Here is a 114,449-nt window from a genome sequence, read left to right as displayed (position 1 = left end):
CGCGCGTCGCGCCCTGCGCGTGGCCGCCCGGATGCCGCCTCGACGTGACCGGCCGGGTCCGATCGACGGGCGTCAGCGCGACGCATTGATCGTCCTCAACGGACAGTCCGCCACCGACAGTGCACAGTGGAACACCCGTTGGTGTGTATCGTGTCAAATCCTGGACGTAACGATTGCAAAGTGGCAGCGTAGAGGGCATGGCGGATACAGGAATCAACCCGACCGCAGCCGCGCTGCTGGGGCTGCTCCACGAAGGACCGATGACAGGCGGCCAACTGATGGCCGCCGCCGAGCGGCGTCTCGCGCCGTACTGGTCGATGACTCGCAGCCAGGTGTACCGGGAACTCCCGGTCCTCGCCGAGCAGGGTCTGGTCCGGCTCGGGAAGCCGGGGCCGCGCTCCAGCCAGCCGTACGCGATCACGGCGGCCGGAAAGCGGACATTCTCCCGTTGGCTGGCGGAAACCCCCGGACGGGACACGGTACGCAACCCGGTCGCCCTGCGGGTCGCCTTCGGGCCGCAGCACTCGGCGAACCAGCTGAAGAACCTCTACACGGGGGCCAACGAGTACCACACCGAGGCGCTCGCCTCGGCCCGCGAGCAGGCCCGGGACGCGAAGAAGGCCGGCGACTCGTACGGCGCCGCGGCCCTGGAGTTCGCGGTGGCGTACCACAAGGCGGCGCTGTCCTGGCTGAAGACGGCCCCGGTCACCAGTTGACCGCCCGCGTCCGCGGCTGGTCCGGTGCGACCCCGGGCGGGGGGTCGGCCGGCGAGCGTGGCAGGTGACCTGCACCGGCGAGCGAAGACGTACTCTTGACTGTTGTGACCGCTGCCGAATACGCCGACCAGCTCAAGGACCTCGACGCGACCCTGCGCAACATCGAGGCAGTACTCGATCTTGACCGGTTGCGTCAGGACAAGGTGAAGCTAGAGGAGGCGGCCTCCGCCCCCGACCTGTGGGACGACCAGGTCCGGGCGCAGGAGGTGACCTCCAAGCTGTCGTACGTCAACGGCGAGATCAGCAAACTCGAAACCCTGCGCTCCCGGCTGGACGACGCGTACGTGCTGCTCGAACTCGCCGAGGCGGAGGCGGACTCGGGGACCCTGCACGAGGTCGAGAGCGAGATCGGCGGGCTCCGCAAGGCGATCGACGAGCTGGAGATCCGCACCCTGCTCTCCGGCGAGTACGACTCCCGCGAGGCGCTGGTGGCCATCCGGGCCGGCGCGGGCGGCGTGGACGCCGCGGACTTCGCCGAGATGCTGCTGCGGATGTACCTGCGCTGGGCCGAGCGGCACGGCTACGCGACCGAGGTCTACGAGACGTCGTACGCCGAGGAGGCGGGGCTGAAGTCGGCCACCTTCGCCGTCAAGGTCCCGTACGCCTACGGCACGCTGAGTGTCGAGGCGGGCACCCACCGGCTGGTCCGGATCAGCCCCTTCGACAACCAGGGGCGGCGGCAGACGAGCTTCGCGGGCGTCGAGGTGTTGCCCGTCACAGAGCAGACGGACCACATCGACATTCCGGAGAACGAGATCCGGATCGACGTCTACCGTTCGTCCGGCCCGGGTGGACAGAGCGTGAACACGACCGACTCGGCCGTACGGATCACGCACCTGCCGACCGGGATCGTGGTGACCTGCCAGAACGAGAAGTCCCAGCTGCAGAACAAGGCCTCCGCGCTGCGCGTGCTCCAGTCCCGGCTGCTGGAGCGCAAGCGCCAGGAGGAGCAGGCCAAGCTGCAGGGACTCAAGGCTGACGCGGCCGGCTCGTGGGGCGACCAGATGCGTTCGTACGTGCTGCACCCGTATCAGATGGTGAAGGATCTGCGAACCGAGCAGGAGACCGGCAATCCGTCCGCGGTCTTCGACGGCGAGCTGGACGACTTCATCGAGGCGGGAATCCGCTGGCGGAAGCAGCAGCAGCTCGCGGCCAACGCCGGCTAGCAGGCACGACGACGGTCGGGCCGGTGGCGCCCACGACGGCGGCCACCGGCTGGTGACGGATCACCTTCTTTGCGACAATGCGGGCTGCACGGTGGGCGTCGGGCTTGGCGTTTTCGTCACACCGCGTAGACTCACCACCCGTGATTCAGCTTGAGCAAGTGACGAAGACGTACCCGAAGTCGTCCCGGCCCTCGCTGGACGGCGTGTCGTGCTTCATTGAGAAGGGCGAGTTCGTCTTCTTCATCGGCCCATCCGGTTCCGGTAAGTCCACCATCATCAAACTGCTGTTGCACGAGATTACGCCGAGTAAGGGCAAGGTCATCGTGAACGGCAAGGACGTCACCGCGATGCGGTCGTGGAAGCGTTCTCACTTCCGGCGCTCGATCGGCTGTGTCTTCCAGGATTTCCGCCTCCTGCCCAACCGCACCGCCTACGAGAACGTGGCGTTCGCGCTGGAGGTCATCGGGAAGACCAAGGCGGTCGCCCGCCGCGTCGTGCCCGAGGTGCTCGAACTGGTCGGGCTCGGCGGCAAGGAACACCGCTACCCGCACGAGCTCTCCGGCGGTGAGCAGCAGCGCGTCGCGGTGGCACGGGCCTTCGTGAACCGTCCGCTGATCCTGCTGGCCGACGAGCCGACCGGAAACCTCGACCCCGACACCTCGATCGAAATCATGCGGCTGCTGGACCGGATCAACCGGACCGGTACCACGGTCGTGATGGTCACGCACGACTCCAACATCGTGAACCAGATGCGGCGCCGGGTCGTAGAGATCGAGAGCGGCCGCATCGTGCGCGACCAGGCCCGCGGCGTATACGGGTGAGCCGGCTCCTCCCGCCGACCGGCCGGCACTGACCTGACGACGAACCACACTCTCTGCGGAGATCCGGAAGGAACCCCCGATGCGCGTGAAATACGTCCTGTCCGAGGTGTTGGTCGGGCTGTGGCGCAACGTGACGATGACCATCGCGATGATCATCACGATGGCCGTGTCGCTGACCATGCTGGGCGCGAGCGGCCTGATGTATCTCCAGGTCAACAGCATGAAGTCGTACTACTACGACAAGATCGAAGTCTCGATCTTCCTGAACAACGACGTCACGGACGCGCAGCGTGCCGATCTCCAGAACGCCCTGGACAGCGATCCACTCGTGCAGAGCACCAAGCACGAGACCAAGGACGAGGCGTACAACAAGTTCAAGGAGATGTACCGGGACGCGCCGGACCTGGTGAACAACATCAAGCCGGACCAGTTGCCCGAGTCCTTCCGCGTGAAGCTCAAGGACCCCGAGCAGTACGAGCAGATCTTCAACAAGTACAAGGACCAGGAGGGGATTGAGGAGATCGTCGACCAGCGTCGACTGCTCGACAAGATCTTCAACATCCTCGGTTCGGTACAGAACATGGCGCTGGTCGCCGCCACGGTGATGGCGATCGCCGCCCTGCTCCTGGTTGGTAACACGATCCAGGTCGCCGCCTACAGCAAGCGCCGCGAGGTCGCGGTCATGAAGCTGGTCGGCGCCTCGAACTGGTTCATCCAGGCCCCGTTCGTACTGGAGGCCGTGGTCGCCGGTCTGCTCGGCTCGATCATCGGTTTCGGCGCGCTGATACTCGCGAAGGTCTTCCTGCTGGACGGATCGCTGCGCGACCTCACCACCCTGCTGACCCCGATCGAGTGGAGCAGTGTGCTGCTGATGTTCCCGCTCATGGCGGGCGTCGGCGGTCTGATCAGCGCGGTCACCGCCTGGGTCACCCTCCGCTTCTACCTGCGGGTCTAGCTGCGGGTTCGGCTCGTACTCCGGCGCCGCCCGGCGGATTTTTCTCCCGCCGGGCGGCGTTCGTACATTCGGGCCGCGCGTACCCGGCGACGGCCGGTCGGTCGACGGGCGAAACTCGCCCAGACCGGGCCGGGTGACGGGGTAGCATGGCGCGGCCGTTTCGACGCAGAGAGGGGTGTGGGCGCAGATGCCACGGGAGAAGGGGCGAAAGGTCGTCGCCTCCAACCGGAAGGCGCGCCACGACTACGCCATCCTCGACACCTACGAGGCGGGACTGGCGCTGACCGGTACGGAGGTCAAGTCGCTGCGGGCCGGGCGGGCGTCGCTGGTCGACGCGTTCGCCCAGGAGCGCGAGGGGGAGTTGTACCTGCACGGGATGCACATCCCCGAGTACGCGCAGGGCACCTGGACCAACCATGAGCCCCGACGTACCCGCAAGCTGCTGCTGAATCGGCTCGAAATCAACCGGTTGATCGGCAAGCTGCAGGAGAGCGGCCTCACGCTGGTACCGCTCTCGCTCTACTTCTCCGACGGCTGGGCCAAGGTCGAGATCGGGCTCGCCAAGGGTAAGAAGTCGTACGACAAGCGGCAGGACCTGGCCAAGCGCGACGCCGACCGCGAGATCGCGAAGGCGATGGGGCGGCGCGGCAAGGGCATGGGCTGAGCCGGACGCGTGTGGCTTTCTGAGATATAAATCACTTATGCCCGGCTTCTGGCCTGGCGCACGCTTGATGCCGGTGTGTCCCGGGGGTATCCGGGATGAAGTCGGCGCTCGGAGGCGTTAGGCTTGAGTGGCCGCGAGAGCGCGGCCCATCGAGGGGGTGACTGGTTTCGACTTCGTACGTTGCGGCAGGGGAAGCGAGCCGAGGAAGCCGACGTCGTCTCGAGAATCGTTCGTCGGAAACCAATAAGCGCCAAGCAGAATCGCGCTGACTTCGCTCTCGCCGCCTGAGGCGAGTAGCAAGTCTGTCGGCCTGGGAGTGCCTTCGTCCCAGTTTGCCGGCATCAGCTAGAAGGCTGGCCAACTGAACCCGGTCGCGGGGTTCACGCGGCGAGACTAATCAGCGACTGGGCCCGTCACACCGACTCGCTCGCGTGATCGGAGGGGCCGAGTAGAGGCACAGCGAGCTGCGCTCGGAGAAGCCCTGACAAGGCGCCGAAGGACCCGGGTTCGATTCCCGGCACCTCCACCTCGACCACCGCGCCCCGGTCCACCGGACCGGGGCGCGGTGCTGTCCGGAGCGGGCGCGGTGTCGTGGACCGTGGATGCGCACCGTCAGATGCCGCCTGGGGCTGGACAGCGGCGGTGGCGAGGTCCACCATCGGTCCATCCGATCGGCGCGCACCCTCCGGAGGTGTGTGATGGCCACAGACCCGTCCCCGCAGCCGAACCCGACGTCCACGATCTCCGAGTCACCCGCGTTCGGGCTGGCGCGCCGCCGGCGGGCCGCGCTCTCGCGGCACATGCACCTGCTGGAGGAGGCCCTCGCCGGTGCGGCCGCCGATCCGGCCTGGCGCCGCCGGGTGGGCGCCCGGCTGGGCCGCCTGCGGACGTCCTTCGCCGCGCACGTCGTGGCCACCGAGGGACCCGACGGGCTCTACACCGACCTCCTCGACCAGGAGCCCCGGCTGGCCCGGGGCGTACACGTCCTGATCCGGGAGCACGGCGCCATCGTCGCCGCGATGTCGGCTCTGCAACGCCGCGCGGACTTCCCGGAGACCACGGCCGAGCAGTTGCGCGGCTGGAGCGGCGAACTGCTGCGGGCGATGTCACGACACCGTCAGCGCGACGCCGATCTGCTCTACGAGGCGTACCGGATGGACATCGCCGGCGAAGCGTGACGGGGAACCGGGCGTAGATCGTCCGCGTCTGACCCGACATGATCCGATTCTCGGCCCTGCTGGGCCTACCTTTGATCCTGACTCTCGCGGCCTGCGCGCAGGTCGATCAGAATGCCGGTCCCGCCAACTCGCCTGACCACGGCCAGGAGCGGTTCCGGCAGCGGGCGACCACGGTCGCCGCGGCCTGGCGTACGGCACCGGGCCGCCAGCAATGGCAGAGCGGATTCGTCCCGCTGCAGGACCCTACCGTGCTGCCCGGTGACCCGAAATTCAGCAACGAGACCAAACAGGCGTTCCTCGCCGGCTGGTACACCGCCCGGACCAACCTGCCGACGGCCAAGCCGGCCGACGGCCGCATCCGCTTCCCGAACGGGACGCTGGCCGTACCGCTGATCGGCGCCGAGGAGGCGTACCGGCAGCTCGACCAGGGCGACCCGCCACGCTGCACCGAGACCCCCGCGGCGCCGCGCACCGGCGGCACCGGACCGGACGGCACCGTGAGCACCCCCGCCACGATCGCCTGCACCCCGTTGACCGTCACCGGCGTGAAGCTCGGCAGCGTCACCGTACGCACCAGCCGCGGTGACGCCGAGGTACCCGCGTGGCTGTTCACCGTCGCGGAACTCGCCACCCCGGTGGCCCGGCTGGCCGTCGCCTCCCCGGCCGTCGCCCCGATGCCCAGCGCGAACGTGCCCCCGCTGGAGAGCCCGGACAATCTGGTGGCGGCCCAGGACCTCACCAAGGTGGACGGCGCGAAGCTGACGTACCGGCTCGGCGTGGGTGCCTGTGACCAGAACCTCACCCCGCTCGTGCAGGAGTACGAGGACCTGGTCGTCGTCGCCGGCAGCGTCACCCGGTCCGGCGGTGTCTGTACCGAGCAGCTGCTGGTCAAGCCGGTCACCGTCACCCTCGGCGCCCCGATCGGAACACGGACCGTGCTCGACGGGCTGAACGGTGTGCCGCTGCGGGTCACCACGGCGGGGTGACCGGACCGACGCGACCGCGCCGACCCGTACGGCCGGACCCGCCCGGACGACCGGCCACCTGAACCCCGTCGAGCGCCCGCTGTCCAGCGGCGGCGCTCGGCGGGGAATGCCTACCGGAGGTGGGTGACTACCCGAACCGCTCCCGATCGATCCTCACACTCGCATCCAGACCTTAACCAGCGCCACCGCCGCAAGCTATGGTGCCAGTCATGGCGTTGACTACGCGCACGGCGATCATCCACCGCGTGGACCCGGTGGTGCCGGTCCAGGCTCCGACCCGGCCGGCCGCACCCCGTACCGGACCCGCGACATCGGCCCCCGGCGGCGCCCCGTCCTACCGGACAGCCCGGGCGTAGCGGGAGATCGGCATGTACGGCGAGGGGCAGGCGATCGGGGGACGGTCCATGGAGTCGATGACCGGACGGCTGCTGGTCGCGACCCCCGCTCTGAAGGACCCCAACTTCGACCGGACCGTGGTGCTGCTGGTGGCGCACGAGTCCGGCGGCGCGTTGGGTGTGGTGCTCAACCGGGCCACCGAGGTGCCGGTCTCCGAGGTACTGGGCGAATGGGGAACCCTGGCGCGGGACCCGGCCGTGCTCTTCGAGGGCGGACCGGTGCAGCCCGAGTCGGCGATCTGCCTCGCCCGGATGCGTAACCCGGTCCACCGGGTCAAGGGATTCCACCAGGTCTCCGGTTCGATCGGCACGGTCGACCTCTCGGTCGACCCCGACCGGCTGCGGGACAGCCTGACCGGCATCCGCGTCTTCGCCGGCTACTCCGGCTGGTCGCCGGGACAGCTGGAGGAGGAGATCTCCGGCGGGTCGTGGTTCGTCCTCGACGCGCTTCCCGGCGACGCCTTCGTCGACCGGCCGGACGACCTGTGGCCCATGGTGCTGCGCCGCCAGGGCGGGATGATGGCGGCGGTGGCCCACTTCCCGCCGGACGTCGCGCTGAACTAGGCGGCGCCCCGGCGGGGGTACCCCTCCCGGATGACCACCGGCGCGGGCATGTGTAATATTCCGTGGGTGCCCGGGAGACCGGGGACGCAGCAAGGCAAGGGGCCGTGGCGCAGCTGGTAGCGCACCACACTGGCAGTGTGGGGGTCAGGGGTTCGAGTCCCCTCGGCTCCACCCTTGGAAACAGCAGGTCAGCGGCCTGGTCGAGCGATCTTCGACCAGGCCGCTGATTTTTCCTCCGGCCCGTTGCTCTCACGGTTACCGAGCTGCGTACCGTCAGCGGCCAGCGGCCGACAGCGGCGCTCGACCCTCGGCGACCACGCGCACGATGCTCGCTGTCGACCTCTCCTCCCCGTGGGACCTGGCCTAATACAGCGCTCGACGCAGGAGGGGCCCGGCACGGACGCCCGGCGTCCATGCCGGGCCCCTCCTGCCCACTCGTCCCGCTCATCGCACGGCGTCAGCGCTTGACGTCGTAGATGCGGTTGGTGACGGTCTCCATGGCGAGCTTCCAGGTGCGCAGGCCGGCCTCGTCGGCAATGGTCCGCATCGCCTCCTCACCCGCGTGGTTGCCCAGCGCGTGCGGGCCCTCCTGCGCCATCGCACTAGGCAAGCAGAGGGTGACCGAGGTCGCCGTGAAGGCCCGCCCCACCGGGTTGATGTTGTCCAGCGGGTTCGCTGCGGTGTTCGGCTCCACGATCATGCAGGTACCGTCCTCGGCGAGCACCTTCTCGGCGTGGCGCAAGGCACCGCCCGGGTCGCCCAGATCATGTAGGCAGTCGAAGAAGGTGACCAGGTCGTACGGACCGCCCGGGAATGCCTGCGCGGTGGCGACCTCGAACGTCACCCGGTCACTCAGCCCCTGCTCGGCCGCCATCCGCCGGGCCGCCTCGATCGACGGACCGTGGAAGTCGTACCCGTGGAAGCGCGAGTTCGGGAATGCCCGGGCCATCAGCAGCGTCGAGTACCCGTAGCCGCAGCCGACGTCGGCCACCGACGCGCCGGTCTCCAACTTCGCGACGACCCCGTCCAGCGCCGGCAGCCACTCCGCCACGAGCGAGGCCGCGTACCCGGGCCGGAAGAACGTGGCCACACCCTCGAACAGTTCCGGCGCGTGCTGCTCCCAGCCGACGCCCGCACCGGTACGGAACGCGGCCATCAGCGCGTCCTCGCTGCGGTACAGCGCCTGGAGCATGGTGAAGGAGCCGATCGCGTACGCCGGCGACGTCGGATCGGCCAATACCGCGGCGTGCTCGTCCGGCAGCAGGTAGGTGTCGCTGTCCGGGTCGTACCGCACGTACTCCCCGGCCACCTGGGCTGCCAGCCACTCCCGCACGTACCGCTCGACCAGACCGGTCCGATCGGCCAGCTGCCGCGAGGTGAGCGGTCCGGCCCCGGCCATCGCCGTGTACAGACCGAGCCGGCCACCGAGTGAGGTCGACAACCCGGCGAATGCGGCGCCACTGTCGGTGACCACACGCCCCAGGAATTCCATCACCTTCTCTTGCTCAAGCCCATTTGCCAAGTCCGCCACGGTCCTCCCCTGATCTGCTCCGATGTCGTCAACCCGGTAGCTCGCCGACGCATGCGGCGACGGACGTACGCTACCCAGCACGAAATCTTGAGGTAACGGTCCGTGATGGAAATTACCTGGTTCACCCTGCGGGGCAACTGAGACGCGAATGTGCTCTGGCCCGCCGGCTCCGTGCTCGTCGTCGGGCTGATCACCATCCTCGGCCTTGCGCCCGCCGAGGTTGGGCTGTTCCAGCACTTTGGGCGACTGCCCAGGTTCGAAGGGCTTTGGGTAGCGGTTGTCAGCCGGGCAGCCCCATGCGTTTGGCCAGTTCGGTGACGGATGCGGCCGGGGTGCCGGTGGCCTGGGCGAGGAGGTCGATCATGATCTCGCGCGCGGCGGGTCGGTGCCGGATCTCGGCGGGGGCGAGGCGTTCGGTGTCGAGCAGGGTTTCGGCGGCGGCGGTGAGGTCGCCGACCTGGGCGTACGCGCGGGCGAGGTCGAGCAGGAGGTGGGCGCGGCGCTCGGGGACGAGCCGAGCGAGGGCCCGCGGAACGATGCGGTCCCGGAGTTCGAGGGCTCGCCGACCGTCGCCGAGCACGACGGCGGCGGAGATCCGGTACAGGTGCGAATTGGCGGGTCCGAAGCTGGTCCAGTAGTGGTTGTGGCCGTCGCCGACGGCCTCGGCGGCCCGCTCGGCACCCTGGAGCAGCTCGTGCATGGTGGCGGGGTCGCCGAGGTGGGCCGCGGCCAGGGCACCGCGTAGCAGCAGCGCTCCGACGACGGAGAGCCGGGCGGGGTCGGCCGGGTCGCCGCCGCTGTCGGCGGCGAAATGCTGGGCGGGGGCGAGGTGGTGGGCGGCGACGACGTGGGTTTCGAAAGCCGGACGGACGCGGCCGAGGGCGAGCAGGGCATTGCCGGCCCGGCCGATGGCGATGCCGACGAGCAGCGGGTCCCCGGCCCGTACGGCGGCGGCCACCGCGCGGTCGGCGGTGAGCCGGGCGAGTTGCGGGTCGCCGAGCTTGCGTAGCACCGACGAGGCGATCTGGTACGCCTGCGCGAGCAGGTGCGCGGCGCGCGTACCGTCGTCGTCGCCGGTGTGGCGGCGGTCGGCGACCTGCGCGTCGTGCAGGAGCCGGGGTAGCCCGGCCGCCAGCCGCTGGTAGTCGGCGTGTTGGTAGGAGAGCCACGCGTGGTCGACGGCCTTGCCCAGCTCGGCCAGGTCGGTCGGCTCGGTCCCCTCGGGCGGGTCGCCGGCGTCGCTGTCGTCGCCGGGGTGCGAATCCGCGGGCGGGTACCGTTCCAGAGCGGCCCGGAGGTGATCGATGCCGTCCCGGCCGGTGTCGCGCGCGTCGGTGCCGCCGTGCGATCCGGTGTTGCCGAGCAACTGCGCGACGTCGACGCGGAGCACGCCGGCGATGTCGTTGATGACGGAGTAGCGGTCGAGGCGACGGGCGCCGCGTTCGACCTTGTCGACCCAGCTCTTGGACTTGCCGATCCGGTCGGCGAAGAGCTGTTGGGTCATGTTGCGGCGCCCGCGCCAGTAGGCGACGCGGCGCCCGATCGGCAGCTCGTTCGAGAACACGGGACGGGCCTCAGGCATCGCCGCCGGTCCCGGTCGGGTCGTCCGGCTCGGCCCGCTCGTAGACGACCGCGCCGTCACACCGCGACCGCACGGTGAATTTCTCGGGTACGGGGTCCTCCGCCGCCTCGGGCCCGTGACGCCCCGGGTTGTCCGAGCCGGTCGGCCCGATCACGTCCATCTCGCCTCCCGATCGCATGAACCACTTCGACCGTCGGCCCACGTCGCCTCCCTCCTGCCGCGTCCGTCCTTTACCGGGGCCGAACGGGTACGACCGAAGTCCGGCACCCGCGCCCCTGCCCGGCGTCCGGCCGCCGCGGGGCACGGCGGCCGGGTAACGGCGCTAGCCGGCCGACGTCCTCCGCCGCGTACGCCGCGCGCGCCGCTTCCGGCTCTTCCGCCGGTACGGCCTCAGCCGGTGTTTCCTCGTCCTCCGTCGTCGCCGTCTCGGACCCGGTCACGCCGGTCTCCTCTCGGTCGGGGGTGTGGATTTGGCGTGCCGGGGCAGCCCGAACCACCAGCTCAGGCTCGGGTAACCAAGGGGCGGTCCCGACCACCCCGACACGGTCCGGGCGGTGCCAGCCCCGGGAGCGGAACACCTGGCTGCCGAGCAAGGAGTTCCATCGCGGTCAACATACCGAGCTAAGTTACCTAAGTCAACGGCCATCTTGTAGTTAACAAGGTGGCCATGGTCAGATAGAGGTGCCGAGCAAGGAGTGCCACCTCATGACCAGTCGACCCGCCGACTACCTGCGCCTCGTGGAAGCCATTACGGACCGGATCCGGAGTGGCGAGTTGGCGCCTGGAGACAAGCTGCCCAGCTACTCGCAGCTTGCTGCGCAGTACAACACCAGCATCTCTACTACCCAGGCAGCGCTGCGGATTCTTCGAGATCGAGGTCTCGTAGAGGGTCATCAGGGCAAGGGAACCTACGTGACCCAAGATCCGCCGCTGACGTAGATCGGAGGCTTGCCCGTTGCAGGAGGCCAGGGCTGACGCCGGCGAGTGTCGTGCCCAGCCTTCCGTGGCCGGGAAGCTCGCCGATGTTGACGACCTGGGAGCCAGTGCGCCGGGCAGTTCACGCTCTGCCGGTCGCGTACTCGGCTGCTCGGCAGCTTAGCCAGTCGGGCGAGAAGGAGTCGCCGCATTTGTGGTTGATCAATGGAGTGCCTGGAGGTGCCCCCGCTGAGACTCCGAACCAAGATCGCCACTCCCGCTACCCCGTACGCACTTCCGGGCTACGGGGTAGCGGGTAGCGGCGTCCCTCGCCTCGTCGACGGCAGCACCGTTCGTGCCGTTCAGGAAACCTCGATGGCTGCTTCCGCCCGGTCGAGGTAGTTCCACCACTCCTCGTCGTCCCGACGGCAGGATGACAGGAGGTTGGCGGCACTCACGAAGGCCAGGATGAAGACGTTCTCCGTCGGGACCGACGGCGCGAACGGCTGACCGTCGACCAGCTTGAGCAGGAACTCGGAGGTCTCCGTTTCGGTCGGCCTGGCCCATGTCTCAGCCCGAGCAATCTCGGCCGCAACGGCGCGAGTCTCCGCCTCGCTCGGCTTGCCGCGATGGATGTCGTGTAGGACGTACAGCGTGACGGCTAGGACTAGCTCCACGCCCTGCTTAGTCGTCTGATCGTCTGGGAACGTCTTCAGCGCTGCATCAAGCTTTGGGAAATCCCGCTTCACGGCAGCGTCAAGAGCATTCCGCACCAAGGGTTCGACACGGCTACTGATCTTCATCCTTCTTCTTCCGCTCATCCCGCTTGTCGAGCCATGCCCTACCGGCGCTACCGGCCGCTACGGCTCCCAACACCGATCCAACGATTGCCTTGACTGCAATAGGCATGAACTCCGAAAAGGCAGCCCAGATCGTGGAGGCTGCCGCCGCGCTGAAACCGAGCGCTTCCGGGCTCATGATCTCACGTGGTGGCGCGGTCCGACTCTTCCTGGCATCGGCGTCACGTCGGGATCTCGACGCCGCTGCGGCGTTGGGAGCGGGCGCCTGCGCAGTCGAGGGTGACCGGCCTGTCTCGCCGCCGTCACCCCCGTCTAGTTTCCCAGGGCTTTAGTCCTCGTGATGGTTGCCTGTACCTGCTCCTTCGTTCCAGCGGGCATCTGCGCTGCCTGGCTCAAGGCTTGGATCAGCCGGTCTAGCTGCGCGACGAGTTGCCCGGAGCCGCCCTCCAGTGCGCCCGCGACGAGGCGCCGCGCCTCGGTTGCAGCCTGTCCAGCAGAAGCGACGTGGCTCTGTGTCTCCTCCAGCTTCCGTAACGCTGCCTGCAACTGCGCGATGATCTGTGCCGCGCTCATGTCCTCCCCCAGGTCCAGCAGTTCAACGAATCCCCGATGTGATCAGTCCTCAGCAGCTTACTCAACTTGCCCCGGTCATACACGCCCATGACTGCCTTGTGCGAACGGGGATCACTCCACGTCGAACGCGACCAAGGCGCGGAACTCGACCCGAAGGGGTGGAGATGTCCGTGGTCACAACTTGTGCTTCTTCCGTGCTGTAGATCCAATGGTCAGACGGCTCGGCGTTGATGGGCGAGTCGAAGTGATCGACGCGGAGCTGGCGGCATATCCGCCGCTGATCTGTGATGGTTGCCAGGAGTTCCGTCCAGATTTCGGCGGCCGCCTTATCTGAGCCGCAACGGTCAGCCCGCAACGCCCGCACAGGGGTCTGTTCAAAGCGGTTAAGGATCGGCCGAAACTCGTTTCCCGCCTTGGGTATGCTCACGATCATTCTGTCGTCTAATGTGTCGGTCTGGCATCAGCGACCGTCGGTGCGAGTCGAGCTCCTTGCCTACTCCGCTCCATTCGGGGGATAGCTGAGGGTGTGAAATTTCTTGTGCACATCGGACGGCGAGTAGTTAAGGTCCGACTCATCGTGGATGAGTTGGCGAGGGCTTTCTGGAGCGGCGAAGTGAGGCGTTGGCCGAGCGGGTGCTGGACGTACGGTTCGGCGGCGACCGCCCGTTCCTCAGTACCGGTCGGCGTTGCGTTCGGCGGCGGCGTGCCACCAGCCGGGTGGGACCGGCCCGGTAACGGTCGAGGTCGGCTGGCTGGGGTGCAGTCCGAGACGCCGAAGCGCGGCGGCCTGAATCCGTACGTCGAACCAGCCGTGCCAGTGACCGTCCTCGCCGATGCCGCAGGCCAGACCCAGATAGATCTCGTCCGGCACGAAGGGCATCCAGTCGATGCCCCGGTCACGCAGTCAAGCGCGGACCGCGGCCCTCGGCTCCGGACACCCCGGAACGTTCTCGTAGGCCGCGATGGTGACCCAGTCATCCCTCGAAGCGTTCATGGCGACCATCATGCCCGGTCTGAATCGACGGGGCCGCGAGAGCTGCGGCGATCTGGGTGAGTTCCCTGGTCACGGGCGTGTTCATGGGTGGTGGTACGAAGCGGTCGCACCACCCGGCCACCCGCGTCCGGACATCGGGCGGTAACCGCACCGAAAGGTTGCTCTTGACAGGTGAGATTTCCCGGGCGCTAATGACAACGTTGTCTCCGTCCCTCCTGGAGTCCTCATGGCCGACGTACCACCCGTCTCCCGACGCGCCTTCCTCACCGCCGGAGGCGGCCTGCTCGCTTCCATCGGCGTGGGCGCCCTGCTCCCCGGGACGGCGGAGGCCGCCACCCCCGGGACGGGCGGCGCCGACGCCACCGACCTCGCCCTCTTCCGCCCGGTCTCGGCGTCCTCCACCGACTACGCCCCGACCCCGGCGTCGTTCGCGGTCGACGGCCTCCCGCAGGTCGGCGTCCGTGGCTCCGGTTGGCGCGCCACGCAGGGCGACCCGCAGTGGATCGCCGTCGACCTCCAGGCGGTCTGCCAGGTCGAGGCGATCACCCTGACGTTCGAGGCCACCCTGGCCGACCCGCCGTTCGACGGCGACTACAACAACGCGGACGGCGACGAGATCCAGTCCAGCGCCGCCGTGGCGTACCGGATCGAGACCTCGACCGACGGCAAGACCTGGACGTCGGTCCACGAGACCAGCGACGGCCAGGGCGGGGTCAACGCGATCAAGCTGGGTACCCCGGTCAGGGCCCGGCACGTCCGGATGACCGCGACCAAGCGGCACAACACCAACCCGCTGGGACTCAACGGCTTCCAGGTGTACGGGCGTCCGCTGGGTCCCCGGCCCGGCGCCAGTGGCTGGACCGACTGGGCCGGCGGCAACACCGGGCCGGCGCCGGCGCTCACCGTGGCCGCCGACGGCACCGTCCCGCTGGAGTCCGGCTGGGCGCTCACCCTGGACGACTTCGCCGGCACGGCGGACGGCGCCGCGCTCTCCACCGGGCGGCGCGACGTGCGCGACTGGCTGCCGGCGACCGTCCCGGGCACGGTGCTGGCCACGCTCGTCGAGCAGGGGCACCTGCCCGATCCGGTGGCCGGCTTCGCGAACCAGCGGATCCCGGAGGCGCTGTCCCGGCACTCGTGGTGGTACCGGCGCGAGTTCACGCTGCCGCGCGGGCTGGACGTCTCGGCCGGCCGGCACGTGTGGCTCGAGTTCGACGGCATCAACCACGAGGCCACCACCTGGGTGAACGGCGTGAACGTCGGGACCGTCACGCACCCGTTCGCGCGCGGGATCCTGGACGTCACCGAGGCGCTCCGGGGCCGTACCGAGCACGCGATCGCCGTGAAGATCACGCCGATGCCGCACCCCGGCACGCCCGGCGAGAAGACCCTGACCAGCTGGACGTTCCTCAACGGCGGGTCGCTCTACCTGGACTCGCCGACCTACCTGGCGGTGTCCGGCTGGGACTGGATCCCGGCGATCCGCGACCGCGTCTCGGGCATCTGGAACCATGTGCGGCTGCGCAGCACCGGCAGCGTCCTGGTCGGGGACGCCTACGTCTCCACGAAGCTGGCCGGGCAGCGTACGGCGAAGTTGACCGTCACCGTCCCGGTGCGCAATGTCGCCTCGACCGCCACGACCGTCACCGTCCGGGCGTCGTTCGACAAGGTCCGCCTGGAGAAGACCGTGACCGTGGCCGCCGGCGCGAGCACCGACGTGGTCTTCGCCCCGGTCGAGGTGAAGAACCCGAAGCTGTGGTGGCCCAACGGGTACGGTGACCAGGTCCTGCACGACCTGACCGTGACCGCCACCGTCGGCCGCGCGGTCAGCGACACCAGGAAGGTGAGGTTCGGCATCCGCGAGTTCGCCTACGAGTCGTTCCAGCCCGTGGTGATCTCGCCCCCGCCCGTGCCGCCGCTGAGCTTCGACAACGGCAAGGCCAGCCAGACCGTCACCTTCGACCGGCAGCACAAGCGGTTCGTGCGGATCCAGGCCGACCAGCGCGCCACCGGCTGGGGCGTCTCCATGTGGTCGCTGGAGGTGCACGACGGCGAGACCGGCCCCGACCTCGCGCGGGGCGGTACCGCGCGCGCGTCCACCGAGGCCGACGGCACCTCCGCCGCCGCGGTCGTCGACGGCGACGTCGACACGCGCTGGACCTCCGAGTACCGCGACGACCAGTGGATCCAGGTGGACCTGGGCGCGGCGGCCGACTTCGACCGGGTCACCATCCTGTGGGAGTCGGCGTACGCGATGACGTACCGGGTGCAGGTGTCCGACGACGGCGACGCCTGGACCGACCTGAAGACCGTGAGCAACGAGACGCCGATCGGCAACACCGGCCGCCAGGTCGTCGACCTTCCGTCGCAGACCGCGCGTTTCGTCCGGATCCAGGGTCACAAGCGGGCCACCGACTACGGTTTCTCCGTCTGGACGCTGTCCGTGCGGCAGGCCGCGCAGCCCTCCACGGACCTGGCGCTGGGCAAGACCGCTACGGCCTTGACGGCCGAGGACGGGAACCCGGCGTCGAACGCGGTGGACGGCAATCCGCGTACTCGGTGGGCCTCGGCCGCGCAGGACGAGCAGTGGATCCAGGTGGACCTCGGTGACGCGGTCACCTTCGACCAGGTGGAGATCGCCTGGGAGGTCGCGTTCGCCCGCACGTTCACCGTCCAGGTTTCGCACGACGGCCGGACGTGGACCGACGTCAAGGACGTGGACAACCACGAGATCGAGCTGAAGATCATCGTGAACGGCGTGCCGGTCTTCTGCCGTGGCGGCAACTGGGGCTGGGACGAGATGCTGCGCCGTACCGAGCCGCACCGTACCCGCGAGATGGTCGAGCTGCACCGCGACATGAACTTCACGATGATCCGTAACTGGATCGGCAGCAGCAACCGGGAGGAGTTCTACGCGGCCTGCGACGAGTTCGGGCTGCTGGTGTGGAACGACTTCTGGGAGGCCGGGCCGTTCATCTCGGGCTCGCCGGTCTACGACGCGATCGTCGCGGACACGATCAGCCGCTACCGTCACCACCCGAGCATCGCGGTGTGGTGCGGCGCGAACGAGCAGTTCCCGCCGGGCGCGATCGACGCCGGCATCCGCAGGGCGGTGGCCGAACTCGACCCCGAGGTCATCTACGTGCCGTCGTCGAACGCCGGTGTGGTCAGCGGCAGCGGGCCGTGGCACTGGATCGACCCGGACACCTACATCGATCCCAGCAATTACGTCAAGGGCGTGTTCGGCTTCCACACGGAGATCGGCATGCCGGTGCTCCCGCACGCCGAGACGATGGAGAACCTGGCCGCTGAGGAGCCGGCGTGGCCGATCAGCCAGGTCTGGGGCTACCACGACTGGGCGGCCAACGGGAACCAGCACGTCGACCGCTACCAGAAGGCGATCGAGGACCGGCTCGGCGTGGCGGACTCGCTGGACCAGTTCACCCGGCGCGCCCAGTTCGTGAACTACGAGAACCACCGGGCGATGTTCGAGGCGTGGAACTCGTCGCTGTTCCAGAACGCCAACGGCCTGCTCCTGTGGATGTCGCAGGCCCCCTGGTACAGCACGGTGTGGCAGACCTACGACTACGACCTGGACGTCAACGGCGCGTACTACGGCGCGCGCAAGGCCGGCGAGATGCGGCACATCCAGGCGGACCCGGGTACGTGGCGGGTGCGGGCGGTCAACCACACCGCCACCGCCCTGTCCGGCGTGGTGACGGCCCGCTACTACGACCTGGCCGGCCGCGAGACCAGCAAGGCGCAGACCCGGGCGGTCACGGTGGCGCCGTCCTCCACCACGCCCGCGTTCACCCTGACCGAGCTGCCCTCCTTCCATCTCGTACGCCTGGAACTGCGCGACACGGCGGGCACGCTGATCTCCGAGAACACGTACTGGCGGTACGCGAAGCCCGAGGACATGCGCGTCCTCACGGCCATGCCCCGGACCCGCCTGACCGTGACCACCGGCCCGGCCGCACGTGCGAACCGCGAGGCCCTCTCCGCCACGGTGACCAACCGAGGTTCCGCGGCGGCCCCCCTGGTGCGTCTGGCCCTGCGGGATGGCCAGGGCAACCGGGTCCTCCCCGCCACCTACGACGACAACTATTTCTGGCTGCTCCCCGGCGAGTCCCGCCGCGTGACGGTCTCCTGGCCCAAGCGCCTGGGCCGCCCCCGTGGCCTGACGGTGACCGCCCAGTCCTACAACTCCTGAACCGCACGCCGGCCGGCCCGCCAAGGCCGGCCGGCGTCCGGGGTCCGGACCGGCCGGCGTTCGAGGTCCGGGCCGGCCGGCGTTCGGGCTGGCTCGGGTGGCTACCTCTTGTCGAGCAGGTCCCGCATCCGCGCGATCTCGGCGTTCTGGTCGGCGACGATCGCGGTGGCGAGCTTCTTCGCCTCGGCGTTGCCGCCGTCCTGCTGCTCGGTGGTGGCCATCCGGACCGCGCCCTCGTGATGCTCGATCATCATCCGCAGGAACATCCGGTCGAACTCGGCGCCCTCGATCTTCTCCAGGCTCGACATGTCGGTACCGCTCATCATGCCGGGCATCGGGTTCGTGTTCCCGTGGCCGCCGTGCGCGCCACCGGGCATGGCGGAGGCACCGGGCATGGCCGAGGCGCTCGGTACGGCCGCGCTCCAGGCGGTGAGCAGCGCGGACATCTGTCGGATCTCCGGCTCCTGCGCCTGCTTGATCTTTGCCGCGAGGGTCTTGATCTCCGGGTCGCCGGCCCGGGCCTGCGCCATCTCGGCCATCTGCACCGCCTGCCGGTGGTGCGGGATCATGCCCTGGGCGAAGACGACGTCGGCCTCGTTGTGGTCCCCGCCGGCGGCGGTGGCGCTCGTGCTGGGCCCGGCGCCGGTGTCGTGCCCGCCGCCGTGTGCGCCGCCCGAACCGGCGCAGCCGGCGGTCAGGGCGAGGGCCGCGAGGGTGGCGAGGGCCGCGCCGCCGGTCGCGAGGACGCGGCGGAGCGTGGAATTGGTACGCATGGTGCATCGACTCCTTGACGAATGTCGGTGATGACTTCTCGCCCGCCGTGGCGTACGGCCACGCGCGCGCGGTGAACGTGCGGTTCGTCAGGAGTCGGTCTACGTGCGGGAGATGGAGAGTTGGGTCAGGGACGGTGGCCCGCACCCGGAGCCGTCGGCGGCGTCGTACGCGGCGGTGTCCGGGCCGAGCAGTACCGCCGGTGCGGCGATCCTGGGTGTGGCCGGTAGCGGTGGCGCGAGTGGGGTCGCGGTGTGCGGGACGAGACCCTGGCACACCTGCCCGGGATGGCCGTGCCGGTGCTCCGGGCAGCCGCCGTCGCCGCGGGCGCACCCCGCCCCGTCGGCGCTGGCGTGCGCTCGGGCGACGGGCGCGACCGGTGCCGCCCCGTGGTGGGCGTGGACGTTCGGCGCGCCGGCGAGTTGGTGCATCACGACGAGACCGAACAGGGTGGCCAGCAGCAGCACCCACCGCGACCAGCGCCGCCGGGCCCCACCACGGTTGCGGTGCGGCGGCCGCGAGGTTGCGCCGGTCGTCATCGCCTGAATCCTATGACCGGCCGCCCCGGCGCCGGGCGCCTGCCCGAGAGATCGCGCGGACGAGGGACCGGGCGAGCGAGGGGACGAGCGAGGGGAGTCGCCCGGGAGGGGTGACAACCCTTGCGCTTATACCCCCCGGGGGTATGCTGGCTGCCGAGAATGGGAGGCGATGAGATGCGCCACGATCTTGCCGGCCACGGGCCGGAGTCGCAGGGTTCGACCACTCCCGCCACCGGGGACTCCCCCGGCGCCCCGCCCGCCCGGGCCGGCGGGCCGTACGGTGCCGCCGGGCCGGCGCCGGGGATGACGCACGGCGGCCACGACCATCCTGCGGACCACCGCGGGCACGAGCCGGGCCAGGACCGGCAGGGCGCGGGCGGGGACCGAAACCACCCGGATCACGGCGGGCACCACCCGGGAGACGGCGGGCACCAGGGGCACGACAAGCACGCCGGTCACGACCCGGAGATGTTCCGGCGCAAGTTCTGGCTGAGCCTGGCGCTGACCGTACCGATCGTCGTCACCAGCCACATGGTCATGGAGTGGTTCGGGTACTCCCTCGACTTCCCCGGCATCTCCTGGGTCGGCCCGGTCCTGGGCAGCGCGGTCTTCTGCTACGGCGGCTGGCCGTTCCTGGTCGGCGCGGTCCGTGAGCTGCGCGACCGGGCACCCGGGATGATGCTGCTGGTCGCGATGGCGATCACGGTGGCCTACGTGGCGTCGCTGGCCACCACCGCGGGCGCGTTCGACCTGGACTTCTGGTGGGAGCTGGCCGCGCTGGTCACGATCATGCTGCTCGGCCACTGGCAGGAGATGAAGGCGATCGGCCAGGCCCGCGGGGCGCTCGCCGCCCTCGCCGCGCTCCTGCCCGACGAGGCCGAACGGGTCACCGACGGCGGCATCGAGCGGGTCACCCTCGCCGAACTGCGCGTCGGGGACGTGGTGCTGGTCCGCCCGGGATCCCGGGTACCGGCCGACGGCGAGGTGGTCGACGGCCGGGCCGAGCTGGACGAGTCGATGATCACGGGCGAGTCCCGTCCGGTGCCCCGTACCGTCGGGGACCGGGCGACGGCCGGCACGGTCGCCACGGACTCCGCCATCCGGGTACGCGTCGACGCCGTCGGCGAGGACACCGCCCTGGCCGGGATCCAGCGCCTGGTCGCCCAGGCCCAGCAGTCCCAGGGCCGGGCGCAGCTGCTCGCCGACCGGTTCGCCGCCTGGCTGGTCTACGTCGCGACCGGCACCGCCCTGGCCACGTTCGTCGTCTGGTCGGCCCTCGGCGACGTCGACCAGGCCGTGGTGCGTACCGTCACGGTCCTGGTGATCGCCTGCCCGCACGCCCTCGGGCTGGCCATCCCGCTGGTCGTCGCGCTCTCCACCGCGGTGGCGGCCAAGTCCGGCATCCTGGTGAAGGACCGGCTGGCGCTGGAGCGGATGCGCACCGTCGACGCGGTGCTGTTCGACAAGACCGGCACCCTGACCCGGGGCGCGCACAGCGTCACCGGCATCGCCGGCACGCCGGGACACGACGAGGACGACGTGCTGCGGCTGGCCGGCGCGGTGGAGTCCGAGAGCGAGCATCCCCTCGCCCGGGCGATCGTGGCCGCCGCCGAGCAGCGCGGACCGCGGGCCCACGCGACGGAGTTCCGGTCGTTAACCGGCCGCGGCGTACGGGCCACGGTGGACGGGATCGAGCACGCCGTCGGTGGCCCGGCGCTGCTGCGCGAACTCGACCTCGACGTCCCCGACGACCTCGCCGAGGTCACCGCGCGGTGGTCCGGACGCGGTGCCGCGGTGCTCTACCTCGCCCGGCTGGATCAGCCGGCGGCCCGGATCCTCGGCGCGCTCGCGTTGGAGGACCAAGTCCGTCCGGAGGCCCGGGAGGCCATCGACCAGCTGCGGCAGCAGGGCGTCCGGAAGCTGATGATGATCACCGGGGACGCCCGGTCGGTCGCCGAGTCGGTGGCCGCCGATCTCGGGTTCCGGCCGGGGGTGGACGAGGTCTTCGCCGAGGTGCTCCCGGCCGACAAGGACGAGACCGTCACCGACCTGCAACGCCGCGGCCTCACGGTGGCGATGGTCGGCGACGGGGTGAACGACGCGCCCGCCCTGGCCCGCGCCAACGTCGGCATCGCCATCGGCGCCGGTACCGACGTCGCCATCGAGTCCGCCGGCGTCGTCCTGGCCTCCTCGGACCCGCGCGGCGTCACCGCCGTCATCCGGCTGTCCCGCTCCTCCTACCGGAAGATGATCCAGAACCTGGCCTGGGCCGCCGGCTACAACGTCGTCGCGCTGCCCCTGGCCGCCGGGGTGCTGGCGTGGGCCGGGATCACCCTCAACCCGGCGATCGCCGCCGTGCTGATGTCCGCCTCCACGATCATCGTGGCGCTCAACGCCCAACTGTTGCGCCGCGTGCACCTCGCGCCGGCCGGGCAGTAGCCGGGGCGGGCGTTTGGTGGCCACCGCTCGGTCCGCGGAGACCACCGGACGCTCGTTCCGGGCGACGCGGGCGCCGGCGCGGCCACTTCCTGCTGCTCGTTCCGGGGCACGCCGACAGCGGCGCGCCCCGCAACGGCGGAGGACCGGGTACGCCTCGCCGGCCGTTACGCCGCCTGCCCGGCGTGGGCGCCGGCGCGGACCGCACGCAGCGCGCCGCTCCACTCGACCAGTTCGCCGAGCATCGCGTGCGCCAGCTGCTCGCGGGACTCCTGCGGTCGGAACTGCGTGAAGTCGACGAAGTCCGTGGCCAGCGAGAGCGGCACGCTGGCTCCCACGTCCGCGATCCGCACCTGGGCCACGACCTGCCGGAGCTGCTCCACCGCGCGGACGCCGCCCTCGCTGCCGTAGCTGACGAACCCCGCCGCCTTGTTGTTCCACTCGGCGTAGAGGAAGTCGATCGCGTTCTTCAGCGCCGCCGGCATGCCGTGGTTGTACTCGGGCGTGACGAACACGTACCCGTCGAAGGGGCGGATCCGATCCGCCCAGCGCTGGGTGTGCGGCCGGGCGTACTGGCCCAGCATCGGCGGGACCTCCTCGTCCATGGGCGGCAGGTCGACGTCCCGGAGATCGATGATCTCGTACGTCGCGCCGCCGTGCCGGGTCGCGACCTCGTACACCCAGTTGGCCACGGCCATACCGGCACGGCCGGGGCGAACGCTGCCGACGACGATGGCGATCTTCAACATGGAACCCTCCTTGATTGCGTCATCGGCAGGCTATGTGCGTGACGTTGAGACGATCCATGCGTGATCACGTCAAATCCATACGCCATCGTCTCAGCGAGCGCGGAATAGGATGGCGGCGTGGACGTTCTGAGCCAGGCGCTGACCGCGGCCCGTACCGGTCACCCGGTCTCGTACCGGGTCGACTGCCGCCCACCGTGGGGCCGGGCGTTCCCGTCCGTCCCCGGCGTCGGCTTCCACGTGGTCCTCGAAGGGTCGGTCTGGCTGATCGCCCGGACCGGCCGGCCGGTACCGCTCGGAGTCGGCGACGTCGTCGTGTTCCCGCACGGCCACGGGCACGCGATGGCCGACCGTCCGGACACGCCCCTGCTGCCCATGTCGTACGTCCCCGAGGCCGTGCCCGACGACGATCGGCGTACCACCGCGGTCGGGCCGGACGGCTCCGGCGCGGGCGGCGCCGGTGCCGCCATGCTGTGCGGCATGTACCGCCTCACCCGGGAACGAGCGCATCCCCTGCTCGCGGGCCTACCCGAGATGATCCATCTACCCGCCCGACTCGGGCGGCACAACCACCTCCGGTCGACGATCGACCTGCTCGCCGACGAGCTGCGCCGGCCCGGTCCCGGTTCCCACGTGGCGACCACCGCCCTGATCGACCTGCTGCTGGTCCACCTGCTGCGCGGCTGGTACGAGAGCACCTCGACCGCGGGCTGGGCGGCCGCGCTCACCGACCCGGCGGTCAGCGCCGCGCTCCGCGCGATCCACGCGGAGCCCGCGCGGCCCTGGAAGGTCGAGGGGCTCGCGGCGCTGAGCGGTGTCTCCCGGGCGTCCTTCGCGCGCCGTTTCAAGGACCTGACCAGCCAGGGACCGCTGAGCTACGTCACGTGGTGGCGCCTGACGCTCGCCGCCAACCTGCTCCGCGGTACGGACGCCCCCATCGCGACGGTCGCCCGCCAGGTCGGCTACACCTCGGAGTTCGCCTTCGCGAACGCGTTCAAGCGCGAATACGGCACGGCCCCCGGCCGCTACCGGCGTCCCGAGGGCGCCGAGGGCGCGTGATCCCACCGGCGGGGCTATCTCGGCGGGGCGGGGTGCTCCGGTGGTTTGTGCCAGCTGCGGCGGGCGTCGGCGAAGGCGACGCCGGCCAGCACCACGGTGGCGGCCGCGGTGGCGCCGAGCGGGGGTACGTGCAGGGCGATCGGTGCGGCCAGCCCGAGGGCGACCACGCCACCGGGGCGGGACCAGGAGACCCGGTTGAAGACCTGGTGCTCGAAGCTGGCGCGGCCGACCAGGAACAACGCCGGACCGCCGAGGATGAGCCACAGCCAGGACGCCTTGGTGTCGCCGTACGGGTCCGCGATGACGAGCTTGAACCCGGCGGCGGTGACCATCGCCCCGGCCACCAGCAGCAGGTGGATGTACGGCCCGGACTTGACGAAGTGCTTCGGCTGCACCGAGGCGGCGATCGCCTCGGGGAGCAGTTCGCCGGCCTTGTGCGAGTACACCCGCCAGAGCAGCAGGGTGTGCAGGAAGAAGACCACGAGGGTGGGCGAGCGCGGGGCGTGCGTGCTGGCGGTGAGCCCGAGCCCGCCCACCAGGATCGCGTCGCCGAGCGCGATGATGAAGAACTGCTGGTACCGCTCCGCGAGGTGGTGGGCCATCACGTGGCGCTGCCCGAGGGGTACCCGCCCGAGCCGGGGGATGGGGTAGGCCGCCCAGAACGCGCCGTAGTCGATGGCCAGTGCCAGCAGCCAGCAGCCGAGGCGGGCATCGCCGTCGACCAGTCCCCCGGCGATCCACGGCACGGCGGAGAGCACGAACCAGAACAGGATCCGTTGGGCCCGGTGCTGCATCTCGGGCTGTCCGCGTACCAGCGGCGCCAGGAACGCCGGGCGGCTGAGGTGGATGGCCACGTAGCTCGCCGCGAAGATCAGGCCGTGCCGGGGGTTCACGAACGCCGTGGGAATGTTGATCGCGAGCAGCATGCTCGCGAGCATCACCGTGATGATCAGGGCCCGGATCTGCGGTCGGAGCCCGTCGTACATGTTGCAGGCCAGCGCGGTGATCGACCAGACCCACCAGAGCGCCATGAGCATGACGGCGGAGTGCAGCGCCCCGAGCGGGTTCAGTTCGCGCGACAGGCTGCCCGAGATGTTCGCCAGGGCGACCACGAAGACCAGGTCGAAGAAGAGTTCCAGCAGGCTGACCCGGCGCTCTTCCTGACGCGTCGTCGGCACCGGGGCGCTGCGGGCGTCATCCGTCATGACCGGTCCCGGCATGGACCGGTCCGGATCCCACCCGCATCCGCGACTCCTGTTCGAACTGCCCAGGCGGGGTGGTGCTCGTGACCGCCACCGAAGCCATCGCCTTCTAGTTCATAACACGACTCATCGGGAGAAATTGCCCGTTTCGCCGCCCCGAGCGGCTCCGAGCGTCCCGAGCGCCCGGAGGGGCCCGAGCCGCCGGGCGGCGGTGAGCGCCCGGGACCGGGGCTGGGCGAGAACTCGGGTGGCTCATAGTCCGGGTTGTGGATCACCGTTGGTCGTGAAAACTGGTATCGATCAGCTGCCGCGGCGGCAGGCGCCGAGCCGGGGCTCGGCCCGGCTCGGCCCGGTCCGGGGCCGCGGGCACGCCGGGCGGCCGTCGGCGAGGCCAGGCGGAGGCGGGGGAGGGGAACGCGAGGTGCGTTACCAGCGACTGGGCGCGTCCGGGCTGATGGTGTCGCGGATCGGCCTGGGGATGATGAGCTTCGGCGATCCGGCCGTGCTGGCCTGGTCGCTGCCCGAGGAAGCGGCGGAGCCGATCGTACGGCGCGCCGTGGAGGCGGGCGTGACCTTCTTCGACACCGCGGACATGTACTCCGACGGGGCGAGCGAGCGGCTCACCGGGCGGCTGCTCGGCAGGTTCTTCGCACGGCGCGACGACTACGTGCTCGCAACCAAGGTCTACTACCCGACGGGAGACGGCCCCAACGGCCGCGGGCTGAGCCGTAAGCACATCATGGCCGCCGTCGACGCGTCGCTGCGGCGCCTCGGAACCGACCACATCGACCTGTACCAGATCCACCGCTGGGACCACGGTACGCCGGTCGAGGAGACCATGTCGGCGCTGGACGATCTGGTTCGCGGCGGCAAGGTGCGCTACCTCGGTGCGTCGCTGATGCGCGCGTGGCAGTTCGCCAAGGCGCAGCACACGGCACAGTTGGGCGGATGGACGCGGTTCGTCTCGATGCAGACCAGGTACAACCTGGTCTATCGGGAGGAGGAGCGGGAAATGATCCCGATCTGCGGAGACCAGGGGGTGGGCGTGCTGCCGTACAGCCCGCTGGCCCGGGGACTGCTCGCCCGCTCGCCCGGCGCGCCCGGCGGTACGACCCGGTCGCGGGCCGAGGGGGACCGGTCGAGAACCGGTGACGGCGACGCGGAGATCGTGGACGCGCTGCGCGCGGTGGCCGCCACGCGCGACGTACCGCCCGCCCGGGTCGCGTTGGCCTGGCTGCTGGGCAAGCCGGCGGTGAGCGCGCCGATCATCGGGGCGACCAGGGCGGACCAGCTCGACGACGTCCTGCGCGCGGTCGACCTCGAACTCACTGCGGCGGAGACCGCGGCGATCGAGGCGCCGTACCGCCCGCACGAGCCGTACGGCTACTCGTAGTCGTACCCGGCCGGGAAGCCGTCACTATGGGGTGATTAGGGGACTCGAAACCTTTCCATGGGTCTATGTGGCTGTTAGCGTCCGCTTCACTGATCACTCGGCCGGACCGACCTCGCCAGGGGTGTCGAAGCGTGCTCGGCCATCGATCTGGGGAGGAAACGGATGGCTCGAACTGTGCGGCTGGTCCTCGCGGCCGGCGCGGCCACGTTGCTCGGCGCGCTCGGTGCCCCGCTGGCGGCCGGCGCGGCCCCGCCGGCCGAGGGCTCGATCCTCGCGGCGCCCGGCGCGGAGGTCGTACCCGACAGCTACATCGTGGTGCTCAAGGCGGGTGGCGGAACGGTCGCCGGCCAGGCGACGAAGATCGCCAAGAGGCACGACGCGAAGGTACGCAAGACGTTCTCGCGCACCCTGCGCGGCTTCTCCGCCAGCATGTCGGCCCAGCAGGCGCGGCGGCTCGCCGCCGACCCGGCCGTCGCCTACGTGCAGCCCAACGTCGTGCACCACGTCGCGGCCACCCAGGCCAACCCGCCGTCGTACGGGCTGGACCGGATCGACCAGCGGAACCTGCCGCTCAGCTCGTCGTACACCTACAACCAGACGGCGTCGAACGTGCGGGCGTACATCATCGACACCGGCATCCGCACCAGCCACGCCGACTTCGGCGGTCGCGCGGTCAGCGGCTTCGACGCCGTCGACGGCGGGGCGGCCGACGACTGCAACGGGCACGGCACGCACGTCGCCGGCACGGTTGGCGGATCGGCGTACGGGGTGGCGAAGGGCGTGCGCCTGGTCGCGGTACGGGTGCTCGACTGCAACGGCAGCGGCACCACCGAGCAGGTCGTCGCCGGCATCGACTGGGTCACCGCGAACGCGGCGAAGCCGGCCGTGGCCAACATGAGCCTCGGCGGCGGCGCCGACGCGGCGCTGGACGACGCCGTACGCCGGTCGATCGCCTCCGGGGTCACCTACGCCATCGCGGCGGGCAACGGCCTGCTCGGCCTGATCTCGCTCGACGCGTGCACCCAGTCGCCCGCCCGGGTCACCGAGGCGCTGACGGTCTCGGCGACCGACAACACCGACCGGAAGGCGAGCTGGGCCAACCGCGGCACCTGCGTCGACGTCTTCGCCCCCGGCATCGACATCACCTCGGCGTGGAACACCGACAACGCCGCGACGAACACGATCAGCGGCACCTCGATGGCGACCCCGCACGTGACCGGCGCGGCCGCGCTCTACCTCGCCGGGCACCCGACCGCGACGCCGGCCCAGGTGCACGCGGCGATCGTCAGCGGCGCCACCACCGGCGTGGTGCTCAGCCCCGGCTCGGGCTCGCCGAACCGCCTCCTCTACACCGGCGGCTTCTGACCCCACGGCGGCACCGCCCCGCACCAAACCCGCACCAAACCCGCGCCGGCTCGCACCGGCTCGCACCGCGTCGATCATGGAGTTGTGGCTGGAGATACGGGGCAGACGCCCCGGTATGTCCGAGCCACAACTCCATGATCGGCGAGGTGGTCGACGCGGCGGCCGGCGAGGTGGTCGACGAGGAGTGAGACCCAGATCAACGGCGGCGGATCCTTTCCCGCAGTACCGTGGGACGGTGCCGATGAAGACCGATCTGACCAGCGCAGATCTCAACGAAATTCGTCAGTCCGCCCTCGGTGCCGCCGACCCGCTGGGTGCCGCGGCCCAGCTCGCCGAGGCGGTGGAGGCCGGGCAGTTGGCCGACCCCGACGACGCCGGCTACGCCCTCGCGCTCGCCGCCGAGATCGCCGAGAGCCGGAGCAAGCTGGAGGCCGCGCTGCGGTACGCGGACCGGGCCGTCGAGGCGTACGGGACGCGGGACGACACCCGGGCCGGCGCCGCCCGGGCGCTGCGGGCCCGGATCCTGTTCCGGTCGGGGCGCGCGGACGAGGCGATGGCCGAACTCGAACCCCTGCGCCCGCTGCTCACCCGGTACTCCGACGCCGCCGCCTACGTCAGCGCCGCGCTGGCCGCCGGCGGGCGCACCCGGTTGGCCGAGGAGTGGCTCACCGAGGCGGTGCAGGCCGCGCTCGCCGAACGCGCCGCCTCCCCGGACCAGTCCGCCGAGCCGGCGACCGCCGACGAGGCCGGTCTCCTCTTCTTCCTGCTCCAGCAGCGGCACCGGGTACGCCACGCGCTGGGGTTGCCGCACGACCAGCACGACAACCTGGCGGACCGGCTGGAGACCCGGCTCGCCAACACGGCCGCCCGGGCGGGCACCGAGGCCGCCGAGAGCGACCTGCTCTTCTGGTCGCGGCCCGAGTTCGACCGGCTGGTGGCCCAGTGGCCCGCCCTGGCGGAGTCGTACGGCGGGACCTGGGACGAGCACCGCGCCCGGCTGGAGCGGGAACTGGTCCGGCTGGCCGGCGCCGGGCGTACCGGGCTGAGCCTGCTTCCCGGCTCGGTGGACGGGCTGGGCGGTTACGCCAAGGGTCGCGACGGCGAGCCGACGGACCGGAAGGTGCTGGCCGGGTACGCGGGACAGCTCGCGGCCGGGCCGGGCCAGATCGGCTGGCCGCCGGAGCGCAACGAGCCGTGCTGGTGCGGCTCCGGGAACAAGTACAAGAAGTGCTGCCTGCCGCGCTCCCGCGGCTGAGGCACGACGGGCCGGACGACGACCGGCCCCCGGGCCGGACGGCGGCGGGCATCCTCGCTGCCGGACGGCGACCGGGCAGCTTCCCGGGCCGGGCGGCGACCGGGCATTGCGGTGCCGAACGTTCCGGGGCCGGCGGCGGCTGGGCCGCCCCGGTTCCGGGACTTCGCAGGTCAGGACCGGGGAGCGCTAGGGTCGCGTCCGTGGAACCCCTCGACACGCTGCTCGCCGCGCACCGGGCGTACCTGCTCGGCTGGGACATCGGCGCGACCGGCGGACCCGACCTGGTGACGTACCGCAGCGGCGTACCGCACGCGAGCCTCAACGGCGTGCTGCGGGTCTCCGGACGCGCTCCGCGGGACGCGCTCGCCGAGGCCCGCGAGCGCCTCGACGGCGTACCCCGGCTCTGGTGGGCGGGGCCGGACAGCGACGCCGGCACCGCCGACACCCTGGTCACCCTCGGCGCGGTCCCGCTCGGCGAGATGCCGATCATGGCCGTGGAGATCGACCGGGCCGCGCCCGCGCCGATCCCGGCCGGGCTGCGCATCGCGGAGACCGCCGAGCTGGACGAGTTCGTCGGGGCGTACTCCCGGGTCTCCGGAATCCGCCCGGAGGGGGTGGCGGCCACGGTCGAACGGGAGAAGGCGTTCGCCGGGGACGGCACCGTGGTGAGGCTGGCCGGCCGCCTCGACGACGGCCGCGTCGTCGGTACCGCCGTCGCCTGGCTGAGCCACGGCCTGCTCACGCTCTTTTTCGTCGGTACCCAGCCCGAGCACCGCCGGCGGGGCATCGGCGCCGCGATGACGAGGGCCGCCCTCGACCTGGCGGCGGAGCACGGCGTACGCACCGCCGCGCTCACCGCGAGCGCGGCCGGCGAGCCGGTCTACCGCCGCCTCGGCTTCCGTACGGTCGGCACGTTCCGCCTGCTGTCGTTCTGACCGGTCAGCCGATCTTCGCGCCGACGTGGATGGCGACCGCGTCGTGCGCGGGTACGTTCGCCTGGAACCAGCCGCTCGCGTCCACGGTGATGACCGGGCCGGTGCAGGAGCCGCCGGTGTGGTCGCCGTGGATGACGTCGCAATACCGTCCGGCGGGCAGGTTCGTCCGGTACGAGCGGCCGTCGACCGCGCTCTCCTCGTCGTTGATGGTGAGGTAGCCCTTGCCGTTGCGGCCGAACGCGATGTGGTTGTTGCCGTTGTCGTACCAGTTGACCACCGAGGTTCCGGCGACGGCGTTGTGGAAGCCGACCATGTTGGCGATCACCTGCCAGCGGTGTTCGCAGCGCCAGCCGCCGCTGAAGCAGGTCGAGTTGTTCGTCCTGCCGCTGGCGTCCGACGGCGGACCCTGGTCCCGGTTGCCGAACTCGTAGCTGGACATCACCGCCGGGGAGCCGTACGGCCAGGCGAGCATGAACGCGTTCGCGAGCGCGTAGACGCCGTTGTCCCGGTACGTCAGCACGTCGCCGCCGTCGCGCTGGGTGTCGTGGTTGTCGGTGAAGACCACGGCCTTGCCGCTGGCGAGGTAGCCCCAGGGCTCGCCGAAGTTGTTCAGGTACGCCAGCTTCTCCCGGCGGAACACCCGGCCGAGGTCCTTGCCGTACCGGAACTCGTGGACGTCGCCGTTGCCGGTGTACTCGGTGGGCTGGATCGGCTCGCCGGCCCCGTAGATGACCTCCTGCACCAGGTACGCCGACCGGGAGAGCTTCGCCTTGACGGCGGCGATGTCGGCGGCCGGCATGTGCTTGCTGCCGTCCATGCGGAACCCGTCCACCCCGAGGCTGAGCAGGTCGTTGAGGTACCCGGCGAGCCGACCGCGGACGTACTCGGTCTCGGTCGCGAGGTCGGCGAGGTTGACCAGCTCGCAGTTCTGTACCTCCCACCGGTCGTTGTAGTTGACGATGTCGTCGTTGCCGTTGCGACCGCAGTGGTGGAAGTCCTGACTCTGGTAGATGCCGGGATAGGTGTACGGCGTGTAGGTGGACCCGGCCCAGCCGGTGCCGGACCCCACGCCGGTCGTGTGGTTGACCACCGCGTCGACGATGACCTTCACGCCGGCGTTGTGGCAGGCGTTCACCATCGACTGGAACTGGGCCCGGGTGCCCTTGCGGGACTCGATCCGGTAGCTGACCGGTTGGTAGGCGACCCACCACTGCTGCCCGGTGACGTGTTCCTGGGGTGGGGAGACCTGGACGTAGCCGTAGCCGCGCGGCCCGAGGAAGTTCTGGCACTCCGCCGCCACGGAGGGCCAGTTCCACTCGAAGAGCTGGACGATCACGTCCTTGGCGCCGGGCGGTGCGGCGGTCGCCGGCCTGCCGACCGGCGCGGTCAGCGTCGCCACCAGGGCGGTCGCGAGCGTTGCCGCGAGGGTGGTTCTCCGTCGCATGGGCGGACTCCTGTCGTACGAGGGGACGGATCTCGTGGGGTGAGCGGGAGTCGATGGAGCCGGGAGAAATTTTGCAGCAAGCTTGCAATCGAGTTTCATGGATGTCAAGGGTGTGCGGGCAAGCCGTGGACGGCGCGCGCGTTCGCGACACAACCCGGGCTACGGGACGGGGTCAGCGCGTCGCGCCCCGCCCGACGGGACGGGGCGCGGACCGTGCGGCGCGGCTGCCCCGGCCTCAGTACGAGAAGTCGACGTGGAAGTGCGTCACCAACGGGCCGTGCCAGTTGAGGTTGCCCGGCCGCTTCACCGTCGTACCGTCGGGCAGCTTGACCTCTTCCTCCGTGACGTTGTCCTGGTTGCCCATCCGGCCGTGCTCGGCGCCCTTGCCGCCGTGGGCGCGCGCGTTGAACTCGCGGGCCACCACGTAGTCGTCGTAGAGGATCTGGTACGTGAAGCCCAGCTTCCCGGCGGCGGTGTCGATCGCCTCGGCGAAGCGGAACGCGACGTCCTTGCCGAAGTACGCCGCCTGCTTCGGGCTCTCCGGGTACATGTCGAGCGACCGGAAGCGCCCCTTGAACCCGCCGCTCGCGTGCTCGCCCGACATGCCGCCGTAGGTGCCGGCCGAGAAGGTGCCGAAATCGGACTGGATGGCCCGCAGGATGTCGAGCATCGTCTTGTGCACCGGGGTCTTCCCGTCCTCGGCCCAGCCGGCGAAGTCCGCCGTGGTCGGTACGACCAGGTTGCCGGCGGCCTGCTCGGCGTCGATCCGGGCCTTCTTGAAGGCGCCCTCGTTGAGCTGCCCCAGCCCCTTGAGCTTCGCCTCCTCGGCCTGCGCCAGCGCCGCCTGCTGCTCGGGCCCGGTCAGCTCCTCGGGCTGCTTGCCGGCCGCGGCGGCGGCCTTGGCCAGCGCCGCCTTCTTCTCCTTCTCGCTGAGCGGCTTCTTCAGCTGGTCGAGGCGGTCGTGGATCGCCTTGGCCCGCTGGTCCGGGGAGAGGATCTCCGGTACGGGATCCGCCCGCCTGCCGCCGCTCGCGCCGATGGTCTCGAAGTCGAGCCGGTCCCGCCGCTCGACCATCCAGCCCCACACCGCGTTCGCCTCCCACTGGCGAACCGTCTCCCGCTGCTTGTGCCGGATCGTCTGCATGTGCAGCTCGATGGTCGGGTCGGTGGCCTTCGGGTTCTTCTTCTTGAACGTCGTCCGCTCCTGTTTCAGCCCGGACACGAGCCGGTCCGGCAGCCGCCACCAGGGCACCCCGAACGAGCTGCGCGTGAACGACGCCTGGAGCACGTCGTCGAAGTCCTGCTGGAGCTGGCTCTTGTCCCGCCACAGCTTCGGGTCCTTCGGCTTGCGGCCCTGGTAGCAGGTCGCCATCTCCTCGGCGAACTTCTCGGCGTCGCCGTGGGCCCAGAACGGGGAGGAGTCCTTGATGGAGTCGAGCGGCAGCGGGGTCTCCGTCGCGGGCAGGGTCGCGCTCGGGTCGGGCGTGAACGGCAGGGCGGCGACGGTGGCGGGCGCCGCCGGCGGCTCGGTGATGGCGCAGCCGCCCGGGTTCCGGGCGAAGTTGGGCGTGACCGGCGTCGGCTGCGGTCCGGGTGGGACCGGTCCGGGTGGCACCGGCTCGGGTGGTTGTGGTCCGGGTGGGACCGGTCCGGGCGGGACTGGACCGGGCGGCACCGGCCCCGGCGGCACCGGCTCGGGCGGCTGAGGCCCCGGTGGCACCGGGCCGGGTGGCACGGGGACCGGCGATGGCGGTACGGGCGGCTCCACGCAGGGTTCCTGACCGGCGTCGCCGTGCTCCGGCGCCGCCACCGGCTGGGTCTGTACGACGGCCTGTACGAGGGTCTGCGCGGGTGTGTCCGGGTCCGCCCCGGCGGCCACCGGCAGCGGGCAGAACCGGGGCGGCCCCGGCGGGAAGAGCTGGTCCAGCCGCCCGATGGTGCCCGGCCCGACGTCGCCGTACTGCTCGAAACCGAGCCGGTTGTCGGCCTTGAAGGTGCGGACCGCGGCGGCCGTGCGGGCGCCGTACCGGCCGTCGACGGTACCGAGGTCGTACCCGAGATCGGTCAGTGCCTGCTGCACCTTCTCGACCGGGCCGCCCCGGTCGCCCGGCCGCAGCCGGTCCGCGTCGGCCGCACAGGCCTGGAGCTTCGACTCGCCCGCGAACCGGGGCGAGGTCAGCGGCGCGTGGACCACCGGTGCCCGCCGCCCCGCGTCCGGGCGCGCGCCGTCGGATGCCGGCTCCGGGCTCGCCGGCTCGGTCTCGCCACCCGCCGGCCCCGGGCCGGTGGTCTCGCCGCCCGCCCCGGTGGACTGGCGTTGCAGCGAGTCGTCGACGAGGGAGTCTCCGGCCCCGGCGTCGCGCGCGGCCAGCTCGGCCCGGGCCGCCTCCTGCTTCTCCGGCGGGCAGTCGCACGGTACGGGCCCGCAGCGCTGGACGGTGAGCATCGACGCGACCGCCCGGTTGCCGGCCGTACGCTGCAATCGCAGCAGGTCGCGCGGCGCCAGGGCCCGGGCCGCGAGCGGCGCCTCGCCCGTCGGTACCGCCGCCGGGGCCCGCTGCGCCGTCGGGACCGCCGTTCTGATCTTGGTAGTGCGGACCTTCATCGCGGGCCTCCGTTCGGGTCCTCGCCGTAGCTCAACCCGGGGACCGGCCCGGCGCAAGAGTCCGCCGCGCAGCATCGGCTTCCCGATCGGACAGTCGCCCCAGAGCCTCGCCGGGGCGTCCGCCGGGATCGCCGGTCGAGAACCAGCCGGCCCCGGCCCGAGACGGTCAGGAGAAGCGTTCGATCGTGACCGGGATCAGCCCCTGCGCCCGCATCGCGGTGGCCAGTTCCCGCAGCAGCGGGCCGAGCGTGTCCCGCCCGCCGCCGGCCAGCCTGGCGGTCACGTCCACGCACCAGGCGGTACCGGTGCCGATCCGGCGCAGCTCCCAGCTGAACGCGTCGTCGCCGATCCGGCGGTGGGCGGTACCGAACACCCGGGCCCGGGGATCGCCGAGGTCGCCCGTGATCGACATGCGCCAGCCGGCTCCGAGGTTCGCCACGCCGGCCGGGGACAGCTCGTTGGCGAAGAGGATCCGGTGGACCTGACGGTCGGGGGAGCCGAGACCGACCGGGTCGGGGCCGAGCCGCAGCGGCGCGGCGGTGGCGAGCGGCTCGCCGTCGCCGAAGTAGCCGCGCAGCGTCGCCTCGTCGGGCAGCTCACCGCCGCCGAGCCGCCGGTACGCGGCCGCGGCCTCGGCCCGGGGCACCGCGACCACCCGCCGGCGCAGCTCCGGGTCGACCCGCAGGCCCCGGCTGAAGGCCGACGAACCCCACCACTGGCGGTCCGCCGGACTCCACCCCGTGCCGTCGAGCCGGATCGCCGTGTGGTCCGCGTCGAGCACGAACTCCTCCACGACGATGGCCTCCAGTCGATCCGGGCTCTGGCCCTCGGCCCGCCGCGGCTGGACCGGCCCGGGGTGGAGCAGGTAGTAGTCCAGCCCGTCCGGTCCCGCGTCCACCGTCGTCACGCTCAGCATTCTCGACCGTACGGGCCGGTCCGCGCGCGTGACGCGCGGACGGTCGAGGTCAGATCACCCCGCCGTTGGCGCGCAGTACCTGCCCGTTGACCCAGTGGCCGTCGGGGCCGGCGAGGAAGGCGACCACGTTGGCGGCGTCCTCGGGTTGACCCAGCCGCTCCAGCGGCGACTGGGCCGTCAGCCGCGCCACGGTCGCCTCGTCCTTGCCGTCGAAGAAGAGCTCGGTGGCGGTCGGGCCGGGGGCCACCACGTTGACGGTGACGTTCCGGCCGCGCAGCTCCCGGGCGAGCACCAGGGTCATCGCCTCGACCGCGCCCTTCGTGGCCGCGTACGCGCTGTAGCCCGGGAAGGCGAGCTTCACGACCGAGGAGGAGATGTTGACGATGGCGCCGCCGTCGCGGATGCGCCGCACCGCCTGCTGGCTCACCACGAAGGTGCCCCGGACGTTGACCCGGTACAGGTCGTCCAGCACGGCGAGGTCCAGCTCGGCCAGCGGGGCCAGCGGCATCCGGCCGGCCACGTTCACCACCACGTCGACGCCGCCGAACTCCCGCTCGGCGGTGTCGAAGAGGGCGGCGACGGCCTGCTCGTCGGCGACGTCGGCGCGTACGGCGATCGCCCGGCCGCCGGCGTCCTCGATCTCCTTGACCGTCGCGGCGGCCTCGACCTGGTTGTTCGCGTAGGCGGCCACCACGGCGAAGCCGTCGGCGGCGAGGCGCCGGGAGACGGCGCGGCCGATGCCGCGGGTGCCACCGGTGACGATGGCGGTACGGGTGGACGGGGTGGTCTCGACGGACATGACGTTCTCCTCGTTGCGGGGTGGTGTTGCGGGATGATCGGGGCGGATGCTCCCGGAGTCGCGGCACGGGCCGGCGGGGTCGGGGCGTGTTTCGTCGCCGGTCGTCGCGCTCGGGCGTCGACCGAAAGGCGTCGCGGTACCGGGGCCTGGTGGTACCGGGGTCTCGTGGTACCGGGGTCTCGTGGTTCGGGTCAGACGGTGGGTCGGTCGGAGATGCGGGTCAACCACTCCAGCAGCAGCGCGGTCTCGGTCGGGGTGAGCGGGCTCTCCGGCGACGCCCGCAGCAGGGCGCCGAGGTTCGCGGCGGCCACCGCCAGCTCGCCGCGTGGATCAGTGGCCGGCGCGGCGGTACGGGCCGGCTCGTCCGGGGTCACGATGGCCGCGACGACCGCCTCGCGTACCCGGGTGGAGATCTCGGCGGTGTCGCGGTAGATGCCGGGCCGGGTGACGAGCAGCAGCGCGACCCCGGTGTTGGCCGGCATCACCAGCTGCGCCGCCAGCTCGGGGCTCACCCGCAGCCGCCCGGCGGCGGCGCAGCGCTCCAGCACGGCCAGGAGCAGCTCGTGCGCCTCGGTGGCCGCGGCCGGGGGCGTGGAGAGGCCGGGCGAGTACATCAGCCGGTAGTAGTTCGGGTTGTCCAGCGCGAACGCGACGTGGTTGTCCCAGCCGTCGCGCAGGTCCCGGACCGGGTCGGCGGAGGCCTTGCGGGCCCGCTTGCTCGCCAGGTACTGCTCGAAGCCGAAGTCGACGACGGCGGTGAGCAGCCCCTCCTTGTCCCCGAAGTGGCGGTAGAGGACCGGCGCGCCGACTCCGGCGGCCTCGCAGACCGCGCGCGTCGAGACGTCGGCCTCGGGCGAGCGGGTGAGCAGCTCGGCCGCCGCGTGCAGAATCCGTGTTCTCACATCCACGTAAGCGACGATAACAGTTCCGCCGTAACGCCGCTACCTCAGGGCTGTAATCATCGTTACGCGCGAGGGCTCCCCGAGCGGGAATACGGGTCGGGCTCAGGCGCGCTGGCCGAGGCCGGTGGCGACCTCCCGCGCCCGGCCGCCAGGCAGGCGCGGCGCCAGGGGCGGGGTCGGCATGCCGGCGCTCTCGCGCAACCCCTCCAGCAGCGCCTCGATCGCCTCCCGCGCGCTGTGGCGCGGGGTCCAGCCCAGCTCCGTCCGGGCCCGGTCGACGGCGAGGACCGGTATCCGCACCACCGCGTCGAAGAGGTGCGGCGAGGCGGGTACCAGGTGCAGGTGCCAGGCGGCGGCGACCGCCGCCCGTACCGGGCCGCGCGGCAGCCGTACCGTCCGGGCGCGCAGGCACTCGGCGAGCAGCCGCGCGTCCACCACCGGTTCCGCCGCGAGGTTGAACGGCCCCCGCGCGTCCCCGAGGGCGGCCAGCCGGTACGCCTCGGCGGCGTCGGAGCTGTGCATCACCTGGAACCGCAGGCCGGGCAGGTCCGGTACGACCGGTACCACGCCGGGCCGGACCAGCCGGTTCGGCAGCAGGGGGCCGGCGAACAACCGCCGCTGCTGGCTCGCGGACTCCCGCTTGAAGATGAAGCCGGGGCGCATCCGCACCACCCGTACGCCCGGGTTGCGCTCCTCGAAGGCGTCGAGGACCCGTTCCAGGTACGCCTTCTCCCGCGTGTAGCCCGCCGTCGGCCATCCGTCGGTCGGCCAGCCCTCGTCGACCCGCCGATCCTTCGGTCCGGGCGAGTACGCGCCGACGGAGGAGGCGTAGAGCAACGCCGGTACGCCCGCCGCGGCGACCGCCGCGAAGACGCGCATCCCGCCGACGACGTTGTTGCGCCAGGTCACCAGCGGCCGATGGGTCGGCTGGAACAGCCACGCGAGGTGCACGACCGCGTCCGCGCCGCGGAACAGCTCGACCAGGTCGGCGGTGACGACGTCCGCGGCGACCCACCGGGTCCGGGGCGGCGACCAGTCCGGCAGCCGGCGCGCCACGCCGACGACGGAACCGACCGCCGGGTCCCGGCTCAACGCCTCGACCAGGCTCGTACCGACGTTGCCGGTCGCGCCGGTCACCACGATCCGGGCACCCGGACCGCCATGACCCGGATCGCCGCCCACTCCGGTCATCGATCCCCCCTTCGGACGCCAGCCTCCTGGTTCCCGGTGCGGTCGGGGACAAACCGCTCAGTTCTCCGCGAGCCAGTCCAACGCCTCGCGCAGCACGTCGGGCGGGACCTCGTGCCCGCCGTCGAACTCGCGGTACCGCACCGCGTAGCCGGCCCGCTCCAGCACCGGTACCAGCCGCCGGCTGCACAGGTCGATCGGCAGGATCGCGTCGGCCCGGCCGTGGGAGACGAAGCAGGCCGGGGTGCCGACGCTGGCGCCCGGCGCGGCGAACCCGGGCGAGAACGCCAGCACCGCGCCGAAGACGTCGCCGTTGCCCAGCCCGAGCGAGAGCGCGTAGGAGGCGCCGTCGGAGAATCCGCCGACGGCCAGGTCCGGCCGGGCCAGCGCGTACCGGTCGAGCAGGTCGCGCAGCGCCGTGTCGACGCGTACCACGTCGGGGCCGAAGCCCGGGTCGACGACGTCCCAGGTCCGCCCGACCGACTGGGGCGCGAAGAGCAGCAGGTGCCGCTCGTCGGCGTGTCCGGCCAGCAGCCGTAGGCCGTCCTCGGCGCTGCCGCCGCTGCCGTGGAAGAGCACCACCAGGCGCTCCGGCAACCCCGGCGGCGCGTGCAGCAGGCCGACGACCTCGCCCGCCACCCGTACCTCGCCGCGTCCGGGCGGGGCGGTCGACCCCTCCGAGCGTCCGGGCGGCAGCCGCAGCCGCCCGTGCCGCGCGTGCGCCGGGACCTCTGGGTACGCCATCGATCGGCCGCCTTCCGCCGCACCGGATCCACCCGGACCCGCCGTCGAGACCCGCCCTACCCGGCCCGGCGCGCCCCATGCCGGTTGGGTCTCAACCGACCGGCGCCTGCGGCGCGCCTGCTGGGTCTCAACCGACCGGCGCCTGCGGCGCGCCGGCGGGGCGGGGCGCCGCGGTGCCGGCGTAGTCGGGCAGCGTGATGGCGTCGGCCTTCTGGAACTGCTTGGCGAGGATGGCGCGCATCGGCCAGCGTCCCATCATCCGCATCGACTGGTTCCGCGCCCAGATCATCAGCTGGGTCCGGGGCGCGAACCCGTTGAGCCCGCCGGGCGGCAGCTCCTGGCACTGCGCGACGTAGTCGCGCATGACCTCCTGGTACCGGGCGAAGGCCGTGCCGTGGTCGCCGCCCGCCGCCGCCAGCTCCCCGGCCAGCACGTACGCCCCGACCAGGGCCATGCTGGTGCCCATGCCGGTCAGCGGGGAACCGCAGTAGCCGGCGTCGCCGAGCAGTGCCACCCGTCCCCGCGACCAGACCGGTACGCGCACCTGGCAGATGCTGTCGAAGAAGAAGTCCGGTGCCGTCGGCAGCGCGTCCAGCAGCGCCGGTACCCGCCAGCCGACGCCCGCGAACGCCGCCGCGAGCAGGCGCCGCTGCCCGGGTACGTCGTGCCGGTCGTACTCCAGCGGCGGGGAGGTGAAGCTCAGCATCGCCTTCGCGGTGCCGCCGTTCTCGGGGCGGATGCCGGCCACCCGACCACCGGGCGCGTTGTACATGAGGAACCAGTTGTCCAGGTCGCCCGGGTCGGGGACGGTGAAGTAGGCCTGGTACCCGCCGAGCGGCCGCACGTAGTCCCGCTCGGGTCCGAAGGCGAGCCGCCGCACCCCCGAGTGCACCCCGTCCGCGCCGACCACCAGGTCGAACGTGCGCACCGCGCCGCTGGCGAACCGGACCCGTACGCCCGCGTCGCCCTGCTCCAGCTCGGTGATCCGGTCGCCGAAGAGGTACTCCACCCCGTCCGCCGTGGCGTCGTGGAGGATCCGGGCCAGGTCGCCCCGCATGATCTCGATTTCGGCCACGATCCCCTCGCCGCCGAAGAGGTCGGCGGGCATGCGCGCCACCCACCGGCCGTTCGCGTCGACGTTGGCCACGCCGCGCTCGTCGACCCGGGCCCGACGCACCTGGGGCATCAACCCCATCCGCTCGACCACCTCGCGCCCGGCGCCGCGCAGGTCGACCGCGTGCCCGCCGGGGCGGGGCGCCGGGGCGACCTCCACCACGGTCGGGGCGAAGCCGTGCCGGCGTAGCCAGTACGCAAGGGCCGGCCCGGCGATGCTGGCGCCGGAGATGAGGACGGTTCTGCTGGTCATGGGTAACTCCCGTTCGTGTACGCTGTACGCCGTGACGCGTACACGCTATACACACCGCCGATTGCCCGGCAATACCGCCGTTGTGCAGGGGTTTTGTCGGAACGGGAGTACTAGTACGCCAACTAGTACGCCTGAGCAGGTGCCCGGCCGGTCCCGCCGTCCGTACAGTGAACTAGCCGACAGTGGCGTACTAGTACACCGGGTCGCGGTCGACGCCCGGGGCGGTGCGGCCGGGGTGGCCGGGTGAGCCGGCCGGACGCGCCGTACCTGCGCATCGTCGAGGAGATCCGGCGCCGCATCGTCGCCGGTGAGCTGCGCCCCGGTGACCAGGTCCCCTCCGCCCGGCGGATCAGCCAGGAGTGGGGCGTGGCCATCGCCACCGCCACGAAGGTGCACGCGACGCTGCGGCAGGAGGGGCTGACCGAGGCGCGCCCCGGCATCGGTACCGTCGTCGCCGCGCTCCGACCCGCCGAGCGTGCCCCGGCGGCCGGCCGCGCACCGGAGGTGGAGCGCGCGACCGCGAGCGATCACGCTGCGGGAGCCGGGCGGGCGCCGGGAACCGGGCACGCCTCAGGAGTCGGGCCGGCGCCGGCGGCCGAGCGGATCCGGCGTCCGCGTACCGGCGGCGAGGGCGAGCTGAGTCGGGACCGGATCATCGCCGTGGCGATGGCCATCGCCGACGCCGACGGCATGGCCGAGCTCTCCATGCGCCGCATCGCCGCCGAGCTGGGCGTGGCCACGATGTCGCTCTACCGGTACGTCGGGGGCAAGGACGAGCTGGTGCTGCACATGATCGACGCCGCGCTCGGGGAGGAGCCCGTACCGCCGTACGACGGGGTCGGCTGGCGGGAGGCGGTGGCGCGGATCGCCCGGCTGGAGTGGCGCCTCTTCCGCCGCCACCCCTGGCTGGCCCCGGCCATGTCGATCACCCGTCCGCAGCTCGCCCCGAACGCCGTGGGGATCACCGACGGGATACTGCACGCGCTGGACGGGCTCGGGCTCGACTCGGAGACGCAGCTCTACGTGCACCTCACGATCTTCAGTTTCGCGCGGGGTGTGGCGACCGCCCTGGAGCCGGAGATCGAGGCGCAGCGCGAGACCGGGCTGACCAACGAGGAGTGGTTGGACACCCAGGAGGCGCGGCTGGCGGAGCTGGTCGCCACCGGCTCGCCCCTGCTGCGGCTGGCGCTGACGGAGGATTTCGACTTCGACCTGGACCGGCTCTTCGAGTTCGGGCTGGCCCGGGTGCTCGACGGGCTGGCGGCGTGGCTGCCGTACGCCGGAAAGTGATGTCCGCGGGCGTACCGGGTGCATACTGAAATTCGGCGAATAGCTGAAGTACATCGCGGGTGCGCCGTTTCCAGTCGAATTCATCCGGTCGCCGACATGGTGTGACACAGGGCCGTCATGAACGCCATCAGAATTCCGTTCGGTCGCCGTCGTCGATGCGACAGAACGCCCGGCCGCCGAATTCGATTTCCTCGTTAGGCTTCCGCGCAAGGGGTGCCGGAGCGGGGAAGGTGGACGATGAGCGGAACGAGATCGGGAATTTCCCGCGCCGGGTCGCCGGCCGGAGGAGCGGCCCTGAGCCGTAGAGGGCTGTTGATCGGTACCGCGTCGGTGTCGGCGGTCGGGCTCGGGGGTGTCGCCGCGGGGCCGGCCGGGGCGACACCCGCCGGTACCGCCGCCGCACCGCCCGCCGGTGCCGCCGCCGGGCCGATGGTCGCCCGCGACCGCATCGCCACGGCCGTCCTGCGGCTGCCCGGCGGTTCGCTGGTGGCCCAGCCGTTCCAGGCCGACCTGCACGAACGGCTCGCCGCCTGGCTGGCCTTCTGGTCCGCGAACTCGCCCGCCGGCTGGGCCGAGCCGGTGGAGGTGGTCGGCCGGGCCGAGCCCGCCGGCGCCGGCTTCCTCCTCGTCCGGGTCCGGTACCGCCGCGACGACCGGGCCCACGACGGCTTCTCCGCCGACCGCGCCGACGCCGCCTACTGGGCCACGCTCGCGAGCCTGCACCACCACTTCCCGGCCGTGACACCCGACGCCGGCGGGATCCGCGTCGCCGACGGGGCCGCCGGCTCGGCCGGTGTCCCGGAGCGGCTCGCCTTCGCCGCCGCGGCCTGCCGGGAGCTGTGGGGCTACCGCGAGGCCACCGTGGCGGACTGGCAGCGGTACGCGAACCGCGCGCTGCGCCGGGCCGGGCAGACGGCCGACATCGCCTCCCGGGCGGGTTGGGCGACATTCACCAGGACAAGCCTGCGACTCGGCCTCGGTACCGAGTCGTATTAGCCACAGGGAGGCCAGAATGGCACGCAGCGAATTCCGGTTCGTGGTGGACGGGGTCGAACTCGACGAGGCGCAGAAAGCGCGCATCGCGGGTGAAATCCAGAAGGCGGGACTGAACGCCCTGCACACCGTTTCGGCGAAATTGAGCAATCCGCTCACCGTCGGGCACGGGAACATCAAGCTGCGGCCCGAGTGGTACGGGCTGTGGGTGCTCGATGGCGGCCCGGCGGACGACCTCGGCAACAAGATCAACGACATCGGCTTCTGGATGCAGCGGTGACCGACGCGACCGGGTCCGCGCACCCGCCGGAGCGGATGTGCCCGAGCACGCCGAGGGCGAACGCCACGGTGTTCCTCGGGATGATCACTCCGGCGGGGCGGGTCGCCTACGTCACGCCGCAACTGCCGGCCACCACCGCCCTGGCCAGCCTGCCCGACGCGGAGTCCGCGGTGGAGTCGCGCTACCGCCTGGCGGGCCCGTGCGTGACGTCGTCGTGCGGGTTCTGGACCGGCGACCACTGCGGACTCGGCGCCCGCCTGGTCGAGTCGTACCGACAGACGAACCCGGCGGCCGAGACCGGGTTGCCGCACTGCGCGATCCGGCGCAGCTGCCGCTGGTACGCCGAGCAGGGCGGCGCGGCCTGCGGCGCCTGCTCCCACGTGGTCACCGACGCGCGCTGAGCCGCCCCCACCCGGCCGCTCTGCCAACCGGCCCCGCTGCCAACCGGCCAGCGGCGGCCGGCCCGGCGCCGGTCAGGCCGGGTCGGAGCCGGTCCGGTGAGTGTCGGCCAGGTCGGGTCAGAGCAGCTTGTCCAGGGTGATCGGCAGGTCGCGCACCCGGCGGCCGGTGGCGTTGTAGATCGCGTTGCCGATGGCGGCGGCCGCGCCGACGGTACCCAGCTCGCCGATGCCGCGCGCACCCATCGGATTGAACAGGGTGTCCGGGAAGTCCAGGAAGTGCACGTCGACCGGGGGCACGTCGGCGTTGACGGGCAGCAGGTAGTCGGCGAGGTTGGCGTTGGCGATCCGGCCGGTCTCCGGCTCGACGTGGGAGCCCTCCAGCAGCGCCTGGCCGAGGCCGAAGATGACCCCGCCGACGATCTGGCCGCGCGCCGTCTTCGGGTTGACGATGGCGCCGCCGTCGACCACGGTGGTCATCCGGGTCACCCGGGGCTCGCCGGTGAACCGGTTGACCCGTACCTCGCAGAAGTGCGCGCCGAACGAGGTGAAGGCGTAGCGCCCCGCCTCCGGTCCGGGCGCCGCGCTTCCGGTCGCCTCGACCCCGGCCAGGCCGAGCGCGCCGAGCAGCTCCGCGAAGCCGATCCGCCGCTCCGGGCCGACCAGCCGGCCGCCGTCGTACCGCACCGCGGCGGGGTCCGCCCCGTACAGCGGGGAGCGCTCGTGGGTGACCGCGAGCCGCAGCAGTTCGGCCTTCGCGGCCTCGGCGGCGGCGGTCACGGCGGGACCGGTGCTCGCGGTGGCGCCCGAGCCGAACGCCCCGATGTTCGGGGCCAGGGTCGAGTCGCCGAGTTCGGGGCGGACCCGGTCGAGCGGGAGGCCGAGCGCCTCGGCGCCCAGCACGGCGAGGACCGTCCACATGCCGGTACCGAGGTCCGCGGTGGCGCTGGAGACGGTCGCCCGGCCGTCGGCGGCGAAGCGTACCCTCACCGAGGCCGCGAAGCGCTCCGCCGGGTACGCGGCCGTCGCCATCCCCATCCCGACCAGCCACTCGCCGTCGGTGACCCGGCGCGGGGCGGCCTCCCGCCGGGACCAGCCGAACCGCCGCGCGCCGACGCGGTAGCACTCGTCGAGGTGCTTGCTCGACCAGGGCACGCCGCGCCCGGCGTAGACGGTGGCGTAGTTCGTCATCCGCAGCGTCACCGGGTCGACGCCCAGCTCGGCGGCGAGTTCGTCGAGGGCGGTCTCCAGCCCGAACGAGCCGGACTCCTGCCCGGGCGCGCGCATCCACGTCGGCGGCGGCACGTCGAGGGTGACGATCCGCTGGCTGAGGTGGATGTTCTCGGACCGGTAGAGGTAGCGCGAGGTGGTGTGCGGGGACGCCTCGAACGTCCCGCCCGAGCTGGACTGGCTGGCGTACGCCTCGTGCCGGACGGCGACGAGCCGGCCGTCACGGTGCGCGCCGAGCGTGACCGTCTGCCGTACCGCGGAACGGTGGCCGGTGACCGTGAAGGTCTGCTCCCGGGTGAGCACCACCTTGACGGGCCGGCCGAGTTCCCGGGCCGCCGCCGCGGCGAGCAGCGGATGCGCCCAGGTGGGGATCTTGTTACCGAAGCCGCCGCCGACGTGCGGGCTGACGACGCGTACCCGGGCCGGCTCCACCCCGAGCGCGGTGGCGAGCGCCCCGGCGGTCAGCGACGCGCTCTGCGTACCGTGGTAGACCGTGAGGTCCCCGTCGCGCCAGACCGCCACCGTCGCGTGCGGTTCCATCGCGTTGTGGTGCTTGATCGGCTGGGTGTAGGTGGCGGAGACGGTCACCGCGCTGGTGGCGAGGGCCTCGTCGATCGAGCCGACCCCGTCGGCGAGCAGCGACAGCACCGACGGCTCACCGTTGACCCGCCCCGGGTCGGTGGCGCGGGCGATGCCGTCGGGGAAGGAGGCCGCCGGGGGCCGCGCCGCGTACTCGACCCCGACCAGCGCGGCGGCGTCGCGGGCCTGCTCGAACGTCTCCGCCACGACCAGCCCGATCACCTGCCCGTGGTAGCGGACCTCGGCGTCCTGCAACGGCAGCCAGTCGTGCCCGATCAGGAACGCGTTGCCCCGGCCCAGCAGCCGCAGCGGTCGCGCCGGGGTGAAGACGGCCAGCACCCCGGGGGAGCGCTCGGCCGCGGCGACGTCCATCGCCCGTACGCTGCCCCGCCCGACCGTGCTGAGCAGCAGGTACCCGTGCACGGGCCGGTCGTCGAGCTGGTCCGCCGCGTACCGGGCCCCGCCGGTGACCTTGAGCCGGCCGTCGACGCGGTTGACGGGGGTCCGTGGTGCGGTGTCCGGCATGCTCACTCCGTCAGGCTCAGCAGGGCGCGCGTGATGGTGCGCCGGAGCAGCGTCAGCTTGAACGCGTTGTGGGCCAGCGGGCGGGCGCCCGCCACGGCCCGTTCGGCGGCCGCCTCGACCACCTCGGGGCGCGGGGCCCGGCCGCGCAGCGCCTCCTCGACCGCCGGCAGCCGCCACGGCCGGGTACCGACGCCGCCGACCGCTACCCGCACGTCGCGTACGAGGCCCCCGCGCAGCGAGACGGCGACGGCGGCCGAGGCGAGCGCGAACTCGTACGACGTCCGGTCGCGTACCTTCAGGTAGGCCGAGCGGCGGGCCCAGTCCAGCGGCGGCACGGTGACCCGGGCGATCAGCTCGCCGGGGCGCAGGTCGTGTTCGAGGTGTGGGGTCTCGCCCGGTAGCCGGTAGAGGTCCGCGAGGCGCAGTTCGCGGGTGCCGGCCCGGCCGGTGAGCAGCACCGAGGCGTCCAGCGCGACCAGCGCCACCGCCAGGTCGCTGGGGTGGGCGGCGACGCAGGCGTCGCTGGTGCCGAGGATCGCGTGGCCCCGGTTCTCCCCGCCGATCGCGGCGCAGCCGCTGCCGGGCGTCCGGCGGTTGCAGGCCGTGGCGGTGTCCCGGTAGTAGCCGCAGCGGGTGCGCTGGAGCAGGTTCCCCCCGATGCTCGCCATGTTGCGCAGCTGCGGCGAGGCGCTGGCCCGCAGCGCCTGGCTGATCACCGGGTAGGGGTGCGCGACCAGCGGGTGGTCGGCCACGTCGCTCATCCGCTCCAGCGCGCCGACGTGCAGGCCGTCCCGGTCGGCGTGGACGCCGCGCAGCGGCAGGTGGTTGATGTCCACCACGTGCCGGGGCGTGAGCACCTCCAGCTTCATGAGGTCGACCAGGGTGGTGCCGCCGGCCAGGTAGGCGGTGCCGGCGCCGCCGCGGGCGAGCGCCTCCGGCACGGTACGGGCGACCGCGAAGTCGAAGGCCCTCACCGTCCGCCACCGCCCCGCCGGACCGCGGCCACGATGTTCGGGTACGCCCCGCAGCGGCAGATGTTGCCCGACATCTGTTCGCGGATCTCGTCGTCCGAGCCGGCGTGCCCCTCCCGTGCCAGCGCCACCGCCGACATGATCTGTCCGGAGGTGCAGAAGCCGCACTGGAAGGCGTCGCAGTCGATGAACGCCTGCTGCATGGGGTGCAGCCGGTCCCCGTCGGCGAGCCCCTCGATCGTGGTGACCCGCCGGTCGGCGACCGTGGCGACCAGGGTCAGGCAGGAGAGCACCCGGCGGCCGTCGACGTGTACCGTGCACGCGCCGCACTGCCCCCGGTCGCAGCCCTTCTTCGAGCCGGTCAGCCCCAGCCGCTCGCGCAGCGCGTCGAGCAGGGTGACCCGGGGATCGACCCGGAGCCGCTCGGTCCGCCCGTTGACCCGCAGCCGGACGTCGACGAGTTGCTCGCCGGGCGGGACCGGTTCGGCGGGCGTCGGCTCGGCCGGCGCCGGTTCGGCCGCCAGCGCGGGCGAGGCCGGTTCGGCGCCGACGACGGCCAGCCCGGCCGAGGCGGCGACGGTACGGCCGAGCAGGCCGCGCCGGGAGAGCCCGGCCGCCGGTTCCCCGGTCGCCGCCGGGTGGTCGCCGGCTTCCCCGGCCGTGGCCGGCGGCTCGGCAGCACGTTGCATGGGCGCACCTTTCGGGCGGGCGGCGGATGCCGCCGGTCGCGGCGGTCGCCGCGGGCCGACCGGATCGAGCCCTAGTAAACCATGGATCGATGTCTATATCGATCCGCCCGTTCCGCTCGGGCCCGCCCGGACGCTGGTCACCTCGCCGCCCGCCGCCGGCCGGCTCAGCTCGGGTGACTTTCCGCGCCGGCCCGCGCCCCGGCGGCCCGCCGGGGCGCGGGCCGGGCGGAGAGCGTCCGGTCCCGGGCGGCCAGCAGGCCGGCGATGCCGGTGGCGCAGACGATGAGCCAGCCGATCGCGTGGATTCCGGCGTCGGTGGGCCGGGCGCCGAAGGTGAGACCGATGATCCCGGAGGAGACGATGGCGCCGAGGTAGATCGAGGTGCGGGAGAGGCCGGAGGCGGTACCGAGCTGTTCGGTGGGGGCCTGCCGGTAGAGGGCCGCCTGGTTGGTGACCGAGGCCAGCCCCTGCGGCACCCCGAAGAGGCCGGTGACGACCAGCAGCAGCCAGACCGGGGCGCGGGAGGTGAGGGTGAGGATGAGGACCCCGCCGGCGCAGGGGAGCAGCCCGGCGAGGACGAGCGGCAGCCGCAGCGCCCTGGTCCGGGCGACCGCCACGGAGGCGACGCCGGCCAGCACCGCGGTGGGAAGCTGGAGCAGCCCGGCCGTGTCGCTGCTGTAGCCGGCGGCGGCCTGTAACCACTGGCTGAAGCCGTACGTCATCGAGTAGGAGGAGAGGTAGACGAGGAAGAGCCGGGCGTAGGTGCGGAACAGCGGCGCGTTGCCGGCGAGCATGCGCAGGTCCAGGAAGGGCGTGTCCCGGCGCAGCTCCCACCAGGCGAACAGGCCGGCCAGCGCCAGGGCGGTACCGAGCAGCCACCAGTAGCCGGACGCGAGGTCGAGCAGGAAGACCAGCAGGGCGGCGATCGTAGCGGCGAAGAGCAGGATGCCGACCGGGTCGGTGGCGGCCAGCGCCGAGCCGGTACGCCGGCCGCCCGGCCGGGTCCGGTCCGAGGGCAGCCAGAGCCCGGCCATGGCCAGGGCGATCCCGGCCAGCGGCACGTTGACCAGGAAGATCGCCTTCCAGCCGACGGTCTCGATCAGGACACCGCCGAGCACCGGCCCGACGGCGGCGGTGGTGAGGCTGGCGATCGAGACCCCGGAGAGCAGGGCCGGCGGGGTCTCGGTACCGAGCCGGGTCGACTGGTCCCGGATCAGCGTCAGCGCCGACGGGTACGCCGCCGAGGTGCCGACGCCGATGCAGATCCGGGCGGCCAGCACCCCGCCGAAGTGCGGTACGAGCACCGGGAGCAGGCCGCCGGTCAGCACGATGACCAGCCCGGCGAGGTAGACCTTCTTGGGGCCGAAGATGTCGGCGAGCTTGCCCATCGTGGGCTGCGCGATCGAGCTGGCCAGGTAGAGGCCGGCGACGAGCCAGATGACGACCGAGGAGCCGACGCGCAGCTCGCGGGAGATCGGTACCAGGGCGACCGAGATCATGGTCGTGTTGATCGGGTTGAGGACCGGCCCGATCAACACCGGTGCGATGAAGCGCGGCCCGAAGCCGTGGTGGACGCGCCGCACGGCGGCTAGCTTACTTGCGAGTTGACCTTCTAGTTCCGGGTGGTGGCGATGATTTCCCTGCTGGGGCGCCTGTTGCGGCGGCGACGGGCCGGCGAGGAGCGGCTCGCCTGGCACCGGCCGGGGCTCGCCGCGCCCGAGACGATCGATCTCACGAGCCCCGCCTTCGCGACCGGCGGCCCGATGCCGCGGCGGTACTGCGGGGACGGGATCGGCGACAACGTCTCCCCGCCGCTGGCCTGGTCGGGGGTGCCGGAGACCGCCGTCGAGCTGGTGCTGGTCGTCGAGGACCCGGACGTGCCGCTGCGCCGGCCGATCGTGCACGCGGTGGTCACCGGCATCCCCGCCGACGCGACCGGGCTCGCCGACGGGGAGTTCAACGCCGGCCGGCCGTACGGCGGGGGCGCCGGGAGCCTGGGCCGGATCGGCTACGCCGGTCCCCGCCCGATCCCCGGTCACGGCCCGCACGCGTACGTCTTCCAGCTCTTCGCCCTCGACGCGGCGACCGACCTCCCGCCCGGCGCCCGGCCCGAGCGCGTGCTCGACGCGATCGAGGGGCACGTCCTCGCCCGGGGCCGGGTCTCCGGCACGTACGAACGCTGAGACGCCGCCGCCCGGGCGCCGTGGGTCGGCCGGCCGGCAATGGCGCAGGTCACGCGAACCGAACCGGTGGGCGAGAGCGATTACTCCGGGAGAGCCCGCGCCGACCCGGTGGGAGGCGCGCGTCGCGCTGGAGATCGACCCGAACTGCTATCGTGCGGCGGTTTCGTCACGGGGGAGGAAACGCCAGATGTACGGTCCGGCGGAGATGCCGACAGTTGAGTTCAACCGGGTACCACCGGCGGGGCGGCCGGGCGGGCCACCACCGCCGCCGACACCGCCGGAGCCACCGCGCCGCCGGCGGCGACTGCCCTGGGTGCTGGCCACCCTGCTGCTGCTGATGCTGGTCGGCGGCGGGTTGTACGCCGTCGCGCCGCTGCGGAACCCGCTGCCCGCCCCGACGGTCGAGCTGACCCTGCCGGGCACCATGAAGATCCCCGGCGCGGCGCCGAAGCTGCCCTGGCCCCGGTCCGGCCAGGCGATGATCTCGATCGACGGGCTCGGTACGGTCGGCACCTCCGGCGGGTCCAAGTCGCTGCCGATCGCCAGCGTGACCAAGGTGATGACCGCCTACGTGATCCTCACCGAGCACCCGCTCGACGCCGGTGAGCAGGGGCCGACGCTGACGGTCAGCGCCGAGCAGGCCGCGCGGTACCCGCAGGAGCAGGCGAACGGCGAGTCACTGGTGAAGGTGGCGGCCGGCGAGCGGATCACCGAGCGGCAGGCGCTCCAGGCGGTACTGCTGCCCTCGGCGAACAACATGGCCCGCATCCTCGCCGAGTGGGACTCCGGCAGCATCGAGGCGTTCGTCGAGAAGATGAACGCCACCGCCGACAAGCTCGGCATGACCGGCACCCACTACACCGACCCGTCCGGGCTCGACCCGACCACCGTGAGCACCGCGCGCGACCAGGTGATCCTGGCGAGCAAGGCGATGGCGCTGCCGGCGTTCGCGGAGATCGCGAAGCAGAAGCAGGCGACCATCCCGGTCGCCGGCACGGTGCGCAACTACAACGAACTGGTCGGCCGGGACGGCGTGGTGGGGATCAAGACCGGCTCGACCGACGAGGCCGGCGGCTGTCTGGTCTTCGCGGCGATCGTCAACGTCGCCGGACGCAAGCTCACCGTCGTCGGCGCGGTCCTGGGCCAGCCCGGCGCCAACACACCCGTACAGCTCGACCGGGTCTTCGCGGTGACCCGGTCGCTGCTGCGGTCGACGTCGGCGGCGCTCGGGGTGCACACGCTGGTCGAGGCCGGTCAGCAGGTCGCGGCCGTGCACGGACCGCTCGGCAGCGGTACCACCATCACCGCGGCCGAGAAGGTCGAGGTGGTCGGCTGGCCGGGTCTGGAGGTCCGCCTCGACACCCGGATCCCGACCGTGCCGTCGCGGCTCGCGGCCGGCGCCGCGCACGGTCAGCTCAGCGCCAGCGCCGGCGAGGGAAAGCCGGTCGGCACGGCGCTGCACAGCGGTACGGCACTGGAGCCGCCGAGCACCTGGGACCGGATCCGCCACCACCGCTGATGCCGCCGGTCGCGCCGGCGGCGGACGCTTGGCCGGCGCCGCCGGTCCCCGGTGCCGGGACCGGCGGCGGGCGGTCAGGCGAGCCCCCTGGCGTACGCCGCCGGCGGCAGCCCGATCGCCGAACGCACGTCCCGGATCAGGTGGGCCTGGTCGCTGTAGCCGAGATCGGCGGCGAGGCCCGCCCAGTCCGGGCTGTCGGTGGCCCGCTCGATCGCCTCGTGCAGCCGGTAGCGGAGGATCACCCATTTCGGGCTGACGCCGACGTACTCGGTGAAGAGGCGTTGCAGGGTCCGGACCGAGACGCCCTGCCCACGGGCGAACTCCTCCACCCGCAGTACCGTCCGGTCCCGCCGGATCAGCTCCACCAGCCGTACCGCCTCGGCGACGGCCGGATCGGGCCGCGGGTCGAGGCCGGTCAGCACCGCGTCGAGGGCCCGGCACCGCTCGTCGTCGGTACCGGCGCAGACGGGGCCGGCGTCGGTGCGGAACGGGATCTGCCGTCCGGTCAGCGTCGACACCGAGCGCCGCCAGAACGGTCGGAAGCCGCCCGGCCGGAACTGCACCCCGCAGACCCGGCCGGTCGAATCCAGCTCGATCGAGAAGAGCCGCCGGCCCACGCCGGCCAACTCCGCGAACTCGGGCTGGTCGTGGTAGCGCTGGAAGACCAGGTTCACCGCCGGGTGCGGCAGGACGTGCTGGGCGAACGGCTCGTCGAGGTCCCAGTCGATCAGCCAGTAGTGCTCGACGTACGGCCGCAGCGCCGGCGCCGGGCCGTGGCGCCGGAAACGCACCCGCCGCAGCAGCCGGGCCGGATCGAGGATGCCCCGGGTGTCCCGCCGCGGCTCGTCGCGCCCCGGCTTGTCGGCTCGCGGGTCCTCGGCGCCCGGGTCCGCGTGTCGGCGGTCCACGTGTCGCGTTTCTTCTAGAGCGCCCTCATAGCCTGGGCTCATGACCACCAAGATTAGCCAGTTCCTGGCCACCGCGGCGGCGCCCGCGCGGGCGGTGGTGCGAGGGATCAGGGATGATCAACTGGCGTTGCCGACGCCCTGCGCCGAGTACGCCGTGCGGGATCTGCTCAACCATCTGTTCCACGTCGTCGTCCAGTTCCAGGGTCTGGCGAGCCGGCAGCCGGCCGACTTCGTCACGACGCCGGACTACCTCGACGGCGACTGGCGCGGTCGGTTCGCGACCGAGACCGGGCGGCTGGCCGAGGCATGGTCCGACCCGTCGGCGCTCGACGGGGTCTCGCCGGGCATGGGCATGCCGCAGGAGACCGTCGGGAACATGGCGCTGGTGGACCTGACGGTGCACGCCTGGGAGTTGGCGCGGGCCACCGGCCAGCCGTACGAGCCGGACCCGGCCGTCGTCTCCGCCCTGTACGAGCCGATGGAGCGGCTGTTGCCGCAGGGCCGCAGGTTCGGCGTCTTCGCCGACCCGGTCCCGGTACCGGCGGAGGCGACCGAGTTCGACCGCCTGCTCGGCCTGACCGGCCGCGACCCCGCCTGGACCGCCCCCGGCCGTTGAGCCCGCCCGCAACCGTTGAGCGTGCACCTGGCCGTTGAGTCTGCCCCGGCCGCCCGGCCGTTGGGCCGCCGGCCGGGGCGGGTGGGACCGGCGACCGTCGAAGTATGACGTGGGATGTCCGGATGTCCCGAGCCGTCCCGTTCCGTCGGGTCAGGCCGGCCCGGCCCCGCCCGCGACCTCGACGGCCGGTTCGGGCTCCGGCGTCCACGCCTCGACCCGCGCGATCCGGGCCTTGACGTCGCGGAAGTGCCGGTGCATCGCGTCGCGGGCGGCGCCGGGGTCGCGGGCGCGCAGCGCCTCGACGATCCGGCGGTGGTTGGCGACGATGTCCGCGGCCCGGTCCTCCGGCGGGCCGAGCGCCTGCTCGACCTCGTGGTAGACGGCCCAGAAGAGGTCGATGAGCTGGAGCACCAACTCGTTGCCGCAGGACTCGTAGAGCAGCGCGTGGAAGGCCCGGTCCGCCTCGCGGTCGCGCTCCATCGCGGTGACCAGCGCGTCCAGCGCGGCCAGTCGCGGAGTGCTGGTGCTCGTCGCCACCTGCCCGATCAGCCCGGTCTCCAGCAGCTCACGCACCTCGACCAGGTCGTGCAGGGCGCGTACGCCACCGCCGGGCCGGGTGCGTACCCGGAAGGCCAGGGACGGGGTGAGCACGTCGAGCGAGGCGTGCCCGACGAACGTACCGTAGCCGTGCCGGATCTCCACAATGCCCAGTGCCTGGAGGGCGCGGATCGCCTCGCGCACGCTGTTGCGGCTCGCGCCGAGCAGCTCCATCAGCTGCGGCTCGGTCGGCATGGGGGTGCCCGGGGTCAGCTCGCGCTCGTGGATCAGGGCGACGATGCGCTCCTGCAGGGTCGCGCCGTTACCTTTGCGCATGCTGCCTCCAGGCTCGACGATGGCTCTCCGTACCGCCCTAACATCCCATGTCGGGGATGCCAGGTGGTCGAGGCGTCGCTCGAATTTACAACCTCGACACCTTGACGATGTTCGGCGGCGGTCATACCTTCCTCGGGAGGCGCCGGACATCCCATGTCCAATTTTTACCCGTACGGCGCCAGCCGCCCGAGGAAGGCCGACGACGTGACCATGCCGCAACTCATGTTTGGCGGGGACTACAACCCCGAGCAATGGCCCGAGGAGGTCTGGTCCGAGGACATGCGGCTGATGGCGGAGGCGGGCGTCTCGCTCGTATCGGTCGGCATCTTCTCCTGGGCCAGCGTCGAACCGAGCCCCGGGACGTACGACTTCGGCTGGTTCGACCGGGTGCTGGGGCAGCTCGCCGAGGCGGGCATCGGGGCCAGCCTCGCCACCATGACCGCCTCGCCGCCGCCCTGGCTCTCCCGCCTGCACCCCGAGGTGCTGCCGCGGCGCGCCGACGGGGTCCGGCTCTGGCCCGGCGCGCGGCAGCAGTACTGCCCCTCCAGCCCGGTCTACCGCGACTACGCCGGCCGGCTCGTCGAGCAGGTCGCCAGCCGGTACGCCAACCACCCGGCGCTGCGGCTCTGGCACATCGGCAACGAGTTCGGCTGCCACGTGCGGGCCTGCTACTGCGACGTCTCCGCCGAGGACTTCCGACACTGGCTGCGCGACCGGTACGGCGACCTGGCGGCCCTCAACGACGCCTGGTCCACCCGCTTCTGGTCCCAGCGGTACGGCGACTGGGACGAGATCATGCCCCCGCGCACCGCGCCGACCTTCGGCAACCCGGCCCAGAAGCTGGACTTCGCGCGCTTCAGCGACGACGCGATCCTCGCCTGCTACCGCCACGAGCGGGACATCATCCGCCGCCACAGCCCCGACACGCCGGTCACCACCAACTTCATCGGGCTGGTGCACAAACCGATCGACTCGTACAAGTGGGCGGCCGAGCAGGACGTGGTGAGCCTCGACAGCTACCCGGAGCCGTACGACCCGCGCGCCCACGTCGAGGCCGCGTTCGGCTACGACCTGGTCCGCTCGGCCCGGGGCGGCCAGCCGTGGCTGCTGATGGAACAGGCGCCCAGCGCGGTCAACTGGCGGGTACGCAACGCCCCGAAGCCGCCCGGGTTGATGCGGCTCTGGAGCTGGCAGGCGGTCGCCCAGGGCGCCGACGCCGTCCTCTTCTTCCAGTGGCGGCAGGCGGCCGGCGGCGCCGAGAAGTTCCACTCGGCGATGCTGCCGCACGGCGGTACCGAGACCCGCACCCACCGCGAGGTGCGCGCCCTCGGCCAGGAGATTGGACGGCTGGGCGAGCTGGCCGGTACCCGGGTCCGGGCCGAGGTGGCGCTGCTGCACGACTGGGCGAACTGGTGGGCGCTGGAGTCCGACGCCCACCCGGCCGAGCTGAACCTGCTGGAGACCGAGCTGGCGCACTACGGCCCGCTCTTCGACGCGCACGTGACCTGCGACGTCGTCCCGCCCACCGCCGACCTCTCCGGCTACCGGCTGGTGGTCGTGCCGAACCTCTACCTCACGTCCGCGCCGGTCGCCGCCGCGCTGCGCCGGTACGTCGAGTGGGGCGGCCACGTGGTCGTCTCGTTCTTCTCCGGCATCGTGGACGAGTGCGACCGGGCGCACCTCGGCGGCTACCCCGGCCCGCTGCGGCAGCTGCTGGGGCTGCGGGTCGACGAGTTCTGGCCGCTGCCCGACGGCGGCACGGCCGCGCTGGACCTCGCCGGCCGGCGGTACACCGGCACGACCTGGTCGGAGTGGATCGAGCCGGAGGGCGCGGAGGTGGTGGCGACCTTCGCCGCCGGGGAACTGGCCGGGCGCCCGGCGGTGACCCGGCACCGGTACGGCTCGGGGGTCGCCTGGTACCTCGGTACCCGGCCGGAGCCGGCGCTGATGCGGGAACTGCTCGACCGGGCCCGCGCCGACGCGGGGGTACGGCCGGTGCTGCCCGGACTGCCGGACGGGGTGCAGGCGGTGGTGCGGTCCGGGCCGGACCGGTCGTACCTGCTGCTGCTGAACCACGGCGCCGAGACGGCGACCGTGGCGTTGCCGGCGCCCGCGGTGGACCTGCTGGCCGACCCGGACCGCCCGGTCGAGGCGGTGTCGCTCGCCCCGCGCGCGGTGGCCGTCCTCCGCACCTGAGCGGTAATGGCCCCGATTCGCGACCGTCGCCGGCCGCCGCTGACCTACCCTGGCCACGGCGGCCGGGTCACGCCATGAGAGGGCCGGGTCACGGCGGGCCGGGTCACGGAGGAGAGGCATGAGCACGGACGAGTCGTACGAGCGGGGGCTCCGGGAGACCGAGCGCCTGCTCGGCTCCCGCCTCGAACTCCCGCTCGGCAAGGGCGAGCCGGAGTCGGGGCAGGACTTCCGCCGGCTGGCCATCGCCCACACCTTCGGCGACTCCTGGAGCCGCAGCGGGCTCGACGACCGCGGCCGGGGGCTCGTCTCGGTCGCCATCGCCGCCACGCTCGGGGCGTTCGAGCCGTTGCGTGGCCAGCTGCGCATCGCGCTGAACGCGGGCGTGACCAAGGAAGAGATCGTGGAACTCTTCATCCACCTCCAGGCGTACGCCGGGGCGGCCCGGGCGTTCGAGAGCTACCAGGTCGCGCTGGCCGTCTTCGCCGAGCGAGCCTGAACCGTCACAACCGGCCCGGCGGCCGGGCCGTCGGCGGGAACGGCGGGACGACGGGCCGTCGGCGGGAAATCGCTCGCGTCCGGCGGGCCGGCGGGGGGATGCTGCCCGGGACCGAGCCAGCCCGCCGAGGGTCTCCGGGAGCCATGACACCGCCGCGCCAGATCCGCGCCGACTACGACGCGCGCTCGCTCGTGGTGTACCAGGCGTACGCGCCGCGGGTGGCGGACGCGGCCGTGGCCGCCGGGCGGTTCGTACCGCCGTTCTCGTTCACCCGGATGACCTGGATCAAGCCGTCGTTCTGCTGGCTGATGCATCGCAGCAACTGGGCCCGCAAGCCGAACCAGGAGCGCGTTCTGGCGGTACGGATCACCCGGGCCGGGTGGGAGCGGGCGCTGTACCGGGCGGTACCGACCCTGCCCGGTACGTCGGGCGGCGGCCCGGCCGGCGGGGGCGAGCTGGCCGGCGCGGCGGTGCACGTGCAGTGGGACCCGGAGCGGTCACCGCGCGGCGCCGCGCTGAACCACTACAGCATCCAGGTCGGCATCGGGCGCGAGTTGATCCGCGAGTACGCCGAGCGCTGGATCGTCGCGATCGACGACATCACCCCCCGGGTACGGCGCATCGCCGAGCTGGTCGAGCGGGGGGAGGGCGCGGCGGCGCGGCGGCTGCTGCCGCCCGAACGGGTCTACCCGCTCGCGCCGGATCTGGCCCGCACGATCGGCGCTGACGGCTGACCGGCGCCGGAGCCGACGCCGATTAGGCTGTCCGGGTCGTGACCGAAAATCCCCTTCTCACCAGCCTCGCCGCCGCCGTCCAGGCCCGCCCCGACGACCTGCCGCTGCGCCTGCACCTCAGCGAGCTGCTGCTCGACGCCGGCCGACTCGGCGAGGCGATCACCGAGATCGGGCAGGTGCTGGTCCGCGAACCGGAGAACGGCCAGGCGCAGCTGCTCATGCGCCGAGCCCTCGGCGGCGGCGCCGCGCCGCAGCCGCCGGCCCCACCGCCCCTGCCGGTATCGCCGTCGGCCGCAGCGCCCGTGCCGGTATCGCCGCCGGCCGGAGCGTCCACCGGGGCCGCGCCGCCCGCCGAGGGGGCGACCCCGGCGCCGGGCGAGGCCGACACCCGGTCCGGCGGCGACCCGCTGACCGAGTACGCGCGGGAACTCTCCGAGGTGGTGCCCCCGCGCTTCGTACCCGCGCCCGAGGAGCCCGAGCCCGTCCGGGGCGAGGGTGACCGCGTCTACGACGCGGAGACCAGCACGGTCCGCCTCGCCGACGTGGGCGGCATGACGGAGGTCAAGCAGCGGCTGGAGCTGGCCTTCCTCGGCCCGCTGCGCAACCCGGAGCTGCGCCGGCTCTACGGCAAGAGTTTGCGTGGCGGCCTGTTGCTCTACGGCCCGCCCGGCTGCGGCAAGACCTTCCTGGCCAAGGCGGTCGCCGGCGAGATGGGTGCCAGGTTCATGTCGCTGTCCATCGTGGACGTACTCGACATGTGGATCGGCCGGTCCGAGCGGAACCTGCACGAGCTCTTCGAGGCGGCGCGGCGCGCGGCGCCCTGCGTGCTCTTCCTCGACGAGGTCGACGCCCTGGGGCACCAGCGATCGAGGATCAACTCGTCGGCGATGCGTACCATCGGCAACCAGCTCCTGGCCGAGCTGGACGGCGTGGACGGGAGCAACGAGGGGGTCTTCGTGCTCGCCGCCACCAACACCCCCTGGGACGTCGACGCGGCGCTGCGCCGGCCGGGCCGGCTCGACCGGATGCTGCTCGTCCTGCCCCCCGACGCCGAGGCGCGGGCCGCGATCATCCAGTACCACCTGCGGGAACGGCCGATCGCCAACATCGACCTGGCCCGGATCGTCGCCGCCACCGAGGACTTCTCCGGCGCCGACCTCGCGCACCTCTGCGAGGCCGCGGCCGAGTATGCGCTGGCCGACTCGATCCAGCGCGGCGAGGTACGCATGATCGAGCAGCGCGACTTCGACCGGGCCGGTCGGGACCTGCGCCCCTCGACCGGGTCGTGGTTCGCCACCGCGCGCAATGTCGCGCTCTTCGGCAACGAGAGCGGCGCCTACGACGACCTGGTGGCGTACCTGAAACGGAAGAAGCTCATCCGGTGACCAGCCCGGCCGGCACCGGCAGCACCGCCGACACGAGCACCGCCGGCAGCGCCGCCGACACCGGCACCACCGTGCTGGCCCGGGCGCTGAGCCTGGCCCGGGTCGGCCGCCTGGACGCGGCCGAGTCGATGGTACGGGCGGTCCTCGCCGAGCAGCCCCGGAACCCGCACGCCCTCCAGGTGCTCGCGTTCTGCCACCAGCAGGCCGACCGGTACGCCGAGATGCTGGCGGCGGCGACCGAGGCGGCGGCGGTGCTGCCGGAGGACGCGGGCGCCCACCGGCTTCGCGCCCGCGCGCTGGTCGGCCTCGGGCGGGGGCCCGAGGCGCGGGAGGCCGCCGAGCGCGCCCGGGCACTGGATCCGGAGGACCCCTGGTCGGAGCTGGTCCTCGCGCAGGCGCTCCTGGTCACCGGCGGTACCGCCGCGGCACACGGCGCCGCCGCGGCCGTGCGCCGGGCCCGGAGCCTGGGCACCGACACCGTCGAGGTGTACCTGGTCGAGGCGCTGATCTGGCGCCGGATGGCCGAGTTCGGCCGGGCCCGGGCGGCGTACGAGCAGGCCCTGCGGGTCGATCCGGGCAACGTGGACGCCCTGCGTCAGCTGGCCGTGCTCGACTCGGACCGGGGGCGGCCCGTGCGGGCGTCGCGCGCGTTCAGCGGTACGTTGGCCGCCGCCCCGGCCGACCCGGGGACGGTGGAGTCGGCCCGGGTCGGGGCGCGGCGGGCGCTCTGGCTCCTCACCGACGTGGCCTGCCTGCCGGTCTGGCTCGCCGTCGCCCTCGCCAACGTGCCGTCGGGGTCGCTTCCCGGCCCGGTGGGCGTGGTCGCCGCGCAGGCCGTGGTGCTCGCCGGTACGGCCGCCGCCGTCGGATACCTGCGGTGGCGGGTGCGCCGCCTCGGCGCGGGTACCCGGACGATGCTGCGTACCCACCGGTGGCGTCCGGTCTTCGCGCTGGCCTGGCTGCGGGTGGCGGCGATCGCGCTCGGCGGGCTGCTCCTGCCGCTGGATCCCGGGCCCGACCGGGACCCCTCGGTCCTGCGCGGCGTGGCGATCGCGCTGGTGGCCGCGCCGATGGTGCTGGTGCTGCTCCGCGCCCGCAACTCGCTCCTACGCGAACTGGTCCTCCTGGTCCGCCGGCTCTGGTTCCGGCTCACCACCCCCGCCGAGGGACGCTGACCGGGGCCGGGTTGCCCCGTGCCGACCCGGCCCCGGTCAGCGAGTACGCAGCGCGGCGGCGCAACTACCGCACCCGCCAGGCGCGGGTGATCGTCTGCTCGATCCGGTTGCCGTCCCGGTCCTGCGCGGTGACCCGGATCGTGGCGAACTGCGCGCCGGCGGGCGCCGCCGGCAGCGTCGCGACCGCGTCGCCCCGGGCACCGTCCACGCGGGCGCCGACCCAGCGCCGCCCGTCGTCGTACGAGACCGCCACGTCGACCGTGAACCGGCCCGGACCGGTCGCCCCGGGCTGGTACCCCGGCCGCAGCACCAGCCGGTACGGCCGGTCGGCCCGTACCGTGTTCGCCAGGTCGGTGTCGATCTCGTACCCGAGCTGCGGCAACGGCAGCACCGCCGGCGCGTCGCCCCGGGGGCGGCCGGAGCGGAAGCTCCACGTGGTCGAGGTGGCGGTGGAGGTGGTCCACCAGGGCTGCCCGTCGAACCGGTCCCGACTCACGTCGAGGGTCAGCCGGTAGCGGGCGGTCCCGCCCGGGACGGTGAACTGGGCGGCGTTGCCGGTGGTCCGGCCGACGAGCGTGCCCTCGCGGCGCAGGGCCAGTTCGGTCCGGTCCGACCGGCCGTCGATCCAGCCGTAGAGGCTGCCGCCGCCGTCGACGTACTGCGGGATCGAGACCCGGATGGCGTCGCGGGACCGGTTCGCCGGCGAACCGTTCGGGTAGTCGGGCGCGGTGCCCAGCGGCGCCGCCGGCCGGGTCAGCGCCGGGAACCACGCCTCGCGTACCCGGTCGCCGGCCCGCAGCGCGCGCAGCGGCCCGTACGTCGTCCCCCGTGGGCTGTTGAGGTCCTCGCCCTGGGCGACGGCGCTGCCCCGCCAGGTGACCCCGGCGGTGTTGACGTGGTCGGTGCGGCGCTGCGCGGCGGTCAGCGGGCGGGTGAAGGTGAACGCGGTGCGTACCCCGTCGGGGTAGCCGGCCCGGCCCTCCAGCGCCCGCATGCCCGGCGCGTGCTGGTGGAACTCCGTCTCGACCATGGCCAGGCGCAGCTCGGCGGGGGTGTAGTGCAGGTCGGCCGGGATCCGGCCGGGCTCGGTGAGCAGCAGGTCGTAGCGGTACGGCGAGCGGGCCACCCCGTCGAGCGCCACGCTCGCGGGGCCCCGGGCCAGCCGGTCCCGCAGCCGGGTGGCGACGGTGGCGTCCAGCCGGTACGCCGGGATCGGCGCGCCGGCGCCGTTGGCGAAGAACCAGCCGGGCGTGGGCGCGGCCACCAGCGCCGCCCGGGCGCCGGCCGCACCCGCCGCGGCCAACTGCCCGGCCACCGCGTCCGGGTCGCCGACCCGGAGCAGGACCACGGCGTCGCGGACGCCGGCGGCGCCCAGCTCGGCGGGGGTGCCGTCGCCGCCGTCGACCAGCCGCGCGCTGACCCGGCCGTCGAGCAGGGGCGCGTCGTCGACCGGCAGCGGCTCGGGCAGGGCGAAGCCGCCCGCGCCGGTGACCTCGGCGGTCAACACGGGCGCGGCCAGGTCCCAGCGGGTGAAGAACTGGAACGTACCGGTCGAGACCGGCCGGGTCGGGGCGGCGTACGCGCGGCGGACCTGCTGCGGGTTGTACGTCTCCCCGCTGATCAGGCTACGGGCGCCGGCAGTGCGCTGCCAGCTCAGCCCGAGCCGGGTCATCGTGGTCCGGTCGGGGGTGTCGATCCGCAGCTCGCTGGCGGTACGCGCGTCGAAGCGTACGGTCCGGTCCCGGTCGACGGTCAGCTCCGGGTCGCCGAGCAGCGTCACGTCCTTCGGCCAGCCCGCCGCGTCCAGCCCGACGACCGAGGCCATGACGGTGTAGCGGCCGGCCGGCAACTCCACCCGCGCCGGCTGCCCGCCGTCGAGGAAGGCGTAGTGGCTCTCGCCGGTGTCGAGGTTCCACAGTCGGGCCCGGCTGGCGAAGCCGGTGGCCGGCTGGCCGTCCCGGTCCAGCGCCTCGATGGTCAGCGTCCGGGTCGGCGGTACGACGGAGAACCCGACCGGGGTGCGCAGCCGCTCGCCGCCGCCGCTGGCGAGCAGCAGGCCGGCGTACCGGTTCGGCGCGGTGGCGCGCGGGTCGAGGCGGACGGTGGCGGTGGCCTTTCCGCCGGACGGGACGGTGAGCCGGGCCGGCGCGACGCTCAGCGCGGCGGGTCGGCCGCTCGCCCCGGCGTCGCCGGCCCGCGCGCTCAGGTCGAGGGTGACCGGGTGCCGCCCCGGGTTGGTGTAGGTCACCCGGGCGGTCACCGGCGCGGCGTCGGACTCGACCCGGCCGAGGCCGACCGTTGCCCGGTCGACGGTGACCCGCTGGTCCAGCGCCGCCGGTACGTCGACGCGGCCGGCCCCCTGCGCCCACACGGGTGCCTCGGTGGCGGCGGTGGCGCTGGCCACCAGGGCCGCCTTGAGCCGGTCGGCGCGCCAGTCGGGGTGCCGCTGGGCGAGCAGCGCGGCGGCGCCGGCCACGTGCGGGGCGGCCATCGAGGTGCCGGACATCGCGGTGTAGCGGGCGTCGACGACCTCGCCGAGCGTGGTGCCGGCGGCCCGGGCCGCGACGATCCCGACGCCGGGAGCCGTGATCTCCGGCTTGACCGCGCCGTCGCCCAGCCGGGGGCCCCGGCTGGAGAAGTCGGCGAGCCGGTCGTCCCGGTCCACCGCGCCGACGGTGAGCGCGCTGCTCGCCGTGCCGGGCGTACCGACGGTGTCCGGGCCGGGGCCGGTGTTGCCGGCGCTGATCACGAAGAGCGCGCCGGAGCTGGCGGTCAGCGCGTCGACCGCCTCGGCGGCCGGGTCCGGGCCCTCGAAGGCGGGGCCACCGATGCTGACGTTCACCACCCGGGCGCCCTGGTCGACCGCCCACTCCATGCCGGCGATGACCGAGGACAGCTCGCCGGAGCCGGTGGCGTCGAGGACCTTTCCGACCAGCAGGTCCGCGCCGGGCGCCACGCCGGGACCACCGGCCGGGCCGGCCACGCCGCGGCCGGCGACGGTGGCGGCGACGTGGGTGCCGTGCCCGAACCGGTCGACGGTGTCCGGCTCGCCGGTGAAGTTGGCGGCGGCGCCGACCCGGCCGGCCAGGTCGGGGTGGGTGGGGTCGTAGCCGCTGTCGAGGACGGCGACCTTCACGCCCCTGCCGTCGTACCCGGCCCGCCACGCCTCGGGCGCGCCGATGCGCGGCACGCTGTCGGTGAGGTCGGCGTGGAGCCGCCGGTCGAGCCAGATCCGGTCCACGCCGGCGGAGAGGGTGGGTGCGGTCCGGGCGCCGAGGGTCCGGGCGCCGGTCGCGACGGCCGCCCAGAAGGCGCGCGCGTCGGCCTTGCGTTCGTCGACCGAGACCGCGCCGATGCTGCGCAGTTCCCGCTCGCGTACCGCCCCGGCCGGGGTCGCCGGTACGGCGGCCCGCAGCCCGGGCCCGGCCGGTGCCCCGGTGACCAGCAACGGCAGCCGGTCGGTGGCCTGGTCGTGGTAGCCCTCGGCGACGAGTTCGCTGATGTTGAACAGGGTGCGATCGAGCCGGCCGGCGGCCACGTACGGCAGCGCCTCGTCCGGGGTGACGTATACCTGACCGTCCTCTTCGGACAGTTGATAGCCTCGACGTGGCTCCCCGTCGCGCTGGTCCACGACGGCCTCCTGCCGGCCGTCGGGAAAGACGGAGAGCCGGACCACGTCGCCGGTCAGCAGGGTGACCGTGTGTACGGTCGGCGCACCGGCCGTGCCGGTTGGCGTGACTGCGCCAGCGGCCGGGCCGGCCGAGGCCGGTGGCGTGTTGGCGGCCGCGGCGGCGGTGGCGACCGCCAGGACCGCGACTATCCGTAGCGACTTGACCACTGGCTCCCCCTTGACGTGCGGTCCAGGTCGGAGGGAGCGTCACACTTCGTCACCGCTGCCGTAAAGGATCTACAGTCAGCGCAGCTGCGCCATGACGCAGACGCGCCAGGAGGTTCCCGTGTTGAAAGCTGCCGGCCTGAGCGCGGTGGAGGAATCCACCTACCTGGTGCTGCTCCGGCAGGGCGGTGCCCCGGTGACACAACTCGCCGACCGGGTGGGGCTGACCGTCGCCCGGGCGCGCCGGGTCGTCGCCGCGCTGGAGCGCGAGGGCTTCGTGCACCGCACCCCGCCGCCGCAGGAGCGGGTCGTGCCGGTACCGCCGGACCTCGCGGTCGAGCAGCTGATCCGGCGCCGGTACGAGGAGTTGGAACGGACCCGGGAGGCCGCGCACCGGCTCGCCGCCGAGGCGCACGGGCGGGCGAGCAACCGGCGCACCGAGGAGCTGATTGAGATCGTCTCCGGTCGGGCGGCCGTGGGGCGCGCGTTCGAGCGGCTGCAACGTACCGCCCGGCGGGAGATGCGGGTGCTCGTGGCGCCCCCGTACGCCGTCGCCACCGCGGTGAACCGCACCCAGCTGGACCGGGAGGCGGCCGGCGTGGCCTACCGCGCGGTGTACGACACCACGGCCCTGGCCGACGCCGAGTTCGCCGCCACCGTCGCCACCCACATCCGGGCCGGCGAGAGCGCCCGCCTCGCGGAGGGGCTGCCGACCAAGCTCGCGGTCGCCGACCGGGAGCTGGCGTTGCTGCCGCTGGCCTGGACCACCTCCGCGCACAACGCGGCGCTGCTGGTGCACCCGTGCGGGCTGCTCGACGCGCTGGTGGCGCTCTTCGAGACGGTGTGGACGCAGGCCACCCCGCTCTCGGTGGCCGGGATCGAGGGCGTCGCGCCGGACGCCGGCATCTCCGCCGACGACCGGCACCTGCTCTCGCTGCTGGTCGCGGGGTTGACCGACGAGGCGGCCGGGGCGCGGCTCGGCATCAGTCGCCGTACCGTCGTGCGCCGGGTCCAGGTGCTGATGGAGCGGACCAACTCGCGCTCGCGGCTGCAACTGGGGTGGCAGGCGCGCGAGCGCGGCTGGCTCTGAGCGCGGCTGGCGTGTGCGCGCGACGGCCGGCTGCCGGCGCAACCGGCCGCGAGCGCGGGAGGCTCCCGGAGCGGCCCGGGTCAGGGCCGGCGGAGCAGGCCGCCGAACTCCATGAAGCGGGTCTCGTCGGCGCCGGCGCCGAGGAAGCGGCGCAGCGGCTCGTCGACGGGGGCCAGCAGCGGCTGCGCGGGGTCGGGGTGCCACCGCTTGACGTCGGTCAACCCCGGCTCCACGGGCTCGAACCCGCGCAGGAGCTCCTGTACGTCCTCCGGGGTGCGGTTCTTCCACGGCATGCCGAGATCTCGGTTGATCTCCTCGGTGGTGGACTCGGCGAGCTCCCGGTTCGCCCCCACCATCTGGGAGAACGCGAGGTAGCTGCCGGGTGCGACGGCGTCGTGCACGGCCGACACCAGCTTCCGCAGCTTCGCGTCGTCCACGATGGAGTGGCCCACGGAGAGGAAGAGCACGCCGACCGGCTCGGCGAGGTCGATGAGCCGCCGAGTGTCGGGGTGGGCCAGGATCGCCTCGAAGTCCGTGACGTCCGCGCCGATGAAGGTGGTGCTCTCGTCGTCGGTCAGCAGCGCCCGCCCGTGCGTCAGCACGATCGGGTCGACGTCCACGTAGACCACCCGGGCGCCGGGCCGGAACTCCTGGGCCACCTGGTGCACGTTGTTCTGCGTCGGCAGGCCGCTGCCCAGGTCGAGGAACTGCCGGATGCCGGCGTCGCGGGCCAGGTACCGGACCACCCGGTAGAGGAAGCGGCGGTTTTCCCGGGTGGCGTCCAGACCCGACGGGTACCGCTCGTTCACCCAGAGCACGGCCGCCCGGTCGACCGGGAAGTTGTCCTTGCCGCCGAGGGAGTAGTCGTACATCCGGGCGGAGGTGGGCACGTCCGGTGGGAGGCTGGGGAGGGTCCCGTCGTTGGGAGCGGTCACGGAATCGACTCCACTGTGTCGAGAGAAGGTGGATTCTCAGGGTAACCGCTCATGTCCGCGACGGGCTGGCGCGATCCGGACTCCGCCGCCCGGCGGGCGGCCACCGCGGTCGCCGCCCGTACCAGCGCGGCTACCGCCCGCGACCGGCTCCGCTCCGGCCAGCCGATCACGATGGTGCTCGGGCGGGCGTCGAGCACCGGTACGCAGACCAGGTCGTCGCGCAGGTGCCGGCGCGCCGACTCGCCCAGCACCGCCACGGCGCGGCCCAGCGCGATCAGCTGGAGCAGTTGGGCGCCGTTGGCCACCAGCGGCCCCGGCACGGTCTCCCCCTCGGGCAGCAGCTCCGCGCCCGGCGCCAGCGGCACGGGCCAGCGGGGCAGCGTCTCGCCGCGCAGGTCGGCCAGGTGGATGCCGGCGCGCCCGGCGAGCCGGTGTCCCCGGGGCAGCACCGCCACCTGCGCCTCGGTGAGCAGCTCCTCGGTGTCGATGCCGGAGAGGTCGTCGTACGGCCGGTGCAGCAACGCGACGTCGGCGTGGCCCTGCCGCAGCAGGTTCGCCTGTTCGCCGATCCCGCAGAGCCGGACCTCGACGGGGAGCGCGTCGGGGCCGGCGGCGTACTCGGCGAGGATGCCGGGCAGCAGGTCGGCGTCGGCGCCCGCCTTCGTGACCAGCACCAGCGTCGGATCCGGCTGGCCGGCGCGCCGGGCGCGCAGCCCCGCGGCGGCGACCGCGTCCAGCGCCGTGCGCGCCTCCCGCAGCAGCACCTCGCCGGCGGGGGTGAGCGACACCCGGCGGCTGGTCCGCTCCAGCAGCTGCACCGCGAGCCGGCGTTCGAGCTGACGGATCGCCCGCGACAGCGGCGGCTGGGCGATGCCGAGCCGCGCGGCGGCGCGGGCGAAGTGCAGTTCCTCGGCGACGGCGACGAAGTACGTGAGTTCCCGCGTCTCCAGCCGATCCATACCCCCAGGGTAACGATCGTGACCCGAACGGTCTTGGCCCCCGCTCCGCCGGTGCAGTGAGGTGGAGGCATGACAGCGAACCACCCCAACCCGACCACCATCGCCCTCGTGACCGGCGCGAACAAGGGCATCGGCCGCGAGATCGCCGGGCAGCTCGCGGCGCTCGGCATGACCGTGCTGCTCGGCGCCCGTGACCCGGGGCTCGGCGCCGTCGCGGCCGAGGAGCTGCGCGCCACCGGTGGGGACGTACGCCCCGTCGCGCTGGACGTGACCGACCCGGCGACCGTACGGGCCGCCGCTACGTACGTCGAGGAGACCTTCGGCCGGCTCGACGTGCTGGTGAACAACGCCGGCATCACCGGGGCGACCGCGGCGACCCGGGGCACCGACGCCGGCCGGCAGACCCCGAGCCGGGCCGACCTCGACGTGGTCCGCCGGGTCTTCGAGACCAACGTCTTCGGGGTGATCACCGTGACCAACGCGCTGCTGCCGCTGCTGCTGCGGTCCGCCGCGCCGCGGGTGGTCAACGTCTCCAGCGGCGTCGGGTCGCTCGGCGAGCTGACCGATCCGACCAGCCCGCTGGCGGCCATCCCGGCCGGCATCGCGTACCCCACCTCCAAGACCGCGCTCAACGCCGTCACCGTCCAGTACGCCCGCGAGTTCCGGGACGCGCCGATCCGGTTCAACGCCGCCGACCCCGGTTACTGCGCCACCGATCTGAACGGCCACACCGGCTACCGGACGGCGGCCCAGGGCGCGGCGGTCTCGGTACGGCTCGCCACCCTCGGTCCGGACGGTCCGACCGGCGGCTTCTTCGACGACGAGGGCCCGGTCCGCTGGTGAGCGGCGAGGCTCCCGCCCGGCCTGGTCGGTGCGGCGGCGTCGAGGCTCCGACCGGGCGGATGTGGGTCGGAGCACAGGGAGGTCCCGGCCGTACCGCCGGAATCGGCCCCGTTCGACCCCGCCGGCCCCGGATGGGGCCGATGTTCCGCCGAGAGCGAAAGCGGAGCCGGGCGTGGCGGCGGGCCGGCGCGCTAGCGTCAGTGAGGTGACTGATGCTCCCCAGCTTCCCCCCACTCCGCCGGCCGGCCTCCCCGGCACGCTGCGCGAGCTGCGTGCCGCCGGTTACCGCTACCGCACCGTCAAGCAGGAGCTGCGGGACAACCTGCTCGACCGGATGCGCACGGGCGCCGAGCGGTTCCCCGGGATCGTCGGCTACGAGGACACCGTGCTCCCCGAGGTGGAGCGCGCCCTGCTGGCCGGCCACGACATGGTCCTGCTCGGCGAGCGCGGGCAGGGCAAGACCCGGCTGATCCGGGCCCTGGGCCAGCTCCTCGACGAGTGGACGCCGGTCATCCCGGGCTCCGAGCTCAACGAACACCCGATGCACCCGCTCACCCCGGCCGCCCGGCGGGCCCTCGACGAGGCCGGCGACGAGCTGCCCGTCGCCTGGCTGCACCGGTCGATGCGGTACGGCGAGAAGCTCGCCACCCCGGACACCAGCGTCGGCGACCTGATCGGCGACGTGGACCCGATCCGCATCGCCCAGGGACGCACCCTCGGCGACCCCGAGACCATCCACTTCGGGCTGGTGCCCCGCACCAACCGGGGCATCTTCGCCGTCAACGAGCTGCCGGACCTCGCCGAGCGGATCCAGGTGGCGCTGCTCAACGTGCTGGAGGAGCGGGACATCCAGGTCCGCGGCTACCAGCTGCGGCTGCCGCTGGACCTGCTCCTGGTCGCCAGCGCCAACCCCGAGGACTACACCAACCGGGGCCGGATCATCACCCCGCTCAAGGACCGCTTCGGCGCGGAGATCCGTACCCACTACCCGCTCGACCTGGAGCTGGAGCTGGACCTGATCCGCCAGGAGGCGGAGCTGGTCGCCGAGGTGCCGGAGCACGTGCTGGAGGTGCTGGCCCGGTTCGCCCGCGCGGTACGCGAGTCGCCCTCGGTCGACCCCCGCTCCGGGGTCTCGGCCCGGTTCGCCATCGCCGCGGCCGAGACGGTCGCCGCCGCCGCGCTGCGCCGGGCCGGCCTGCTCACCCGTACGCCGGACGGGACGGTGGTGGACAGCGGCGGCGAGGCGGTCGCCCGGGTCGGCGACGCGGTCTCGGTGACCAGCACGCTGCGCGGCAAGGTCGAGTTCGAGAGCGGCGAGGAGGGGCGCGAGGTCGAGATCCTCGGGCACCTGCTGCGTACCGCCACCGCCGAGACGTTCCGGGCCCGGCTGGCCGGGCTGGACCTCTCCGGCTTCACCGCGCTGGTCGCGGAGGGCGAGATGATCGAGACCGGTGAGCTGGTCTCCTCCGCCGACCTGCTCCGCCAGGTCGGCACCGTACCGGGGCTGGCCAAGGTGCTGGACCGGCTGGGCATGGGCGACGCGCCCACCCCGGGCGAGGCCGCCTCGGCGGTCGAGTTCGTCCTGGAGGGGTTGCACCTCACCCGTCGGCTGGCCAAGGACCTGACCGACGACGGCCGTACCCGCTACGGCGGGGGCAACCCCGACGGGGGCCGGTCGGCCGGTGGCGGCCGGGGCTGACCGTGTCCGGTGGGAACCGTTACCGGTACGGCTCGTGGCGCGGAGGTCCCGACCCGCTCGCCCCGCCGTACGACGTGCGCGCCGCGGTGGACGCGGTCGGTGCCGAGGTGCTGGCGGGCGGGAGCCTGCGGGACGCGCTGCGCGACCTGATCCGCCGTGGCCCCCAGGGCCGGGGCGGCCTGGACGAGCTGATGGCCCGGGCCAGGCGGCTGCGGCGGGAGGCGATGCGGCGGGGCAACCTCGACGGCGCGGTGACCCGGTCGCAGGCGCTGCTCGACCAGGCGCTCGCGGCCGAGCGCGACGAACTCGGCCAGCGCGACGACGAGGCGGCCCGGTTCGCCGAGGCGACGCTGGACAACCTGCCGCGCTCGACCGCGCGGGCGGTGGAGGAGCTGTCCGGCTACGAGTGGGCCAGTGACGAGGCCCGCCGCGCCTACCAGCAGATCCTCGACGGGCTCCGCGGCGAGGTGCTGGAGCAGCGCTTCAGCGGGTTGCGGGACGCGCTGCGCTCCACCGCCGACCCGGCCGCCCAGCGCCGCCTCGGCGAGATGATGCGCGACCTCAACGACCTGCTCGCCCGGCACGGCCGGGGCGAGGAGACCACCGACGCGTTCGCGGAGTTCATGCGCCGGCACAGCGAGTTCTTCCCGGAGCAGCCCGGTTCGGTGGACGAGCTGGTCGACGTGCTCGCCCGGCGGGCCGCGGCCGGCGAGCGGCTGATGCGCTCGCTCTCGCCGCAGCAGCGCGAGGAGCTGTCGCGGCTGATGGACTCCTCGCTCGGGCCGGAGCTGGCCGGCGAGCTGTCTCAGCTCGACGCGAACCTGCGCTCGCTCCGCCCCGACCTGGCCTGGGACCGGCGCGAGCGGATGCGCGGCGAGGAGCCGCTCGGCTACGGCGAGGCCGCCGGGGCGCTCGGCGAGATCGCCGAGCTGGACGAGCTGCTCGACCAGCTCGGCCAGGAGCACCCCGGCGCGACGCTGGACGACGTCGACGTGGAGGCCGTGCAGCGCAACCTCGGGCGCGGGGCGGCCGACGACGTACGCCGGCTGCGCGAGCTGGAGCGCGAGCTGCGCCGGCAGGGCTGGGTGTCGCGGGACGCCGACGGGCTGACGCTGAGCCCCAAGGCGCTGCGGCGGCTCGGCGGTACGGCCCTGCGCCGGGTCTTCGCGGAGCTGAGCACCGGGCGGCGGGGCCAGCACGACCTGCGCTCGGCCGGCGCCGCCGGGGAGATCACCGGAGCGTCCCGCCCCTGGGAGTACGGCGACGAGCAGCCGCTCGACGTCGTCCGTACCGTCGCCCGCGCGGTACAGCGCGGCGGGGCGGGCGTCCCGGTCGCGCTCTCGGTCGAGGACTTCGAGGTGGTGGAGACCGAACGGCGCGCCTCGGCGGCCGTGGCGCTCTGCGTCGACCTCTCCTTCTCGATGGTCTCCGAGGGCCGCTGGGGCCCGATGAAGCAGACCGCGCTGGCGCTGTCGCACCTGGTCGCGACCCGGTTCCCGCAGGACGCGCTCCAGATCATCGGCTTCGGCCGGGAGGCGTTGCCGCTCTCCCAGCAGGAGCTGGCGGGGGTCGAGCCGGAGCTGGTGCAGGGCACGAACCTGCAGCACGCGCTGCGGCTCGCCGGGCGGCACCTGCGCAAGCACTCCGGCTCCGAACCGGTGGTGCTGGTGATCACCGACGGCGAGCCGACCGCCCACCTGGACCCGGAGGACGGCGAGGGGATCTTCGCCTGGCCGCCGACCCGGGAGACGATCGAGCTGACGGTGGCCGAGGTCGACCAGCTCACCCGGTACGGCGCCACGATGAACTTCTTCATGCTGGGCGAGGACCCGGGGCTGCGCCGCTTCGTGGACGCGGTCGCCCGGCGCTGCGGCGGGCGGGTCTTCACGCCCGAGGCCGAGGAGCTGGGGCACTACCTGGTCGCCGACTATCTGCGCGCCCGTCGGGGCCGGCGGGCCAGCGGCTGACCCGCGGGTTGCCGGGGTGGCGGCGCGAGCCGACCACTCCGGCCACCCGCCGTCGGCCTAAGCCGCGACCCTCACGTTCACGCCGACGTGACCTCGTGCTCCGACGAGGCCTCCTCCTCGGATTCCAGGGCCTCCCCGAGTTCCTCCAGAACTTCCCCGAGCCCCTTGAGGGCCTCCGCGAACTCCTCGATGGTGTCGTCCATTTCCGGGATGAGCCCGCCTCTCCGATAGAAGGCACACACGTTCCAGCTAGTGTGAAACGCCGCGAACCTACCAGGTTTCACGAAACGCGCCCCAGGCCGGCCGAAGGTCGTCAATCGCGGCCCGAGTCCGGCCTTACGCGCGATGGCGGGACATTCGCCCTGGTCACGGCCGTAGACTCGCGCCATGGAGGCGGCGGAGCTGCGTCGGGCGTACGAGGTTCTGCTCGCCGAGGTCGAGGCGGGCGGATTCGGGCCGCCGCCCGACGGCAGGCTCTCCGCCGAGCAGATCGTGGCCCACCTCGCCGCCAACGACGAGCTGCTGACCGAGACCACCGAGGCCGTCATCGCCGGCTCGCCCTGGGCGTACTACCACCTTGAGTCGATCCACCGGCCGCAGCTCGACGCGCTGGTCTCCCAGTACTGCGGGCTCGACGGTCTCGCCACCCGGCTGCGCGCCACCAGCCAGCGGCTCTGCGCGTTGACCGAACGGCTCGGGGTGAAGGCCGAGACGCCGGTGGAGACGGTCCTGCGCGAAGGGCTCGACCTCGACGTCCAGGAGTCGCTGCCGTGGGGGCGGGCGCTGGACCTGCACGGGCGGGTGCATCTGCCGGCACACACCGAGGAGTTGCGGGCGCTGCGGTCGGTGCGGCGCTGAGGGTCGGGGTCGCGTGCGCGGGCTTCGGGTTGCGGTGCGCCGGTCTGTTGCGGTGCGCGGTGCCCGCGGTGGGGGTGGGGCCCGCCGTACCCCGCGAATCCCGTCAAGCCTGATGTCTTCGCGTGGCAGGGCGGGCCCCACCGGCCGTCGCCGGTCGCCCCGCGACCGGACCTGCGGCTTCGCGTCGTCTCGACCCGCCACGCCACGGCTGCTGCGCTAGTCCTCGTCGTCGGTGGGGTGCGGCGGGCGGTGCTCTGCCGGCACCGGCCCGTCTGGTCCTGGGAGAGGTGGCGGCGGATCTGTCGCTGCGGGTCCGAGCTTCCGTGCTCGGCCCGGCACCGGATTCCGATCAACCGGGGCCACTGGCCGGAGGCGCGGTGATGCGCCGCTACCTCGTCCAGACCCTTGTCGAGGCCGTGGTCGTACTCGGCACGCTTTCGGCCCTTCTCATCCTCGCGGGGTAGCTGTGCCTATTCCTCGACCGGGCGACCTCGTCCGGGTCGCCGCAGCCGCCTCCGTTCAATTCGCCGGGGAGCGCGCGATCTGGTTTCGCGTGATCAAGTTGCCTGGGTGGGACACCTACCACGGACGGATTTGGCTCGACGGCTACGAGTTGGGCGAGAAGTGGGAGGCCATCGAGCGGCGAACGATCTTCGTCCAGGCCGTCGGCCTCAGGATCGTGAAGACGAAGTAGACCGTCCGCGTACGAATTGCGAGTGTCCTGCCCCGTCGTGCCTGGGAGTTCGTCGAGGCGTGACGTCAACGGGCCACCTCTTCGGAGGTGGCCGTTGGCGGTTCGGTGGATCCGGGTGATCTTGTGTGGTGGTGGTCGGTGGGATCGCCCTCGTCAACGTGGCCGGCTCCGGGCCGCGCCGGTAGGGAGACGTCATGCTGGATGCCTTCGCCGAGTTGTCCACGCCGTTGGTGGCCGACGCCTGCGTACGTTGTGACGTGCCGCTGCGGGCGGCGCCGGCCGGCATCGCCGCCGTCGTACGGGGTCAGCGGATCGCGGGACGGGCGCTGCCGGTACGCCACTACGGGAGCGTGGACGTCTTCCTGGAGGGGTTGGGCGGGGCCGAGCCCGGGGCCGTGCTGGTGATCGACAACGGCGGGCGGTCGGACGAGGCCTGCATCGGCGACCTGGTGGTGCTGGAGGCCCAGGCGGCCGGGCTGGCGGGCCTGGTGGTGTGGGGGCTGCACCGGGACACGCCGGACCTGGTGGAGATCGGGCTGCCGGTCTTCAGCTACGGCAGCTACCCGCCCGGCCCGGTACGGCTGGACGAGCGCGAACCGGAGGCGCTGGTGAGCGCCCGGTTCGGCGGGCACCTGGTCGGCGCGGACGACGTCGTCTTCGGTGACGAGGACGGGGTGCTCTTCGTGGCCGCCGAGCGGGTCGAGCAGGTGTTGGCGACGGCCCGGCGGATCTGGGAGACCGAACGGGCCCAGGCCGCGAGGATCCGGGCGGGGCGGACGCTGCGCCGGCAGACCGAGTTCGACGACTACCTGACGCGGCGCGCGGCTGACCCGGCGTACAGCTTCCGGCGGCACCTGCGGCGCATCGGCGGCGCGATCGAGGAGTGAGCGCGTCGGCGCGCGATCGGGGAGTGAGCGGTCGTCCCCCCGACGGGAAGCGTCGCCGGGCCGGTGTGACCCCTTCCCATCAGGGGTGGGAGCGCGCCCACGATCTGGGACGGACGGTTGGCGGGCGGTCGGGCCCGGTCGTAGATTCCCATCGACCGATGGGAGTGAATATGTTTCGGGGTCAATCGCTACGACGTTTCGGGATTGCCGCGACGCTGTCGGTCCTCGGCCCGCTCGCCCTGGCCGGTACGGCCACCGGGGCGCCGCCCGGGGCGCCGCCGACCCCGCAGGCGCCGGTCGGGGCGGCCGACGTGCCGCTGGAGCGGCTGACCGTCAACAGCACCCAGGTCGCCTTCGGCCTGCAGCGCCCGACCGCGATCTTCGCGCCGGACGACGGGAGTCGGCGGCTCCTGGTCACCGAGAAGGCCGGTACGGTGCGCGTCTACCACCCCGAGACCGGGCTCGCGACCGCCCCGCTGCTCGACCTCACCGACCGGGTCTCCACCGAGGGCAACGAGCGCGGCCTGCTCGGCATCGTGACCTCGCCGAACTTCGCCACCAGCCGCGCGCTCTACGTCGCCTACACGCGCCTGCCCGACGGCGCGGTGACGCTCTCCCGGTTCGTGCTCGACCGCGCCGACGAGACGCCGGTGCCGCCGAGCCGCGAGCAGGTGATCCTGACCCAGCCGCACGCCGAGTTCGGCAACCACAACGGCGGGCAGTTGGCGTTCGGCCCGGACGGCTACCTCTACTGGAGCATCGGGGACGGGGGCGGCGCCGACGACGTGCTCGGCAGCGGGCAGAACCTGGGCACCCTGCTCGGCAAGATCCTGAGGCTGGACGTGAACCGGAGCTGCGACGGGCGGCCGTACTGCGTGCCGGCCGGGAACCCGTTCGTCGGTACGGCGGGGGCACGGCCGGAGATCTGGGCGTACGGGCTGCGCAACCCCTGGCGCTTCTCCTTCGACCGGCAGGACGGCTCGCTCTGGATCGCCGACGTGGGACAGGGTACGTACGAGGAGGTCGACCATCTCGGCCGGGGCGTGGCCGGGGCGAACCTCGGCTGGTCCTGCCGGGAGGGTCCGGTGGTGTTCGACCCGGACCGCTGTGTGGCCGGGGTGAGCCCGGTGGAGCCGGTCTTCACGTACCGCACCTCGTTCGACGGGTGCGCGGTCATCGGCGGCCACGTCTACCGCGGGCGGCAGTACGCCGACATCGCGGCCGGGACGTACCTGGCGACGGACTACTGCTCGAACCAGGCGTTCGCGATCCGTCCCGGCGCGGCCGGCGGCGCGTACCCGGCGCGGGTGATCGGCGAGTTGCCGATCCAGCCGACCACGCTCGGGGTGGACGCCGACGGGGAGCTGTACCTCGCCAACGACCTGCCCGGACAGCTGCACAAGATCTCCTTCGGGGTGCAGCCGCCCCCGCTGGCCTGCCGGATCACCTACCGGGTGGACAGCCAGTGGGGCACGGGCTTCAGCACCACCATGACGCTGACCAACACCGGTACATCGCCGATCAACGGTTGGGCCGTGAACTGGACCTTCGCCGGCTCGCAGACGGCCGGGAACTGGTGGAACGCGGTCGGCGAGCAGCAGGGCGCGGCGGTGACGGCGCGCAACGCCGCCTGGAACGCGACGATCGCGCCGGGCGGTTCGGCGACCTTCGGCTTCCTGGGCTCGTACCGAGGCAGTAATCCCACCCCGACCGGCTTCACCGTGAACGGCTCCGCCTGCGGTTGACCGGTATGGGCTGTGCCCTCTGGAACACAGCTCAGGGGAGGTGGCGCCCGTCGGGTTCCGGCGGGCGTCACTTCCGTTCCCTCTCCGGCGTGGCCCGACGCCGCCCGGGGCGTCCCCGTTCCGTTCATGTTGCGTTCACCGAGTCGTCATGATCGGGCGTATTGGTGCGATTGACGCCCATCCCTTTGTCAAATAGCTTCAGCAAAGGCGGAGTGAATGTAAATCACCTACATATCGGGGAGAACCCCATGATCTTGTCCCGCGCATCGGGCGGGCGGGGCGGGCGGCGCGGTACCGCCGTGCTCGCGGCGGTCGTGCTGGCGCTGACCGGCGCGAGCGCCGTCACCACCACGGCCGCGCCGCGACCCGCCGAGGCCGCCATCACCCAGCAGGTGCTCTTCCGCAAGGGCACCTTCGGGTACGGCTGCTACCGCATCCCCGCCATCGTCCGCACCAACGCCAACACCCTGCTCGCCTTCGCCGAGGCGCGGGTGTCGTACTGCGGCGACGCCGGCCACATCGACCTCGTCATGCGCCGCTCCACCGACAACGGCCGCACCTGGAGCCCGCCCGTCGACCAGGCGCCGCGGATCGTGCTACAGGGCACGGACAGCAACCCGACCGCCGCGGCCACCCGGGGCAACCCCGTACCGATCGTCGGCGAGGGCGGGCGGGTGGTGCTCCTGTCGACCTTCAACCCGGGCGACGCCACCCGGCCGCGTACCCCGTACGTGCAGACCAGCGACGACAACGGGGAGACCTGGAGCGCCGCGCGCAGCCTCGGCAGCGCCATCGACGACCCGACGTGGGGCTGGTACGCCACCGGCCCGAGCCACGGCATCCGGCTCGAACGCGGCCCGCACGCCGGGCGGCTCGTCGCCGGGGTCAACTTCTCCGACGGCGACGGCCGCAATGGCGCCGCCCTGGTCTACAGCGACGACGGCGGCGACACCTGGGTCCGGGGTGCCACCGACATCCGGACCGACACCAGCCTCGTACCGCAGGAACTCTCCCTCTTCGAGCGCACCGACGGCGGCATCTACGCCGCCGCCCGCGACAACAACGGCGCCACCGGGGCGAAGCGGGCCTTCGCGGTGAGCACCGACGGCGGGGCCAGCTTCGACGCGCCGTTCGCGGGCGTCGCCGACGTGGCGAGCACCCCCGAGGTGCAGGGCTCCACGCTGCGGCTGCGCGCCGCCGACCGGGGCGACCGGTACAACCGGGTGCTCCTCGCCTCGCCCGCCGACCCGAGCCTGCGCAAGTACCTGACCATCTGGTCGTCGTACGACGAGGGCCGGACCTGGACCGGCACCACGCCCAAGCGGATCGCCTCCGACCGCTCCGGCTACTCCGACCTGGTCGAACTCGCCACCGGGGAGATCGCCGCGCTCTACGAGGGCGGGCCGGAGAGCGGCGACGCCCGCGACGAGATCCGCTTCACCCGGTTCACGGAGAGCGACCTCGGGCTCCCCGACACGTACTCCGGCACCGCCACCCCGGACCTCTCGGGTGCCGGCAACGACGCGTACCTGCGCGGCGGCGCCGCCCTCGGTACGGCGGGACGGTTCGACGAGGCGGTGACCCTGGACGGCGCCGACGACTACCTCCACCTGCCCTTCTCCGAGTCGCTGGCGATCGGCACCAGCGACTTCACCGCGATGGCCTGGATCCGGTACGGCGCCAGCACCGCCGACCAGGCCATCTTCTGGGGGTACGGCCAGGACGACCACTCGCAGTTCTGGCTGCGCGCCGAGCCGGGCAGCAGCCGGATCCGGGGTCTGATCCAGAGCGGCGGCACCAGCGCGGTGGTCGCCAGCACCAAGGCGTACAACGACAACGCCTGGCACCACGTCGCCCTCCAGCGGGCGGCGGGGCAGCTGCGGCTCTGGGTCGACGGCGCGGTGGTGGCCAGCGCCGCCGCCCCCACCGGCACGATCAGCCCCGGCCGGCCGTTCCGGATGTACGCCGGGCAGCGGCTCGACGGCGCCAACCGGTTCAAGGGCCAGCTCGACGAGGTACGCCTCTACAAGCGGGCGCTGAGCGGCACCGAGATCGGCGCGATCCGCGGCGCCAACGCGATCGACGTGCCGGGCGCGGTGCTGCGGCTGCCGTTCGTCGCCGCCGGACCGAGCACGCCGGACACCTCCGGGGCCGGCAACACCGCGTTCGTCCGGGGCGGCGCCGCGCTCACGTCGGGGCGGTACGGCAGCGCGCTCGCCCTCGACGGCGCGGACGACCACGTGCAGCTGCCGTTCAGCTCCTCGCTCGACCTGGGCGCCGGGGACTTCACGGTCAGCGCCTGGCTGCGCTACTCCGGCGGTACCGGGCGGCACACCCTGCTCTGGGCGTACGGCCTCGGCACCGACACCGCGCAGCTCTGGCTGCGCGCCCACCCGGCCGAGAACCGGGTGCTCGGCTGGGCCGAGACGGAGACGGCCAGCGGCCTCGCCGGATCCACCTCCGGGTACGCGGACGGCGCCTGGCACCACGTCGCCTTCCAGCGGGCCGGCGGCGAACTGCGCCTGCTGGTCGACGGCGAGCGGGTCGGTACCGCCGCCGCGCCGGCCGGCTCGCTCACGGGCGGGCACGCCGCGGGCGTCCTCGGCCTCTACCTCGGGCAGCGGCCGGACGGGGTCGACCGGCTGGCCGGCGCGCTCGACGAGGTACGGATCTTCCGCCGGGCGCTCTCCACCGCCGAGCTGGACCAGATCCGGCTCGGCAACGCCTCGGTCACCGACGGGCTGGTGCTGCGCCTCCCGCTGGACCGCCTCGACCCGGCCTGACCCACCCCACCCCGTCGATCTAGGGCATATCGTCGTGATTGGAGATCAAACAACGACGATATGCCCTAGATCGCGGGGAGTGGGGGCGGGGTGGAGGCGGCCGGCGGTCGGAAGGTGCGGCGGTAGGTGCTCGGCGCCACCCCGATGCTCTGGTTCAGCTGCTGGCGCAGGGCCGCCGCGGTGCCGAAGCCGGCCCGCCGGGCGACCTGGTCGACGGTGAGATCCGTCGTCTCCAGCAGCAGCCGCGCGTGGTCCGTACGCTGCCGCAGCAGCCAGCGGGCCGGGCTGATCCCGGTCTCCTCCCGGAACCGCCGGGTGAAGGTACGCACGCTCATGTTGGCGTGCTCCGCCATCTGGCGCAGCGTCGGCGGCTCGTGCAGCCGCTCGCGTACCCACTCCCGGGTCGCCGCCGTGCCGGCGCCGGACTGCGGGGGCACCGGCCGCTCGATGTACTGCGCCTGGCCGCCGTCGCGCCACGGCGGCACCACGCAGCGTCGGGCCGCCCGGTTGGCCACGTCGCTGCCGTGGTCGACCCGGACCACGTGCAGGCAGAGGTCGACCCCGGCGACCACCCCGGCCGAGGTGAGCACCTGGCCGTCGTCGATGAAGAGCACGTCGGGGTCGAGCCGGACCTGCGGGTAGAGGTCGCGGAACCGGTCGGCGTGCGCCCAGTGGGTGGTCGCCGGCCGGCCGTCGAGCAGCCCCGCCGCGGCGAGCACGAACGCGCCCGTACAGATCGACATCACCCGCGCGCCCCGCTCGTACGCCCGGCGCAGCGCGTGCGCGACCGGCGCCTCCAGCGTCCCCTCGGTGAGCGCGCTGCCCCGGTGGATGCCCGCCACCACGATGCTGTCCGCCTCGTCGAGCAGTTCCAACCCGTAATCTGGCAGCACCTGGAAACCGGCCGTGCTGCGGACCGGGCGGCGACCGGGGGAGCAGGTGTCGATCCGGTAGAGGCGGGCCCCGGAGGCGTCCCGGGCGGTGCCGAAGATCTGCGCCGGGGTGCCCAGGTCCAGGCCGACCACGTCGTCGAGGGCGAGTACGGCGATCCGGTGCCGGTACGGTTGCATGGCCCAATTCTTGCGTATCATGGCTCTTCGGCCACTCGTCGGTGTCACGGGTCTCGCCGACACTTCAGTGCGTGAGTCGAAATCGCCTGCACCCGGCCTGGGTCGTCGCGTTCGTCGCGTTCATCGCGCTGGTCGGCGCCGCCGGGTTCCGTGCCACCCCGTCGGTCCTGCTGCACCCGCTGCACGAGGAGTTCCGCTGGCCGCTGGCGGAGATCTCCGCCGCGGTCTCGGTCAACCTGCTCCTGTACGGGGTCACCGCCCCCTTCGCCGCGGCCCTGATGGACCGGTTCGGCATCCGCCGCGTCGTGTCGGCCGCCCTGGTGCTGGTCGCCGCCGGCAGCGGCCTGACGGTCTTCATGACCGCCAGCTGGCAGCTCATCCTCTGTTGGGGCGTGCTCGTGGGGCTCGGTACCGGCTCGATGGCGCTCGCCTTCGTGGCCACGGTCACCGGGCGCTGGTTCGTCCACCGCCGGGGACTGGTCACCGGGGTGCTCACCGCCGGGGGCGCCGCCGGACAGCTGGTCTTCCTGCCGCTGCTCGCCACGGTCGTGGCCGACCGCGGCTGGCGGACCGCGGCGTTGATCGTGGCGGGCGCCGCACTGGTGGTGGTGCCGCTGGTCGGCTGGCTGCTCCGGGAGCACCCGGCCGACCTGGGCCTGCCGGCGTACGGCGGGACCGAGGTGGTACCGCCGGCCCCGCCGGCCGGCGGCGCGGCCTCCCGGGCGCTCGGCGCGCTCGCCGCGGCGGCCCGTACCCGGCCGTTCTGGCTGCTGGCCGCCGGCTTCGCGATCTGCGGGGCGACCACCAACGGGCTGGTGGGGACCCACTTCATCCCGGCCGCCCACGACCACGGGATGGCGGAGACGACCGCCGCGAGCCTGCTCGCCCTCGTCGGCCTCTTCGACATCGTCGGTACCATCGCCTCCGGCTGGCTGACCGACCGGGTCGACAGCCGGGTGCTGCTCGGCTCCTACTACGCGCTGCGTGGCCTGTCGCTGCTGGTCCTGCCGAGCCTCTTCGCCGGCGCCACGCACCCGAGCATGCTCGTCTTCATCGTCTTCTACGGTCTCGACTGGGTCGCGACCGTGCCGCCGACGGTGGCGCTCTGCCGGGAGCACTTCGGTGCCAGCGGGCCGATCGTCTTCGGCTGGGTCTTCGCCGCACACCAGATCGGTGCGGCGATCGCGGCGACCGCGGCGGGCCTGGTCCGCGACCAACTCGGCACCTACACCCTGGCCTGGTACGTCGCGGGCGGGCTCGCGATCGGTGCGGCGGTGCTGTCGTTGCTGATCAAGCGCCGCTCGGCGGCCGCGCCGGAGTTCCGGCCGGCGCCGGTGCTGGCCGGCCCGTGGCGGCTACGCCCCAGCGAGTGAACCCGGTGGGCCGGCGGCCGGGCGGTATCACGGGCCGCTCACGCCCCGCCCCACCGCTGGCCCGGCGCGCCGGTGCAGGGGTACTGCGCGAGCGTCGCGCCGGCGGTGGTGTCCGGTACGTCGACGCAGCGCTGACTGTTGACGTTGACCAGCAGGACCGGGCCGGTACCGTCGTCGGCCAGCCGCCACCGCTGGCTCGGCGCGCCCGTGCAGGACGCCTGCCGCACGCCCGCCCCGTCGTCGCGGCTGGCGTTCTCGACGTCGAGGCACTGACCGCCCGCCGCCGTGCTCAGCGTCACCGCGCCCCCGCCGATTGGGGCGACCAGCCACTGCTGCTCGGCACCGCCGGCGCAGGGGAGCTGCCGCACCGCCGTACCGGTCGGGTCCGGCACGGCCGGGCCGGCGAGGCAGAGGGTCGAGAGCACCGACCGGAAGATGCGGACGCTCGCGCCGGCCGGTGGCGCGGTGGCGGCCGGCGTGGCGGTCACCGCGCTGGGACTCGGGGTGGCGGTCGAACTCGGGTCGACGCTGGGACTCGGGTCGACGCTGGGCGCGCCCGCCGCGGCGCCCGCCCCGGTGCTCGACGCGCCGCCGCCCGGCCCGCCCACCGACCGCAGGGCCTGCCGGTGCCCGCCGCCGGCCGCGAAGATCCCGGTGGCGAGAAGGGCACCGAGCAGCAGGCCCACCGCCCCGACCGCGGTGGCGGCGAGGATCAGCCGGTCCTGGGGCAGCCTCGGCCGCCGGAAGCGGGCCGGCCTGCCGTAGAGCGTGCCGCCACCGGAGGGGCGGGGCGGGTGGTCGTACTCGGACACCTAGGCATAGTGACCGACCCACCGGCCCCGATGCCAGCCGGCCCGCCGGCATATGAGCAGCTCAATCGCTAGTCGAGGACCTCGACGTCCTTCCAGAACGCCACCCGGTCGCCATGCGGGCACCCGCCACGGACCGGCCGCCCGGTCGAGCCCGCGGCCCCGGGCCGCCGGGCACCGTGCTCGGGCACCCGCACCTGCGCGCCCGTGCTCGGGCACCCGGAGTCAGGCGCCGGCGGAGCCGACCGGATTGGCGTCCGTGGCGGCCCGGACGAACTCCCGTACCCGGGCGGTCGTGTTCGCCTCCAGCCAGACCGGTCCCCGCTCGATCGGCGGTGCGTCGTGGATCGGCACGTAGACGATATCGGGGCGGGGGTGGTAGCGCTGGGTCTGCTCGCCGACCGGCAGCACGCCCCGGCCCAGCGCGACGAGGGAGAGCATCTCGGAGAACGTGTTGCCGCACGGCCCCGGCGGGACGGGGCGGCCGGACGGCGTCCACTCGGGCGTACGGTCGCGCTTGAACTCGGTCGAGGTCACCGCCGGGTACTGGACGACCGGGTGGTCGGCGAGCACCTCCAGCGACACCGACTCCCGGCCGGCCAGCGGGTGCGTGGCGGCCACGGCCAGTACCCGCCGCTCCACCATCAGCGCGGGTCCACGGGCCATGCCGTCGAAGGGGTACGCGGCGACGAGCACGTCGACCGAGCCGTCCAGCAGGCTGGCCCGCGAGTTGTAGAGCTGCACCTCGCGCACGTCGACCTCGCAGTCGGGATACCGCTCGGTGAAGAGCTTGACCGCCCTGAGCAGCACCGGCGCGAGGTACTCGCCGAGGAACGCCACCCGCAGTTGGCCGGTCACGCCGCGGCCGGAGTCGATCGCCCGGCGCAGGGCGGCGTCCATCCCCGCGACGAGCGGGGCCAGGTCGTCGGCCAGTTGCCGGCCGATCGGGGTGATGCGGACGACCCGGCTGGTGCGTTCGAAGAGCGGTGCGCCGATCCGCCGCTCCAGCTTCCGTACGACGTGGCTGACCCGGCCGGTGGTCACCCGCAGGCGTTCGGCGGTACGGCCGAAGTGCAGCTCGTCGGCGAGCGTCAGGAACGTCTCGATCTCGTGCCGTTCCAGCATCCCGCCGCTCCTTCGTTGAATCTGGGTCAACGATCGTAGTCCGATCATGGCTTGGTCGCCGTCGCCGGTTCGCGAATCGTGGAGGGCGTCACCGGGACGACCCGGCGGACCTGGAGCGGCGGGGCGGGCGCCTCGCGCGTTGGTCCCGCCGGCTCGGGCCACGAGCGTCACGACAGGGGAAGACATGAGGACGACAGGCATCGACGCGCCGCTCTCCGGCGACTGGCCGCGCCAGGCTCGCACCCTGGAGGAGGCGGAGTGAGCGCCGTGCGGGTACGGGAATTCGACCATCTGGTGCTGAACGTGGCGGACGTCGAGCGATCGCTGGCCTTCTACTGCGGGCTGCTCGGCCTCGCACCGGTACGGGTCGACGAGTGGCGGGACGGGCGGATCGGGTTCCCCTCGGTCCGCGTCACCCCGGACACCATCATCGACCTGGTCCGGCGCGACCGGGGCGAGTCGAACGTCGACCACCTCTGCCTGGTGGTCGACCCGCTGGACTGGCACGAGGTGATCGCCTCCGGCGTCTTCATCGTCCTCGAAGGACCGGTGGGCCGGTACGGGGCCCGGGGTGAGGCCGTCTCCCTCTACGTGCGGGACCCGGACGGCAACACCGTCGAGCTGCGGTGGTACCCCGCCGACGGGCAACCGCCCACGTCGTCGCCGGAGTGATGGCTGGGCTGGCCGGGGGCGGCCCTCACCGGCGCCGGTGAGGGCCGTCGGCTCGCCCGCCGCGGGGGGCGACCGACGCCAGGGGCTGTACCACGGAGGGCCGTACCACGGCGGGCCGTGCTGTGCCGACGGCCTGCCGGCGGCTTTCCCGTCCACCGCGTGCCGCGGGTGCTACGGTAGACCGCGACTGATCTGAACCTGGACGATCAGACGAACATGGGAGACGAGACATGGTGGGGGACGACGACATCTCCGGGTGAGACCGGACATGTGATCGGCCATCGGCCGCGCCTGTGAGCGCCGTTGCCGTGGTCGTTCCGTCGTTGCTTCGAGACCATGTCCCCTGTCGGGCGGCTTGGCTCCGCCTGCCCTCACCTCCGAGGTTGTTTCCCGATGTCCGATTCCTTCATCGTCTGCTCGAACCTGACCTTCTCCTGGCCGGATGACACCCCGGTCTTCCAGAACCTGTCCTTCACGGTCGGTGGCGGCCGTACCGGCCTGGTCGCGCCGAACGGTGCCGGCAAGAGCACCCTGCTCAGGCTGATCGCCGGCGAGTACCGGCCCACCGCCGGGTCCGTCGCGGTCGAGGGGGTGCTCGGCTACCTCCCGCAGAGCCTGCCGCTGGTCGGCGAGCTGACCGTGGCCGAGGTTCTGGAGATCGCTCCGCTGCTCGGGGCGCTGCACGCGATCGAGTCCGGAGACGCCAGCGAGGAGCACTTCACCACAATCGGCAACGACTGGGACATCGAGGAGCGGACCCGCGCCCAGCTGGACCGGCTCGGCCTCGGCGACCTCGCCTTCGACCAGCGCCTGGGCACCCTCAGCGGTGGCCAGGTCGTCTCCCTCGGGCTGGCGGCGCAGCTGTTGAAGCGGCCTGACGTGCTACTGCTGGACGAGCCGACCAACAATCTCGACCTCGAGGCCCGGCACCAGCTCTACGACGTGCTGGAGCAGTGGAACGGCTGCCTGCTGCTGGTCAGCCACGACCGGGCGCTGCTCGACCGGATGGACCGCATCGCCGAACTCGACCGTGGCGAGCTGCGGTTCTACGGCGGGAACTTCACCGAGTACGAGGTAGCCGTGCGCGCCGCGCAGGAGGTGGCGGAGAAGAACGTCCGCAACGCCGAGCAGGAGCTCAAGCGGGAGAAGCGGGAGCTGCAGGAGGCCCGCGAGCGGGCGGCGCGCCGGGCCAGCAACGCCTCCCGCAACCTCAAGAACGCCGGCCTGCCGAAGATCTTCGCCGGCACCATGAAGCGGGACGCCCAGGAGTCCGCGGGCAGGGCGAACGAGCTGCACTCCTCCCGGGTCAACGAGGCCAAGGCCCGGCTCGACGAGGCGGGGCGCGCGCTGCGCAACGACCAGAAGATCTCGCTGGTGCTGCCCGGCACCAACGTACCGGCCGGACGCACGCTCCTGGCCGGTGAACGGATGCAGGTCCGTTATGGCGAGCGGTCCCTGTTCGCCGCTGACGGCGTCGACCTGACGATCCGGGGGCCGGAGCGGATCGCCCTGCTCGGCCCCAACGGCGCCGGCAAGTCCACCCTGCTGCGCCTGATCAACGGCGACCTGGAGCCCGAGGGCGGCCAGATCAAGCGGGCCGACGGCCGGATCGCGTACCTGTCCCAGCGGCTGGACCTGTTGGACCCGGACCGTACCGTGGCGGAGAACCTGGCCGGGTTCGCGCCGCAGACCCCGGACGCGGAGCGGATGAACCTGCTCGCCCGCTTCCTGTTCCGCGGCCCCCGGGCCCACCTGCCGGTCGGGGTGCTCTCCGGCGGCGAACGCCTGCGCGCCACCCTGGCCTGCGTCCTGGGCGCCGAGCCGGCGCCGCAACTGCTGCTGCTCGACGAGCCGACCAACAACCTCGACCTGGTCAGCGTCGGTCAGTTGGAGAGCGCGCTGGGCGCCTACGAGGGCGCGCTGCTGGTGGTCAGCCACGACGAGCGGTTCCTCGCGGAGATCAACGTCAATCGTTGGTTGCGGCTCGCCGAGGGACGCCTCGTCGAGACCGGTCCCCCGGACGTCGACTGACTCGTCCCGGGGCGCCCGGCCGCGGGTCGTCCAGCCCGCGGCCGGGGCGGCCCCGGTGATCCGCTGACCCCTTCCCCGCGCCCGAACGGCCGCACCGGCCGGCCGGGTCTCCGACGCTTCCGATGACGGTGTCCGACGCATGTCCCACTCTGCCCTGCTCGCCCACGACCTGGTCCGCACGCTCGGTACCCGCCGGGTGCTCGACGGGGTCTCCCTCACCGCCGCACCCGGCCAGCGGATCGGGCTGATCGGCGAGAACGGCACCGGCAAGTCCACCCTGCTGCGGCTGCTCGCCGGGGCGGACGAGCCCGACGCCGGTACCGTCGTCCGCCCACCGGAACTGGGTTTCCTGCACCAGGAGATGCCCTTCGACCCGGCCGCCACGATCTCCGCCGTGCTCGACGACGCGCTGCGCGAGGCCCGTGCGGATCTCGCCGAGCTGGACCGGCTCGGCGGTGCGCTGGCCGACACCCCGCAGGACGCGCCGGAGTACGCCGACCTGCTCGTCGCGTACGGCGATCGGCTCGACCGCGCGCAGGCCGGCGACGCCTGGGACGCCGACCGGCGGGCCGAGATGACGCTGGCCGGTCTCGGCCTCGGGGCGCTTTCCCGCGAGCGGACGCTCGCGTCGCTCTCCGGCGGGCAGCGCGGGCGGGTCGCGTTGGCCGCCCTGCTGGTACGGCGGCCCACGGCGCTGCTGCTCGACGAGCCCACCAACCACCTCGACGACGACGCCGCGGCCTTCCTGGAGGAGCAGCTGCGGGGCCTGCCCGGGGTCGTGGTGGTGGCGAGCCACGACCGGGCGTTCCTCGACGCGGTCTGCACCGACCTGATCGACCTCGATCCCGCCCTGAACGGCCCGACCCGCTACGGCGGCAACTACACCGACTACCAGGCCGCGAAGCGGGCGGAGCGGGACCGCTGGCGGCGCCGCTTCACCGAGGAGCAGGAGGAACTCGCCGAACTGCGCCGCTGGGTCGAGGTGACCGCGCACGAGGTCGCACCGGGGCGGGTCCGGCGCGACAACGAGAAGATGGGCTACGGCCACACCGCCGGGCGGGTGCAGAACCAGATCTCGCGGCGGGTGCGCAACGCCGCCCGCCGTCTCGACGAACTGGAACGCGAGCAGGTCGACCAGCCGCCGGAGCCGCTCCGGTTCCGGGTCACCACGCTGGCCGGCGCCGCCACGGACGGGATCCTGGTGTCCCTGCGGGACGTCCGCGTACCCGGCCGGCTCGCGCTCGACCGGCTGGACGTGCCGGCCACCGACCGGCTACTGGTCACCGGGCCGAACGGGGCGGGGAAGTCGACGCTGCTCGCAGTGCTGGCCGGCCGGCTGGCGGCCACCGGCGAGCTGCGCCGCCGCCGCGGACTGCGCGTCGGCCTGCTCGCCCAGGACACCGTCTTCGACCGGCCGGGCCGTACCGCGCGGGAGACCTACGAGGCGGCGCTCGGTGCCGAGCGTGCCGAGTCCGTACCGCTGCTATCGCTCGGGCTGCTCGGCCCCGCGGACCTGGACCGGCCGGTCGGCCAGCTCTCGGTCGGCCAGCGGCGCCGGCTCGCCCTGGCGCTGCTGGTGGCCGACCCGCCCCAGCTGCTGTTGCTCGACGAGCCGACCAACCACCTCTCGCCGCGGCTCTGCGACGAGCTGGAGGAGGCGCTGGCCACGGGACCCGGCGCGATCGCGGTCGCCAGCCACGACCGCTGGCTGCGGTCCCGCTGGCCCGGACGCGAGCTGCGGCTGTCCCCTCGGCGCGGCTGACCGGTAGCTATTTTCCGGATCTTCGGCACTAAGTTACTTCCGGGTATTCCCTGCCACTCCATCAAATGATATCTATACGTCTCCGATCATCCCTCGACCCCCGGAGGGCGACATGCGGAGACCCCGCCTCGCAACGCTCATCGTCAGCCTGACCGCGACCCTGGGCGTCGCGTTCGCGCTGGCACCCCCGGCCCAGGCCGCGTCCACCGTCCGCTACGTCGCCCTCGGCGACTCGTACGCCTCCGGCGTCGGGGCGGGCAGCTACACCAGCGAAAGCGGCTCCTGCCAGCGCAGCACGAACGCCTACCCGGCGCTCTGGGCCGCCGCCAACGCGCCGGCCTCCTACGTCTCGGTGGCCTGCTCCGGTGCCACCACCACGAGCGTGATCAACAGCCAGCTCGCGGCGTTGAACTCCAGCACCACCCTGGTCAGCATCACGGTGGGCGGCAACGACATCGGCTTCTCCAGCATCATGACCACCTGCGTCCTGTACGGGACGACGGAGTGCGTCGCGGCCGTGCAGGCGGCCGAGAACAAGGTGCGGAGCCAGCTGCCGGGGCTGCTGGACAACGTCTACAACGGCATCCGGTCGCGGGCGCCGGGGGCGCGGGTCGTCGTCCTGGGATATCCCGTCTTCTACCAGCTCAACGTGCCGCTCTGCGTCGGTCTCAGCGAGACCTCGCGCGCGAAGATCGACGAGGGCATCAACCTGCTTGACGAGGTCACCAAGGCGGCGGCCGCCCGGCACGGCTTCGTCTTCGGCGACGTGCGGGCGAACTTCGTCGGGCACCAGCTCTGCAGCGGCGACAAGTGGCTGCACGCGCTGAACTTCGCCGAGCTGGGCGTCTCGTACCACCCGTTCGCGGCCGGGCACTCCGGCGGCTACTACCCGGTCTTCCGGGCCGCGGCGGGCTGACCGCCGCCTGTGGGTAAGGGCTGGCAGCCGGCACCGGGTTGCCCGGTGCCGGCCCCAACCCGTGCTGCTACGCGGTGCGGACGTGCAGCAGGTCGATGAGCCGCGCAACCGACGTGGTGTGTACTCGGGACGGTCGTGGGGGGTGTGTTCTTCCGTCACATCGTCCCGGCAACGGGACTCGAAGGCGCGGCGCGCGGCAGGTCTCTGCCATCGCCGCTAACTTACAGTCAGCGCGGGTGCCAGGAAAGCCGCTCCGATCGCCCGTGAGCGCAGGCCACTGATTATTGTTAACGAGTTGCAACAGTACGGACCGTCACCGTATCGATGCGTCGCGAGATCGGTCCCGCACACCGTACGCATACCGGTCGCCGCCCCTGACGTACGGTTATGTAACACCCTCGTCATGTGACCCCACCCGGGGCGGGGTCACGGGTTTATGGTGTGGACCCGGGTCCGGTCCGGCCCGCGGTACGCGCCGACGACGCGGGGCGGGTCCGAGCGGCGGGAGGGGGTCCGGGCGGTGTCCGATGTAGAGCCGCCGCCCGACGCGGTCACCCCGCCGGACCGCAGGCCGGCCCGCACGCCGCCACGCACCGCGCCGCCACATGCCGCGCCGCCACATGCCGCGCCGGCCGCGTCGCCGTCGGCCGCGTCGCCGGCGACCGGCTCCCCGCCCAGTCCCGAGGCCGACGGTCCCCTCTGGCAGGAGCTGCTGCGCAGCCTCACCGGAGCGGTGGCGGTCACCGTCGGCGCGCTCTCCACCGGCTGGCCGGAGAACCCGTTCCAGTGGCTGCTGCTCGCCGTCGCCGCGCTGCTCGGCGGCGTCGCGCCACACACGCAGGCCAGTGACTACGTCCGGGTCCGGCTGGCCCGGGCGCTGCACCGCCTGCGCCCGTCGCGTCCGCTGCGGCTGCGCCGGCTGCTGCTGATCGTCGTCGCGGTGCTGCTCGCGGCGAGCTTCGGCCGGTCGTTGGTGACCGGCGGGGCCCGGCTTACCGAGTGGGGCAGCGTCCGCGTCTTCGGCTGCGCGGCCCCCACCAGCCTGCGGGTGCTCACCACCCCGGAGGAGTTGGAGCCGACCCGGCGGCTGGCCGAGACGTACGAGCGGGCCACCGCGGCCGGGCGGTACGGCTGCCCCACCGTCGAGCTGTACGTCTACGCCGCGCCGGCCGACTCCGCCCGCGAGGCGCTCGCCAGCGGCTGGCAGGCCAACGCCCTGGCCGAGTTCGGGCCCCGCCCCGACCTCTGGCTGCCCGGCTCGTCCCGCTACACCATCGACAGTCCACAGGCCCCGCTCACCGGCGTCTCGACCGTCTCGCTCGCGAGCACCCCGATCGTGCTGGCGCTGCCGGCCGAGGCCGTACCCGAGGAGTTGCGCGCCCGGCGGGCGGCCCTGACCTGGGCGGACGCCCTGGCCGAGCTGGCGGGGCGCGGCTGGGAGGTGGCCCGCCCCGACCCGGTGCGGTCGACCACCGGCGAGTACGCCACCGTCGCGATGTACGCCAGCGGCGGCGGCCTGGCGCAGCGGCTGGCCGGTCCGGGGCCGCAGTACAACCTGGTCACTCCCGCGCGGGCCCGGCTGATCGAGGGGCAGGTGGCGCGCGGCCTGGACGCCGGCGGCTACCCCCTCGGCGACGCCGTCGAGCTGCTCTGCCGCCAGCGCCAGCGCGAGGGGCGGGGAGCGGGCCGGCCGCCCGACGGCGCCCTGGTCGTCACCGAGGAGCAGCTCATCCGCTTCAACGCGGGCTGGTCGCTGGGCCCCGCCTGCCCGCCCGGTCCGGAGGCCGCGCCCGACCGGAAGCTGTACGCGGTCTACCCGATCGACACGCTCAGCCTCGACCACCCGCTGGTCGAGCCGGTCTGGGCGGACCGCTCGACCGACCAGGCCGGGCGGGTCGGGGAGTTCCGCCGCTGGTTGCGGACGGATCCGGGCAAGCGCAGCCTCAACGAGCTGGGGCTGCGTCCGCGGGACCGGCCGGCGGCGGATCCGATCGGCGACCGTTTCGGGGTCCAGCCGGGGGTGCGCTACCCCGACCTCACGCCGGCCCCGGCGGCGCTGGACGCCGCGCGTGAGCTGCAACGGAGCGCGCAGCGCAGCGGGCGGGTGCTGGTGCTGCTGGACGCCTCGGGATCGATGCGGCAACCGGCCGCCGAGGGGCTGACCCGGATCGACGTCGCCAAGCGGGGGGTCGCGACGATCGTGCGCGGGCTGGGCGGCCAGGACGAGTTCGGCCTCTGGACGTTCCAGGGACCGACCCGGACGCCGCGACGGCTGCTGCCGATCGCGCCGGCCGAGCCGGTACCGGCCGGCGCGCTGCCCCGGCCGGTCGAGGCCGCGTTGGCGGGGGTGCGGCCGGACGGGGGGACCCCGCTCTACCGCGCGGTGGTGGACGGGATCGGCGCGGTGGAGCCGGCGGACGACCGGCACCTCTCCGCCCTGGTGGTGCTGACCGACGGGGTCGACGAGGGCAGCGGCGTCAGCGGGGAGCAGTTGGTGGCGCGGGCCGAGGCCGGCGGGGTGCGCGTCTTCGTGCTGGCGGTGGGGGAGGCGAGCTGCGCGGCGGGTCCGCTCCGGGAGGCCGTCACGGTCAGCGGCGGCGCCTGCTACGAGACCGGCTTCGCCAGCCTGGACCGCCGGTTGAACGAGCTTTTCGGCGTGCTGTGGGGAGGAGGCGGAGCGCGATGAGAGCACCGAGGTGGGCCGCGAACGCGATCGGACCGGCCGGGGCCCTGATACGCCGCCGGCGCGGGCTCGCCGGCCTGGTCGCCGGTACCGCGCTCGGGGTGGTGCTCACGCTCCTGGCCGGTACGCTGCTGCCCCGGCCGGCGCCCGACGGCGTGGAGCCAGGCAAGATCCACCTGGTCATCTCCAGCGGGGTCGACGACGGCTTCGGCGGCCAGCGCGACGAGCTGATCCGGCAGTGGAACGCCCTGTACGGGGACCGGATGAGCGCGGAGATCCAGCCGATCAGGGGCGGCGCGGACCAGATCCGGGCGGGCATGCTCGGCCGGGCGCAGGCCGGCGGCGCGGGCGTCGACATCTACAACCTGGACGTCACGTGGATGGCCGAGTTCGCCGAGTCCGGCTACCTGCGGCCGCTGACGCGCGACGGCCTCGACCTCGACGGGTTCCTGAGGCAGCCGTTGGCCACCTGCGAGCGGGACGGCAAGCTGTGGGGCCTGCCGTTCAACACCGACGCGGGCCTGCTCTACTACCGCCGTGACCTGCTCGGCGACAAGCCGGACGTTCCCGACGACGACCCGGACCTGTCGAGCTGGCAGGCGGTCGACGACGCCGCGCGCGGCGTGCTCGGCGACCCGGCCCGGCGGGGCACCCTGGAGGCCGGCTACACCGGCCAGCTGGGGGACTACGAGGGCGAGTCGGTGAACGTCTTCGAGGCGGTCTGGGCCGCCGGTGGCGAGGTGGTCCGGGACGGCCGGGTGGTGATCGACGAACCGCAGGGGAGGGCGGCGCTGAAGCGGCTGGCCACCGGGCTGCGCCAGCGGCCGTACCCGCTCGTCCTGCCGGCGTCGCGCGGCTTCATGGAGACCGAGGCGACGCAGGCGTTCCGCGACGGCAAGGTGATCTTCATGCGGAACTGGCCGGTGGCGTACCTGAACCTGGTCCGGGGCGACTCGCCGAAGCCGCTGGACTTCGGCATCGCCCCGCTGCCGGGCGGCAGCGTCCTCGGTGGACAGAACCTCGCCATCGCGGCCGGTTCCAAGCATCCCCGCGCCGCCCAGAAGCTGATCGAGTTCCTCACCAGCCCACGCAGCCAGCAGATCCTCTTCGAGCGCGGCGGTTTCGCGGCGACCCGCGAGATCGTCTACCGGGACCGCGAGGTGATCAAGAACTACCAGTACGCGGAGATCCTGCTCGAGGCGATCGAACAGGCCCGGCTCCGTCCGGACACCCGGCACTACTCCCTCTTCAGCGAGGTGCTCCGGCGCGAGGTCAACCGGGCGCTGGACGACAACGGGGAATTGCCCGAGGGGGCCGCCGACCGGCTCACCGAGGCGTTGCACGGCGTACAGGCGGATTAGGGCCGGCCTTCCCGTTTGCCGGGATCATGCCCGCACAACTTCTTCGCACTCGCCGCCCAGCTTCCTCCCAGCCGGCGGTGCTCCAATGGATGCAACGGCGTCCGGCGAGCCCACCCTTCTCGCCGGGCGCCCTTCTCGTACCGGGCAGCACCTCGCAGCGGAGAAAGAAGGATCATGGGCTGGCGCTTCCGGCGGCCCCGGGCCGCCCAACTGTTCGGGCGGTCGCGGGCCGCCAACTCCGGCACCCCGACGAAACTGGATCGCGAGGCGACCGCCGAGGACCTGGCGGGGCTGGAGGCGTTCATCGCGAGCCGGCGCGGCGTCGAGCTGTACCTCGAACCGGAGACGACGGCCACCGACACCACGGTCGTCGCCATCGCGCACGACGGCGAGTGGATCCGGCGCCGTACCGGCTCCCCGCAGGTGGCGTACCGGATCGCCACCCGCCGCGCGGTGCCGCTCTACGAGGCGGCCCGGGTGGGCTACCCGGAGCGGATGCGGGTCTGGAACCGGGCGCACCCGGAGCGCCGGGCCCGCTGAGGCGGCGCGCGCGTGCGGTGTGCCCGGCCGGTCCGGCTGAGCGGTGGCGGCGGCCGTACCGCGCGCGACCGCCGGGGATTGGAAGAAGGTGACCTTTCTTCTAAGCTTTGCGAAAAATTTTTGCACGCCGCATTGACATGCCTGCCTGCCGGGCCGATCGTCCCAGTGATCGAGTTGATCCCACTCGTCCTAGGGAGGATCCGTGGCACCACGGGCACTACTCATCTCCGCGCTGGCGGTCACCCTGCTCGGCGCGGCCGCCGGTCCGGCCTGGGCGCGGCCCGCCCCGTCCACGGCCGGCCCCTCCGTCGGCGTCGACGAGGCCACCGGGGCGGGCGAAGCGGTGGACCCGGCCCCGATGGCCGCCGCGGCGGCGACCCTCACGGCTGCGAACTTCCGACTCCAGGCCAGCTCGTACTCGTCGCTGATCGACGACCTCGACGCGGCGCTGCCCAACGTCACAGTTCCGGCCGTGGTGGCCGACGGGAACCGCGTCGCCACCGCCTGCTCGCCGAGCGCCTCGAACCGCGTCGCGTCGTTCTGCTGGAACAGCGGCGACAACAACGTGACGTACTGGATCCCGCAGGCGATCACCAGCACGGCCGACGCGTACGACGCCGGCACGTACGAGGGGGCCACCGCGCTCCTGGTGAGCTGGTACGACGACGGCTCCGACGGCATCGACCGCGGGGTACGCGTCTCCTTCGTGGACTACTCGACGCCGTCCGCCCCGACCTACCGGCACGTGCTGCTGGTGGAGCCGTACACCCGCAGCGACGGCAAGGTCTCGTTCCGGCCGATCAACCTGCACGCCGGTGGCATGTTCTGGTACGGCTACTACCTCTACGTCGCCTCGACCAGCGCCGGCTTCCGGGTCTTCGACATGCGCCACATCTGGCAGACCAGCACCAGCAACGGCGACGTGATCGGCCTGCAGAGCGACGGCAGCTACCAGGCGTACGGCTACAAGTACGTGCTGCCCCAGGCGCTCTCGTACGCCCGCTCCACCACCGGCGGCTACGCGAACCTGACGTTCTCGTTCGCGGCCCTGGACCGCACCAGCACCCCGGACAGCGTCATCGTCGGCGAGTACGCCAACCCGGGCACCGGCACCCGGGTCGTCCGCTTCCCGATCGACTACACCACCCGCATGCTGACCGCCTCCGACGACGGCTACGTGCACGGCACCGAGGCGTACGACCTCTCGGTCACCAGCATGCAGGGCGGTACGGCCATCAACGGCAAGTTCTACCTCTCCACCAGCGACGGCTCGGGCAACAAGGGTGACCTGGCCACCTACACCCCGGGCGGCTCGGTGGTGATGCACACCGACACCCTGCCGATCGGCCCGGAGGACCTCTCCTACTGGAAGGCCAAGGACCAGCTCTGGTCGCTGACCGAGTACGCCGGCAGCCGCTCGGTCTTCGCGGTGCGCGCCTCGGCGTACTGACCCGCACGAAGGCGTACCGACCCGCACCGACCCGGCCCGGCGGCCCGACGCTTCGGCGTCGGGCCGCCGACGTCGCTCCACCCACCGAGGTCGGGTATGCCGCCGTCGGCCCGGGTTCAGGAGCGGCTGTCCGGGTGGCCGGGAGTGCTCGCCCCGCCGCCGCTGCTGCCGGACGCGCCGCCGGCCACGCCGGAGGCGTCGTCGACGGTCTCGGTCCGCGCCCCCGGGTCGCTCGGCGGGCGCTCGTTGGCCCGCATCTCGGTCTGCGTCATCGGCACGTCGCTCTGCTCCTCGGCGGCCCCGCGTTCCTGGCCCTTGCTCTTCTGCTTACCCATGCCGCTCGGTACCCGGGCCGGACCGGTGCAAACGCCCCGGTCCGCGCCCCGGCCGCCCGATGGCGGTCGGCGCACGCCCGCATCGGGCGGCGGGGGTCAGCCGTGCGCGTTGGCCGCCGTGCGCCGCCCCTTGGACCGCCGGCCCCCGGACTTTCCGCCCGGACGCCCGGGCGGGTCGGCCCGCTGCTGCCGGGCCAGCTCCGCCTCCAGCGCCTCCAGCGCCGCCCGCAGGTCGCGGAGCCGGTTGCCGATGCTCTCCGGGTCCGCCGCCTCCGCCGCGCCGGACCGCGCGGTCGCCGCCACCGCGGCGACCGGCGTCCCGGCCGGCGCGGTCGCGGCACCGACGGCGGTCCCCGGCGGCCCGGCCGGTGCCGGAGCCGGGACCGGGCCCGGTGGCGTACCGGGGCCGGTACCGGGGCCGGCGGCGGACGGGCCGGGCTGTTCCGCCAGGTGGGCCTCCTCCAGCGCCTTCAGCACGATGCCGATCAGCAGGTTCGTGAGCAGGTACGACGCCACCACGATGTACGAGGCGTAGTAGACGATGGCCCAGTCCGAGACGAGCCGCCCCGCCTCCAGCGCGTCCGTCACCCCGTCCAGCGAGAGCAGCAGGAAGAGCGTGAGCATCGCCTGGCCGACGGTGCCGTACCTGTCGGGGTAGGCGTCGCCGAACGCCATCCAGCCCACCATCGCGTACAGGTAGATGGTGAGCGTGGCGATCAACAGGAAGCTGCCCAGCCCGGGGAGGCTGCGCAGCACGCCGCCGATGATGACCCGCAGGCTCGGGAAGAGCCGGATCGCGCGGACGATGCGGGCGAGCCGGGCCAGCCGCAGCAGGCTGACGTTCTCCCGTACGCCGGGCAGCAGCGGCGCGCAGACGATCAACAGGTCGAAGATGTTCCAGCCGTCCCGCAGGAACCCGCGTGGCGCGGTGAGGTGCGCGCCGAAGCGCAGCAGCAGCTCGATCGCGAAGCAGGCGAGGCAGGCGTACTCGATGGCGACCAGCACGGTGCCGGCCCGCTCGACCGCCCGGTCGTACGTCTCCAGGCCCAGCATGACCGCGTTGACGATGATCACGCCGAACGACGCGGCGTTGAACCAATCGGCGCCGACGGTCCTCGTACACCAGCTGGCCACGCGTGTCCTGACGGCGGCCGGAACCTCGTTCACGGCGTAAACACTCCCCAATGGATGTACTTTCCCGGCGGGGAGCCTACGGGCGTACGAACCGGCGGCGCACGGGATGTCCGCGCGCCGCCGGATGTTTCACAGGTTGTTCGCCGAGCGGGTCAGCCCAGGAACCGGTACGCCCCGGCGTCGTACCGGCTCAGCCCGACGAGCGAGTTGCCGGCGAGGTCCTGCCGCCAGCCGTAGTCCTCGCCGCGGCCGATCGCCGGGCTGCCCGACCTGAGCCGCAGGTCGGTGGTGCTGGTGAAGAGCGGGTTCGCCGAGACCGAGTTCGGCCCGAGGGTGAACTGGGTCTGGCTGCCGAGGTAGACGCCGTGGTCCTCGTCGGCGCTGTCGGCGGGGTTGCCGGTGTCGAACGAATCCTCGTACCCGGTCTTGCCGCCGACCTGGATCACGTTGCCGCGCAGCCGCAGGATGCCCGCGTTGCAGCCGTCGAAGCAGCTCCAGCCGTTACCGTTCGCCGCCGGGAGGTAGACCGAGTTGTTCACGGCCTCGGTGTTGGTGACCGGTCCGATGTTGCTCTGCGCGCCCCGGGTGACCAGGAACGAGCCCTGGGACTTCGAGGAGGTGACGCTGTTGTAGGCGAAGACGTTGCCGTCCGCGGTCTTGCCGGTGCCGTTGCGGCCCAGCTCGGTGAAGGTCTCGTTGTCGGCGGTGACGTTGTACTCGATCCAGTTCCGGTTGCCGTTGTCGATCTCGAACGCGGCGCCGTCGTAGACGTAGTCGTAGCTGGGCGCGAAGTGCCCCCTGACCGTGTTGTGGGCGATGTAGTTGTCGTCGCCGTGGATCAGGAAGCCGAAGGCGCCCGAGTCGTCGTCCTCGTACTGCGGCTCGGTCGGCTTGGTGTTCACGCTCATCTTGTTGTTGTCGACGATCGTGCTCCACTGGATGTCGTTGTTGTTCGACCCGTCCACGATGGAGACCCCCACCACGTTGGCGTCGGCCTGGATCGTGTCCAGCGCGATGTGGTGGCCCGCGAGTTCGAAGCCGGCCCAGTTGCAGCCGCTCGCGCGCAGGTCGCCGATGAACCAGTACGAGCCGGTGACGTGCACGCAGTTGAGGACGTTTCCGCCGATCTTCGGGAGATTCCCGCTGCCGTACGCGGCGACCTTGATCGGGTTGCCGTCCTCGCCCGAGCGGGACAGCGTCAGCGTGCCGGTCCAGGCGCCGCCGCGCTTGAACTGCACGGTGTCGCCCGGGTTGAAGGCGAAGCCGTTCACCTTGGCCAGGCTCTTCCAGGCCGCGGTCGCGCTGGTGCCGGTGTTGGCGTCGTTGCCCGCCGGGTCCACGTAGTAGGTGGTCGGCACAGCTGCGGCTGGTGCGGCTTGAGCTGCGGAAACGATGCCGAGCGGCGCCATTGCCAGCGCGGTGGCGGCAATGGGTACGAGCCAGGTACGTCGATGCACGAGGTCCCCTCTCCCCGAGCGGGCGGATGTCGGAGGTAAGTTTCACGGCTACGTTTATCTTCGTCAATTGTTGTCCCAGCGGCCCTGGTCGCCCCCTTCGACGCGGCCCGGACGGTGAGCGCGGGCGCCCTCGACGCGGCCCGGGCGGACAGCACGGTCGGTCCCGACCGGGCAAGCCGGCGTCGGATTCTCGACAATCGGCGGTGATTGTTGGCAATCACCGGCACTTGTACGGTTGCTCGGGTGGCGGAACCCGTGGAGGAAGTCGAGCGCCGCATCGGCGAACTACGGGCGACGGTGCGGCGCAGCGTCCTCGCCGGCGACCGGGCCCGCGCCAACGCCCTCCGCGCCGAACTCCGCCGGGCCGAGCGCGCCTGGGACGAGGCGGTCACCGCCCTCGCCGACTCGACCGCCGGGGCCGGGCGGGAGACCGCCGCCGGCTCCACCGCGCCGGACGACACCGTCGAGTCCGCCGTACCGAGACCGCGGTCGAGCGGGCGCCGGGGCGCGGCCATGCTGCCCGTACGCGAGCAGGTGCACCACGCGCTGACGCTGCTCTCCGTGCCCGCCGCGCCGAAGCTGCTGGTCGAGGTGCACACGGCCTTCCTCGGCAGCGAGGAGATCGCCCACGGCCGCCTGACCCACCTGCGCCGGGACGAGGAACGCTCGTTCCGCGCGGCGCCGTACTCCCGGCCGTACTACCTCTGCGCCACGCTGACGCTGGACTACCTCACGCCCGTACGCGGGCTGCTGGCCGTCTCCACCTGGCCGCTGGAGCGGCGCATCATCGGCCCGCTCAGTCCCCGGGTGGACTTCCTCACCGCCGCGATCCGGGTCGCCGAGGAGGCGGCCCGGCTCGCCGGGCGCCCGAGCCGGCTCAGCCCGCCGGTCGCCCGCCTGCTGCGGCGCTTCGCGCTGAACATCCCGGGCATGGCCGGCGCCCGCGACGCGCCGGATCCGGAGGCGGTCGCGGCGGCGGCCCGCCGGGAACTCGCGGTGCACGAGGCGGCGGACCGGACGTACCGCGAGGTCGGGGCCGTCCGCGCCGGTACCCTGCTCGACGACGCCGAGCAGCTCTTCGGCCGGCGGCAACCCCGCCCGGATTGACCGGGTCGGCGGCAACCCCGCCGGGATTGACCGGGGGTCGCAGACTGATCTCGCACCGGGGATGATCGTTCCTGGTATGTCCGAGCACGGCGGTATGTCCGAGGCAACTGGTATGCCGGAGGAACATCCGCACGCGGAGAGGAGGGTCGCGTGGACCACGTCGAACGGCGGCTCGACCGGTTGCGGGGAGCCACCGCCCCGCGCCGGCACAACGCCCGTACGATCGCCGCGCTGGCCGCCAACCCCGGTTGCGAGCGGCGGGCGGTGCTCGACTCGGCGGGGGTCGACAAGCAGCGGCTGGCGTTCCAGGTGGACTTCCCGGCCCAGACGGGGCAGTCGCAGTTCGCCATCACCCGCGGCAACGTCTTCGAGGCACAGGTCAAGGCGGACGGCGGGGCGGAACTGCTGCGGCTGCTGCGCGAGCTGCTGGACCTGCCGATAGCGCAGGCGGGCTACACCGACCTCTCGGACGGCGCCGGCAACGCCGAGCGGCACGCCCGCTCCCGGGAACTGCTCGCCGCGGCGGCGGACCGTACCGCTCCGGGCGTCGGGACCCTCTTCGACCATCCGCTGCTGCGGCTGGAGGTCGCCGGCCAGCGGGTATACCTCGAACCGGACCTCATCGCGTTCCAGCTCGGCGGCCGGTTCCACGTCGTCGAGATCAAGTCGTTCGCCGTCGTCGACGGCCAGGCCGACCCGGGCAAGGTCTCCGCCGCGGCGATCCAGTCGGCGGTCTACGTGCTGGCCATGCGGGAGATGCTCGTCGAGGCGGGGCACGATCCGGAACTGGTCTCGCCGAACGTGGTGCTGGTCTGCCCGCGCGACTTCTCCAACGAACCGGTCGGCGCGCTGCTCGACGTACGCAAGCAACTGCTGGTGCTGCGCCGTCAGCTGGCCCGGATGGCCCGGGTCGAGGAGTTGCTCGCCGCGCTGCCCGACGGGCTCTCGTTCGACCTGGAACCGGACGCCGACGGCCGGCCGACCCGCTCCGCGGCGTCGCTGACCACGGCGCTGGGCGCGGTGCGCGCCCGCTACGCCCCGGAATGCCTGGCCGCCTGCGAACTCGCCCGCTTCTGCCGGCACGAGGCGGCCAGCGAGACCGCCACGCTCGGCCGCTCGATCCGCGAGGCGCTGGGCGGCGTGGAGCGGGTGGAGACCGTGCTCGGCCTGGCCAGCGGCGAGCTGACCCCGGCGCCGGAGCAGGCGGAGGCGGCGGCGCTGCTGCGGACCGCCGCGCGGCTGCGGGCCGAGGTGCTCGCCCCGTGAGCACCCTGACCGCGCTCGCCCGCGCCCAGGCCGTCGCCACCGGCGTGGCCCAGCCGATCGCCACCGTCCGCCACCTGCACCTGCACGCCGAGCCACTGGTGCTGGTGCCGCTGACGCTCGCCGGCGAGGCGAACGCCCCGCTCGCGGCGATGGTCGGCTCCGCCCCGGACGCGCCGCGCCTGCTGGTCGTCCCCCAGCCCCGCAACCGCGACCAGCGCTTCGCCTTCGCGGCGGCGCTCGGCCGGGAGGTCCTCGGCTACCTGCACTCCCGGCGCGGGCTCGCCGAGGCGGTACCGGTCGACCGGGGGCGCGACGTCCGCCACCGGTACGTGGACGGGCCGCAGGTGCTGGTACCGAACGCGGCCGGCGTCAGCTTCGCCCGGCTCTTCGGCCGCTCCACCCGTTTCCGCCGTACCGACGGTGAGCACCCGGTCGACGCCGCGGTGCCGCTGCTCGGGCGCTGGCTGACCTGGCTCGCCGAGCGGGCCGAACACCCCGGCTCCTCGGTGCTCGTGGCGATGACCGAGGCGCTGGGGATGCACTGGGCCACCGGGCAGAGCGGGTTGGAGGACGCCCAGCTCGCCGCCCTGATCGGCTGGATCGCGCCCCCGCCGGGCAGCACCGGTGCGCAGGCCGCCGCCGCGGCCGAGGACCCGCTGCGCTGGCCGCCGGCCGGGCCGGTCACCGACCCGACCTTCGACAACGAACTGCTCGCCCCGGCCATCGAGGCGTACCAGGCCGCGCTCCCCGACCCGGCCGCCCAGCGGCGGGCGTACGCGCAGCTGGAGACGCTGCTGCGCGGCCAGCTCGCGCCGACCTGGGAGCTGATGTGGCGCGGCGTCGCGCTGCTGCGGTCGCTGCCGCCCGGGGCGCGGGTCGCCGGCCGCTGGGCCGAGGACCGGGACGCCTTCACCGACTTCGCCCGGTACGTGGACGAGGGCGGGCGACCCCAGCCGCGCCGGGACGGGGCGGTCGTCGCCGCCCAGCGGCTGCACCGGTTGGAGCGGGCGCTCACCTCGTACGCGGTGCAGCGCGCCTACGACGACCCGCTGGTGATGGCCGACTACCGGCTCACCGGCGAGGCGTTCGTCGGCGAGGTGACCATGGCCAAGGCCGACCGGGTCGACGACACCGGCAAGCGCCCGGTGCTGCGTCCCCGGATCATGCTGCTCACCGCCGACCCGGTGCTGGTCACGCCCGGTACGGTCCTCTGCTCGCCGAGCCGGCCGGCGCAGAAGGCGAAGGTCGTCTTCGTCACCGCGGTGGCCGAGTCGAAGACCGAGGTGGTGCTCGAACTCTCGGGCGGAATGGGGCGGTCGCTCACCGCCGCGCCGGGCAGCGTGCCGGAGGTGGGGGAGCGGCTCTGCTACACCACCCTGACCGACGGGTACGCCCCGCCCGGCTCGTTCCCGTCCCGCGAGGAGACCCCCTGGACGCACGGCGGGCCGCCGCTGACCGGCGACGGCGCCGGGCCGGTGGACGCGCCGGTGGGCGGCGACGGCCTCGACCCGGACGCCGACCCGGACGAGCCCTGGTCCTGAGCGCCAGGTTCTGGCCGGGCCGGCCGGGCCGGGTGCTGGCCGGGCCGGCCCCGCCTCACCAGCGCGCCGGCGCCGGTGCGCCGCCCCGGCGCGGTACGCCCCAGCCCTCGGCCAACCGGGACGGGTGCACGTTGCGGCCGCCACCGTAGAACTCGAGAAACTTCATGATCAGTGGGTCCCACCGGTCGGGGTTGAGGTAGCGGGTCGTACCCGGTACGAGCAGTTCCTCCTCGACGTGCACCCGGACCACCTGGACGTCGATGGCGACGACGCCGGAGTCCGGCTCGCCGAACGGGTGGATCCGGTTCACGGTCGCTTCGAGGTTGACCAGGCACTCCGCGACCCGGGGCGGGCGGACCTCGTCGGACGGGACCGGGGTCAGTCCGGCCGCGCCGAACTTGTCGGCCTCGTGCCGGTACCCCTTGGCGAGCTTGTGCGCCGGCACGACCCGGGTGCCGGTCAGCAGCGCGAGCCGGTCGACGGCCGGTACGAGCCCGGGGTGCGCGAGGTTGAGCACGCACTCCTCGGTCCGGGCGAGGTTGTGGGTCGTCTGGGACGTCTCGTCCAGCCCGAGCATGCCGGACTGCCCCACCCAGAACGCCGACGACATGGGCGCCAGGTTCGGGGACCCGTCCTCGTTGCAGGTGCTGATCAGGACGACCGGGGTGCCGAAGTAGAGCACCCGGGGCTCGATAACGCGATGCATGGCACGACCTCCGGTGATAATCGCCGCCCGCAACTCTGGCCGCCGGCGGGTGCCGGCGCTGGCGGGAAACGGACGACGACTTCGATGGATCTCCGGCCCCGGGCCGGCCCGCTCACGTCGGTCCGGCCCGCAGCGAGACCCGGCGCCCGTCCCGGTAGTCGCTCAGCTGATCCCAGTCCTCGGTGAACCCGTGCCAGTCCACGTAGCCGATCGAGCCGTAACCGACGTGCCGGAGCATCAGCTCCAGCGCCGCGCGGCTCGGTACGCCCACCATCGCGGCGGCACCGTCGCCCGCCGAGTGTCCCTCGTCGTCCGTGCTCTCCAGGCCGAGCCGGATGACCGGATCGTCGTCCGGTGCGACGTCGGTGTCGACGATCAGGTGGCGTGGTCGTAGCCGGGACATCGCGGAGAGCAGCGCCAGGTGCCTGGCCGTGTGGTAGAGGAAACCGAGGCACAGGATCGTTTCGAACTGCCCGGGCCGCAGCCGGGTCAACACCTCGTGGGCGTCTCCGAGCAGGAACTCGTACCGGTCGGCGGAGACGCCGTACTCGGCCATCGCCGCGACCGCGCGGCCGACGAGTGGCTCCCGTACCTCGATTCCGGTGACCCTCGCGGCCCCCGCCCTGATCGCGGCCAGTGACCAGCGGCCGTCGTGGCTGGCGATGTCGAGGACGCGGGCCCCACGCAACACCTCGGCCTGGCGCGCGACGAGCCCGCGGTACCGCCCGTTCAGGCGTTTCCGGGAGGCGCCCGTGGCGCTCGTACCGAGAAAGCGGGGGTGCTCGTCGAAGAAGCCCCGTGACGTCATCCGGACTCGTCCACCGTGAAAGCCGTACCTCTGCCTGATCGGGCGGGGCGACGAGCGCGCCCCGGTCGGGTTGGTTCGCCGACGGGTGCCGCGCCGGCCCCGGGAGGGACGCGGCGCGGCGCGAGCCATTCCATTCGTCAGTGGTTGTAACGCATGATGATCACCTCTCCTTCACCTTCCCCCGCGGCTGTCAACGCAGCGACACCTCCAGTCGCGCCAGACCGCGGAGGGTGAGATTCGGGCGGAACACCGGCGTTCCGACGAGCCGCGCGGACGGGTGGTCGCGGGCGATGGCGCCGAAGACCGCCTTGGCCTGGGTCACGGCGAACGGCGATCCGAGGCACGAGTGCGCACCCCGGCCGAAACCGAGGTGCGGGTTCGGCCGGCGGTCCAGCAGCAGCGCGTCGGGCGCGGCGAACCGCGCGGCATCCCGGTTCGCCGAGCCGAGCAGCAGCGTGACGGCCTGACCGGCGCGCACGGTCACGCCGCCGAGTTCCATGTCGCGTACGCAGGCCCGGGCCATCGCCTGGACCGGCGAGGCGTGCCGGACCAGTTCCTCCACCGCGAGGCCCTCGTCGGCCGCGGTCCAGCGGGCGAGCCCGCCCGGCTCCGCCAGCAGCGTCGCCGCTCCGAGGCTGAGCAGCTTGGCGGCGGACGCGTACCCGGCGTGCAGCAGTACGCGCAGCGTGTTGGCCAGCAGCAGCCGGTCGACGCCGGTCTCCGTGGCCCTGGCGGCGAGGCGGGCGCCCATCCCCGTCGCGCCGCCGCCGGTGAACCAGCCGTCGATCATCTCGCCGAGCGCGATCCGGGCCCGGGCCGCCGCCGCGCCGCGCTCGGGCCAGAGCCCCGCGTCCATGCCGTCGGTGATCGCGTTCGCAGCCGGGACGAAGAACTCGCCCTCCGGCTCCGGCACGCCGAGGAACGCCGCGATCGTGGCCAGCGCGAGCGGTTCGGCGAACTCGGTCACGAAGTCGAAGGACGGGCGGGCCGCGAGCCGGCCCAGCAACTCCTCCGTCCGGTCCCGGACCAGCTTGGCCGTGGCCTCGGCGTCCTGCTCCCGCAACGCCGACATCACCAGACGGCGTACCGAGGTGTGCTCCGGCGGGTCCACGGTCTGGATGCTGACCGCGTGCGGCGGCAACTCCTCGCCGATCCGCCGCCAGTCGGCACCGAACCGCTCGCCGTCGCGGAACACCGTCACGCAGTCCTCGTGCCGGGTGAGCACCCAGGAGTCGAGCGGCGCGTACCAGAAGACCGGCTGGTGCCGGCGGAGCCAGGCGTACGCCGGGTACGGGTCGGGCAGCACGTCGGGCCGGGCCAGCGCCCGGATCGGATCCGGCCGGAGGAGATCACGCATCTCGTTCTCGTCTCGTTCCACGGAGCCGCTCACCCCACCCGCGTCGACGCCGGGCCGCCGGCCGGCTCCGACGGATGGGAGAAGACCCCGGTCACCCGGGTACGGTGGTTCGCCGACCACGCGATCACCGCGCTCTCGGCGACGGGCAGCGCCCGCCCGAAGGCCCCGCCGTAGCCGTACTCCGTGACGAAGACGCCCAGCACGGCGGCCCACCTCTCGACGGCGCCCGTGTCCGCGTCGACCACCGGTTCCGGGCGGGGACGCACCCGGCGCTGCACCACGTGCCCCTGCTCCGTGGCGGTACGCAGCGCCTCCGCCCACGCGGCCTCGGGGGTCTCCCAGCCGGCCACGACGTTCCTGCCGCCGTAGCCCACCCGGGGCTTGAGGACCAGCTCCGTGCGGTGCCGCCGACAATGGTCGAGCAGGTCCGCGTCCGCGCCGCCGGCCAGCGACCGGGTCCAGGGCAGCAGCCGGTCCGCCAGGGTCTCCTCCGAGGTGGAGAGGAGACCGCGCGCCCGGCTCTCGGACAGCAGCGCCAGCGCTCCCTTGTTCGAGTACAGCCCGCTCTCGAACGTCGTGAACAGTACGGTCTTCCCGTCCTCGTGGGCCCGCAGGACGGGTTCGGCCAGCTCCGGACCCTGCGGGTCGGCCAGGATCGCGTTCACCGAGAAGTTGCGGAGGATCACGTCGATCGGCTTGCCGTGCAGGGTCACCTTTCCGGCGCGGACCCGGATCTCGCCGATCTCGCCGAGCAGGAGATCCAGCCCGTACCGGCGCAGGGACCGCTGGAGCGGGACGTGCCAGTTGGCGTACCTGGCCAGGTCGCCGCGGTCCTCGATCAGCGCGACGGTCGGATCGGCTCCCGAGGTCACGGGTCGACCGGCGTCGCGGAGCATCGCGGCGAGTCGCGACGCGGTGTCGACGTAGTCGAGCTGGTTCTCCTCGGCGAAGGCGCGGAATTCGGGCAGTTCCAGCAGCGCCCGGTTCGCCGCCCCCAGGTCCATCCCGCCCAACTCGCTGCCGAGGTTGAACTCCAGCAGGCGGTACGCGTCGCCGTCGTGGTAGGCGTCGGCGCGACCGAGCAGGGTCGGACGGCCGCGGGCGCCCCGGCGCAGCAGCGCCGCCCGCCGCTCGGGGATACCCAGCGCGCCGCAGTACCGATCGAGGTCGCCGTCGAAGAGCCGGTCCGGCAGGGAGATCACGAGTTCGAGTAGCGCGGTGGCATCCGCGGCGAACTCCTCGATCTCCGTCCGGCAGACGAACCACGGCCGGTCCAGCGGCCTCCGGCCGGCTTCCGGCAGGGACGTGCCCGGCAGCCGCGCGGCGCGGACGGCGTTCCGTAGGTCGCTGCCCGTCGCGAGACACGCGCTGACATAGCGTTCGACCGGGGCGGGTGGCGCGGACCGGCCGCGCTCGGCGCGCGACGTCGGCGTTGCGTCGGCTCGTCGTGACACCGTCCAAGATTTGATCGTGGCGGGCGGGGCGGGAAGCGTCGTGCGGCATTCGGATGCGCCGCGCTATGCGGCGATCGGGCAATCTGGACGCCGGTACGGGTGGGCCCGGGGCAACGGTCCGACCGGCGGTTCCGGGTAGGGCGGTTGCGGGTGAGGCGGTTTCGCGGCGAGGGGGAGAGATGCTGGACGTGATCGGTGTGGGCCTCGGGCGGACGGGCACCAGATCGCTGAAGGAGGCCCTGGAACTGCTCGGTCTCGGACCGTGCCATCACATGTCCGAGCTGTTCACCAACCCGAGCAGCATCGCGGAGTGGCTGCGCGCCGCCGAGGGGGAGCCGGTCGACTGGGAGCGGCTCTACGCCGGCTACCGCTCCACCGTCGACTGGCCGGGCGCGGCGTTCTGGCGGGACCTCGTCGCGGCCTATCCCGAGGCGAAGGTGCTGTTGACCGTACGCGATCCGGGGCGTTGGTACGACAGCGTCGCCCAGACCATCCACGCGACCCGGTTCGCCGATCCCGACACGATGCCACCGGCGGTGCGGGAACGCTTCGACGCGCATCCGGAGTTGTGGGACCAGCCCAAGGTCGTGGAGACGCTCGTGTGGCAGGGCACGTTCGGCGGGCGGTTCACCGACCGCGACCACGCGCTCGCCGTGTACGAGGCGCACCGGGCGGCGGTACGCGCGACGGTGCCGGCGGAGCGGCTGCTGGAGTTCGACGTGGCCCAGGGCTGGGAACCGCTCTGTGCCTTCCTGGGGGTGCCCGCGCCGGACGCGCCGTTCCCGCTGTTGAACACCACGGCCGAGTTCCAGCGGCGGCTCGCCACACCCAGGTGAGCCGAGTCCGGCGGGTCTCGCCGGGCACGTCCGAAGACGCCCCGACCCGCCGGCTCTCACCTCTCTCGCATGTTCCGTGGAGCCGGGGCACAGCCCACGGTGCTGCAATTGGCCGGTACGCCAGGGCGGCCACCGGCCACCGGCCACCGGCCCCCGGCAACCGGCGACGCGCGGGAGGAGCATGCGATGGCGGTCACCACGACCTGGAAACCGGGCAACGGCCCGATCTCTACCGATCTCGGGCGCGCGGACGAGAAGCGCTCCGGTCCGGACCGGCCGCGCACCACCGGACCCGGTCCGCTCGCCTACCTGCGGCCCGGGCGGATCGCCGCCGAGACGACCCCGTTCGCGGTGGCCGACCGGGGCCGCTGGGTACGGGTACGCGCCGCGTAGGCACGCACCCGTACCAGGGGCCTCGCGGGCCCGCCCGGGGGACGGGCCCGCGCCGTCAGTCCCGGCCGAGGAAGATCGGGTTGGTCATCGCCACCATCGGCGCGGTGAGCGGGCTCGACCCGGCCGCGGGGCGGCGCACCTCGGCGCGCACCCAGCGGCTGTAGCGGGGGTACGTGGTCCAGGTCACCGTGGCGGTACCGGACTCCGGCACCGTCTCGCTGTGCTCGGGGCCGAGCTGGTCGAGGATCGTCACGGTCGTACCGGGAACGCCGGCGACCACGGCCGTGACGGTGACCGGGGTCCCGATCTCGACCGGCAGTCGGCCGCCGATGTCGGCGGTGCGGCCGGGGACGCTCGCGGTGAAGGAGAGCTGCACCGCCGAGGACTCGGCCAGCCACGACCGGCCCGCCTTGAGGCCGGCCAGCAGGTGCTCCTTGCGCAGGCTGTCGGCGAGGACGACGGTGTGCGGCTTGCCGACCACCTGGTCGGGGTTGTGCGCGTCGGAGTTGCCGATGGCCGGGATGAAGCGCCCGCTACGCAGCAGCCCGTCCCAGTGGGTGACCGACGCCTGGTCGTCGTCGGTCCACGGCGCGTTCCAGACCTCGACCAGGTCGGCGATCTCGTAGGCGAACTCGTACGTGCAGCCGAAGCAGTTCGCGAACGGGTGCGCGGCCGTCACCAGACCGCCGAGCTTGTGCACCCGGTCGACGAAGTGCCGGAAGTCGGCGGGGTCGCCCGCCCGGTACCGCCAGTCGATCCACTCGCCGGCCGGCAGGCCGATCGCCGGCCAGTGGCCGGACCGGGTGGTGACCTCCTCACCGTTGATGATCAGCAGGTCGTCCGTGGCGTAGTTGCCCCACTGGAGGTGGGCACTGGGCGTGTTGTGCTCGGTGGAGACGATGAAGTCGAGGCCTGCGGCGCGCGCGTCGGCGACGAGCTGGTCGGGCGTACGGCGGCCGTCGGAGTGCACGGTGTGCAGGTGGCAGTCGCCGCGGTACCAGGCGCGACCGCGCTGCTTGGCCGGGGCGCTGGCCGGGGCGGGGTTGGCCCGGAACGGTGCGCCCTGCGGGCCGAAGTGCAGGGTGATCGTCACCGAGTAGTTCAGGCCCTGCGGCGCGACCGTGTAGGGGCCGAGGATCACGTGCCAGGTGCCCGGCTTGATCGGTCCGGCCAGGTAGCCGGGGGTCGCCTCGGTGGCGCTGATCGAGAACGAGTTGCGGAAGCCGCCCGACCAGCCCCGGAAGCCCTTGGCGTTGCCGAGGTCGTACCCCTCCGGGCCGAACATGCCGACGTCGCAGGCGTTGCCGCGGGTTCCGGCCGGTACGGCGGGCTTGTCGTACGTGTAGCTGACGTCGATCTGGTTGACGCCCTTCGGCACCTGCACGGGCAGGTAGTACCAGTCGGAAATGCTCGGGGTGAAGGTGCCGGTGACGGTCTTGGTCTGCTGACCGGTACCGGACGGCGGGCTGGCGAACGCCACGCTGGGCAGGAAGTTGACCGCGGCACCGGCGGCCACGACCCCGCCGACCCGCAGCAGGTTGCGCCGGGTCAGATCGATATTCGACATGCTTTCCTCCGCATAGGTGATCGGCCCCGACGCTAAGCGGGTCAAGCGGACGGCCAAACCACGACGCGGTGAACAGTAACCATGCGTTACATGTAATGTCGATCTTGACTATTCATGGCGAACGGGCAGCTCAACAGGGGCGTGTCGATCTTCCCTTGACCGTGCCCGGTGGCACGCCTGGCGTTCGGGTGGCGGTGGGCAAGGCATGATCATGGGCCGCCGGCCCGATCGGGTGCCCCCAGGCATGGCACGGGCCCTGTGCCATTTCGGCTTGTCTGTGTGCCATCATTGTGCCATGATGGCGTCATGGAGTTGACCGGGTATGTGAGCAGCCTCGGGCGTGAGTTCGCCACCCTCGCCGAGGCCGGCGGTGACGAGGCGCGTGCGCTGGTCGAGCGGCTGGCCGGATCGTTGGAGTCGGCGATCCGGATGACGTTGTTGGAGGCGTTGTCGGACGCCGCGGATGAGATCACTCGGGATCTGGCGCCGGGTTCGGTGCAGTTGCGTTTGCGGGGGCGTGAGCCGGATTTCGTGGTGACCGTGCCGCCGACGGATCCTCGCGAGTCCTCCGGTGAGACGGCCGCGACCGGGGGCGGTGTGGATGGTGATCTGTTGTTCGCCGAGGAGGGTCCGGCGGCGCGGATCAATGTGCGGATGCCTGAGCAGTTGAAGGCGGCGGTCGAGGAGGCCGCGGCCAGGGAGGGGCGTTCGGTCAACGCCTGGCTGAGTCGGGCGGCGGCGGCCGCGTTGCAGCGCTCCGAGCGGGAGCAGCGTCCGGAGCCGTTCGGCGGTGGGAAACGTAGCAAGCAGAGCTTCACCGGCTGGGTGCGCTGACCCGCTTCTCTTTCTCGTTCTCTTCTTTTCCTCGCGTCCCCCTTCTGTGTGGTCTGCCCGGGGGGCGAGTCGTCTACCCAGGAGGTGGGGACAGTCATGCCACGTTACGAGACGCCCGAGCCGATCTCGGTCATCGCCGAGTTCGGTGTCGGGCAGGTGCGGATCGCCGCGGGTGATCGTGGTGACACGGTCGTCGAGGTCCGTCCCAGTGATGAGTCCGACGAGTCCGATGTGCACGCCGCGGGGCAGGTGCGGGTCGACTACGCCAACGGGGTGTTGCGGGTGACCGGGCCGAAGGTGCGGGCGTTCGACTTCTCCCGTCGGTCCCGTTCGGTGGAGGTGTCCATCGCGCTGCCCGCGGGTTCGCAGGTGTCGGTGGAGACGCAGGTGGGGGATGTGCGGGGTACGGGTCGGCTCGGGTCGTGCCGGTTCAAGACCTCGGCGGGCAACGTTTCGGTGGAACGTACGGGTGGGTTGCGGTTGGACACCTCGGCCGGTCACGTCACGGTCGAGGGTGTCGATGGGGACGCGGAGGTGCACACCGGTTCCGGTCGGGTACGGCTCGGGCGGGTCGCCGGCGGCGTCGTGGTGAAGAACTCCAACGGCGAGACGCGTATCGACGCGGTGTCCGGGGACGTGCGGGTCCGGGCGGCCAACGGCGACATCCTCATCGAGCGGGCCGGTGCCGGTGTGGACGCGAAGACGTCCAACGGCGGTATCCGTCTGGGTCAGGTGGTCCGTGGTCAGGTGGTGCTGGCCACCGCGATGGGGGACCTGGACATCGGCATCGCCGAGGGTACGGCGGCGTGGTTGGAGGTCAACACCGCGTTCGGGCAGATGCGCAACCTGCTGGAGAACACCACCCCGCCCGCGGACACCACCCGCACCGTCGAGGTACGCGGCCGTACCTCCTACGGCGACATCACCATCCGCCGCTCCTGAACCTGCCCCGCCCCGGAACAACCATTCCCCGCCCGGAGATCCGGTGCGGAACCTCGACAGGGTCGCGTCGGCCACCGTGCGGTGAGCACGCCGCCCGAACACCACGGACGGGGTCCGGTGGCAGCGCGGGCGGCACCGCCCGCCACGCGACAGCGATCGGCTCATCCTGCCGCGCACCCCGCCGTCCTCGACCATCCACGGACACGCACGAGGCACGCCCGCCGACCATGTCTCCGGCATGTTCGGTGTCCGAGCCATGCCATCCGCAGGTCGGGTCCGTCGGCGTTCGTGGTCGCACAACCTCTCGAAAGGAAACGTGATGAGTCGAACCGTCCCCGTCCCGCACGGCCTCCCGATGGAACGCGATGCGGGCCCCTTCGACCCACCGCGCGAGATCACCCGGTTGCGGGCGGCTCACCCGGTCAGTCCGATGATCTTTCCCGACGGTCACGAGGGCTGGCTCGTCACCGGCTACGACGCGGTCCGGCAGGTCATGGCCGACACCCGGTTCAGTTCCCGCCAGGACCTCGGCATCCTCCACCTGCCGTACGAGACTCCCGGCATGCCCGTCATGACGGAACCGTCCCCGCAGCCGCCGGGCGTCTTCATCAGCATGGACCCGCCGGACCACACCCGGCTGCGGCGCAGGCTGACCGGCGCCTTCACGGTCAAGCGGATGAAGATGCTGGAAGAGCACATCATCGACATCGTCGAGCGGCAACTGGACGAACTGGCGCGCCTCACCCCGCCGGTCGACCTGGTCAAGGAGTTCGCGCTGCCGGTGCCCTCGCTGGTGATCTGCGAACTGCTCGGTGTCCCGTACGCGGACCGGGAGACCTTCCAGGTCAACTCCGCCAGGTTCCTGGTCAGGGACGTGACGCTCGACGAGAAGATGGCCGCGTGGGTCGCGCTGAACACCTACCTTTCCGAGCTGGTCACGCGCAAACGCGCCGACCCCGGCGAGGACATCCTGTCCGACCTGGCCCGGCATGACGACCTCAGCGTCGAGGAACTGGTCGGCTGTGCCTTCCTGCTGCTGCTCGCGGGTCACGAGACCACCGCCAACATGCTGGCACTGGGCACCTTCGCGCTCCTGGAGCACCCCGAGCAACTGGCCGAACTGCGCGCCGGTGCGGACCTGCTGCCCAACGCCGTCGAGGAACTCCTGCGCTACCTGTCCGTCGTCGACACCCTCTACCGCTACGCCACGGAGGACATCGAAGTCGGCGGGGAGACCATCGGCAAGGGCTCGACCGTCGTCGTCTCGCTGCTGGCAGCCAACCACGACCCCCGGCGCTTCGACAATCCCGACACCCTGGACATCCACCGCAACGTCCGCGGTCAGCAGGCCTTCGGCCACGGCATCCACCAGTGCCTCGGCCAGCAGCTGGCCCGCATCGAGATGCGCGCCGGTTTCGCGGGGCTGCTGCGTCGCTTCCCGACCCTCCAGCTTGCCGTCCCCGCCGGCGCGGTGCGGCTCAGGACCGACATGAACATCTACGGCGTCCACGAACTGCCGGTCACCTGGACGGAAACGGCCCCCTAGGCACCGTCGGCCGGGCCCCTCACCGGCGGGAGCGCTTCGCCTCCGCGGGCGCGCTCCCGCCGGCGGGGGAGCGCTTCGCCGAGTCCGCCACGAAACGACGGGCCCCCAGCCGGTACGGGCTGGGGGCCGGTCTCCGTACCGGTCCGCGCGTCGTCAGCCGACCGTCTGCACCACGTTGCCGTCCTCGTCCCGGATCCGCGAAACCTCGATCTCCACGACGAGGTTCGGGGCGCCCGGTACGGGACGGGCACCGGCGCGCGGCACCAGCACCTCGACCAGCCCGTCCAGCACCGGGGCGGGCAGTACCAGTTCCAGCCAGCCGTTCTCCCGCTCCGTACCCTCGAAGGCCGCGCCGGGGCGGAACAACACCGCGCCGTCGGGGCCGCGCAGGTCCAGCTGCCGGTCGAACGGCAACCGGCCCAGCAGCGTCTGACCGACCCGCTCGGCGATGTGGGCGCCCACCACGAGCCGCGTCTCGTCGCCGGACCGCTCCCAGCGGAACTCGGCCACCGCCAGGCTCCCCGTCGCCGACCCCTCGCGCCGCCGGCCCTCCTCCACCGCCGCGGCGACCGCCGGGTCGTCCGTCAACGAGCGCCGGTCCAGGTCCGTCACCAGCAGCGGCAGGTGCTCCGCGGCCAGCTCCAGCATCCGGGTCACGCTCCACGACTGGGTGGCGGCGTACTCGTCCGGGGTGATCCCCACTACCTGGAGGAACACCACCTTCCCGTGCGGCGTGTCGATGGTACCCAGCTCCGGGTCCTCGGCGAACGCGATCGCCCGGATCTCCGTCGCCCGCTCCAGCGCGATGGGGCCGTTGAGGTCCATGTGGTGCCCGGCCTCGAACCAGTTACCGGTGTCGAAAACGTAGCGCGCCAGGTTCTGGAGGAAGTTCGCCGCCCAGACCGGCGGCTCGGTCTCCTCCGGGTCGCGGCGCAGCCGGAAGGTGAACTCGAAGCCCCAGCCGGACTCCTCCAGGTTCTCCGACTCCTTCTCGTACAGCTCGCTCATCCCGTACGTGACGGCGTGCCAGTGTGGCACCGGCTCGGTACGCGGGTAGAAGCTGATCCCGTCGAGCGGATCCGGCCCACCGAGCCGGAATTTGAGCAGCGTGGCGTAGTGCTGCGGCTCGATACCCGGGTACAGGTTTTCGAGGGCCTGGTCGATGGCGTCCCAGCCCGTTGCGTCGGAGGTCACCGGGAGACCTAACCACACGGAGTATCGGCGTGAGCAGCGCGGCCACCACCTCGTGTGGCGGCTTTTGATCAATAATGGGATGCGCTCGTTCTCGGGCGAGCGGTCACGGGATCCGGGGGGGGCTGGGACGTCCGCCGGTAGTGTAGCCGCCGTATACCACCGCGTCGCGGCGAACCAGGTCGACGAGCAGCTTGTCGGCTGCGGCGTCGGCCAGCACCCGACGCAGCACAAACACGTTGCCACCGCGGATCCACACGATGTCGTGGTCGGCAAGGCGGGACACCATGCCCGGCTCGCGTAGGTTGACGATCGTGACGTCGAGGCCCGCGGCGCCGAGGTCATCGACGTCGCGGCGCAGGCTGGCCTCACGGGCCCGGGCGGACAGCCCGTCGAGCGCGTTCGGAATCAGCGCGGTGCGCCGAGCGCCGCCGGCCAGGGCGACAATCTGGTCAGGGTCTGCTCCGGTGCGCAACGACGACAGGTACAGGCGCACGGGCCTAGTGTGCCGCTGCTCGGACACGGGTCAGGGCCGGGTCCGCCTGCCCCGTTGACCGGAGACGATGGGCACCGGCCCGGCCTGGTGGGGTACCGGTCAGCCGCCGGCGGCGGTGCGCAGCGCGAAGAAGTTGGTGCGGTACTGGTCGTGAATCGCGGCCGAGTTGATCCGTAGCAGCGCCTCGTCGTTCTCGCGCAGCGACGAGTCGTCGTAGTTGTGGCTGCCCGTGAAGACCCACTTGGTGTTCTTCCGGCCGGCGTACGTGCCCTCGATCAGCATGTACTTCGAGTGGACCAGGCTCGTGGCGTCGTCGAGCGCGTACAGCATGATCCGGTCCCGGATCAGCGCGGTGCGGCTGCCGGCGCTCATCTCGTTGTAGACGATGTCGACCCAGCAGCTCTGTGCCGCCAGCGCGCGCAGCTTCTCGGCCACCGGCTCGCGCTTCAGCGCGAACGCGGCGATGCGGATCTTCGTGTACCCGGCGTTGGTGCCGAAGCCCGGATCGTTGCCGGGGCAGGTCACGTTGTCCAGGATCTCGACGATGGTGTCGGTCGCCGAGGTGGTGCCGGCGCGCGGGAAGAAGTACGACTTCACCGGGTCCGAGGTGGTCATCCGGTAGTAGTCGCTGTCGTCGTGCCGGGCCGCGGCCAGGTCGGCGAAGTACGCCCGGTACGCGTCGTAGATGGGCGCGTTGCCGACGATGGTGACCGCGTTGTTCCAGTAGTTGTCGGTGTTCAGCGCCGTGAGGTTCGCCGAGGACTGCACCAGCACCTTGGCGGCACCGTTGGTGCGGGAGAAGAGGTAGAACTTGTTGTGGTTGATCGGGTTGACGCTGGCCGGGGCGGCGGAGACGCAGGCGCGGTCGGTGGCACAGATCGTCAACCACGAGGCGGCCGAGGTGTCGGTACCGAGGCCGGTGGCCGGGTTGGCCAGCGCCACGGTGGCCGCCCGTCCGGCGCCGGTGGAGTCGGTGACCACCCGGACCCGGACGCCGCGGTCCCGGGCCGCCCGGATCAGAGCCGCCGACACGTTCGGGTCGTCGAGCACGTAGATCGCGACGCTGATCTCCTCGCCGCTCGGCGTACCGTCGATCAGCGAGATGATGTGGTCGACGATGACCCGCCGCTGGCCGGCGACCGTCGGGTTGTTGAAGATCGCGCCGTCGACCGGTGCGGCGGCGTGCGCCGGTACGGCGAACAGCGGTACCGCCAGCAGTCCGGCCAGCATCCCACCCAGCGTCCGTACGAAGCGCACCCCGGTCCCCCTCCGTCGGTGATCTTTACGCTCCGCGCCCACTCTAGAGGCGTGGATCGATGCGCGCGAGAGGTGCCGCGCCAAGCCGCGCTTCGGCGGCGCTCAGGGCAGCAACGCGCCGCCCCCATGCGATGATCGTTCGCGTGAGCGGTTCCCAAGCCGACGGTCTCCAGGTCACCACGGCGGATCTCGTCGCCCATGCCGCCTCGGTCGACGACGTCGCGGACCGGATGGGACTGGGCCGGTCGGCCGCGGCCGGGGTACGGCTGGGACGCGACGCGTACGGGCAGCTCTGCCAGCTCATCCCCGCGCTGCTCGACCCGATCCAGTCCTCCGGTGTGGACGCCCTGGCCGCCAGCGTCGACGCCCTGCGGGAGACGGCCGAGGCGCTGCGCCTCACCGCGGGCGACTACCGGACGGTCGACACCGGGGTGAGCGGCCGCTTCGACGGGATCCTCGCTCCGTGACGGCTGTACCGAATCCGCTGGTCGCGGCGCGGGAGGACTCGACCGGCGCGATCGACGGCAGCTGGATCGCGGAGGACATCGGTACCCTCGTCGCGGGTTTCCGGTCGGGAAGCTGGATCGACGCCAGCATCGGCGGGTTCGCCGCCTCGATGGACGCCCTCTCGGTGATCACCGACCCGCTCGGTTCGCTGGTGTCGATGGGCCTCGCCTGGTTGATGGAGCACGTCGAGCCGCTGTCGGACGCGCTCGACTGGTTGGCCGGTGATCCCGACCAGATCACGGCGTACGGGCAGACCTGGTCGAACGTCTCGGCCGCCGCGAAGGAGAGCGCGGCGGACCTGCGCGATGCCGTCGCCCGGCAGACGGCCGGCTGGACCGGCGCGGCCGCGGACGGGTACCGGGGCCACGCCGAGATCCAGCGGGCGGCGATGCTGGGCATCGCGGAGGCCGCCGCCGGCATCGCCGAGATCGTGCGCGGCGCCGGCCTGGTGGTGTCGCTCGTACGCCAGTTGGTCCGGGACCTGATCGCGGAGTTCGTGTCGGTGCTCGCCGTACGGATCTGGGAGTGGCTCGCCGAGGAGGGGCTGACCCTCGGCCTGGCCACCCCGCTGGTGGTGTCGCAGGTCGGAACGCTGGTCGGCCGCTGGATGGCCAAGATCGCCCGACTGCTGCACGGGCTGGTCGCCAGCCTCCGGCGGCTCATGCCCATGCTCCAGAAGCTCGGGCGCCTGATCGACTCGCTGAAGGACCTGCTGCGGCGGCTGCTGGGGCGACCGGGGACGGCGGCCACCGATCCGGGGTACTGGACCAAGGCGTTCGGCGGTCACTCGACCCGCCCCCGCAACCGGAG

General features: G+C 72.8%; 100 protein-coding genes, 1 tRNA gene and 1 other RNA gene (1 of these 102 cut by a window edge). 59 read left to right on the top strand and 43 right to left on the bottom strand.

The genetic code is table 11. The annotated features are described in order from the left end of the window. The first annotated feature begins 197 nt into the window (after positions 1-197). The 10 genes from AB0J86_RS06700 (at position 198) to AB0J86_RS06655 (ending at position 7,676) form a co-directional block, all read left to right on the top strand. Complete coding sequence (locus tag AB0J86_RS06700; RefSeq protein ID WP_363853585.1) at positions 198-716, top strand: PadR family transcriptional regulator; 519 nt, start codon at positions 198-200, stop codon at positions 714-716. Between the two features lie 104 nt (positions 717-820). After that, positions 821-1,942 (top strand): peptide chain release factor 2, encoded by a 1,122-nt coding sequence (gene prfB, locus AB0J86_RS06695; RefSeq protein ID WP_363853582.1) that lies wholly within the window; start codon positions 821-823, stop codon positions 1,940-1,942. A gap of 140 nt (positions 1,943-2,082) precedes the next feature. After that, the gene (ftsE, locus tag AB0J86_RS06690) at positions 2,083-2,763 is read left to right on the top strand and encodes a cell division ATP-binding protein FtsE (protein WP_363853579.1); all 681 of its coding nucleotides are present in this window, start codon (positions 2,083-2,085) and stop codon (positions 2,761-2,763) included. Positions 2,764-2,842: 79 nt separating this feature from the next. Further along, positions 2,843-3,718 carry a permease-like cell division protein FtsX gene (ftsX, locus tag AB0J86_RS06685; RefSeq protein ID WP_363853576.1) on the top strand — a complete coding sequence of 292 codons (876 nt, stop codon included), beginning with the start codon at positions 2,843-2,845 and terminating at the stop codon, positions 3,716-3,718. Positions 3,719-3,905: 187 nt separating this feature from the next. After that, a complete protein-coding gene (gene smpB, locus AB0J86_RS06680) occupies positions 3,906-4,382 on the top strand; it encodes an SsrA-binding protein SmpB (RefSeq protein ID WP_363853573.1) in 477 nt (158 codons plus the stop codon). Between the two features lie 153 nt (positions 4,383-4,535). Further along, positions 4,536-4,911: a transfer-messenger RNA gene (gene ssrA / locus AB0J86_RS06675) on the top strand. Between the two features lie 169 nt (positions 4,912-5,080). After that, the gene (locus AB0J86_RS06670) at positions 5,081-5,560 is read left to right on the top strand and encodes a hypothetical protein (RefSeq protein ID WP_363853570.1); all 480 of its coding nucleotides are present in this window, start codon (positions 5,081-5,083) and stop codon (positions 5,558-5,560) included. Between the two features lie 38 nt (positions 5,561-5,598). Next, positions 5,599-6,546, top strand: a complete 948-nt coding sequence (locus tag AB0J86_RS06665) for a hypothetical protein (RefSeq protein WP_363853567.1) — start codon at positions 5,599-5,601, stop codon at positions 6,544-6,546. Positions 6,547-6,914: 368 nt separating this feature from the next. Then, the gene (locus AB0J86_RS06660; protein WP_363853565.1) at positions 6,915-7,505 is read left to right on the top strand and encodes a YqgE/AlgH family protein; all 591 of its coding nucleotides are present in this window, start codon (positions 6,915-6,917) and stop codon (positions 7,503-7,505) included. A 98-nt stretch (positions 7,506-7,603) separates the two neighbouring features. After that, a tRNA-Ala gene (locus AB0J86_RS06655) sits at positions 7,604-7,676 on the top strand. A gap of 286 nt (positions 7,677-7,962) precedes the next feature. Here AB0J86_RS06655 and AB0J86_RS06650 read toward each other — a convergent pair. The 3 genes from AB0J86_RS06650 to AB0J86_RS06640 form a co-directional block, all read right to left on the bottom strand. Then, a complete protein-coding gene (locus AB0J86_RS06650) occupies positions 7,963-8,946 on the bottom strand; it encodes a class I SAM-dependent methyltransferase (RefSeq protein WP_363853562.1) in 984 nt (327 codons plus the stop codon). Between the two features lie 370 nt (positions 8,947-9,316). Continuing rightward, on the bottom strand, positions 9,317-10,618 hold the full coding sequence (locus tag AB0J86_RS06645; RefSeq protein ID WP_363853560.1) for a helix-turn-helix domain-containing protein: 1,302 nt from the start codon (positions 10,616-10,618) through the stop codon (positions 9,317-9,319). Beyond that, positions 10,611-10,778, bottom strand: a complete 168-nt coding sequence (locus AB0J86_RS06640; RefSeq protein ID WP_363853557.1) for a hypothetical protein — start codon at positions 10,776-10,778, stop codon at positions 10,611-10,613. The genes AB0J86_RS06645 and AB0J86_RS06640 overlap by 8 nt, the downstream gene beginning before the upstream one ends. Positions 10,779-11,323: 545 nt before the next feature. On the opposite strand from AB0J86_RS06640, the gene AB0J86_RS06635 reads away from it, so the two are divergent. After that, positions 11,324-11,557, top strand: coding sequence for a winged helix-turn-helix domain-containing protein (locus AB0J86_RS06635; protein ID WP_363853555.1), 234 nt, complete (start codon positions 11,324-11,326; stop codon positions 11,555-11,557). Positions 11,558-11,895: 338 nt separating this feature from the next. On the opposite strand, the gene AB0J86_RS06630 is transcribed toward AB0J86_RS06635, so the two are convergent. The 4 genes from AB0J86_RS06630 to AB0J86_RS06615 all read right to left on the bottom strand — a co-directional run bounded on the left by AB0J86_RS06630 (position 11,896) and on the right by AB0J86_RS06615 (position 13,786). After that, positions 11,896-12,336, bottom strand: a complete 441-nt coding sequence (locus AB0J86_RS06630) for a hypothetical protein (protein WP_363853553.1) — start codon at positions 12,334-12,336, stop codon at positions 11,896-11,898. Continuing rightward, positions 12,323-12,511 (bottom strand): hypothetical protein, encoded by a 189-nt coding sequence (locus AB0J86_RS06625; protein ID WP_363853550.1) that lies wholly within the window; start codon positions 12,509-12,511, stop codon positions 12,323-12,325. The genes AB0J86_RS06630 and AB0J86_RS06625 overlap by 14 nt, the downstream gene beginning before the upstream one ends. Positions 12,512-12,645: 134 nt before the next feature. Then, positions 12,646-12,906 (bottom strand): DUF6244 family protein, encoded by a 261-nt coding sequence (locus AB0J86_RS06620; protein ID WP_363853547.1) that lies wholly within the window; start codon positions 12,904-12,906, stop codon positions 12,646-12,648. Between the two features lie 670 nt (positions 12,907-13,576). Beyond that, positions 13,577-13,786, bottom strand: a complete 210-nt coding sequence (locus AB0J86_RS06615) for a hypothetical protein (RefSeq protein ID WP_363853545.1) — start codon at positions 13,784-13,786, stop codon at positions 13,577-13,579. Positions 13,787-14,126: 340 nt separating this feature from the next. On the opposite strand from AB0J86_RS06615, the gene AB0J86_RS06610 reads away from it, so the two are divergent. Next, complete coding sequence (locus AB0J86_RS06610) at positions 14,127-18,113, top strand: discoidin domain-containing protein (RefSeq protein ID WP_363853543.1); 3,987 nt, start codon at positions 14,127-14,129, stop codon at positions 18,111-18,113. A gap of 101 nt (positions 18,114-18,214) precedes the next feature. Here the strand turns inward: AB0J86_RS06610 and AB0J86_RS06605 are convergent, their stop codons facing one another. Both AB0J86_RS06605 and AB0J86_RS06600 read right to left on the bottom strand, forming a co-directional pair. Next, a complete protein-coding gene (locus tag AB0J86_RS06605) occupies positions 18,215-18,886 on the bottom strand; it encodes a DUF305 domain-containing protein (RefSeq protein WP_363853540.1) in 672 nt (223 codons plus the stop codon). A gap of 99 nt (positions 18,887-18,985) precedes the next feature. Continuing rightward, complete coding sequence (locus AB0J86_RS06600) at positions 18,986-19,423, bottom strand: DUF6153 family protein (RefSeq protein ID WP_363853538.1); 438 nt, start codon at positions 19,421-19,423, stop codon at positions 18,986-18,988. Positions 19,424-19,891: 468 nt separating this feature from the next. Here AB0J86_RS06600 and AB0J86_RS06595 point away from each other — a divergent pair, with 468 nt between their 5' ends. Next, on the top strand, positions 19,892-21,862 hold the full coding sequence (locus tag AB0J86_RS06595) for a heavy metal translocating P-type ATPase (protein WP_363853895.1): 1,971 nt from the start codon (positions 19,892-19,894) through the stop codon (positions 21,860-21,862). A gap of 164 nt (positions 21,863-22,026) precedes the next feature. Here the strand turns inward: AB0J86_RS06595 and AB0J86_RS06590 are convergent, their stop codons facing one another. Next, on the bottom strand, positions 22,027-22,608 hold the full coding sequence (locus tag AB0J86_RS06590; protein ID WP_363853536.1) for an NADPH-dependent FMN reductase: 582 nt from the start codon (positions 22,606-22,608) through the stop codon (positions 22,027-22,029). Between the two features lie 117 nt (positions 22,609-22,725). On the opposite strand from AB0J86_RS06590, the gene AB0J86_RS06585 reads away from it, so the two are divergent. Continuing rightward, on the top strand, positions 22,726-23,664 hold the full coding sequence (locus AB0J86_RS06585) for an AraC family transcriptional regulator (RefSeq protein ID WP_363853533.1): 939 nt from the start codon (positions 22,726-22,728) through the stop codon (positions 23,662-23,664). A 14-nt stretch (positions 23,665-23,678) separates the two neighbouring features. On the opposite strand, the gene AB0J86_RS06580 is transcribed toward AB0J86_RS06585, so the two are convergent. Continuing rightward, positions 23,679-24,869, bottom strand: coding sequence for a low temperature requirement protein A (locus AB0J86_RS06580; RefSeq protein ID WP_363853530.1), 1,191 nt, complete (start codon positions 24,867-24,869; stop codon positions 23,679-23,681). Between the two features lie 418 nt (positions 24,870-25,287). Between AB0J86_RS06580 and AB0J86_RS06575 the strand changes: the two genes are divergently transcribed. From AB0J86_RS06575 to AB0J86_RS06560, 4 genes are all read left to right on the top strand, one after another. Beyond that, complete coding sequence (locus tag AB0J86_RS06575; RefSeq protein ID WP_363853527.1) at positions 25,288-26,259, top strand: aldo/keto reductase; 972 nt, start codon at positions 25,288-25,290, stop codon at positions 26,257-26,259. A 162-nt stretch (positions 26,260-26,421) separates the two neighbouring features. Further along, a complete protein-coding gene (locus tag AB0J86_RS06570; protein WP_363853524.1) occupies positions 26,422-27,624 on the top strand; it encodes a S8 family peptidase in 1,203 nt (400 codons plus the stop codon). A 241-nt stretch (positions 27,625-27,865) separates the two neighbouring features. Beyond that, on the top strand, positions 27,866-28,879 hold the full coding sequence (locus tag AB0J86_RS06565; RefSeq protein WP_363853893.1) for an SEC-C domain-containing protein: 1,014 nt from the start codon (positions 27,866-27,868) through the stop codon (positions 28,877-28,879). A 200-nt stretch (positions 28,880-29,079) separates the two neighbouring features. Continuing rightward, the gene (locus AB0J86_RS06560) at positions 29,080-29,814 is read left to right on the top strand and encodes a GNAT family N-acetyltransferase (protein ID WP_363853521.1); all 735 of its coding nucleotides are present in this window, start codon (positions 29,080-29,082) and stop codon (positions 29,812-29,814) included. Between the two features lie 4 nt (positions 29,815-29,818). On the opposite strand, the gene AB0J86_RS06555 is transcribed toward AB0J86_RS06560, so the two are convergent. From AB0J86_RS06555 to AB0J86_RS06520, 8 genes are all read right to left on the bottom strand, one after another. Then, the gene (locus AB0J86_RS06555; protein ID WP_363853518.1) at positions 29,819-31,258 is read right to left on the bottom strand and encodes an alpha-amylase family protein; all 1,440 of its coding nucleotides are present in this window, start codon (positions 31,256-31,258) and stop codon (positions 29,819-29,821) included. 235 nt (positions 31,259-31,493) lie between these two features. Next, positions 31,494-33,863: a peptidoglycan-binding domain-containing protein gene (locus AB0J86_RS06550; protein ID WP_363853515.1), complete on the bottom strand. Its 2,370-nt coding sequence runs from the start codon at positions 33,861-33,863 to the stop codon at positions 31,494-31,496. Between the two features lie 166 nt (positions 33,864-34,029). Continuing rightward, the gene (locus AB0J86_RS06545; protein WP_363853512.1) at positions 34,030-34,770 is read right to left on the bottom strand and encodes a hypothetical protein; all 741 of its coding nucleotides are present in this window, start codon (positions 34,768-34,770) and stop codon (positions 34,030-34,032) included. A 58-nt stretch (positions 34,771-34,828) separates the two neighbouring features. Then, complete coding sequence (locus tag AB0J86_RS06540; RefSeq protein ID WP_363853510.1) at positions 34,829-35,578, bottom strand: SDR family oxidoreductase; 750 nt, start codon at positions 35,576-35,578, stop codon at positions 34,829-34,831. 191 nt (positions 35,579-35,769) lie between these two features. Continuing rightward, positions 35,770-36,486 carry a TetR/AcrR family transcriptional regulator gene (locus tag AB0J86_RS06535; protein WP_363853507.1) on the bottom strand — a complete coding sequence of 239 codons (717 nt, stop codon included), beginning with the start codon at positions 36,484-36,486 and terminating at the stop codon, positions 35,770-35,772. Positions 36,487-36,582: 96 nt separating this feature from the next. Next, entirely contained in the window at positions 36,583-37,671 is a 1,089-nt protein-coding gene (locus AB0J86_RS06530) for an NAD-dependent epimerase/dehydratase family protein (RefSeq protein WP_363853504.1), read from the bottom strand. 57 nt (positions 37,672-37,728) lie between these two features. Beyond that, positions 37,729-38,412, bottom strand: a complete 684-nt coding sequence (locus tag AB0J86_RS06525) for a phospholipase (RefSeq protein ID WP_363853501.1) — start codon at positions 38,410-38,412, stop codon at positions 37,729-37,731. 127 nt (positions 38,413-38,539) lie between these two features. Further along, entirely contained in the window at positions 38,540-39,778 is a 1,239-nt protein-coding gene (locus AB0J86_RS06520; protein WP_363853499.1) for an FAD-dependent monooxygenase, read from the bottom strand. A gap of 243 nt (positions 39,779-40,021) precedes the next feature. Between AB0J86_RS06520 and AB0J86_RS06515 the strand changes: the two genes are divergently transcribed. From AB0J86_RS06515 to AB0J86_RS06500, 4 genes are all read left to right on the top strand, one after another. Then, entirely contained in the window at positions 40,022-41,068 is a 1,047-nt protein-coding gene (locus tag AB0J86_RS06515; protein ID WP_363853496.1) for a TetR/AcrR family transcriptional regulator C-terminal domain-containing protein, read from the top strand. A gap of 237 nt (positions 41,069-41,305) precedes the next feature. Next, complete coding sequence (locus AB0J86_RS06510) at positions 41,306-42,064, top strand: hypothetical protein (protein WP_363853493.1); 759 nt, start codon at positions 41,306-41,308, stop codon at positions 42,062-42,064. A gap of 16 nt (positions 42,065-42,080) precedes the next feature. Beyond that, positions 42,081-42,341, top strand: coding sequence for a hypothetical protein (locus tag AB0J86_RS06505; protein ID WP_363853491.1), 261 nt, complete (start codon positions 42,081-42,083; stop codon positions 42,339-42,341). After that, on the top strand, positions 42,338-42,742 hold the full coding sequence (locus AB0J86_RS06500) for a hypothetical protein (protein WP_363853488.1): 405 nt from the start codon (positions 42,338-42,340) through the stop codon (positions 42,740-42,742). The genes AB0J86_RS06505 and AB0J86_RS06500 overlap by 4 nt, the downstream gene beginning before the upstream one ends. 117 nt (positions 42,743-42,859) lie before the next feature. On the opposite strand, the gene AB0J86_RS06495 is transcribed toward AB0J86_RS06500, so the two are convergent. The 4 genes from AB0J86_RS06495 to AB0J86_RS06480 all read right to left on the bottom strand — a co-directional run bounded on the left by AB0J86_RS06495 (position 42,860) and on the right by AB0J86_RS06480 (position 48,316). Beyond that, positions 42,860-45,073 (bottom strand): xanthine dehydrogenase family protein molybdopterin-binding subunit, encoded by a 2,214-nt coding sequence (locus tag AB0J86_RS06495; protein ID WP_363853485.1) that lies wholly within the window; start codon positions 45,071-45,073, stop codon positions 42,860-42,862. A gap of 2 nt (positions 45,074-45,075) precedes the next feature. Beyond that, positions 45,076-46,047: a xanthine dehydrogenase family protein subunit M gene (locus AB0J86_RS06490; protein ID WP_363853482.1), complete on the bottom strand. Its 972-nt coding sequence runs from the start codon at positions 46,045-46,047 to the stop codon at positions 45,076-45,078. After that, entirely contained in the window at positions 46,044-46,490 is a 447-nt protein-coding gene (locus AB0J86_RS06485) for a (2Fe-2S)-binding protein (protein WP_363853890.1), read from the bottom strand. The genes AB0J86_RS06490 and AB0J86_RS06485 overlap by 4 nt, the downstream gene beginning before the upstream one ends. Before the next feature lie 407 nt (positions 46,491-46,897). Next, positions 46,898-48,316 (bottom strand): MFS transporter, encoded by a 1,419-nt coding sequence (locus tag AB0J86_RS06480; protein WP_363853479.1) that lies wholly within the window; start codon positions 48,314-48,316, stop codon positions 46,898-46,900. A gap of 48 nt (positions 48,317-48,364) precedes the next feature. Here AB0J86_RS06480 and AB0J86_RS06475 point away from each other — a divergent pair, with 48 nt between their 5' ends. Next, the gene (locus AB0J86_RS06475) at positions 48,365-48,916 is read left to right on the top strand and encodes a YbhB/YbcL family Raf kinase inhibitor-like protein (RefSeq protein ID WP_363853477.1); all 552 of its coding nucleotides are present in this window, start codon (positions 48,365-48,367) and stop codon (positions 48,914-48,916) included. Positions 48,917-49,121: 205 nt separating this feature from the next. Continuing rightward, positions 49,122-50,435, top strand: coding sequence for a D-alanyl-D-alanine carboxypeptidase (locus tag AB0J86_RS06470; RefSeq protein WP_363853474.1), 1,314 nt, complete (start codon positions 49,122-49,124; stop codon positions 50,433-50,435). Between the two features lie 74 nt (positions 50,436-50,509). Here the strand turns inward: AB0J86_RS06470 and AB0J86_RS06465 are convergent, their stop codons facing one another. Next, complete coding sequence (locus tag AB0J86_RS06465; RefSeq protein ID WP_363853471.1) at positions 50,510-51,343, bottom strand: helix-turn-helix domain-containing protein; 834 nt, start codon at positions 51,341-51,343, stop codon at positions 50,510-50,512. A 40-nt stretch (positions 51,344-51,383) separates the two neighbouring features. On the opposite strand from AB0J86_RS06465, the gene AB0J86_RS06460 reads away from it, so the two are divergent. Beyond that, the gene (locus tag AB0J86_RS06460; protein WP_363853468.1) at positions 51,384-51,959 is read left to right on the top strand and encodes a TIGR03086 family metal-binding protein; all 576 of its coding nucleotides are present in this window, start codon (positions 51,384-51,386) and stop codon (positions 51,957-51,959) included. A 150-nt stretch (positions 51,960-52,109) separates the two neighbouring features. On the opposite strand, the gene AB0J86_RS06455 is transcribed toward AB0J86_RS06460, so the two are convergent. After that, a complete protein-coding gene (locus AB0J86_RS06455; RefSeq protein WP_363853465.1) occupies positions 52,110-52,832 on the bottom strand; it encodes a FadR/GntR family transcriptional regulator in 723 nt (240 codons plus the stop codon). A gap of 153 nt (positions 52,833-52,985) precedes the next feature. On the opposite strand from AB0J86_RS06455, the gene AB0J86_RS06450 reads away from it, so the two are divergent. The 5 genes from AB0J86_RS06450 (at position 52,986) to AB0J86_RS06430 (ending at position 58,818) form a co-directional block, all read left to right on the top strand. Continuing rightward, positions 52,986-55,028, top strand: coding sequence for a beta-galactosidase (locus AB0J86_RS06450; RefSeq protein WP_363853463.1), 2,043 nt, complete (start codon positions 52,986-52,988; stop codon positions 55,026-55,028). A gap of 118 nt (positions 55,029-55,146) precedes the next feature. Next, the gene (locus AB0J86_RS06445) at positions 55,147-55,524 is read left to right on the top strand and encodes a carboxymuconolactone decarboxylase family protein (RefSeq protein WP_363853460.1); all 378 of its coding nucleotides are present in this window, start codon (positions 55,147-55,149) and stop codon (positions 55,522-55,524) included. A 143-nt stretch (positions 55,525-55,667) separates the two neighbouring features. Next, complete coding sequence (locus AB0J86_RS06440) at positions 55,668-56,258, top strand: DUF4291 domain-containing protein (RefSeq protein ID WP_363853458.1); 591 nt, start codon at positions 55,668-55,670, stop codon at positions 56,256-56,258. A 38-nt stretch (positions 56,259-56,296) separates the two neighbouring features. Beyond that, positions 56,297-57,643 carry an ATP-binding protein gene (locus AB0J86_RS06435; protein ID WP_363853455.1) on the top strand — a complete coding sequence of 449 codons (1,347 nt, stop codon included), beginning with the start codon at positions 56,297-56,299 and terminating at the stop codon, positions 57,641-57,643. Beyond that, positions 57,640-58,818 carry a tetratricopeptide repeat protein gene (locus AB0J86_RS06430; RefSeq protein ID WP_363853452.1) on the top strand — a complete coding sequence of 393 codons (1,179 nt, stop codon included), beginning with the start codon at positions 57,640-57,642 and terminating at the stop codon, positions 58,816-58,818. The genes AB0J86_RS06435 and AB0J86_RS06430 overlap by 4 nt, the downstream gene beginning before the upstream one ends. A 64-nt stretch (positions 58,819-58,882) precedes the next feature. Here the strand turns inward: AB0J86_RS06430 and AB0J86_RS06425 are convergent, their stop codons facing one another. After that, on the bottom strand, positions 58,883-62,656 hold the full coding sequence (locus tag AB0J86_RS06425; protein ID WP_363853449.1) for a S8 family serine peptidase: 3,774 nt from the start codon (positions 62,654-62,656) through the stop codon (positions 58,883-58,885). Between the two features lie 118 nt (positions 62,657-62,774). Between AB0J86_RS06425 and AB0J86_RS06420 the strand changes: the two genes are divergently transcribed. Further along, a complete protein-coding gene (locus tag AB0J86_RS06420; protein ID WP_363853446.1) occupies positions 62,775-63,743 on the top strand; it encodes a helix-turn-helix domain-containing protein in 969 nt (322 codons plus the stop codon). Between the two features lie 80 nt (positions 63,744-63,823). Here the strand turns inward: AB0J86_RS06420 and AB0J86_RS06415 are convergent, their stop codons facing one another. Then, a complete protein-coding gene (locus tag AB0J86_RS06415) occupies positions 63,824-64,678 on the bottom strand; it encodes an SAM-dependent methyltransferase (protein WP_363853443.1) in 855 nt (284 codons plus the stop codon). Further along, on the bottom strand, positions 64,675-65,637 hold the full coding sequence (locus AB0J86_RS06410; protein WP_363853440.1) for a LysR family transcriptional regulator: 963 nt from the start codon (positions 65,635-65,637) through the stop codon (positions 64,675-64,677). The genes AB0J86_RS06415 and AB0J86_RS06410 overlap by 4 nt, the downstream gene beginning before the upstream one ends. A gap of 69 nt (positions 65,638-65,706) precedes the next feature. Between AB0J86_RS06410 and AB0J86_RS06405 the strand changes: the two genes are divergently transcribed. The 3 genes from AB0J86_RS06405 (at position 65,707) to AB0J86_RS06395 (ending at position 70,146) form a co-directional block, all read left to right on the top strand. After that, positions 65,707-66,480 (top strand): SDR family oxidoreductase, encoded by a 774-nt coding sequence (locus tag AB0J86_RS06405; protein ID WP_363853437.1) that lies wholly within the window; start codon positions 65,707-65,709, stop codon positions 66,478-66,480. Between the two features lie 205 nt (positions 66,481-66,685). Continuing rightward, entirely contained in the window at positions 66,686-68,179 is a 1,494-nt protein-coding gene (locus AB0J86_RS06400) for a sigma 54-interacting transcriptional regulator (RefSeq protein WP_363853435.1), read from the top strand. Between the two features lie 2 nt (positions 68,180-68,181). Then, entirely contained in the window at positions 68,182-70,146 is a 1,965-nt protein-coding gene (locus AB0J86_RS06395) for a VWA domain-containing protein (protein ID WP_363853432.1), read from the top strand. A gap of 77 nt (positions 70,147-70,223) precedes the next feature. Here the strand turns inward: AB0J86_RS06395 and AB0J86_RS06390 are convergent, their stop codons facing one another. Further along, positions 70,224-70,349, bottom strand: a complete 126-nt coding sequence (locus AB0J86_RS06390) for a hypothetical protein (protein ID WP_363853429.1) — start codon at positions 70,347-70,349, stop codon at positions 70,224-70,226. A 184-nt stretch (positions 70,350-70,533) separates the two neighbouring features. On the opposite strand from AB0J86_RS06390, the gene AB0J86_RS06385 reads away from it, so the two are divergent. From AB0J86_RS06385 to AB0J86_RS06360, 6 genes are all read left to right on the top strand, one after another. Continuing rightward, positions 70,534-71,004, top strand: coding sequence for a hypothetical protein (locus AB0J86_RS06385; RefSeq protein ID WP_363853426.1), 471 nt, complete (start codon positions 70,534-70,536; stop codon positions 71,002-71,004). 287 nt (positions 71,005-71,291) lie between these two features. Then, entirely contained in the window at positions 71,292-71,468 is a 177-nt protein-coding gene (locus AB0J86_RS06380) for a hypothetical protein (protein WP_363853424.1), read from the top strand. An 89-nt stretch (positions 71,469-71,557) separates the two neighbouring features. Then, complete coding sequence (locus AB0J86_RS06375; protein ID WP_363853421.1) at positions 71,558-71,698, top strand: hypothetical protein; 141 nt, start codon at positions 71,558-71,560, stop codon at positions 71,696-71,698. A gap of 194 nt (positions 71,699-71,892) precedes the next feature. After that, positions 71,893-72,585: an RraA family protein gene (locus AB0J86_RS06370; RefSeq protein WP_363853418.1), complete on the top strand. Its 693-nt coding sequence runs from the start codon at positions 71,893-71,895 to the stop codon at positions 72,583-72,585. Between the two features lie 170 nt (positions 72,586-72,755). Continuing rightward, positions 72,756-74,330, top strand: a complete 1,575-nt coding sequence (locus tag AB0J86_RS06365; RefSeq protein ID WP_363853415.1) for a PQQ-dependent sugar dehydrogenase — start codon at positions 72,756-72,758, stop codon at positions 74,328-74,330. 248 nt (positions 74,331-74,578) lie between these two features. Then, positions 74,579-77,113, top strand: a complete 2,535-nt coding sequence (locus tag AB0J86_RS06360; protein ID WP_363853413.1) for a sialidase family protein — start codon at positions 74,579-74,581, stop codon at positions 77,111-77,113. A gap of 65 nt (positions 77,114-77,178) precedes the next feature. Here AB0J86_RS06360 and AB0J86_RS06355 read toward each other — a convergent pair whose 3' ends face one another. Then, positions 77,179-78,183, bottom strand: coding sequence for a helix-turn-helix domain-containing protein (locus AB0J86_RS06355; RefSeq protein WP_363853412.1), 1,005 nt, complete (start codon positions 78,181-78,183; stop codon positions 77,179-77,181). Between the two features lie 71 nt (positions 78,184-78,254). On the opposite strand from AB0J86_RS06355, the gene AB0J86_RS06350 reads away from it, so the two are divergent. Then, positions 78,255-79,556 (top strand): MFS transporter, encoded by a 1,302-nt coding sequence (locus AB0J86_RS06350; protein WP_363853410.1) that lies wholly within the window; start codon positions 78,255-78,257, stop codon positions 79,554-79,556. Positions 79,557-79,594: 38 nt separating this feature from the next. On the opposite strand, the gene AB0J86_RS06345 is transcribed toward AB0J86_RS06350, so the two are convergent. Then, entirely contained in the window at positions 79,595-80,368 is a 774-nt protein-coding gene (locus AB0J86_RS06345) for an RICIN domain-containing protein (protein WP_363853407.1), read from the bottom strand. Positions 80,369-80,590: 222 nt separating this feature from the next. Continuing rightward, the gene (locus AB0J86_RS06340) at positions 80,591-81,490 is read right to left on the bottom strand and encodes a LysR family transcriptional regulator (protein ID WP_363853404.1); all 900 of its coding nucleotides are present in this window, start codon (positions 81,488-81,490) and stop codon (positions 80,591-80,593) included. 258 nt (positions 81,491-81,748) lie between these two features. On the opposite strand from AB0J86_RS06340, the gene AB0J86_RS06335 reads away from it, so the two are divergent. The 8 genes from AB0J86_RS06335 to AB0J86_RS06300 all read left to right on the top strand — a co-directional run bounded on the left by AB0J86_RS06335 (position 81,749) and on the right by AB0J86_RS06300 (position 92,905). Beyond that, the gene (locus AB0J86_RS06335) at positions 81,749-82,162 is read left to right on the top strand and encodes a VOC family protein (RefSeq protein ID WP_363853401.1); all 414 of its coding nucleotides are present in this window, start codon (positions 81,749-81,751) and stop codon (positions 82,160-82,162) included. Between the two features lie 393 nt (positions 82,163-82,555). Beyond that, entirely contained in the window at positions 82,556-84,193 is a 1,638-nt protein-coding gene (gene abc-f, locus AB0J86_RS06330; protein WP_363853398.1) for a ribosomal protection-like ABC-F family protein, read from the top strand. A gap of 139 nt (positions 84,194-84,332) precedes the next feature. Then, positions 84,333-85,955 carry an ABC-F family ATP-binding cassette domain-containing protein gene (locus tag AB0J86_RS06325; RefSeq protein ID WP_363853395.1) on the top strand — a complete coding sequence of 541 codons (1,623 nt, stop codon included), beginning with the start codon at positions 84,333-84,335 and terminating at the stop codon, positions 85,953-85,955. Positions 85,956-86,067: 112 nt separating this feature from the next. Then, positions 86,068-86,871, top strand: coding sequence for an SGNH/GDSL hydrolase family protein (locus AB0J86_RS06320; protein ID WP_363853393.1), 804 nt, complete (start codon positions 86,068-86,070; stop codon positions 86,869-86,871). Positions 86,872-87,391: 520 nt separating this feature from the next. Continuing rightward, the gene (locus AB0J86_RS06315; protein ID WP_363853392.1) at positions 87,392-89,557 is read left to right on the top strand and encodes a substrate-binding domain-containing protein; all 2,166 of its coding nucleotides are present in this window, start codon (positions 87,392-87,394) and stop codon (positions 89,555-89,557) included. Beyond that, the gene (locus AB0J86_RS06310) at positions 89,554-90,915 is read left to right on the top strand and encodes an extracellular solute-binding protein (RefSeq protein ID WP_363853389.1); all 1,362 of its coding nucleotides are present in this window, start codon (positions 89,554-89,556) and stop codon (positions 90,913-90,915) included. The genes AB0J86_RS06315 and AB0J86_RS06310 overlap by 4 nt, the downstream gene beginning before the upstream one ends. A 174-nt stretch (positions 90,916-91,089) precedes the next feature. Beyond that, positions 91,090-91,455, top strand: a complete 366-nt coding sequence (locus AB0J86_RS06305) for a hypothetical protein (RefSeq protein WP_363853386.1) — start codon at positions 91,090-91,092, stop codon at positions 91,453-91,455. Positions 91,456-91,657: 202 nt separating this feature from the next. Beyond that, positions 91,658-92,905, top strand: coding sequence for a hypothetical protein (locus AB0J86_RS06300; protein WP_363853383.1), 1,248 nt, complete (start codon positions 91,658-91,660; stop codon positions 92,903-92,905). 116 nt (positions 92,906-93,021) lie between these two features. Here the strand turns inward: AB0J86_RS06300 and AB0J86_RS06295 are convergent, their stop codons facing one another. From AB0J86_RS06295 to AB0J86_RS06285, 3 genes are all read right to left on the bottom strand, one after another. After that, positions 93,022-93,240: a preprotein translocase YidC gene (locus AB0J86_RS06295; protein WP_363853380.1), complete on the bottom strand. Its 219-nt coding sequence runs from the start codon at positions 93,238-93,240 to the stop codon at positions 93,022-93,024. Between the two features lie 96 nt (positions 93,241-93,336). Next, positions 93,337-94,374 carry an ion transporter gene (locus AB0J86_RS06290; protein ID WP_363853378.1) on the bottom strand — a complete coding sequence of 346 codons (1,038 nt, stop codon included), beginning with the start codon at positions 94,372-94,374 and terminating at the stop codon, positions 93,337-93,339. A gap of 152 nt (positions 94,375-94,526) precedes the next feature. Further along, entirely contained in the window at positions 94,527-95,831 is a 1,305-nt protein-coding gene (locus tag AB0J86_RS06285) for a hypothetical protein (RefSeq protein ID WP_363853375.1), read from the bottom strand. A 243-nt stretch (positions 95,832-96,074) separates the two neighbouring features. On the opposite strand from AB0J86_RS06285, the gene AB0J86_RS06280 reads away from it, so the two are divergent. The 3 genes from AB0J86_RS06280 to AB0J86_RS06270 all read left to right on the top strand — a co-directional run bounded on the left by AB0J86_RS06280 (position 96,075) and on the right by AB0J86_RS06270 (position 99,745). Further along, complete coding sequence (locus AB0J86_RS06280; RefSeq protein ID WP_363853372.1) at positions 96,075-96,938, top strand: hypothetical protein; 864 nt, start codon at positions 96,075-96,077, stop codon at positions 96,936-96,938. A 150-nt stretch (positions 96,939-97,088) separates the two neighbouring features. Next, complete coding sequence (locus AB0J86_RS06275) at positions 97,089-98,204, top strand: hypothetical protein (RefSeq protein ID WP_363853369.1); 1,116 nt, start codon at positions 97,089-97,091, stop codon at positions 98,202-98,204. Beyond that, a complete protein-coding gene (locus AB0J86_RS06270) occupies positions 98,201-99,745 on the top strand; it encodes a hypothetical protein (protein WP_363853366.1) in 1,545 nt (514 codons plus the stop codon). The genes AB0J86_RS06275 and AB0J86_RS06270 overlap by 4 nt, the downstream gene beginning before the upstream one ends. 55 nt (positions 99,746-99,800) lie before the next feature. Here the strand turns inward: AB0J86_RS06270 and AB0J86_RS06265 are convergent, their stop codons facing one another. The 4 genes from AB0J86_RS06265 to AB0J86_RS06250 form a co-directional block, all read right to left on the bottom strand. Further along, entirely contained in the window at positions 99,801-100,451 is a 651-nt protein-coding gene (locus AB0J86_RS06265) for a flavin reductase family protein (RefSeq protein ID WP_363853363.1), read from the bottom strand. A gap of 112 nt (positions 100,452-100,563) precedes the next feature. Continuing rightward, positions 100,564-101,259 (bottom strand): class I SAM-dependent methyltransferase, encoded by a 696-nt coding sequence (locus tag AB0J86_RS06260; protein WP_363853361.1) that lies wholly within the window; start codon positions 101,257-101,259, stop codon positions 100,564-100,566. Positions 101,260-101,449: 190 nt separating this feature from the next. Next, a complete protein-coding gene (locus tag AB0J86_RS06255) occupies positions 101,450-102,616 on the bottom strand; it encodes a cytochrome P450 (protein ID WP_363853358.1) in 1,167 nt (388 codons plus the stop codon). Between the two features lie 29 nt (positions 102,617-102,645). Further along, positions 102,646-104,070: a hypothetical protein gene (locus tag AB0J86_RS06250; protein WP_363853355.1), complete on the bottom strand. Its 1,425-nt coding sequence runs from the start codon at positions 104,068-104,070 to the stop codon at positions 102,646-102,648. A 179-nt stretch (positions 104,071-104,249) separates the two neighbouring features. On the opposite strand from AB0J86_RS06250, the gene AB0J86_RS06245 reads away from it, so the two are divergent. Further along, on the top strand, positions 104,250-104,906 hold the full coding sequence (locus AB0J86_RS06245; RefSeq protein ID WP_363853352.1) for a sulfotransferase family protein: 657 nt from the start codon (positions 104,250-104,252) through the stop codon (positions 104,904-104,906). Positions 104,907-105,092: 186 nt separating this feature from the next. Further along, entirely contained in the window at positions 105,093-105,299 is a 207-nt protein-coding gene (locus AB0J86_RS06240) for a hypothetical protein (RefSeq protein WP_363853350.1), read from the top strand. 55 nt (positions 105,300-105,354) lie between these two features. On the opposite strand, the gene AB0J86_RS06235 is transcribed toward AB0J86_RS06240, so the two are convergent. Further along, positions 105,355-106,866 (bottom strand): CehA/McbA family metallohydrolase, encoded by a 1,512-nt coding sequence (locus AB0J86_RS06235; protein WP_363853347.1) that lies wholly within the window; start codon positions 106,864-106,866, stop codon positions 105,355-105,357. A 306-nt stretch (positions 106,867-107,172) separates the two neighbouring features. Between AB0J86_RS06235 and AB0J86_RS06230 the strand changes: the two genes are divergently transcribed. The 3 genes from AB0J86_RS06230 (at position 107,173) to AB0J86_RS06220 (ending at position 110,188) form a co-directional block, all read left to right on the top strand. Continuing rightward, positions 107,173-107,700: a ribbon-helix-helix protein, CopG family gene (locus AB0J86_RS06230; RefSeq protein WP_363853344.1), complete on the top strand. Its 528-nt coding sequence runs from the start codon at positions 107,173-107,175 to the stop codon at positions 107,698-107,700. Between the two features lie 96 nt (positions 107,701-107,796). Then, complete coding sequence (locus tag AB0J86_RS06225) at positions 107,797-108,642, top strand: DUF4097 family beta strand repeat-containing protein (RefSeq protein ID WP_363853342.1); 846 nt, start codon at positions 107,797-107,799, stop codon at positions 108,640-108,642. Positions 108,643-108,961: 319 nt separating this feature from the next. Further along, the gene (locus AB0J86_RS06220; RefSeq protein ID WP_363853340.1) at positions 108,962-110,188 is read left to right on the top strand and encodes a cytochrome P450; all 1,227 of its coding nucleotides are present in this window, start codon (positions 108,962-108,964) and stop codon (positions 110,186-110,188) included. Positions 110,189-110,341: 153 nt separating this feature from the next. Here the strand turns inward: AB0J86_RS06220 and AB0J86_RS06215 are convergent, their stop codons facing one another. The 3 genes from AB0J86_RS06215 to AB0J86_RS06205 form a co-directional block, all read right to left on the bottom strand. Next, entirely contained in the window at positions 110,342-111,382 is a 1,041-nt protein-coding gene (locus AB0J86_RS06215; RefSeq protein ID WP_363853337.1) for a suppressor of fused domain protein, read from the bottom strand. Positions 111,383-111,485: 103 nt separating this feature from the next. Beyond that, entirely contained in the window at positions 111,486-111,875 is a 390-nt protein-coding gene (locus AB0J86_RS06210) for a Type 1 glutamine amidotransferase-like domain-containing protein (protein ID WP_363853334.1), read from the bottom strand. 99 nt (positions 111,876-111,974) lie between these two features. Then, positions 111,975-113,132 carry a phospholipase D-like domain-containing protein gene (locus AB0J86_RS06205; protein WP_363853331.1) on the bottom strand — a complete coding sequence of 386 codons (1,158 nt, stop codon included), beginning with the start codon at positions 113,130-113,132 and terminating at the stop codon, positions 111,975-111,977. A gap of 143 nt (positions 113,133-113,275) precedes the next feature. Between AB0J86_RS06205 and AB0J86_RS06200 the strand changes: the two genes are divergently transcribed. Continuing rightward, a complete protein-coding gene (locus tag AB0J86_RS06200) occupies positions 113,276-113,599 on the top strand; it encodes a type VII secretion target (protein ID WP_363853328.1) in 324 nt (107 codons plus the stop codon). Beyond that, positions 113,596-114,449 carry the 5' portion of a WXG100 family type VII secretion target gene (locus tag AB0J86_RS06195; protein WP_363853325.1) on the top strand. Its footprint extends 442 nt past the window's final position, so the window shows 854 of its 1,296 coding nt (coding positions 1-854); the start codon lies at positions 113,596-113,598; its stop codon lies beyond the right edge, outside the window. Before AB0J86_RS06200 ends, AB0J86_RS06195 begins: the two co-directional genes overlap by 4 nt.

Source organism: Micromonospora sp. NPDC049559, from assembly GCF_040676675.1.
Taxonomy (GTDB): Bacteria; Actinomycetota; Actinomycetes; order Mycobacteriales; family Micromonosporaceae; genus JBFAPK01.
Note: the sequence above shows the minus strand (reverse complement) of the source record. Positions and strands in the feature narration are given on the sequence as shown.

Bases quoted from the DNA above. Each gene is read 5' to 3' on its own strand.
- AB0J86_RS06700 (WP_363853585.1), top strand. From the start codon at position 198: ATGGCGGATACAGGAATCAACCCGACCGCAGCCGCGCTGCTGGGGCTG.
- ftsX (WP_363853576.1), top strand. From the start codon at position 2,843: ATGCGCGTGAAATACGTCCTGTCCGAGGTGTTGGTCGGGCTGTGGCGC.
- smpB (WP_363853573.1), top strand. From the start codon at position 3,906: ATGCCACGGGAGAAGGGGCGAAAGGTCGTCGCCTCCAACCGGAAGGCG.
- AB0J86_RS06670 (WP_363853570.1), top strand. From the start codon at position 5,081: ATGGCCACAGACCCGTCCCCGCAGCCGAACCCGACGTCCACGATCTCC.
- AB0J86_RS06665 (WP_363853567.1), top strand. From the start codon at position 5,599: ATGATCCGATTCTCGGCCCTGCTGGGCCTACCTTTGATCCTGACTCTC.
- AB0J86_RS06660 (WP_363853565.1), top strand. From the start codon at position 6,915: ATGTACGGCGAGGGGCAGGCGATCGGGGGACGGTCCATGGAGTCGATG.
- AB0J86_RS06645 (WP_363853560.1), bottom strand. From the start codon at position 10,618: ATGCCTGAGGCCCGTCCCGTGTTCTCGAACGAGCTGCCGATCGGGCGC.
- AB0J86_RS06640 (WP_363853557.1), bottom strand. From the start codon at position 10,778: ATGGACGTGATCGGGCCGACCGGCTCGGACAACCCGGGGCGTCACGGG.
- AB0J86_RS06635 (WP_363853555.1), top strand. From the start codon at position 11,324: ATGACCAGTCGACCCGCCGACTACCTGCGCCTCGTGGAAGCCATTACG.
- AB0J86_RS06630 (WP_363853553.1), bottom strand. From the start codon at position 12,336: ATGAAGATCAGTAGCCGTGTCGAACCCTTGGTGCGGAATGCTCTTGAC.
- AB0J86_RS06625 (WP_363853550.1), bottom strand. From the start codon at position 12,511: ATGAGCCCGGAAGCGCTCGGTTTCAGCGCGGCGGCAGCCTCCACGATC.
- AB0J86_RS06620 (WP_363853547.1), bottom strand. From the start codon at position 12,906: ATGAGCGCGGCACAGATCATCGCGCAGTTGCAGGCAGCGTTACGGAAG.
- AB0J86_RS06615 (WP_363853545.1), bottom strand. From the start codon at position 13,786: ATGCCCTTCGTGCCGGACGAGATCTATCTGGGTCTGGCCTGCGGCATC.
- AB0J86_RS06610 (WP_363853543.1), top strand. From the start codon at position 14,127: ATGGCCGACGTACCACCCGTCTCCCGACGCGCCTTCCTCACCGCCGGA.
- AB0J86_RS06605 (WP_363853540.1), bottom strand. From the start codon at position 18,886: ATGCGTACCAATTCCACGCTCCGCCGCGTCCTCGCGACCGGCGGCGCG.
- AB0J86_RS06600 (WP_363853538.1), bottom strand. From the start codon at position 19,423: ATGACGACCGGCGCAACCTCGCGGCCGCCGCACCGCAACCGTGGTGGG.
- AB0J86_RS06595 (WP_363853895.1), top strand. From the start codon at position 19,892: ATGTTCCGGCGCAAGTTCTGGCTGAGCCTGGCGCTGACCGTACCGATC.
- AB0J86_RS06590 (WP_363853536.1), bottom strand. From the start codon at position 22,608: ATGTTGAAGATCGCCATCGTCGTCGGCAGCGTTCGCCCCGGCCGTGCC.
- AB0J86_RS06580 (WP_363853530.1), bottom strand. From the start codon at position 24,869: ATGACGGATGACGCCCGCAGCGCCCCGGTGCCGACGACGCGTCAGGAA.
- AB0J86_RS06570 (WP_363853524.1), top strand. From the start codon at position 26,422: ATGGCTCGAACTGTGCGGCTGGTCCTCGCGGCCGGCGCGGCCACGTTG.
- AB0J86_RS06565 (WP_363853893.1), top strand. From the start codon at position 27,866: ATGAAGACCGATCTGACCAGCGCAGATCTCAACGAAATTCGTCAGTCC.
- AB0J86_RS06555 (WP_363853518.1), bottom strand. From the start codon at position 31,258: ATGCGACGGAGAACCACCCTCGCGGCAACGCTCGCGACCGCCCTGGTG.
- AB0J86_RS06550 (WP_363853515.1), bottom strand. From the start codon at position 33,863: ATGAAGGTCCGCACTACCAAGATCAGAACGGCGGTCCCGACGGCGCAG.
- AB0J86_RS06540 (WP_363853510.1), bottom strand. From the start codon at position 35,578: ATGTCCGTCGAGACCACCCCGTCCACCCGTACCGCCATCGTCACCGGT.
- AB0J86_RS06530 (WP_363853504.1), bottom strand. From the start codon at position 37,671: ATGACCGGAGTGGGCGGCGATCCGGGTCATGGCGGTCCGGGTGCCCGG.
- AB0J86_RS06525 (WP_363853501.1), bottom strand. From the start codon at position 38,412: ATGGCGTACCCAGAGGTCCCGGCGCACGCGCGGCACGGGCGGCTGCGG.
- AB0J86_RS06520 (WP_363853499.1), bottom strand. From the start codon at position 39,778: ATGACCAGCAGAACCGTCCTCATCTCCGGCGCCAGCATCGCCGGGCCG.
- AB0J86_RS06510 (WP_363853493.1), top strand. From the start codon at position 41,306: ATGAGCGGAACGAGATCGGGAATTTCCCGCGCCGGGTCGCCGGCCGGA.
- AB0J86_RS06505 (WP_363853491.1), top strand. From the start codon at position 42,081: ATGGCACGCAGCGAATTCCGGTTCGTGGTGGACGGGGTCGAACTCGAC.
- AB0J86_RS06495 (WP_363853485.1), bottom strand. From the start codon at position 45,073: ATGCCGGACACCGCACCACGGACCCCCGTCAACCGCGTCGACGGCCGG.
- AB0J86_RS06475 (WP_363853477.1), top strand. From the start codon at position 48,365: ATGATTTCCCTGCTGGGGCGCCTGTTGCGGCGGCGACGGGCCGGCGAG.
- AB0J86_RS06470 (WP_363853474.1), top strand. From the start codon at position 49,122: ATGCCGACAGTTGAGTTCAACCGGGTACCACCGGCGGGGCGGCCGGGC.
- AB0J86_RS06460 (WP_363853468.1), top strand. From the start codon at position 51,384: ATGACCACCAAGATTAGCCAGTTCCTGGCCACCGCGGCGGCGCCCGCG.
- AB0J86_RS06455 (WP_363853465.1), bottom strand. From the start codon at position 52,832: ATGCGCAAAGGTAACGGCGCGACCCTGCAGGAGCGCATCGTCGCCCTG.
- AB0J86_RS06450 (WP_363853463.1), top strand. From the start codon at position 52,986: ATGTCCAATTTTTACCCGTACGGCGCCAGCCGCCCGAGGAAGGCCGAC.
- AB0J86_RS06445 (WP_363853460.1), top strand. From the start codon at position 55,147: ATGAGCACGGACGAGTCGTACGAGCGGGGGCTCCGGGAGACCGAGCGC.
- AB0J86_RS06440 (WP_363853458.1), top strand. From the start codon at position 55,668: ATGACACCGCCGCGCCAGATCCGCGCCGACTACGACGCGCGCTCGCTC.
- AB0J86_RS06410 (WP_363853440.1), bottom strand. From the start codon at position 65,637: ATGGATCGGCTGGAGACGCGGGAACTCACGTACTTCGTCGCCGTCGCC.
- AB0J86_RS06405 (WP_363853437.1), top strand. From the start codon at position 65,707: ATGACAGCGAACCACCCCAACCCGACCACCATCGCCCTCGTGACCGGC.
- AB0J86_RS06390 (WP_363853429.1), bottom strand. From the start codon at position 70,349: ATGGACGACACCATCGAGGAGTTCGCGGAGGCCCTCAAGGGGCTCGGG.
- AB0J86_RS06385 (WP_363853426.1), top strand. From the start codon at position 70,534: ATGGAGGCGGCGGAGCTGCGTCGGGCGTACGAGGTTCTGCTCGCCGAG.
- AB0J86_RS06370 (WP_363853418.1), top strand. From the start codon at position 71,893: ATGCTGGATGCCTTCGCCGAGTTGTCCACGCCGTTGGTGGCCGACGCC.
- AB0J86_RS06365 (WP_363853415.1), top strand. From the start codon at position 72,756: ATGTTTCGGGGTCAATCGCTACGACGTTTCGGGATTGCCGCGACGCTG.
- AB0J86_RS06360 (WP_363853413.1), top strand. From the start codon at position 74,579: ATGATCTTGTCCCGCGCATCGGGCGGGCGGGGCGGGCGGCGCGGTACC.
- AB0J86_RS06355 (WP_363853412.1), bottom strand. From the start codon at position 78,183: ATGCAACCGTACCGGCACCGGATCGCCGTACTCGCCCTCGACGACGTG.
- AB0J86_RS06340 (WP_363853404.1), bottom strand. From the start codon at position 81,490: ATGCTGGAACGGCACGAGATCGAGACGTTCCTGACGCTCGCCGACGAG.
- abc-f (WP_363853398.1), top strand. From the start codon at position 82,556: ATGTCCGATTCCTTCATCGTCTGCTCGAACCTGACCTTCTCCTGGCCG.
- AB0J86_RS06325 (WP_363853395.1), top strand. From the start codon at position 84,333: ATGTCCCACTCTGCCCTGCTCGCCCACGACCTGGTCCGCACGCTCGGT.
- AB0J86_RS06320 (WP_363853393.1), top strand. From the start codon at position 86,068: ATGCGGAGACCCCGCCTCGCAACGCTCATCGTCAGCCTGACCGCGACC.
- AB0J86_RS06310 (WP_363853389.1), top strand. From the start codon at position 89,554: ATGAGAGCACCGAGGTGGGCCGCGAACGCGATCGGACCGGCCGGGGCC.
- AB0J86_RS06305 (WP_363853386.1), top strand. From the start codon at position 91,090: ATGGGCTGGCGCTTCCGGCGGCCCCGGGCCGCCCAACTGTTCGGGCGG.
- AB0J86_RS06295 (WP_363853380.1), bottom strand. From the start codon at position 93,240: ATGGGTAAGCAGAAGAGCAAGGGCCAGGAACGCGGGGCCGCCGAGGAG.
- AB0J86_RS06265 (WP_363853363.1), bottom strand. From the start codon at position 100,451: ATGCATCGCGTTATCGAGCCCCGGGTGCTCTACTTCGGCACCCCGGTC.
- AB0J86_RS06260 (WP_363853361.1), bottom strand. From the start codon at position 101,259: ATGACGTCACGGGGCTTCTTCGACGAGCACCCCCGCTTTCTCGGTACG.
- AB0J86_RS06255 (WP_363853358.1), bottom strand. From the start codon at position 102,616: ATGCGTGATCTCCTCCGGCCGGATCCGATCCGGGCGCTGGCCCGGCCC.
- AB0J86_RS06245 (WP_363853352.1), top strand. From the start codon at position 104,250: ATGCTGGACGTGATCGGTGTGGGCCTCGGGCGGACGGGCACCAGATCG.
- AB0J86_RS06240 (WP_363853350.1), top strand. From the start codon at position 105,093: ATGGCGGTCACCACGACCTGGAAACCGGGCAACGGCCCGATCTCTACC.
- AB0J86_RS06235 (WP_363853347.1), bottom strand. From the start codon at position 106,866: ATGTCGAATATCGATCTGACCCGGCGCAACCTGCTGCGGGTCGGCGGG.
- AB0J86_RS06230 (WP_363853344.1), top strand. From the start codon at position 107,173: ATGGAGTTGACCGGGTATGTGAGCAGCCTCGGGCGTGAGTTCGCCACC.
- AB0J86_RS06225 (WP_363853342.1), top strand. From the start codon at position 107,797: ATGCCACGTTACGAGACGCCCGAGCCGATCTCGGTCATCGCCGAGTTC.
- AB0J86_RS06220 (WP_363853340.1), top strand. From the start codon at position 108,962: ATGAGTCGAACCGTCCCCGTCCCGCACGGCCTCCCGATGGAACGCGAT.